The 113,340-nt window shown below is 66.9% G+C and carries 101 protein-coding genes, 1 tRNA gene, 1 other RNA gene and 1 pseudogene (2 of these 104 cut by a window edge); 57 read left to right on the top strand and 47 right to left on the bottom strand.

All coding sequences use genetic code 11. From position 1 onward, the window contains the following. Positions 1–580: the 3' portion of a hypothetical protein gene (locus L8F96_RS01375; RefSeq protein WP_125944450.1), read on the top strand. The gene continues 167 nt to the left of window position 1, outside the view; the window shows 580 of its 747 coding nt (coding positions 168–747); its start codon lies off the left edge, out of view; it ends in the stop codon at positions 578–580. On the opposite strand, the gene L8F96_RS01370 is transcribed toward L8F96_RS01375, so the two are convergent. From L8F96_RS01370 to L8F96_RS01360, 3 genes are read right to left on the bottom strand one after another with little or no spacing between them, the layout of a single operon-like run. Next, a complete protein-coding gene (locus L8F96_RS01370; RefSeq protein WP_334654698.1) occupies positions 550–1,143 on the bottom strand; it encodes a GNAT family N-acetyltransferase in 594 nt (197 codons plus the stop codon). The two genes, L8F96_RS01375 and L8F96_RS01370, sit on opposite strands and share 31 nt — an antisense overlap. Continuing rightward, positions 1,134–1,976, bottom strand: a complete 843-nt coding sequence (gene hemF / locus L8F96_RS01365) for an oxygen-dependent coproporphyrinogen oxidase (RefSeq protein WP_145118740.1) — start codon at positions 1,974–1,976, stop codon at positions 1,134–1,136. The genes L8F96_RS01370 and hemF overlap by 10 nt, the downstream gene beginning before the upstream one ends. 51 nt (positions 1,977–2,027) lie before the next feature. Next, entirely contained in the window at positions 2,028–2,486 is a 459-nt protein-coding gene (locus L8F96_RS01360) for a tRNA (cytidine(34)-2'-O)-methyltransferase (RefSeq protein ID WP_334654694.1), read from the bottom strand. 199 nt (positions 2,487–2,685) lie between these two features. On the opposite strand from L8F96_RS01360, the gene petA reads away from it, so the two are divergent. From petA to L8F96_RS01335, 5 genes are all read left to right on the top strand, one after another. Further along, a complete protein-coding gene (gene petA, locus L8F96_RS01355; RefSeq protein ID WP_046410119.1) occupies positions 2,686–3,270 on the top strand; it encodes a ubiquinol-cytochrome c reductase iron-sulfur subunit in 585 nt (194 codons plus the stop codon). 12 nt (positions 3,271–3,282) lie between these two features. Next, positions 3,283–4,569 carry a cytochrome b gene (locus tag L8F96_RS01350; RefSeq protein WP_046410121.1) on the top strand — a complete coding sequence of 429 codons (1,287 nt, stop codon included), beginning with the start codon at positions 3,283–3,285 and terminating at the stop codon, positions 4,567–4,569. A gap of 25 nt (positions 4,570–4,594) precedes the next feature. Beyond that, entirely contained in the window at positions 4,595–5,437 is an 843-nt protein-coding gene (locus L8F96_RS01345) for a cytochrome c1 (RefSeq protein WP_046410122.1), read from the top strand. Positions 5,438–5,566: 129 nt separating this feature from the next. After that, complete coding sequence (locus L8F96_RS01340; protein WP_082103223.1) at positions 5,567–6,160, top strand: adenine phosphoribosyltransferase; 594 nt, start codon at positions 5,567–5,569, stop codon at positions 6,158–6,160. Between the two features lie 79 nt (positions 6,161–6,239). After that, positions 6,240–6,848: a hypothetical protein gene (locus L8F96_RS01335; protein WP_136452005.1), complete on the top strand. Its 609-nt coding sequence runs from the start codon at positions 6,240–6,242 to the stop codon at positions 6,846–6,848. Between the two features lie 50 nt (positions 6,849–6,898). Here L8F96_RS01335 and L8F96_RS01330 read toward each other — a convergent pair whose 3' ends face one another. The 7 genes from L8F96_RS01330 to L8F96_RS01300 all read right to left on the bottom strand — a co-directional run bounded on the left by L8F96_RS01330 (position 6,899) and on the right by L8F96_RS01300 (position 12,918). Then, positions 6,899–7,348 (bottom strand): MaoC family dehydratase, encoded by a 450-nt coding sequence (locus L8F96_RS01330; protein WP_334654687.1) that lies wholly within the window; start codon positions 7,346–7,348, stop codon positions 6,899–6,901. Between the two features lie 8 nt (positions 7,349–7,356). After that, positions 7,357–8,658, bottom strand: coding sequence for an alkaline phosphatase family protein (locus tag L8F96_RS01325; RefSeq protein WP_334654685.1), 1,302 nt, complete (start codon positions 8,656–8,658; stop codon positions 7,357–7,359). A gap of 115 nt (positions 8,659–8,773) precedes the next feature. Continuing rightward, the gene (locus tag L8F96_RS01320) at positions 8,774–10,114 is read right to left on the bottom strand and encodes a PQQ-dependent sugar dehydrogenase (protein WP_334654683.1); all 1,341 of its coding nucleotides are present in this window, start codon (positions 10,112–10,114) and stop codon (positions 8,774–8,776) included. 72 nt (positions 10,115–10,186) lie between these two features. Then, a complete protein-coding gene (locus L8F96_RS01315; RefSeq protein ID WP_046410130.1) occupies positions 10,187–10,708 on the bottom strand; it encodes an NUDIX hydrolase in 522 nt (173 codons plus the stop codon). A 2-nt stretch (positions 10,709–10,710) separates the two neighbouring features. Beyond that, positions 10,711–11,388: a TPM domain-containing protein gene (locus tag L8F96_RS01310; RefSeq protein WP_417158921.1), complete on the bottom strand. Its 678-nt coding sequence runs from the start codon at positions 11,386–11,388 to the stop codon at positions 10,711–10,713. Beyond that, entirely contained in the window at positions 11,382–12,212 is an 831-nt protein-coding gene (locus L8F96_RS01305) for a TPM domain-containing protein (RefSeq protein ID WP_241212510.1), read from the bottom strand. Before L8F96_RS01305 ends, L8F96_RS01310 begins: the two co-directional genes overlap by 7 nt. 127 nt (positions 12,213–12,339) lie before the next feature. Then, positions 12,340–12,918: a LemA family protein gene (locus L8F96_RS01300; protein WP_046410133.1), complete on the bottom strand. Its 579-nt coding sequence runs from the start codon at positions 12,916–12,918 to the stop codon at positions 12,340–12,342. 108 nt (positions 12,919–13,026) lie between these two features. Here L8F96_RS01300 and mscL point away from each other — a divergent pair, with 108 nt between their 5' ends. After that, positions 13,027–13,479, top strand: a complete 453-nt coding sequence (gene mscL, locus L8F96_RS01295) for a large conductance mechanosensitive channel protein MscL (RefSeq protein ID WP_125944456.1) — start codon at positions 13,027–13,029, stop codon at positions 13,477–13,479. 24 nt (positions 13,480–13,503) lie between these two features. Here mscL and L8F96_RS01290 read toward each other — a convergent pair whose 3' ends face one another. Continuing rightward, the gene (locus tag L8F96_RS01290) at positions 13,504–13,935 is read right to left on the bottom strand and encodes an RrF2 family transcriptional regulator (protein ID WP_046410136.1); all 432 of its coding nucleotides are present in this window, start codon (positions 13,933–13,935) and stop codon (positions 13,504–13,506) included. Between the two features lie 60 nt (positions 13,936–13,995). Here L8F96_RS01290 and ssrA point away from each other — a divergent pair. The 8 genes from ssrA to L8F96_RS01250 all read left to right on the top strand — a co-directional run bounded on the left by ssrA (position 13,996) and on the right by L8F96_RS01250 (position 20,313). Then, positions 13,996–14,345, top strand: a transfer-messenger RNA (tmRNA) gene (ssrA, locus tag L8F96_RS01285). 130 nt (positions 14,346–14,475) lie between these two features. Continuing rightward, the gene (locus L8F96_RS01280) at positions 14,476–15,156 is read left to right on the top strand and encodes a prolyl hydroxylase family protein (protein ID WP_046410137.1); all 681 of its coding nucleotides are present in this window, start codon (positions 14,476–14,478) and stop codon (positions 15,154–15,156) included. 4 nt (positions 15,157–15,160) lie between these two features. Continuing rightward, positions 15,161–16,906 carry a single-stranded-DNA-specific exonuclease RecJ gene (recJ, locus tag L8F96_RS01275; RefSeq protein WP_145118750.1) on the top strand — a complete coding sequence of 582 codons (1,746 nt, stop codon included), beginning with the start codon at positions 15,161–15,163 and terminating at the stop codon, positions 16,904–16,906. 51 nt (positions 16,907–16,957) lie between these two features. After that, positions 16,958–17,032: transfer RNA gene (locus L8F96_RS01270), tRNA-Glu, on the top strand. A gap of 54 nt (positions 17,033–17,086) precedes the next feature. Continuing rightward, on the top strand, positions 17,087–17,842 hold the full coding sequence (locus L8F96_RS01265) for an SDR family NAD(P)-dependent oxidoreductase (RefSeq protein ID WP_334654677.1): 756 nt from the start codon (positions 17,087–17,089) through the stop codon (positions 17,840–17,842). A gap of 46 nt (positions 17,843–17,888) precedes the next feature. Further along, a complete protein-coding gene (locus tag L8F96_RS01260; RefSeq protein ID WP_334654674.1) occupies positions 17,889–18,656 on the top strand; it encodes a LamB/YcsF family protein in 768 nt (255 codons plus the stop codon). Further along, on the top strand, positions 18,653–19,318 hold the full coding sequence (locus tag L8F96_RS01255; RefSeq protein WP_334654672.1) for a 5-oxoprolinase subunit B family protein: 666 nt from the start codon (positions 18,653–18,655) through the stop codon (positions 19,316–19,318). The genes L8F96_RS01260 and L8F96_RS01255 overlap by 4 nt, the downstream gene beginning before the upstream one ends. After that, positions 19,315–20,313 (top strand): 5-oxoprolinase subunit C family protein, encoded by a 999-nt coding sequence (locus tag L8F96_RS01250; protein WP_334654670.1) that lies wholly within the window; start codon positions 19,315–19,317, stop codon positions 20,311–20,313. The genes L8F96_RS01255 and L8F96_RS01250 overlap by 4 nt, the downstream gene beginning before the upstream one ends. Positions 20,314–20,353: 40 nt before the next feature. Here L8F96_RS01250 and grpE read toward each other — a convergent pair whose 3' ends face one another. Together grpE and hrcA are read right to left on the bottom strand one after the other, a co-directional pair. Continuing rightward, a complete protein-coding gene (gene grpE / locus L8F96_RS01245) occupies positions 20,354–20,899 on the bottom strand; it encodes a nucleotide exchange factor GrpE (protein WP_125944461.1) in 546 nt (181 codons plus the stop codon). Between the two features lie 25 nt (positions 20,900–20,924). After that, a complete protein-coding gene (gene hrcA / locus L8F96_RS01240; protein WP_334654667.1) occupies positions 20,925–21,968 on the bottom strand; it encodes a heat-inducible transcriptional repressor HrcA in 1,044 nt (347 codons plus the stop codon). Positions 21,969–22,141: 173 nt separating this feature from the next. Between hrcA and rph the strand changes: the two genes are divergently transcribed. Together rph and rdgB are read left to right on the top strand one after the other, a co-directional pair. Beyond that, positions 22,142–22,858 (top strand): ribonuclease PH, encoded by a 717-nt coding sequence (rph, locus tag L8F96_RS01235; protein ID WP_046411647.1) that lies wholly within the window; start codon positions 22,142–22,144, stop codon positions 22,856–22,858. After that, positions 22,855–23,481: an RdgB/HAM1 family non-canonical purine NTP pyrophosphatase gene (gene rdgB / locus L8F96_RS01230; protein WP_136451721.1), complete on the top strand. Its 627-nt coding sequence runs from the start codon at positions 22,855–22,857 to the stop codon at positions 23,479–23,481. Before rph ends, rdgB begins: the two co-directional genes overlap by 4 nt. A gap of 20 nt (positions 23,482–23,501) precedes the next feature. Here rdgB and L8F96_RS01225 read toward each other — a convergent pair whose 3' ends face one another. Then, positions 23,502–23,924: a CAP domain-containing protein gene (locus tag L8F96_RS01225; RefSeq protein ID WP_334654666.1), complete on the bottom strand. Its 423-nt coding sequence runs from the start codon at positions 23,922–23,924 to the stop codon at positions 23,502–23,504. A gap of 153 nt (positions 23,925–24,077) precedes the next feature. Between L8F96_RS01225 and hemW the strand changes: the two genes are divergently transcribed. The 10 genes from hemW to phaR all read left to right on the top strand — a co-directional run bounded on the left by hemW (position 24,078) and on the right by phaR (position 33,634). Continuing rightward, complete coding sequence (gene hemW / locus L8F96_RS01220; RefSeq protein WP_334655617.1) at positions 24,078–25,232, top strand: radical SAM family heme chaperone HemW; 1,155 nt, start codon at positions 24,078–24,080, stop codon at positions 25,230–25,232. A gap of 89 nt (positions 25,233–25,321) precedes the next feature. Next, positions 25,322–26,854 carry a CoA-acylating methylmalonate-semialdehyde dehydrogenase gene (locus L8F96_RS01215; RefSeq protein WP_334654664.1) on the top strand — a complete coding sequence of 511 codons (1,533 nt, stop codon included), beginning with the start codon at positions 25,322–25,324 and terminating at the stop codon, positions 26,852–26,854. Between the two features lie 6 nt (positions 26,855–26,860). Further along, on the top strand, positions 26,861–27,325 hold the full coding sequence (locus tag L8F96_RS01210; protein ID WP_052742571.1) for a hypothetical protein: 465 nt from the start codon (positions 26,861–26,863) through the stop codon (positions 27,323–27,325). Then, on the top strand, positions 27,322–28,167 hold the full coding sequence (gene purU, locus L8F96_RS01205; RefSeq protein WP_334654662.1) for a formyltetrahydrofolate deformylase: 846 nt from the start codon (positions 27,322–27,324) through the stop codon (positions 28,165–28,167). Before L8F96_RS01210 ends, purU begins: the two co-directional genes overlap by 4 nt. A 9-nt stretch (positions 28,168–28,176) precedes the next feature. Then, positions 28,177–29,322, top strand: coding sequence for an acyl-CoA dehydrogenase family protein (locus tag L8F96_RS01200; RefSeq protein ID WP_314469736.1), 1,146 nt, complete (start codon positions 28,177–28,179; stop codon positions 29,320–29,322). 99 nt (positions 29,323–29,421) lie between these two features. Further along, complete coding sequence (locus L8F96_RS01195; RefSeq protein WP_334654661.1) at positions 29,422–30,468, top strand: enoyl-CoA hydratase/isomerase family protein; 1,047 nt, start codon at positions 29,422–29,424, stop codon at positions 30,466–30,468. Positions 30,469–30,521: 53 nt separating this feature from the next. Continuing rightward, complete coding sequence (locus tag L8F96_RS01190) at positions 30,522–31,304, top strand: enoyl-CoA hydratase-related protein (protein ID WP_145118764.1); 783 nt, start codon at positions 30,522–30,524, stop codon at positions 31,302–31,304. Positions 31,305–31,379: 75 nt separating this feature from the next. Beyond that, positions 31,380–32,297, top strand: a complete 918-nt coding sequence (gene mmsB / locus L8F96_RS01185; RefSeq protein WP_334655616.1) for a 3-hydroxyisobutyrate dehydrogenase — start codon at positions 31,380–31,382, stop codon at positions 32,295–32,297. Further along, positions 32,294–32,752: a GreA/GreB family elongation factor gene (locus tag L8F96_RS01180; protein WP_125944470.1), complete on the top strand. Its 459-nt coding sequence runs from the start codon at positions 32,294–32,296 to the stop codon at positions 32,750–32,752. Before mmsB ends, L8F96_RS01180 begins: the two co-directional genes overlap by 4 nt. Before the next feature lie 339 nt (positions 32,753–33,091). Continuing rightward, on the top strand, positions 33,092–33,634 hold the full coding sequence (phaR, locus tag L8F96_RS01175; protein WP_046410158.1) for a polyhydroxyalkanoate synthesis repressor PhaR: 543 nt from the start codon (positions 33,092–33,094) through the stop codon (positions 33,632–33,634). Between the two features lie 40 nt (positions 33,635–33,674). Here phaR and L8F96_RS01170 read toward each other — a convergent pair whose 3' ends face one another. From L8F96_RS01170 to L8F96_RS01145, 5 genes are all read right to left on the bottom strand, one after another. Next, on the bottom strand, positions 33,675–35,009 hold the full coding sequence (locus L8F96_RS01170; protein WP_334654655.1) for an AAA family ATPase: 1,335 nt from the start codon (positions 35,007–35,009) through the stop codon (positions 33,675–33,677). Positions 35,010–35,081: 72 nt separating this feature from the next. Next, positions 35,082–36,515 carry an oligosaccharide flippase family protein gene (locus L8F96_RS01165; RefSeq protein WP_334655615.1) on the bottom strand — a complete coding sequence of 478 codons (1,434 nt, stop codon included), beginning with the start codon at positions 36,513–36,515 and terminating at the stop codon, positions 35,082–35,084. Positions 36,516–36,538: 23 nt separating this feature from the next. Next, positions 36,539–38,017, bottom strand: a complete 1,479-nt coding sequence (locus tag L8F96_RS01160) for an O-antigen ligase family protein (RefSeq protein ID WP_334654654.1) — start codon at positions 38,015–38,017, stop codon at positions 36,539–36,541. Positions 38,018–38,050: 33 nt separating this feature from the next. Then, positions 38,051–39,169: a right-handed parallel beta-helix repeat-containing protein gene (locus L8F96_RS01155; protein ID WP_334654653.1), complete on the bottom strand. Its 1,119-nt coding sequence runs from the start codon at positions 39,167–39,169 to the stop codon at positions 38,051–38,053. Between the two features lie 874 nt (positions 39,170–40,043). Further along, a complete protein-coding gene (locus L8F96_RS01145; RefSeq protein ID WP_241212495.1) occupies positions 40,044–43,079 on the bottom strand; it encodes a TonB-dependent receptor plug domain-containing protein in 3,036 nt (1,011 codons plus the stop codon). A gap of 272 nt (positions 43,080–43,351) precedes the next feature. Here L8F96_RS01145 and L8F96_RS01140 point away from each other — a divergent pair, with 272 nt between their 5' ends. From L8F96_RS01140 to dacB, 7 genes are all read left to right on the top strand, one after another. Beyond that, positions 43,352–45,700: a penicillin acylase family protein gene (locus L8F96_RS01140; protein WP_334654652.1), complete on the top strand. Its 2,349-nt coding sequence runs from the start codon at positions 43,352–43,354 to the stop codon at positions 45,698–45,700. Then, positions 45,700–47,295 (top strand): N-acyl-D-amino-acid deacylase family protein, encoded by a 1,596-nt coding sequence (locus L8F96_RS01135; protein WP_334654651.1) that lies wholly within the window; start codon positions 45,700–45,702, stop codon positions 47,293–47,295. Before L8F96_RS01140 ends, L8F96_RS01135 begins: the two co-directional genes overlap by 1 nt. A gap of 70 nt (positions 47,296–47,365) precedes the next feature. Further along, the gene (gene dgcN, locus L8F96_RS01130; protein WP_125944476.1) at positions 47,366–48,385 is read left to right on the top strand and encodes an N-acetyltransferase DgcN; all 1,020 of its coding nucleotides are present in this window, start codon (positions 47,366–47,368) and stop codon (positions 48,383–48,385) included. Further along, a complete protein-coding gene (dgcA, locus tag L8F96_RS01125; RefSeq protein WP_334654650.1) occupies positions 48,369–49,361 on the top strand; it encodes an N-acetyl-D-Glu racemase DgcA in 993 nt (330 codons plus the stop codon). The genes dgcN and dgcA overlap by 17 nt, the downstream gene beginning before the upstream one ends. Beyond that, positions 49,358–50,608: a dicarboxylate/amino acid:cation symporter gene (locus L8F96_RS01120; RefSeq protein ID WP_334654649.1), complete on the top strand. Its 1,251-nt coding sequence runs from the start codon at positions 49,358–49,360 to the stop codon at positions 50,606–50,608. The genes dgcA and L8F96_RS01120 overlap by 4 nt, the downstream gene beginning before the upstream one ends. Positions 50,609–50,633: 25 nt before the next feature. Then, positions 50,634–51,518, top strand: coding sequence for a LysR family transcriptional regulator (locus L8F96_RS01115; protein ID WP_136451705.1), 885 nt, complete (start codon positions 50,634–50,636; stop codon positions 51,516–51,518). Then, complete coding sequence (gene dacB / locus L8F96_RS01110; RefSeq protein WP_334654647.1) at positions 51,515–52,945, top strand: D-alanyl-D-alanine carboxypeptidase/D-alanyl-D-alanine endopeptidase; 1,431 nt, start codon at positions 51,515–51,517, stop codon at positions 52,943–52,945. The genes L8F96_RS01115 and dacB overlap by 4 nt, the downstream gene beginning before the upstream one ends. Positions 52,946–52,989: 44 nt before the next feature. On the opposite strand, the gene L8F96_RS01105 is transcribed toward dacB, so the two are convergent. Continuing rightward, positions 52,990–54,006 (bottom strand): serine hydrolase domain-containing protein, encoded by a 1,017-nt coding sequence (locus tag L8F96_RS01105; RefSeq protein WP_136451704.1) that lies wholly within the window; start codon positions 54,004–54,006, stop codon positions 52,990–52,992. After that, the gene (locus L8F96_RS01100) at positions 54,003–55,511 is read right to left on the bottom strand and encodes an MFS transporter (RefSeq protein ID WP_334654646.1); all 1,509 of its coding nucleotides are present in this window, start codon (positions 55,509–55,511) and stop codon (positions 54,003–54,005) included. Before L8F96_RS01100 ends, L8F96_RS01105 begins: the two co-directional genes overlap by 4 nt. A gap of 136 nt (positions 55,512–55,647) precedes the next feature. Here L8F96_RS01100 and L8F96_RS01095 point away from each other — a divergent pair, with 136 nt between their 5' ends. Both L8F96_RS01095 and L8F96_RS01090 read left to right on the top strand, forming a co-directional pair. Next, a complete protein-coding gene (locus L8F96_RS01095; RefSeq protein WP_334655614.1) occupies positions 55,648–56,535 on the top strand; it encodes a glucosamine kinase nucleotide-binding domain-containing protein in 888 nt (295 codons plus the stop codon). Beyond that, positions 56,532–57,416 (top strand): N-acetylmuramic acid 6-phosphate etherase, encoded by an 885-nt coding sequence (locus tag L8F96_RS01090; protein WP_334654644.1) that lies wholly within the window; start codon positions 56,532–56,534, stop codon positions 57,414–57,416. Before L8F96_RS01095 ends, L8F96_RS01090 begins: the two co-directional genes overlap by 4 nt. Here the strand turns inward: L8F96_RS01090 and L8F96_RS01085 are convergent. The 5 genes from L8F96_RS01085 to acnD form a co-directional block, all read right to left on the bottom strand. Next, positions 57,413–58,837: a short-chain fatty acyl-CoA regulator family protein gene (locus L8F96_RS01085; protein ID WP_334654643.1), complete on the bottom strand. Its 1,425-nt coding sequence runs from the start codon at positions 58,835–58,837 to the stop codon at positions 57,413–57,415. The genes L8F96_RS01090 and L8F96_RS01085 overlap by 4 nt on opposite strands. Positions 58,838–58,976: 139 nt before the next feature. Then, complete coding sequence (gene prpB / locus L8F96_RS01080; protein WP_046410178.1) at positions 58,977–59,897, bottom strand: methylisocitrate lyase; 921 nt, start codon at positions 59,895–59,897, stop codon at positions 58,977–58,979. Between the two features lie 117 nt (positions 59,898–60,014). Next, positions 60,015–61,172, bottom strand: coding sequence for a bifunctional 2-methylcitrate synthase/citrate synthase (gene prpC / locus L8F96_RS01075; RefSeq protein WP_046410180.1), 1,158 nt, complete (start codon positions 61,170–61,172; stop codon positions 60,015–60,017). 115 nt (positions 61,173–61,287) lie between these two features. Continuing rightward, positions 61,288–62,478, bottom strand: coding sequence for a 2-methylaconitate cis-trans isomerase PrpF (gene prpF, locus L8F96_RS01070; protein ID WP_334654640.1), 1,191 nt, complete (start codon positions 62,476–62,478; stop codon positions 61,288–61,290). Continuing rightward, entirely contained in the window at positions 62,478–65,114 is a 2,637-nt protein-coding gene (gene acnD, locus L8F96_RS01065; RefSeq protein WP_334654638.1) for a Fe/S-dependent 2-methylisocitrate dehydratase AcnD, read from the bottom strand. Before acnD ends, prpF begins: the two co-directional genes overlap by 1 nt. Before the next feature lie 230 nt (positions 65,115–65,344). On the opposite strand from acnD, the gene L8F96_RS01060 reads away from it, so the two are divergent. Both L8F96_RS01060 and L8F96_RS01055 read left to right on the top strand, forming a co-directional pair. Beyond that, on the top strand, positions 65,345–66,004 hold the full coding sequence (locus L8F96_RS01060) for an epoxyqueuosine reductase QueH (protein WP_125944483.1): 660 nt from the start codon (positions 65,345–65,347) through the stop codon (positions 66,002–66,004). A gap of 220 nt (positions 66,005–66,224) precedes the next feature. Next, positions 66,225–67,496: a hypothetical protein gene (locus L8F96_RS01055; RefSeq protein WP_334654637.1), complete on the top strand. Its 1,272-nt coding sequence runs from the start codon at positions 66,225–66,227 to the stop codon at positions 67,494–67,496. On the opposite strand, the gene treY is transcribed toward L8F96_RS01055, so the two are convergent. The 6 genes from treY to L8F96_RS01025 all read right to left on the bottom strand — a co-directional run bounded on the left by treY (position 67,403) and on the right by L8F96_RS01025 (position 76,330). Further along, entirely contained in the window at positions 67,403–69,688 is a 2,286-nt protein-coding gene (treY, locus tag L8F96_RS01050) for a malto-oligosyltrehalose synthase (protein WP_334654635.1), read from the bottom strand. The two genes, L8F96_RS01055 and treY, sit on opposite strands and share 94 nt — an antisense overlap. After that, positions 69,685–71,556: a 4-alpha-glucanotransferase gene (gene malQ / locus L8F96_RS01045; protein WP_334654634.1), complete on the bottom strand. Its 1,872-nt coding sequence runs from the start codon at positions 71,554–71,556 to the stop codon at positions 69,685–69,687. The genes treY and malQ overlap by 4 nt, the downstream gene beginning before the upstream one ends. Next, a complete protein-coding gene (gene treZ / locus L8F96_RS01040; RefSeq protein ID WP_334654632.1) occupies positions 71,553–73,250 on the bottom strand; it encodes a malto-oligosyltrehalose trehalohydrolase in 1,698 nt (565 codons plus the stop codon). Before treZ ends, malQ begins: the two co-directional genes overlap by 4 nt. Beyond that, positions 73,238–75,340 (bottom strand): glycogen debranching protein GlgX, encoded by a 2,103-nt coding sequence (gene glgX, locus L8F96_RS01035; RefSeq protein ID WP_334654630.1) that lies wholly within the window; start codon positions 75,338–75,340, stop codon positions 73,238–73,240. The genes treZ and glgX overlap by 13 nt, the downstream gene beginning before the upstream one ends. Positions 75,341–75,485: 145 nt before the next feature. Further along, positions 75,486–75,791: a DUF2934 domain-containing protein gene (locus L8F96_RS01030; RefSeq protein ID WP_334654628.1), complete on the bottom strand. Its 306-nt coding sequence runs from the start codon at positions 75,789–75,791 to the stop codon at positions 75,486–75,488. Positions 75,792–75,898: 107 nt separating this feature from the next. Then, positions 75,899–76,330 (bottom strand): PilZ domain-containing protein, encoded by a 432-nt coding sequence (locus L8F96_RS01025; RefSeq protein ID WP_334654626.1) that lies wholly within the window; start codon positions 76,328–76,330, stop codon positions 75,899–75,901. 117 nt (positions 76,331–76,447) lie between these two features. Here L8F96_RS01025 and L8F96_RS01020 point away from each other — a divergent pair, with 117 nt between their 5' ends. Then, positions 76,448–78,691 carry a TonB-dependent receptor gene (locus L8F96_RS01020; protein WP_334654624.1) on the top strand — a complete coding sequence of 748 codons (2,244 nt, stop codon included), beginning with the start codon at positions 76,448–76,450 and terminating at the stop codon, positions 78,689–78,691. A 76-nt stretch (positions 78,692–78,767) separates the two neighbouring features. On the opposite strand, the gene L8F96_RS01015 is transcribed toward L8F96_RS01020, so the two are convergent. Together L8F96_RS01015 and ada are read right to left on the bottom strand one after the other, a co-directional pair. Then, positions 78,768–80,294: a CpaF family protein gene (locus tag L8F96_RS01015; protein WP_046410196.1), complete on the bottom strand. Its 1,527-nt coding sequence runs from the start codon at positions 80,292–80,294 to the stop codon at positions 78,768–78,770. A 78-nt stretch (positions 80,295–80,372) separates the two neighbouring features. Further along, positions 80,373–81,431, bottom strand: coding sequence for a bifunctional DNA-binding transcriptional regulator/O6-methylguanine-DNA methyltransferase Ada (gene ada / locus L8F96_RS01010; protein WP_125944492.1), 1,059 nt, complete (start codon positions 81,429–81,431; stop codon positions 80,373–80,375). Between the two features lie 80 nt (positions 81,432–81,511). On the opposite strand from ada, the gene L8F96_RS01005 reads away from it, so the two are divergent. Next, the gene (locus L8F96_RS01005) at positions 81,512–82,291 is read left to right on the top strand and encodes an enoyl-CoA hydratase (RefSeq protein WP_334654618.1); all 780 of its coding nucleotides are present in this window, start codon (positions 81,512–81,514) and stop codon (positions 82,289–82,291) included. A 60-nt stretch (positions 82,292–82,351) separates the two neighbouring features. Beyond that, complete coding sequence (locus L8F96_RS01000) at positions 82,352–83,878, top strand: tetratricopeptide repeat protein (protein ID WP_334654616.1); 1,527 nt, start codon at positions 82,352–82,354, stop codon at positions 83,876–83,878. A gap of 68 nt (positions 83,879–83,946) precedes the next feature. Here L8F96_RS01000 and L8F96_RS00995 read toward each other — a convergent pair whose 3' ends face one another. After that, positions 83,947–84,639 (bottom strand): dienelactone hydrolase family protein, encoded by a 693-nt coding sequence (locus tag L8F96_RS00995; protein ID WP_296221432.1) that lies wholly within the window; start codon positions 84,637–84,639, stop codon positions 83,947–83,949. A 137-nt stretch (positions 84,640–84,776) separates the two neighbouring features. On the opposite strand from L8F96_RS00995, the gene L8F96_RS00990 reads away from it, so the two are divergent. From L8F96_RS00990 to L8F96_RS00965, 6 genes are all read left to right on the top strand, one after another. Continuing rightward, positions 84,777–85,346 carry a F0F1 ATP synthase subunit delta gene (locus L8F96_RS00990; protein ID WP_145118813.1) on the top strand — a complete coding sequence of 190 codons (570 nt, stop codon included), beginning with the start codon at positions 84,777–84,779 and terminating at the stop codon, positions 85,344–85,346. A 5-nt stretch (positions 85,347–85,351) separates the two neighbouring features. Further along, the gene (atpA, locus tag L8F96_RS00985) at positions 85,352–86,881 is read left to right on the top strand and encodes a F0F1 ATP synthase subunit alpha (protein WP_046410204.1); all 1,530 of its coding nucleotides are present in this window, start codon (positions 85,352–85,354) and stop codon (positions 86,879–86,881) included. Between the two features lie 123 nt (positions 86,882–87,004). Then, positions 87,005–87,886, top strand: coding sequence for a F0F1 ATP synthase subunit gamma (locus L8F96_RS00980; RefSeq protein ID WP_125944497.1), 882 nt, complete (start codon positions 87,005–87,007; stop codon positions 87,884–87,886). Then, on the top strand, positions 87,886–88,488 hold the full coding sequence (locus L8F96_RS00975) for a hypothetical protein (protein WP_334654611.1): 603 nt from the start codon (positions 87,886–87,888) through the stop codon (positions 88,486–88,488). The genes L8F96_RS00980 and L8F96_RS00975 overlap by 1 nt, the downstream gene beginning before the upstream one ends. 76 nt (positions 88,489–88,564) lie before the next feature. After that, on the top strand, positions 88,565–90,037 hold the full coding sequence (gene atpD, locus L8F96_RS00970) for a F0F1 ATP synthase subunit beta (RefSeq protein ID WP_046410209.1): 1,473 nt from the start codon (positions 88,565–88,567) through the stop codon (positions 90,035–90,037). Between the two features lie 115 nt (positions 90,038–90,152). Continuing rightward, complete coding sequence (locus L8F96_RS00965) at positions 90,153–90,404, top strand: ATP synthase F1 subunit epsilon (protein ID WP_046410211.1); 252 nt, start codon at positions 90,153–90,155, stop codon at positions 90,402–90,404. Positions 90,405–90,494: 90 nt separating this feature from the next. Here the strand turns inward: L8F96_RS00965 and dapE are convergent, their stop codons facing one another. Continuing rightward, on the bottom strand, positions 90,495–91,616 hold the full coding sequence (gene dapE, locus L8F96_RS00960; RefSeq protein ID WP_334654606.1) for a succinyl-diaminopimelate desuccinylase: 1,122 nt from the start codon (positions 91,614–91,616) through the stop codon (positions 90,495–90,497). Next, a complete protein-coding gene (locus L8F96_RS00955) occupies positions 91,613–92,278 on the bottom strand; it encodes a glutathione S-transferase family protein (RefSeq protein ID WP_046410213.1) in 666 nt (221 codons plus the stop codon). Before L8F96_RS00955 ends, dapE begins: the two co-directional genes overlap by 4 nt. 71 nt (positions 92,279–92,349) lie before the next feature. Here L8F96_RS00955 and L8F96_RS00950 point away from each other — a divergent pair, with 71 nt between their 5' ends. Next, the gene (locus L8F96_RS00950) at positions 92,350–93,861 is read left to right on the top strand and encodes a M20/M25/M40 family metallo-hydrolase (RefSeq protein WP_334654603.1); all 1,512 of its coding nucleotides are present in this window, start codon (positions 92,350–92,352) and stop codon (positions 93,859–93,861) included. Positions 93,862–93,882: 21 nt separating this feature from the next. Here L8F96_RS00950 and yihA read toward each other — a convergent pair whose 3' ends face one another. The 6 genes from yihA to L8F96_RS00920 form a co-directional block, all read right to left on the bottom strand. Then, the gene (gene yihA, locus L8F96_RS00945) at positions 93,883–94,569 is read right to left on the bottom strand and encodes a ribosome biogenesis GTP-binding protein YihA/YsxC (RefSeq protein WP_417158936.1); all 687 of its coding nucleotides are present in this window, start codon (positions 94,567–94,569) and stop codon (positions 93,883–93,885) included. A 38-nt stretch (positions 94,570–94,607) separates the two neighbouring features. Further along, positions 94,608–96,311: a membrane protein insertase YidC gene (gene yidC / locus L8F96_RS00940; RefSeq protein ID WP_046410215.1), complete on the bottom strand. Its 1,704-nt coding sequence runs from the start codon at positions 96,309–96,311 to the stop codon at positions 94,608–94,610. A gap of 30 nt (positions 96,312–96,341) precedes the next feature. Continuing rightward, positions 96,342–96,554, bottom strand: coding sequence for a membrane protein insertion efficiency factor YidD (yidD, locus tag L8F96_RS00935; protein ID WP_082103069.1), 213 nt, complete (start codon positions 96,552–96,554; stop codon positions 96,342–96,344). Further along, complete coding sequence (rnpA, locus tag L8F96_RS00930) at positions 96,551–96,901, bottom strand: ribonuclease P protein component (RefSeq protein ID WP_334655613.1); 351 nt, start codon at positions 96,899–96,901, stop codon at positions 96,551–96,553. The genes yidD and rnpA overlap by 4 nt, the downstream gene beginning before the upstream one ends. A gap of 32 nt (positions 96,902–96,933) precedes the next feature. Then, positions 96,934–97,068 carry a 50S ribosomal protein L34 gene (rpmH, locus tag L8F96_RS00925; protein WP_028056723.1) on the bottom strand — a complete coding sequence of 45 codons (135 nt, stop codon included), beginning with the start codon at positions 97,066–97,068 and terminating at the stop codon, positions 96,934–96,936. A gap of 84 nt (positions 97,069–97,152) precedes the next feature. After that, the gene (locus L8F96_RS00920; RefSeq protein WP_125944595.1) at positions 97,153–97,410 is read right to left on the bottom strand and encodes a hypothetical protein; all 258 of its coding nucleotides are present in this window, start codon (positions 97,408–97,410) and stop codon (positions 97,153–97,155) included. A gap of 126 nt (positions 97,411–97,536) precedes the next feature. On the opposite strand from L8F96_RS00920, the gene L8F96_RS00915 reads away from it, so the two are divergent. Beyond that, entirely contained in the window at positions 97,537–99,045 is a 1,509-nt protein-coding gene (locus tag L8F96_RS00915; protein ID WP_334654599.1) for a YifB family Mg chelatase-like AAA ATPase, read from the top strand. A 4-nt stretch (positions 99,046–99,049) separates the two neighbouring features. Here L8F96_RS00915 and L8F96_RS00910 read toward each other — a convergent pair whose 3' ends face one another. Next, entirely contained in the window at positions 99,050–100,660 is a 1,611-nt protein-coding gene (locus tag L8F96_RS00910; RefSeq protein WP_334654597.1) for a putative bifunctional diguanylate cyclase/phosphodiesterase, read from the bottom strand. 198 nt (positions 100,661–100,858) lie between these two features. Between L8F96_RS00910 and ffh the strand changes: the two genes are divergently transcribed. The 3 genes from ffh to rimM all read left to right on the top strand — a co-directional run bounded on the left by ffh (position 100,859) and on the right by rimM (position 103,569). Further along, entirely contained in the window at positions 100,859–102,364 is a 1,506-nt protein-coding gene (gene ffh / locus L8F96_RS00905; protein WP_334654595.1) for a signal recognition particle protein, read from the top strand. Positions 102,365–102,451: 87 nt separating this feature from the next. Then, positions 102,452–102,907: a 30S ribosomal protein S16 gene (gene rpsP / locus L8F96_RS00900; RefSeq protein ID WP_046410223.1), complete on the top strand. Its 456-nt coding sequence runs from the start codon at positions 102,452–102,454 to the stop codon at positions 102,905–102,907. Positions 102,908–103,050: 143 nt separating this feature from the next. Then, positions 103,051–103,569, top strand: coding sequence for a ribosome maturation factor RimM (rimM, locus tag L8F96_RS00895; RefSeq protein ID WP_417158920.1), 519 nt, complete (start codon positions 103,051–103,053; stop codon positions 103,567–103,569). Positions 103,570–103,593: 24 nt separating this feature from the next. On the opposite strand, the gene L8F96_RS00890 is transcribed toward rimM, so the two are convergent. Beyond that, positions 103,594–104,445, bottom strand: coding sequence for an aspartyl/asparaginyl beta-hydroxylase domain-containing protein (locus tag L8F96_RS00890; RefSeq protein WP_245995391.1), 852 nt, complete (start codon positions 104,443–104,445; stop codon positions 103,594–103,596). Positions 104,446–104,607: 162 nt separating this feature from the next. Between L8F96_RS00890 and L8F96_RS00885 the strand changes: the two genes are divergently transcribed. After that, the gene (locus L8F96_RS00885) at positions 104,608–107,547 is read left to right on the top strand and encodes a M16 family metallopeptidase (RefSeq protein WP_334654591.1); all 2,940 of its coding nucleotides are present in this window, start codon (positions 104,608–104,610) and stop codon (positions 107,545–107,547) included. A 44-nt stretch (positions 107,548–107,591) separates the two neighbouring features. Here L8F96_RS00885 and L8F96_RS00880 read toward each other — a convergent pair whose 3' ends face one another. Next, on the bottom strand, positions 107,592–108,497 hold the full coding sequence (locus tag L8F96_RS00880; protein ID WP_334654589.1) for an NAD(P)/FAD-dependent oxidoreductase: 906 nt from the start codon (positions 108,495–108,497) through the stop codon (positions 107,592–107,594). Between the two features lie 100 nt (positions 108,498–108,597). Between L8F96_RS00880 and L8F96_RS00875 the strand changes: the two genes are divergently transcribed. From L8F96_RS00875 to rplS, 3 genes and pseudogenes are all read left to right on the top strand, one after another. Beyond that, positions 108,598–110,130 (top strand): serine hydrolase domain-containing protein, encoded by a 1,533-nt coding sequence (locus tag L8F96_RS00875; protein ID WP_334654587.1) that lies wholly within the window; start codon positions 108,598–108,600, stop codon positions 110,128–110,130. Continuing rightward, positions 110,127–110,863: pseudogene (gene trmD, locus L8F96_RS00870) on the top strand (tRNA (guanosine(37)-N1)-methyltransferase TrmD). Before L8F96_RS00875 ends, trmD begins: the two are co-directional and overlap by 4 nt. After that, positions 110,860–111,249, top strand: coding sequence for a 50S ribosomal protein L19 (rplS, locus tag L8F96_RS00865; RefSeq protein ID WP_046410233.1), 390 nt, complete (start codon positions 110,860–110,862; stop codon positions 111,247–111,249). Before trmD ends, rplS begins: the two are co-directional and overlap by 4 nt. A 99-nt stretch (positions 111,250–111,348) precedes the next feature. Here rplS and L8F96_RS00860 read toward each other — a convergent pair whose 3' ends face one another. Next, entirely contained in the window at positions 111,349–112,377 is a 1,029-nt protein-coding gene (locus L8F96_RS00860) for a potassium channel family protein (RefSeq protein ID WP_046410235.1), read from the bottom strand. Positions 112,378–112,488: 111 nt separating this feature from the next. On the opposite strand from L8F96_RS00860, the gene L8F96_RS00855 reads away from it, so the two are divergent. Further along, a protein-coding gene (locus L8F96_RS00855) for a S9 family peptidase (protein ID WP_046410237.1) crosses the window boundary here: on the top strand, positions 112,489–113,340 show its 5' portion. 1,377 nt of this gene lie beyond the right edge of the window; only the first 852 of its 2,229 coding nucleotides appear in the window; its start codon is at positions 112,489–112,491; its stop codon lies off the right edge, out of view.

Below are 113,340 nucleotides of genomic sequence, written 5' to 3'. Positions count from 1 at the left end.
TGCCATGGAGCAGTGGATCAACGCCGTATCCGCCTGGGGCAACAGCAACGCCTTTTTCTACGTGCTGGCGGACCTGATCGGGATGATCGGCCTGGCGACAATCGCATTGTTGCTGTTGTCGCCGGACCGGCTGACAGTGATCGGCAGCCTTGGCGCCGCCGTCCGACGCCTGTGGCGATTCGTGCTGCTCAACCTGCTCATCGCCATTCCCGTCGGGCTGGGATTGTGGCTGTTCGTCTTTCCGGGTCTCTATTTTCAGGCGCGCTTGATCGCGGCGCTGCCGGCGCTGGCTGCGGCGCCTGAGCTAAGCGCGGCGCGCGCCATCGGTCGTAGCTGGCGTCTCACTGCCAAGCCTGCCTGGGCGATCCTGGGCGCGGTCGTGTCGCTGTTTCTGGCGCAGTGGATCATCGTTCGCCCGCTGTTCCCGCTCGACACCTGGCTGCGTCAGCCGGAGCATGAGAACCCGTTCCTGATCGCCATGGTGGCGATATTGCTGACCGCCGCGACCACGATCTACAATATCGCGATCCTGATGGTGGGAACGGTGGTCTATCGCCGCGGGGTCAACAGCGGGATGTGAGGCGCGACGTCGGCGGGGAGCAGCCCGGCGACCCGCGGATCGGCAAACGTCTCCACCGTTCGCCGGATCGGGACAAAGCCCTGCGCGCGGTAGAAATTGAGCGCTGACGGGTGATCGAGCGTGCAGGTATTCACCGTGAGCCGTTCGATCCCCGGCCGCCAGGCGCGCAGCAGCGCCTCCGCCATCAGCCAGCGGCCGTGGCCACGCCCGGTCAGTTCCGGGACCAATCCGAAATAGGAAATCTCGCCAACCGACGGCTGACGAAAGTCGAGTTCGACAAAACCGATCTCGATCCCCATCGAATCCATCACCGGATAGACTTCGATCCGCGGGTCCTGAATGATCGGCAGCAGCGTGGCGTCGTCCATCACCAGCCGCGAAAACCACAGCCAGGGCGCGCCAACCCGGCGGAACAGGATTCGGTAGGCGTCGGCGCCCGGTTGCCGCCAGCGAAGAATTCGCAGGGGAGACGAGGGCAGCGGCCGTAGCGGCGGCCGCGTCGTCATCTCCAGCGTCGTGACGACGGTGGCCAGTTGGTCATCAGGAACGGGCGTCAGCCCCATGTGGCGACCGGTGGCAGGCTCATCAGAATCGCGTCGATGTTGCCGCCCGTCTTGAGGCCGAACAGCGTCCCACGGTCATAGACGAGGTTGAACTCGGCATAGCGCCCGCGCCATTCGTTGCGCGCTGCCATCTCCGCATCGGTGAAGGGCATGTTCATGCGCCGCCGCACGATTTGCGGGTAAATGTCGAGAAAGGCACGGCCGACATCTTGCGTGAACGCGAAATTGTCGGCGAACGCGCCTTCCAGATGGTCGTAGAAGATGCCGCCGACACCGCGATGAACCTTCCGGTGCGGGATGTAGAAATAATCGTCCGCCCATTTCTTGAACCGCGGGTAGTGATCCGGGTCGTGCGCGTCGCACGCCGTCTTCAGCGCCGTGTGGAAATCCTCGGTGTCCTCGCTGATTGGCAGCGGCGGGTTGAGGTCCGCGCCGCCGCCGAACCACCGCTTGGTGGTGACGAGGAAGCGGGTGTTCATGTGAACCGCCGGCACGTGCGGGTTCGCCATGTGCGCCACCAGGCTGATGCCGGTCGCGAAGAAGCGCGGATCATCGCCCGCACCATGGATCGTCTTGCCGAATTCGCTCTCGAACGTCCCGCCGACGGTGGACACGTTCACGCCGACCTTTTCGAACACGCGGCCCTTCATCACCCCGCGAACGCCGCCGCCGCCTGGCTCGCCCGACGGGTCGTGACGATCCCAGGGCGTGTAGGTGAAGCTGGCCTCCGATCCTGCCTCGCGCTCGATCGCCTCGAATGCGGCGCAGATCTGGTCGCGGAGATGCTCGAACCATTGGCGAGCGGCGGTCTGTTCTGGATCGAGCGTCAGCATGATCGCGCCTTTAGAGACAGGGTGGATCGGGTGTCGAGGTGCCAGAATGTCCTACCGTGCAGGCGCCTCAGCATGCCTGAGCTGGCGCAGCGCCTCGGCAAGGATGATTCCCGCGCTGACTGCCACATTGAGCGATCGCATGCCCGAAAGCAGGGGAATCCGCACCGCCAAATCGGCACAAGCATGCACCTCGTCGGGTACGCCAGCGCTTTCGCTGCCGAAAAGCAGGATATCCGACTGTTCAAAACGGGCGTCCCACAGGTCGGTCGCGCCGCGCGTGCTGGCAAGCACCAGCCGGCCGTCACGCTCCTTGTTGAACGTCGGCCAATCGACGTGCCGCGTGACCTGCCCGGCCGGAAGATAGTCCATGCCGGAGCGGCGTAACGCCTTGTCACTCCACGGAAAACCCATTGGTTCGATGAGGTCGACGGGAACGCCAAAGCAGGCGGCGGTGCGCAGGATCGTTCCCACGTTGCCGGCGATGTCCGGTTCGTAAAGCGCAAGTCGCATGGCAATGCTTTAGCAATGGTGAGCCGTGCCGCCATGATGAAGCGCCGGTGAATGATCGCAAAATCACCATTGGCAGGCGCAGGGTGCGAAGCTATCAACCCGCCGACCCCGCGGGGCGATGGGGAAAAAAGGCGGGCGTCGGGGAGGCTCTTTCCAAATGCGCGTTCCCCGCCGGGGCCGGTTGGACAAGGGTTGGTGAATGGCGACGGCTGACAACACAATTACTCCGGGCGATTACCCAACGCCTGAAGCGGAAGACGGGCACGATCCCCGTCGTAGAGATTTCATCAATATCGCGGCTGTTGCATGGGCTGGCGTCGGCGCGGGCGTTATCGTCCTGCCGCTGATCAACCAGATGAACCCGTCGGGCGACGTGCTGGCTTTGTCGACGACTGAGATCGACATCAGCAAGATCGAGCCGGGTCAGTCGATCAAGTCGACGTTCCGCAAGCAGCCGCTGTTCGTGCGCAATCTGACGCCGAAGGAAATTGCCGAGGCCGATGCCGTTCCGGTGAGCGATCTGCGCGATCCGCAGACGCTTGAGGAACGCACCAAGTCGGGCAAGAAGAACTGGCTGATCACCCTGGGCGTGTGCACCCACCTGGGCTGCGTGCCGCTGGGTGCGGGCGAGGGCGAGAACAAGGGGCCGTTCGGCGGCTATTTCTGCCCGTGTCACGGCTCTGCCTATGACACTGCCGGCCGCATCCGCTCCGGTCCCGCACCGACGAACCTCGTCGTTCCCGAATATGAATTCACGTCCGACACCGTCGTGACGGTCGGTTGAGGTAGCACACAGATGAGCTTTCCCTGGGCCAAGCATTATGAGCCAAAGCAGCCGCTGATGCGGTGGATGGACGAGAAGCTGCCGCTGCCGCGCCTCGTCTACAACGCTGTTGGCGCCGGTTATCCGGTGCCGCGCAATCTCAACTATTTCTGGAACTTCGGCGTGCTCGCCGGCCTGGCGCTGGTGTGCCAGATCGTGACGGGCATCGTGTTGGCGATGCATTATGCGCCTAACAGCCTGGTCGCCTTCGGCTCGGTCGAAAGCATCATGCGCGACGTCAACGGCGGCTGGTTCCTGCGCTATGCGCATGCCAACGGCGCCTCGATGTTCCTCGCCGTGGTCTACATCCACATTGCCCGCGGCCTGTATTACGGGTCGTACAAGGCGCCGCGCGAAATGGTGTGGCTGCTGGGTGTCGTGATCTTCCTTCTCATGATGGCGACCGCCTTCATGGGCTACGTGCTGCCGTGGGGCCAGATGAGCTTCTGGGGTGCGCAGGTGATCACCGGCTTCTTCTCGGCCATTCCCTTGGTCGGTGAGCCGATCCGCGTGCTGCTGCTGGGCGGCTATGCGCCGGATAATGCTGCGCTGAACCGGTTCTTCTCGCTGCACTATCTGCTGCCGTTCGTCATCGCGGGCGTCATCATCCTGCACATCTGGGCGCTGCACATCCCGGGTTCGAACAACCCGACCGGCGTCGACGTGAAGGGTGAGCAGGACACCGTTCCGTTCCACCCGTATTACACGGCCAAGGACGGCGTCGGCGTTGCCGTGTTCTTCCTGGTCTTCGCGGCGCTGATCTTCTTCTCGCCGAACATGCTGGGTCACCCGGACAATTACATCGAGGCGAACCCGCTCTCGACGCCGGCGCACATCGTTCCGGAATGGTACTTCCTGCCGTTCTACGCGATCCTGAAGAGCTTCACCGCGGACTTCATCCTGACGGGCAAGCTGTGGGGCGTGCTGGCGATGTTCGGCTCGATCCTGCTGCTGTTCTTCCTGCCGTGGCTCGACAGCTCGCCGGTTCGTTCGGCCAACTATCGTCCGACGTACCGCTGGTTCCTGGCCGTGCTCGCAATCGACGTGCTGGTCCTGGGCTATATCGGTGGCGCGGAAGCGAATGCTCGCAACGTCATCATCGGTCAGATCGCGACGGCTTATTACTTCGCGCACTTCCTGATCATCCTGCCGATCGTCTCGCGCTCGGAGCGTCCGCGCCCGCTGCCGAATTCGATCACCGAGGCGGTGCTTGCCAAGCATGGCGGAACCTCGCCTGCACAGACCGCGCTGGCACACTGAGCCGATACGGGGGAATTGAAAGAAAATGGTTCGTACCATCGCACTCCTGATCGGCGCGGGATTCGTCTTCGTGCTCGGTATCGCGCTGTTCGGGACGGTTTCCACCGCGATCAGTGATCCGGCACCGGAGACCGCCGAACATGAGTTCCACCTCCATCCCAAGGATGCGGGGCTCTCCTCCGCTGGCCTGTTCGGCAAGTTCGACAAGCAGCAGCTGCAGCGTGGCCTCAAGGTCTACCAGGAGGTTTGCGCCGCCTGCCACAGCCTGAAGTATGTCTCGTTCCGCGACTTCGAGCAGCTCGGCTACAGCGAGGGCCAGGTGAAGGCGCTTGCCCAGGCGTGGCCGATCGAGCAGCCGAGCGTGAACCCGGACACGGGCGAAGCGATGACGCGGAAGAACATCCCGTCTGACCGTATCCCGAGCCCGTACCCGAACGAGGTCGCGGCGCGTGCGGCCAACAACAATGCGCTGCCGCCTGATCTGTCCCTGATCACCAAGGCTCGTCATGATGGCGCCAATTACGTTGCGTCGCTGCTGGACGGCTATCAGAACCAGCCGGCAGAGTTGCTGCGTAAGTTCCCGGACGCGAAGACGCCGCAGGGCCTTCACTACAACCCGTACTTCGCGAACCTGAACATCGCGATGCCGCCGCCCATCACGGCCGACGGGCAGGTGACCTACGAGGACGGCACGCCGGCGACCAAGGAGCAGATGTCGAAGGACGTGTCGGCATTCCTCGCCTGGACCGCGGAGCCGAACCTGGAATCGCGTCACGCCGCAGGATTTGCCGCGATCATCTTCCTCGCGATCTTCGTGTTCCTGACCTGGGGCGCGTACCAGAACGTCTGGCGCGGGGTTAAGCACTGAGCTGAACCAGAACGATCCCGGGCACGCCGGCCGGGATCGATAGCGAGAAAGCCCCGGTCGCCATTCGCGGCCGGGGCTTTTTTGTTGTGCGGCTTGCGGTCGCTTCGGTGCGAGCGCATGACCCGCCGTATGAGCACGAACGAGAGCCCTGAGATCAGCGCGGCCAGCCGCCATGTCGCAGCGGCAAACGCCGATAATGCCGATCTGAAGGCGCTGATCCGGACCATCCCGGACTTCCCGAAGCCGGGTATCCAGTTTCGTGACGTGACCACGCTGCTGCTGGATCGTTGCGGCTTTTCGAGCTGCGTCGGGCGGATGGCAGCGGCAGCTCCCGGTCCGGTTGATCTGGTCGCCGGGGTCGAGGCGCGGGGCTTTCTGTTCGCCGGTGCGCTCGCCGATCGATTGAATGCGGGCGTGCTCCTGATCCGCAAGGACGGCAAGCTGCCGGGTGCCACGATCGCGGAGGATTATGCCCTGGAGTACGGGCAGGATCGGATCGCGATGCACGCAGACGCCTGCGCCCCCGACGCACGCGTGCTGCTGGTCGACGATCTGATCGCCACGGGCGGGACGGCGCGCGCCGCCGTGCGCCTGTTGCGCAAGGCGGGGGCCCGGGTCGTCCAGGCACAATTCCTCGTTGACCTGCCCGAGCTGGGCGGCGCCGACGCGCTACGGAAGGACGGGGTGGATGTGCATGCCCTGGTGGCCTTCGAGGGCCATTAGGAACTTCGCCGACCGCTTGTCGTTGTCGATAAATTGGCGGCGCGTATCAGCCGCTTCTCCGCTGTTGTAGGAGGATGCCATGAACTGGCAGCGTGCAGGGCTGATCGCCATCATCTCGGCCCTTGGTTTCGCCTCGAGTGCCTGTACCGATGGCTATGGCTATAGTGGCGTCGGTCTCGGCTACGGCTCGGGCTATTATGGCGATCCCTATTACGGGGACCCCTATTATTACGGCGGTGCACCCTATGGCGTCGGGCTGGGCGGCACCTTCGGCTGGTACGACAATTTCTATTATCCCGGCACCGGCGTCTATGTGTACGATCAGTACCGTCGCCCGCGGCGCTGGAACAATGCGCAGCGACGCTATTGGCAGAGCAGGCCTGGCTGGAACCAGCCCAATCGTCGACCCGATTGGGGTGGCTTCAATCGTCCCGACCGCCCCGGGCGGCCGAACTGGGGTTCGGGTCGCCCGGGCAATCCCGATGCCGTGCGTCCGGGGCGGCCGCGCCCGCCCGGCGCCGCCCCGGGCCAGCGGCCAAATCCCTGGAACACTCCGGGATATAATCGTCCGCAGAACCCCGGTCGCCAGCCCGGTGCCGGTCGTCCGCAAGGCCCCCGGCCGGGTGGCTTCGGCAACCGGGGTGGGCCAGGGCGCGGCGCCGACCGCCCCGTCACCCGCCCACAGTGATCCCGCCCGCGCGCTGAACGGCGCGCGCGGCAGGCATTGGTGATGGTCAGCTAGGTCGCCGGTCGCGTGGCAATCAGGCCGTTCGATACCATGGTCATGACCACGACGTCGTCCTGGTTGAAGACGCTCATCCGGCTTTTGAAAATGCCCATCTCGGGCCGCGACTGCGACTGGCGCTTTTCGATCACCTCGGTCTCGCAGCGAAGCGTATCCCCGGGATAGACCGGCTTGACCCAGCGAAGCTCGTCGATCCCCGGCGAACCCAGCCCGGCAGACGGGTGGCGCTTCCCGTTCTCCACGATCATCGACATCACGATCGCGCAGGTGTGCCACCCGCTGGCGGACAGCCGCCCGAAATGGGTCTGGGCGGCGGCGTCGTCGGACAGGTGAAAGGGCTGCGGGTCGTAGCGCGATGCGAAGTCGACGACCTCCTCGCGCGTTACCTTGTAATTGCCGAAACTTGCCCGCGCACCGACCTCGATGTCTTCGAAATATTGCATTGCCTCTCCTATCTGCGCCGTAGCACCGGGCGGAACACCGCATCCGTGCTGTCCAGCGTAGGGTCGGCGGGCAGGCCGAGCAATGTACGAAGCAGGGGGGCAACGGCGACATTGTCAAAGGCGCCGACCTTCTTCCCCGGGGCGAACGCGGGGCCGTTGGCGATGAACAGCGCCTGCATGCTGGGCGCATAAGGGTCAAAGCCGTGGTTGCCGCGCGTGTACGTCATGGTCGGTGCCGTCTTCTGAAGCTCCCAGCCGTCCTCGGCGAGGCACAGGAACGCAGGAACGCGGACGTTCTGGCCATAATGGAACTGGGCCGGAATCGCCTCCTTGCGCCAGCATTCCATATGGGCGTGCGGCTTGAGCAACGCCGCCGCGACGGCGGCATCGCGGCCGGGCAGCGGCGCGAAGGTCGCATAGGGGCCGCTTTCGACAACGCGCGCGTCGGTGGCGGGAACGATGCGGTCAAGCGCGACCACGCGCTCGCTCGACGTCTGCGACATGCCGTGGTCTGATACGATGATGAGGTTGGCGGGCTGCCCCAGCTCGGCAAGGCCCTCCACCAAGGCGCCGATCTGGCGATCCACCTCGGCAAGCGCGGTGTTCACGCCTGGTGAGTTCGGCCCGTTGCGATGTCCTTCCGTATCGACCACGTCGAAGTAGGTGGTGACGAAGCGCGGGCGGCTGGCGGCCGGACGCCGCATCCAGTCGATCACCTGGCGCACGCGATTGTCGCCGGGAAGCTGCTGGCTGAAGGCTTGCCAGTCATAGGGCCGGGTGCCGCCGGTAATATCGTTCGGCCAGGCTGTCGCGCGCGCGCCGCCCCAAGCGACGTTCGAGCCGGGCCAGAACATCGAGGCGGTCGGAATGCCGGCCTCTTCCGCGGTCACCCAGATCGGCGGCACGGCGTTCCACCAGAAGGGATCGTCGCTCGCCATGGTGAAGACCTCACCCGGGCGACTGGGATCCTCCATCATGTTGGCGGCGATGCCATGCCGGTCGGGACGTACGCCGGTGACGATGGTCCAGTGATTGGGAAAGGTCTTGGAGGGAAAAGAGGGGCGCATCGGCCCTGTCACGCCCCCCGCCGCGAGACGCGACAGGTTCGGCGTCAGACCACGCTTCAGATAATCGGGATGAAAACCGTCGATCGAGATGAGGATCGTGACGGGTGCCCGCTGCATTTCGATGGCGGCGCTTGTCACACCAGCCGGCGCGGTTGCGGAGGGGAGGGCCGGCGGCGTCTCGGGATAGGCGCAACCGGCGAGGGCGGTCAGAGCAGCGAAGGCAGGAACGAGTCGACGGATCATGGCGCCCCGTTAGCTCGCGTCACCGCTCCTGTCTTGCGCAGCATTGTTACAGCAGGCGAATTTGCCCGCCGGATGGAGGCCGCGATCAGCGGCACTCCATCGCGTCACCGAAGCCTCAGCGCGCCGCCGGTGCGTCCGCCGGCGTAACGCGCCAGATGACGTTGCCGACATCGTCCGCGACCAGCATGGCGCCGGTACGATCGCCGATGACCCCCACCGGGCGGCCCATCGCCTTGCCGTCCGCGTCGAGGAAGCCCGTCAGCACGTCGACGGGCTTGGAGCCGGGCACCGGCCAGCCCTTGTCGGTAAAGGGCACGAAGACGACCTTGTAGCCAGACGGCGGCACGCGGTTCCACGAACCATGTTCGCCAATGAACGCGCCATAGTTGAACCGCTGACCCAGCTTCACGTCACCTGCGAAGGTGAGGCCCAGCGCCGCGACGTGCGGCCCCAGCGCATAGTCGGGGCGCTTTGAATATTGCTGAAGCTGCGGGTTGCCCGGCTCCACGCGCTTGTCCGGATAGCCGCCCCAATAATACCACGGCCACCCGAAATGGTCGCCGAGCTCGACGGCGGTCAGGTAATCGGGGACGATGTCGGAGCCGAGCATGTCGCGCTCGTTGACCACGGTCCACAGCTGGTTCGACTGCGGATTGATCGCCATGCCATTGGCGTTGCGCAAGCCTGCGGCATAGATGCGCGAGGTCTTTTCCTTCGGCCACACCTGCAGGATCACCGCGCGACGACGCTCCAGATCGAGGCCCTTTTCGGCGACGTTGGAGGCCGACCCCACCGACACGTACAGCGTGCGGCCGTCCTCCGCCGGGATGACGTTGCGCGCCCAATGGTTTTCCCCGCCCGGCAGCTTCACCACGACTTCCGGTGTGGCGGTGATCTTGGTGGCGCCTTCCTCATAGGGCACGCGCACCAGCGCATCGGTGTTGGCGATGTACAGATGCCCGTCGAACAGCGTGATGCCGAAGGGCGAGTTCAGGCCGGTCATGAATTCCGACCGGAAATCAACGCGGCCGTCGCCATTCTCATCCCGCAGCAACGTGATGCGGTTGGCCGACGGTACGCCCGCGCCCGCACGCCCCATCAGGTACCGCATGACACGATCGACGAAGCTGCGCCCGCGCGGCGGAGAGTTGGTCTCTGCCACCAGGATGTCGCCATTGGGCAGGCGATACATCCAGCGGGGGTGATCGAGATTGTCGGCGAAACGCTCGACCTTAAGGCCCGCCGCCGGCGTCGGCTTCGCACCCGCCGGCCAGCCGATCGCATCGGCAACCTTGACGGTCGGGATGATCTGACTGCGCGGCGCGGTGATGTTTGGACGCTGCCCGGTCACCTCCTGCACATCGAGCCGCGCCTTGTCGGGCCAGCTCAGCCAGGCGAAAATGCCCACCGCCACCAGGACGATCAGGCCAAGCACGATCAGGATGTGTTTGCGCATGCGCGGTGAGATAGACTGACGCCGCAGGGCGGGGAAGGGGGGAGATGCTTCGCCCCGCCAGCGACCGCTGCGTCAGCGCAGAAGCTGATCGCCCAGCAGCAGGAGCAATTTCACGTCCATCGCGACGCCTTCTGCGCGCTTGGCGTCGACGAAGAATTTCACCTCGGCCAGCGGCACGAGATGGACGGTGATCTGCTCATGCTCGTCGCCGCCGCCATCACCCACCTTGCTAAGGTTGCCCGCGCGCACCAGCGTGAAGCCCTCGCTGACCATGCCGGGCGATGAGTTGAACTCACCGATGATGTCGATCGCACCGGCGCGGTAGCCGGTTTCTTCCTCCAGCTCGCGCACGGCGGCATCCGCCACATCCTCGCCCGCATCGGTGTCACCCACCAGGCCGGCGGGAAGCTCAAGACAGCGGCGGCCGAGGGGGACGCGGTACTGCTCGACCAGAACGATCTCGTCTGCGTCGGTGATCGCCAGGATGACCGCGGCCTGCATGTCGCCTGACCGCGCGGCATATTCCCACGGCCCCTGCTTCAGCACCTTGATGAAGCGGCCTTCCCACATCGTGGCGGGCGGTTCATCTGCCATCGTCAGAGCTCGATCAGGCGGTCGGGCAGCTCATTCGGATTGCTGCCGCTGCGGGGGAAATGCTCGGCCAGCACGACGCCGATCTCCTCGACCGCCGCGGCCATGCCCTCGCCGGCGCGGCCGTCCTTCACGCCAGCAATCAGCGCCGCCATCGCATGGCCCCAGACGTCGGGCGACACACGCTCGTGGATACCGACGTCCGCGATGATCTCCGCGCGATGCTCGGCGAGGCTCAGGTACAGGAGCACGCCGGTGGCCGCCATCGTGCGATGCTCCGCGGAGGCGCGAAACAGCGCCAGCGCCCGGCGGCGCACGCGGCGCGCCTTGGTCGCGCGCGGCGTCAGCGCGATCCGAAGCGGCGCAGCCGTCAGGATCAGCCGAACCGCAACAAAGGCCAGCGCCGCCAGCGCGGTCGCAATGGTGAGCGCCGCGCCGGTGGAGACATGATCGGTCCAGGGATCGCGGATCAGCGCGTGGAGGTGATCGACCCATTCCGGAAAGGTCGCCAGTACGGCCAGCACCAGCAGCATGGCGAGCGCGGCATAGTGGACGACGATGTCGACATAGCTGTCCGACCGGCCGGCGACGATCGTGACGATCTCCCCGCTCGTATTCGCTTCGGCAGCCTTAACCGCAGCGGTTACCGCCGCATGATCTTCGGGGCTCAGATGCATTACCAATCCCCCGAGGCGCCGCCGCCGCCGAAGCCGCCACCGCCGCCGCCGCCGAAGCCGCCGCCACCCCAGCCGCCACCGCCGCCACCCCAATCGCCGCCGCCGGAGCCACCGCCCCAGCCGCCACGGCCGGCCTCTCGGCCAATCTCGTTGGCGATCGACCAGAGCACGACCGGGAGAGCGCCGCTGCCATCGCCGCGATAGCGCTTGCCGCCACCGCCGCGACGACGCGCGACCGACAGAAAGACGAAGAGCGCGACCATGCCCCAGAAGACGATGCCGATCGGCACGCCGTCGCCGCCGGTGCGCTGCGCCTTGTTGGCCTGATCGAACTGCTTCACCGCCGCATCGAGCCGCGCCTGCGCCTCCTCGGGCGAGGAGCGCAGCTGAGTCACCAGCGCATCGGTGCCCGCCGCGATGCCGCCCGGCAGGTCACCCGCCTTGAAGCGCGGGAGGATTGCCTGGTTGATGATCACGCTCGACAGTGCATCGGTGATGAAGGGTTCCAGCCCGTAACCGACCTCGATGCGCACCTTGCGCTCGTTCGGCGCGACGAGAAGGATGGCGCCATTGTCGACATCCTTCAGGCCGACGCCCCATTCGCGTCCCAGCTTGTAGCCATATTCCTCGACCGGATAATTCTCGAGGCTAGGTACCGTGACCACCACCAGCTGCCGCTTCGTGTCACGCTGAAGCGCGTCGAGCTTGGTGGTCAGGTCCGCCTCCACCTGGGGTGGCAGGACGTTCGCGGCATCGACGACGAACCCGGTGAACTTCGGGAAGGTCTGCGCGGATGACGGGCTGGCGACGAACGCCAGCACCATCATCATCGCGGCAAGCAGCCGGACGATCCAGGCGCGCAGCACCAACGGGGTCAATCCGCCGGTGCTGGCAGCGACACCTGCGACGAACGATCCGGCATTCCAACGAACGGGGACGGAGATGGTCATTCGGTGATCAGGCCCCGAAATCGACCTTGGGGGCTGTCTCCGCGCCCGGCGTCGTCGCGGCGAACGGCACCATCGGCTTCGCGCCGTAGAAGATCTTGGCGCCGATCGCATCCGGGAAGGTGCGGATCCTGGTGTTATATTCCTGCACCGCGGTGTTGTAGTCGTTGCGCGCGATCGTGATCCGGTTCTCGGTACCCTCGAGCTGGCTCATCAGGGTGGTGTAATTGCCCTGGCTCTTCAGCTCCGGATACGCTTCCTGCAGCCGCTGCAGCGACAGCGTCAGGCCGGCCTGCGCGCGCTGATATGCCTGCATCTTGGTCGGATCGCTCAGCTCCTCGGGCGAGACCTGGATCTGGTTGGCCGAGGCGCGGGCCTGGGTCACCTCGGTCAGGATCTCCTTCTCCTGCGCGCCGGCCGCCTTCACGGTTGACACCAGGTTGGGGATCAGATCGGCGCGGCGCTGGTACTGGTTCTGCACATCAGCCCAGCGCGCCTTGGCATTCTCCTCCGCGGTGGGCACGCTGTTGATGCCGCAGCCGGCGAGGCTCGCGGAAACAGCGACAAGAAGCAGGGGACGGAACGTCATGGGCGTGGGTCTCCAAGAAAACACTGTATGATCAATATAGGACGGTGTGCGCTCTTGGCGATAGGGCAATGCCCCGATATCGTCGCGGAAACGATGAAGGGATGAGCCATGCTCAAGGAATTCCGGGCGTTCATCGCGCGGGGCAACGTGCTGGATCTCGCCGTAGCGGTGATCATCGGCGCCGCATTCGGGAAGATCGTCACCTCCCTGACCGAAGACGTATTGATGCCGATCATCGGCCGGATCTTCGGCGGGCTCGATTTCTCGAGCTATTTCATACCGCTGGGCAAGATTCCGCCGAACCTCGCTGGCTCCACCGATTATGTCGCGCTGAAGCAGGCCGGCGTGCCGCTGATCGGCTATGGCGCCTTCGTCACGCAGGCGGTCAATTTCCTGATCGTCGCCTTCATCATCTTCATGCTGCTGCGGACGGTAAACCGCGCGATGGCCATGTTCGAGAAGGAAAAGGCGCAGGCGGCCGAGGAGCCGAAGGCAGAAGCGGCTGAAATCGCGCTTCTTCGCGAGATCCGCGACGAACTGAAGGCGCGTCCCCCTGCATGATCGCCGGGGGCGGCCGCAGCCTGCTCAGGCCGCGGCCATCTCCTCTGCCGTCGCGTCGGCCAGGCTGGTGCCGTCGAGGATCCGTGCGGTTTCGTCGCGAACCCGCGCCATCGCGTGCCGGATGGCGCAGTCCGCCTCGCTCTTGCAGTCCTTGCAGGGGCGATAAGCGGTGCGGCTCACGCAGGGCACCAGCGCGAGCGGCCCTTCGATCACGCGGATGATCTCGCCCAGGGAGATGAGGTGTGCTGGCCGGGCGAGCATGTACCCGCCCATCTTGCCACGATGGCTGTGCAGCAACCCGGCATCGCGCAGATCGGCGAGGATCAGCTCAAGAAACTTGCGCGGCACATTCGCCTCTACGGCGATGCGGTTCATCGGCACGGGCGGGCCGCCGGCCGGTGTCGTCGCGAGGAAGATCATCGAGCGGAGGCCGTAACGGGAACGCTGGGTAAGCATGATACCCTGTTATATGCACCCGCATTATGGCGACTGGAAGGCGCGCCGGCCAACTTTCTAGCCCTTCCAACTTTCTGTCCGCCATCCTATATGGGTCGGGCTCGCGGGGCTTGCCCCGCGGCTATGGCGATAAACGCCGGCGAAGAATAGGCACAGCGGACCCGGGGGCAGTACCCGGCGGCTCCACCATCGCTTCTGCTTTCAGCAGGGACGTTGACGGGGCCGAACCAGGATCGACGTGTGTTGAAAAGCGCTGGTTTTTGCTCGGAATGGGACCACCGTGACGGCCCATACACAAGTGCCAACGATAACGAAGCACTCGCGATTGCGGCGTAACCTGACGGCTTAACGGCCTAAGGTTACACCAAAATAGCGCGGTTGGACCGCACCGGGCAACAGAAGCGGATTCCAGCGGCACGGGGAGCGCCGGGCAACAGAAGCTCCCCACCCGTTCCGTTCGGCCCGCTGTTCGAAGGCGTGTCGCCGATCCCCGATCGACCTTCGTCTTGCTATCGCCGGACTGGCGCGCAAATAGACGTCATGGCGATCACCAGCGTACCCGGTCATCCTTCCGCTCACCGCGCCGCGATCGGCGCTGCGGTGGCAGCACGGCTTGATGCGGACCCCCGATCGATCCGGCTGCCCAGCGAGCAAGCGGCGGCGTGGAAGATTCCGAACTATCTGGACGTTGCGACGTGCAAGCGGCTGGTCGCGATGATCGACGCTAATCGGCGCCCCTCGACCTTGTTGTCGGACAGCGGCGACAGCTCGTTCCGCACGTCGGAAAGCTGCGACATGAACCGCCGCGCGCCCGATATCGAGCCGATCGACGTGGGCCTCGCCAACCTGCTGGGCATTGACCCTGCCTGGGGCGAGACGATGCAGGGGCAACGCTACGCCCCCGGTCAGTATTTCAAGGCGCATCACGATTATTTTCACGAGGGCGAAAGCTACTGGCCGTCTATGAAGGCGTCCGGCGGGCAGCGCGTGTGGACCGCGATGATCTTCCTCAACGACGTCGACGAGGGCGGCGCGACATGGTTTCCACAGGCCGGCGTGCGCGTGAAGCCAAAGCGGGGCACGCTGCTCGCCTGGAACAACATGAACCCCGATGGCAGCCCCAACACCGCGACCCTGCACGAGGGGACGTCGGTGTCGGAGGGCGTGAAGTACATCATCACCAAATGGTTCCGCGAAGCGCCCTGGACCCCGGCGGCGTGACGTCATGAGACATGTGCTGGGTGTCGAACGCTCGATCCTGGGCCAGCCGTGGCGCTGGCGCGCGACCGCGGCGGAGGATCTTGCCCCCACCGATCTCGTCACCCAGCTGCTGCTGGCGCGGGGGTGTCCGCCCGAGGCGCTCGATGATCATCGCGCGCCCTCGATCCGCGCGTTCATGCCCGACCCGTCGATCTTCCGCGACATGGACACGGCGGCAATGCGGCTGGCTGACGCGGTCGAGCGCGGCGAGAGCATCGCCATCTTCGGCGATTATGACGTGGATGGCGCGACCTCCTCGGCGCTGATGCTCCTCCTCCTGCGTCAGCTTGGTGTCGAGGCGCGGGTCTATATTCCCGACCGGATGACGGAGGGATATGGCCCGACCGTCGCGGCCATGACCCGGCTGGCGCACGAAGGCGCGTCGCTGATCGTGACGGTGGATTGCGGCGCGCAGGCGTTTGACGCGCTTGCTGCCGCCCACGCTGTCCCGGTGGATGTGATCGTCGTCGATCATCACCAATGTTCGAGCGAGCTGCCGCTGGCGCATGCCGTGGTGAACCCCAACCGCCTCGATGAAGGGGAAGGGGCCGCACACGGCCATCTGGCAGCGGTCGGCGTCGCCTTCCTCCTCGGTGCAGCGCTGCTCCGCGTTCTGCGTGGGCGCGGCTATTTCGCCGCCCGCGCAGAGCCCCGGCTGCTGGACCTGCTCGATCTCGTCGCGCTGGGTACCGTCGCCGATGTCGCGCAATTGCGCGGGCTGAACCGGGCGTTCGTCGCGCAGGGGCTGAAGGTCATGGCCGGCAGGCGCAACATCGGCCTCGCCGCGCTGATCGAGGCGTCGCGGCTGACCCGCGCACCGACCGCGACCGATCTTGGCTTTGCCCTCGGACCGCGCATCAACGCGGGTGGTCGGGTGGGGCGAGCAGATCTTGGCGTGCGCTTGCTCACCACCAACGATCCGGCGGAGGCGCGCGCGATCGCCGCTGAGCTTGACCGGCTGAACGAGGAGCGCCGCGCGATCGAAGCGGCGGTCCAGGCAGAGGCCGAGACGATGTGCGCCGCGGGCCGCAGCATGACCGTCGTCGCGGGTGTCGGCTGGCACCCGGGCGTCATCGGCATCGTCGCTGGCCGCCTGAAGGAGAAACTGGGTCAGCCAGCGATCGTCATCGCCATCGACGAGAACGGCGTCGGCAAGGGCTCCGGACGCTCGATCACCGGCGTCGATCTGGGGCAGGCCATCCACGCAGCGAAGGAGGCCGGGCTGATCGTCGCTGGCGGCGGCCACGCCATGGCAGCCGGGCTGACGATTGCGGCGGACCAGATTCCGGCCTTTGCCGACTTCCTCGAAGAATTGCTGCGCGACCGGATCGCCGCGGCCGTGGCTGACCGCGCGCTGCTGGTTGATTCGGTTCACGCCCCCGGCGGGGTGACGCCCGACCTGGTCCATGCGCTGGAGGCGGGCGGGCCCTATGGCGCCGGGTGGCCGAGCCCGCGTGTTGCCATCGGTCGCGTCCGCCCGGTACGCGTCGATGTCGTCGGTAACGGCCATGTCCGTGCGATCGTCGCCGGGGATGACGGGCGCAGCCTGAAGGCGATGGCGTTCCGCGCGGCGGATACCGCGCTCGGCGCCGCATTGCTCGGCGCGTCCTCGCACCGACGCTTGTGGCTCGCCGGGCGCGCCAAGGTGGATGACTGGGCGCAGCGGCCTGCCGCAGAATTGCATATTGATGATGCTGCATGGGCAGATTGATGCATCGGGGCGTTGACAGCCGGCTTTGGCCCCTCTAGCAGCCCCCTCGCTGGCCCCTTCGTCTAGTGGTTAGGACGCGGCCCTTTCACGGCTGAAACACGGGTTCGAGTCCCGTAGGGGTCACCAGCTAAAAGCCCGCTTCGCCGGACTGGCGCCATGATGGGCGTCAGGAGGGGCGAGATGAATTTCGATCTCACGGGGCGCACCGCGCTGATTACCGGCGCATCGTCGGGCCTGGGCGCTCACTTCGCTGAAATCTTCGTTGCTGCGGGTGCGCGGGTCGTGATCGGCGCGCGCCGTGTCGATCGGGTGCGCGACCTTGCCGACCGGCTCGGGGATCGTGCCTTGCCGGTCGCCATCGATGTCCTGGATGAAGCCTCCATCACCGCCGCTTATGATGCCGCCGAAGCGCATTTTGGCGCGATCGACACGGTTGTCGCCAATGCCGGTGTTGCCAATGGTGGCCGCGCGATCGACATCCCCGCGGACAAGCTGCGCCAGACGATCGATACCAATTTCACCGGCGTGCTGCTGACCGCGCGAGAGGGGGCGCGGCGGATGATCGCCGCCGGCTCGCGTGAGAGTGGCCGCGGCCGCATCGTGCTGATCGGGTCGATCACCGCGCACGTCACCGGCCATGGCGACAGCGCCTATGCCGCGTCGAAGGCGGCCGTCGCGCATCTCGGCCGCAATCTGGCGCGCGAATGGGTGCGGCTGGGCATCAACGTGAACGTGCTTCAGCCCGGCTATATCCAGACCGAGATCGCCGGCGACTGGTTCGAGACCGAGGGCGGCGCCCGGCAGGTCGCGGGCTGGCATCGCCGCCGCTTCATGCCGATCGACGTCCTCGACCCCCAGCTGCTGTATTTCGCCTCGGACGCGAGCGCGATGGTGACCGGGTCGGTGATCGACATCGACGACGGCCAGTCACTCTGAACCACGCGGCTTCGACAATCCGATGCTGGACGCGTAAGCAGGCGCGGTGCGGACGATTGATCTGAATGCCGATCTGGGGGAGGGTTTCGGCCCCTGGACGATGGGCGATGATGCGGCGATGCTGTCGCTCGTCACCAGTGCCAATGTCGCCTGTGGCGGCCATGCAAGCGACCCGGAGACTATGTTCCGCACGCTGGAGATGGCGCGCGATCGGCGGGTCGTCGTCGGCGCGCATCCAAGTTACCCCGACATGGCCGGCTTTGGTCGTCGTCGGCTGATTGCGCCGCCTGAGGAGATCACTCGTTTCGTCGCCGCGCAGGTAGGGTCGCTGGTGGCGATCGGTGCGCTCGCTGGGCATCGCGTCCGCTATGTGAAGCCGCATGGCGCACTCGCCAATGTCGCGGCGGTGGAGCGCGACGTGGCCGATGCCATCGCGCGGTCGGTTCAGGCGATCGATCCGCAGCTCGGCATCCTCGCCATCGCGGGCACGCAGCTTGAGCTCGCGACCCGTGCGCTCGGCATGACGGTGTACCGTGAGATCTACGCCGATCGCGGCTACACCGCGGCCGGCCTGCTGGTGCCGCGTGATCAGCCCGGCGCGATCATTCACGATCCGGCGGAGGCGACCGATCGCTTGCTGCGCTTCCTCGAAACTGGCGCCATGCTCACCGTCGATGGCGGGCAGGTCCCGCTACAGGCGGATTCGATCTGCGTGCACGGCGACAATCCCTCCGCGGTCGACATGGCGCGATCGATCCGCACGGCGCTGAGCGAACACGGCATCGCTATCACCTCCTTCGTGCACGACGCATGACGAGCCCGGTGCTCCGGCCGGCAGGTGCGGCGGCGCTGCTGGTCGATTTCGGCGAAACTATCGACGATGCGGTCTACTCGCATGTCGTGGCGCTCGATCAGGCCGTGCAGGCCGACCCGCCGGTGGGCCTGTGTGAGACGGTGCCGGCGTACGCCAGCCTCCTGCTGGTGTTCGATCCGCTGGTGACGGACCACGAAGCGGTGGGGCGCCATGCACTCCGGCTGGTGACGAACGCAGAGAGGCTGGCGGCGCCGCCCCGCGTCCATGACGTGCCGGTCTGCTATGATGGGGAGGCGGCACCCGACCTCGTGGCGGCGGCGGAGGCGCTGCAAATTACGCCGGAGGCGCTGATCGAGCAGCATCTGGCGGGCGACTATCGGGTGTATATGTACGGCTTCGCGCCGGGATACGCTTATCTCGGCGGGGTGCCCGATGCGATTCACCTGCCGCGCAAGCCGGCTGCGGTACGCGGCTATCCGGTGGGAAGCGTCATGATCGCGGGCGCCCAATGCCTGATCACGACGCTGCCGATGCCGACCGGCTGGTGGGTGATCGGGCGCACGTCGTTGCGCGTGCTGGATGCCGATGCAGAGCGCCCGTTCCTGCTCGACCCCGGCGATCGCGTGCGCTTCACGCGGGTTCATGGGGATATGTTCGGGTGAGCCGGGTGCTTCTCAGGATCGTTGATGCCGGTCCGATGACCAGCGTGCAGGATGGCGGCCGGCCCGGCTGGCGCCGCTTCGGCGTGCCGCCCTCGGGACCGGTCGACCGGCGCGCCTTTGCCGCTGGGATGGCGGCGTGCGGAGGCAGTACCAGCGGCATCGAGGTCGCGCCGGGTGGCGTGACGGTCATGTGCGAGGAGGGCGCTGTCGCCGTGGCGGTCACCGGCGCTGCGCGAACCACCGTCAACGGGGTCGATCTTGGGGGATGGAGCCGCTTCACGTTGCCGCAGGGGGCGACATGCGTCGTGCGGGTCGAGCAGGCGTGCTGGGGCTATGTTGCCTTCGCCGGAACGCTGCGGGCGCCGTCGTGGCTCGGCAGCCAGTCGACGCATCTGATCGCGGGGCTGGGCGGGGGGCGGCTGGGCGCGGGCGACGTGGTGGAAATCACGCAGGCGCGCGAAAACCTGGCCTTTGCGATGTTGCCGGCGCCGCCGGATCGGCCTGTGCGCGGCCTTTTTCGCGCGGTGCTCGGCCCCCAGCAGGATCATTTTGGCCAGCAGGCGCTCGCGCTGCTGACGTCGGCCAGCTTTGTCGCGACGAGCCGCTTCGATCGCATGGGGCGGGGACTCGACGGGCCGGCGCTCCAGCCGCTGCGGATCGACATGCCGAGCGGGCCGGCGGTGCGCGGCGCGCTACAGGTTGACGGCGAGGGGCGGGTCAGCCTGCTGACTGCCGACCATCAGACGACGGGCGGCTACCCGCGCATCGCGGTGGTGATAGAGCCGGATATCGATGCGCTCGCCCAGCTGCCCCCCGGCGAGGCGGTGCGGTTCGAGCTGGTCAGCGCGGCCGAGGCGATTGCCGCGACCCGAGCCGCGGCGTCACGCGATCAGGCGTGGCTGAAGGAAATTGCGGCGGGCGTGCGCGAGCGCGCGCCATTGATGTTGGCCAATCTGGTCGACGGCATGGCGGTGCGGCAGGGCACCAGCCGGTAGCGGCCCGCCTGACGGCAGGCAGGCCGCGAAGGTCAGCCGCTCAGGCCGGCTTCTTGGCGACGCCGACAAGCGAAGGGCGCAGCAGCCGGTCGCGGATCATCCAGCCCGACTGCATTTCCTGAACGATCGTGCCCGGCTCCGCGTCCGAAGGCACCTCGATCATGGCCTGGTGCCGGTTGGGGTCGAGCGGCTGGCCCATCGCCTCGATCCGGGTCAGGCCATTGCGCTGGAACACGTTGACCAGTTCACGCCCGGTCGCCTCGATCCCGGCGATCAGCCCCTTCACCCGCTCATCCTCGCGCAGTTCGGCGGGGATCGACGACAAAGCGCGTTCGAGGTTGTCGTTCACGCTCAGCACGTCGCGCGCGAAGTTGGTCGCGGCATAGGCGCGGGCATCGGCCACGTCCTTTTCGGCACGGCGGCGCACGTTCTGGATCTCCGCCTGCGCGTACAGCGTCTGCTGCTTCGCCTCCGCCAGCTGGTTCTCCAGCTCGGCCGTGCGATCATGCTCGGCGACTTCCGGTGCCTCCGCGGCGGTTTCCTCGCGCAGATCCTCGGCCGGCGTGTTGCTTTGCGTGTCGGTCATTGTTTCCCTGTCATCATCTGGCTGCTCAACCCATCAGGCGAGCGAGCGTTGCTGCCGTAAAATCCACCATGGGCACGACGCGGGCGTAGTTCAACCGCGTGGGCCCAATCACCCCGACCACGCCCACCACGCGCCCGTCGCTGCCACGGAAGGGCTTTGCGATCACCGAGGAGCCGGACAGCGCGAAAAGCTTGTTCTCCGCGCCGATGAAGATGCGGGTCGCATCGCCCGCGCGAGCGGAATCGAGCAGCGCGGCGATTTCCTGCTTGCCGTCGAGATCGTCGAGCAGGTCGCGCACCCGGTCGAGATCGGCGGCGGCGGCATCGTCGAGCAGCCGGCCCTGGCCGCGCACGATCAGCACCGGCCGGCGTTCGCCATCCTCGCTCCACACCGCGATGCCGCGTTCGATCAGGGTCCGGGCCGCGCTGTCGAGCGCCGCGCGGTCGCGCGCCAGTTCCTGGTCGATCCGCGCCCGCGCCGCCGCCAGCGTCAGCCCCGACAGCGTGGCGGACATGTAATTGCCCGCCTCGATCAGCGCGGCTGGCCCGACGCCCGGCGGCAGGTCGACGACGCGGTTCTCGACCGCGCCATCCTCACTGACGAGGACCGCCAGCGCTTGACCTTGGGACAGCGGCACGAAGCCGATCGAGCGCAGTACCTGTTCCCGCTTGGGCACCATGACCAGCCCGGCGCAGGCCGATAGCCCGGACAGGGCGGCGGTGGTCGCGGCCAGCGCCTCCTCAACCGGGCCGCCGAGACCGGCGCGCGCCTCGATCGTCGCGCGCTCCTCGGCCGATGGCTCCAGCGCCTGCATCATGCCGTCGACGAACAGGCGCAGTCCAAGCTCGGTCGGCATCCGCCCGGCGGAGGTATGCGGCGCGGCCAGCAGTCCGACCTCCTCGAGCTGCGCCAGCACGCTGCGGATCGACGCCGGCGACAGGTTCAGCCCGGCCTGCGCCAGTGTCTTGGAGCCGACCGGCTGGCCGTTCTGGAGATAGCCGTCGACCACGCGGCGGAAGATGTCGCGCGCCCGGTCGGACAATTCGGTGATGGGGGGAGAAACGCTCACGACATGAATCTAGAACAAACAGGCCGGAAATCTAGGACAGACAGGCTGGCGCGACAATTGCCGAGCGGCTACCGCGAAGCCACATCAACGTCCGGTGGCGTCTGCCGATGGTCGCCTTCCTCGTGGAAAGTGGCCGGGCGCCGCCGCCGGACGATCTGCGGAGTAGAATGACCATGCGTCCCAGCGGCCGTGCGCCCGACCAGATGCGCGCCATCACCATCGAGCCGAACTTCACCCGTCATGCCGAAGGATCGGTGCTGATCGGTTTCGGCGACACCAAGGTCCTGGTCACGGCCAGCGTCGAGGAGCGGGTGCCGCCGTTCCTTCGCGGCAAGGGCCAGGGCTGGGTGACGGCGGAATATGGCATGTTGCCGCGCGCCACCCACACCCGCGGCAGCCGCGAGGCGGCCAAGGGCAAGCAGTCCGGCCGGACGCAGGAAATCCAGCGGCTGATCGGTCGTTCGCTGCGCGCCGTCACCGACATGCAGGCGCTGGGCGAGCGGCAGATCGTGCTGGATTGCGACGTGATCCAGGCGGACGGCGGCACGCGGACGGCGTCGATTTCCGGCGCATGGGTCGCGCTGCGCATGGCGGTGAACAGCCTGATGGCGGCCGGCAAAATCGAGAAGGACCCGATTTCCCAGAAGGTCGCGGCGGTTAGCTGCGGCATCTTCCAGGGGCAGCCGGTGCTCGACCTTGATTATGACGAGGATTCGAACGCGGACGCGGACGCCAATTTCGTGCTGCTGCAGAACGGCCATATCGCCGAGGCACAGGCGACCGCCGAACATGCGACCTATGACGAGGAGGCGCTGCTGCGCCTGCTGCGGCTGGCCCGGATCGGTTGCAACGAGATCTTCGCCGCGCAGGATCGGGCGATCGGGGCATGAGCGGCGAGGGGAACGAGCCGCAGGCGATCCGCAAGCTGCAGCCCGGCAAGCTGGTGATCGCCAGCCATAATCCGGGCAAGGTGCGCGAGATCGCGGCCCTGCTGGCAGGGCACGGCCTGGAAGTGGTGTCGGCGGCCGAGCTCGACCTCCCCGAGCCGGAAGAGACCGGCACGACATTCGTCATGAATGCCGAGCTGAAGGCGCAGGCGGCGGCCGACCTGTCGGGGCTGCCGGCGCTGGCCGATGACAGCGGCATCTGCGTCGATGCGCTGAACGGCGAGCCGGGGATCTTCTCCGCGCGCTGGGCGGGCGAGACGAAGGATTTCGGCGAGGCGATGCGCCGAGTCCACGCGCGCGTGTCGGAGATCGAGGATGCGCCGCGCGATGCGCATTTCGTCTGCGCGCTGGCGCTGGCCTGGCCCGACGGCCATGTCGAATGGTTCGAGGGGCGGGTCGACGGCACGCTCGTCTGGCCGCCGCGCGGGACCAAGGGCTTCGGCTATGATCCGATGTTCCTGCCCGACGGCCATGACCTGACGTTCGGCGAGATGGACGAAGAGGCGAAGCACGCCATCAGCCACCGTGCCGATGCGTTCCGCCAGATGGTTGCCGCCATTTTCTGACAATGGCGGGCCGGCGCGCGTCAGAGCGTGCGCTGGCCCACCACATTGCCGGGTGGGCTGTACCGGCAGACCAGATAATCGTCGCGCCGGTTGGACGCGATCGCGCAGCCGACGCGGGTCGTGTTGCGCCAGATGATCTGGGTATAATGCGACACGTCACGCCACTTGCCCGTGCGGCTGAACGCGGGCGTGACGCCGTTCACGAAATAGCGCTGCTCGGCCACCCAATGCCCGGACATTTCGTCGAAGCGATAGGCGCCGCGCGTGCCGGTCCACAGATTTTCCCCCTCACGCGTCGGGCCCTGCGGCTGCCTGGCGTGGGCGAAGCGGCGGGTGCGCGCCAGTTCACGGGCATAGCGACTGGCCGATGCGGCCAGCGCCGGATCCCAGGTGAGCGGCGGGACGCCAACCTCGGCCCGCGCGCGATTGTGCGCGGATAGCATGACCTGCCTCAGCAATGCGCCGCCACGGGGGGCGGGCGCCTGCGACACCTTTTCCTCATACACCCGTTCGGGGCCTTGCGCGCAGCCGGAAAGAAAAAGAACGAGCGCGGCGAGGTGGCGTCGGAGGAGCATCGCGGCCATATCGGCGGCACCATGCCCTTCGACAATGCCCTGGCGCTCTACATTCATTGGCCGTTCTGCGTCTCCAAATGCCCCTATTGTGACTTCAACAGCCATGTGCGCGCCGCCGTCGACCAGGAGAAGTGGCGCGAGGCGCTGCTGATCGACCTCGCGCACGAGGCCGCGGTGCTGCCGGGGCGCAAGCTGCGCTCGATCTTCTTTGGCGGGGGTACGCCCTCGCTGATGCCGCCGACGACCGTTGCCGCGTTGCTCGACGCGGCGGAGCGGCATTGGGGGTTCGACGAGGGGATCGAGATCACGCTGGAGGCGAATCCGTCATCGGTCGAGGCGGCGTGCTTCGCCGATCTGGCGGTGGCGGGGATCAACCGCGTGTCGCTGGGCCTGCAGGCGCTGGACGATGCGGCGCTTCACTTTCTTGGCCGCGCGCATGACGTGGCGGAGGGGCTGGGCGCGCTCAATATCGCGCAATCGGTGTTCCCGCGCGTCAGCTTCGACCTGATCTATGCCCGGCCCGAGCAGACGCTGGCGCAATGGGAGGCGGAGCTTCGCCGCGCCTTGTCGTTCGGGACCGAGCATCTGTCGCTGTACCAGCTGACGATCGAGCCGGGCACGCGCTTCGCCACCGAGGCGGCGGCGGGGCGGCTGACGATCCCTGATGGCGACGATGCGGCCGACCTGTTCGAGATGACGCGCGCGATCACCGCGGCGGCGGGCCTGCCGGCCTATGAGATCAGCAACCATGCCCGGCCGGGTGCGGAGAGCCGGCACAATCTGGCCTATTGGCGCTACCAGACCTATGCCGGCGTCGGCCCCGGCGCGCATGGCCGGCGGCAGGGGCTCGCCACCGTGCGGCGCAAGAAGCCGGAGAACTGGCTGACCGCGATCGAGCGCAACGGGCACGGGATGGAGGCGGAGGAGCCGCTCGCCCCCGCGACGCAGGCGTCCGAAGCGTTGCTGATGGGGCTGCGGCTGCGCGAAGGCGTGGATCTCGCGCGGATCGCCGCGCTCGCCGGGCGCGACATGGCCGACATCGTCGATCTTGCCGCGATCGCTCGGCTGCCCGAGCTGATCCGGCTCGACGGCAGTCGCCTGACGGTGAGCGAGCAGGGGATGCTGCTGCTCGACGCGATCCTGCCGGAAGTCGTGCGCGATACCGTGCCTGCCTGACCGGCTGGCGGCGCGTCCAGATTGCAAGCGATGGGTTGTCGGTGCGGAGGCGCCGACGCTAAAGGCTCGGCGGAACAATGGAGAGTATCATGCGCGTCATCGACCATCACATCGTCGGCCATCAGGGTGGCGCCGGCGGGCGCGTGTCGGAGGTGTTCGACCCCAATACCGGGCGCGTTCAGGCGCAGGTGACACTGGGCACGCAGGCTGATCTCGACCGGGCGGTCGCGGCCGCCGGGGCAGCGCAGCCGGCCTGGGCCGCGACCAACCCGCAGCGCCGCGCGCGCGTGATGTTCGCGTTCAAGGCGCTGGTCGAGGCGAACATGAACGAGCTGGCGCATCTGCTGTCGTCCGAGCACGGCAAGGTGATCGCCGATTCCAAGGGCGATATTCAGCGCGGGCTGGAAGTGGTCGAATTCGCCTGCGGCATCCCGCATGTGCTGAAGGGTGAGTTCACCCAGGGCGCGGGGCCGGGCATCGACGTCTATTCGATGCGCCAGCCGATCGGCATTGGTGCCGGCATCACGCCGTTCAACTTCCCGGCGATGATCCCCTTGTGGATGGGTGCGGTCGCCACCGCCTGCGGCAATGCCTTCATCCTGAAGCCGTCGGAGCGTGACCCGTCGGTGCCGGTGCGCCTTGCCGAGCTGATGCGCGAGGCGGGAATGCCGGAGGGCATTTTCCAGGTCGTCAACGGCGACAAGGAGATGGTCGACGCGATCCTCGATCATCCGGCGATCGGCGCGGTCAGCTTCGTCGGATCGTCCGACATCGCGCATTACGTCTATCGGCGCGGTGTCGCGGCGGGCAAGCGCGTGCAGGCGATGGGCGGCGCGAAGAACCACGGCATCGTCATGCCCGACGCCGACCTCGACCAGGTGGTCGCCGACCTGTCGGGCGCGGCGTTCGGCTCGGCTGGCGAACGCTGCATGGCGCTGCCGGTGGTGGTGCCGATCGGCGACAAGACCGCCGATGCGCTGCGCGAGAAGCTGATCCCCGCGATCGAGAAGCTGCGTGTCGGCGTCTCGACCGATGCCGAGGCGCATTACGGCCCGGTCATCAACGCCGCGCACAAGCAGCGCGTCGAACAGTGGATCCAGACCGGCGTCGACGAGGGCGCGGAACTGGTCGTCGATGGCCGCGGCTTCACGTTGCAGGGGCATGAGGACGGGTTCTTCGTCGGCCCGTCGCTGTTCGACCGCGTGACGCCGCAGATGAAGAGCTATCAGGAGGAAATCTTCGGCCCGGTGCTGCAGATCGTCCGCGCGCCCGACTTCGAGACCGCGCTTCGCCTGCCGAGCGACCATCAATACGGCAATGGCGTCGCGATCTTCACGCGCAACGGCCATGCCGCGCGCGAATTCGCGGCGCGAGTCAATGTCGGCATGGTGGGCATCAACGTGCCGATCCCGGTGCCGGTCGCCTATCACACCTTCGGCGGATGGAAGCGGTCCGCCTATGGCGACACCAACCAGCACGGCATGGAAGGCGTGAAGTTCTGGACCAAGGTGAAGACCGTCACGCAGCGCTGGCCGGACGGCTCCGCTGACCTGCCGCGCGGCAGCGAGGACGGCGGCCCGTCGCGCGTCCAGGACGCGTTCGTCATCCCGACGATGGGCTGAGGTACCTTGGCGCGTAACTTCCTGTTTGCTGCCGCAGCCGCGGCGTCACTCGCCGCCTGCGGCACGCCGGTCGAGGAGATCGGCAACAATGCGCTGGAAGCGGCGGAGAACATCGTGGCGGTCGACAATATCGCTGCGATCGTTCCCGTCGAGATCAAGCCGCCGGTGAACCGTCTGCCCCAGCCCTTCATCGGGCGCTGGGGCCTGACGGCGGAGGATTGCACGGGCACGGCCGGGAACAACGCCGGGCTGATGGTGATCGCGCCGGACCTCCTGACCTTCTACGAATCGCGCGCCGCGGTGCGTGGTCTTCAGGCGATCTCCCCGACGGAAGTCCGCGTGACGCTGACCTTCACCGGCGAGGGGCAGGAGTGGACGCAGGAAACACCGCTGATCCTCGGTGAGGATGGCGTCACGCTGACGCGCCTCGTCGATGGTCGCAAGCTGCAATATACGCGGTGCGGCGCATGAGCGGGGGAAGCGCGACAGGCTGGATCCTAACCTTTTCCTGCGAGGACCGCGGCGGGATCGTGGCCGCGGTCGCCGGCTGCGTGGCGGAGGCGGACGGCTTCATCCTCGACAGCCAGCAATATGCCGATCTGGAGAGCGGCCGCTTCTTCATGCGGCTGGTGTTCCGCGGGCCGGACTGCCGCGAGGGGCTGTCGCGCGTCGCGACGCGGTTCGGGTTCGACTGGACGCTGGTACCGGCCGATCATCGCCCCAAGGTGCTGATCGCCTGTTCCAACACCTCGCACTGCCTGAACGACCTGCTGCACCGCTGGTCGATCGGCGCGCTGCCGATCGAGCCGGTCGGCGTGGTGTCCAACCACACGACGCTGCAGGGGCTGGCCGAATGGCATGGCCTGCCGTTCCATCACCTGCCGGTATCGGCCGCCAACCGCGCGGAGCAGGAACAGGCGCTGTTCGACCTGTTCGAGCGGAGCGGGGCCGAGCTGCTGGTGCTGGCGCGTTACATGCAGATCCTGTCGGCGGACCTGGTGGCCAAGGTCGCCGGGCGCTGCGTCAACATCCACCACAGCTTCCTGCCGAGCTTCAAGGGGGCCAAGCCCTATCATCAGGCGCATGCGCGCGGGGTGAAGCTGATCGGTGCGACGGCGCATTACGTCACCACCGATCTTGATGAAGGGCCGATCATCGAACAGGCGGCGGAGCGCGTCGACCATCGTGCGACCGTCGAGGAACTGATCGGCATCGGGCGCGATATCGAGGCGCAGGTGCTTGCGCGGGCGGTTCGCTGGATCGCGGAGCGCCGCGTCCTGCGCAATGGTGCACGCACCGTTGTCTTTCGCTAGAGCCGGAAAATGACTGACCAGTTTGATCTTACCGACGACCAGCGCGAGATTCAGGATCTCGCGCGCCGCTTCACCGCGGACCGTATCACCCCCTTCGCTGCCGAATGGGACGAAAAGCACATCTTCCCGCGCGACACGATCAAGGCCGCCGCCGAGCTCGGCTTTGCGGCGATCTATGTCAGCGAGGAAAGCGGCGGGATCAACCTCGGCCGATTGGAAGCCGCGCTGATCATGGAGGCGATGGCCTATGGCTGCCCCGCCACCAGCGCCTTCATCTCGATCCACAACATGGCCTCGTGGATGATCGACCGCTTCGGTTCCGATGACCTGAAGGGCCGCTATCTGCCCAGCCTTGTCACCATGGACAAGATGGCGAGCTACTGCCTGACCGAGCCGGGCTCCGGCTCCGATGCGGCGGCGCTCAAGACCAGCGCGCGGCTGGAGGGCGATCATTATATCGTCAACGGATCGAAGCAGTTCATTTCCGGCGCGGGCGAGAATGAAGTCTATGTGACGATGGTGCGCACGGGCGCCGATGGCCCCAAGGGCATCTCCTGCCTCGTCATCGACAAGGACATGCCGGGCGTCTCCTTCGGCGCGAATGAGCGAAAGCTCGGCTGGCACGCGCAGCCGACCCGCCAAGTGCTGTTCGACAATGTGAAGGTGCCGGTGGCAAACCGCGTCGGGCAGGAAGGCGAGGGTTTCCGCTTCGCCATGATGGGCCTCGACGGCGGGCGCCTGAACATCGGTGCCTGCTCGCTGGGTGGGGCGCAGCGCTGCCTGGACGAGGCGATCGCCTATACCAAGGATCGCCAGCAGTTCGGGAAGCCGATCGCCGATTTCCAGAACACGCAGTTCACGCTGGCCGACATGGATACCGAGCTTCAGGCGGCGCGCTACCTGCTTTACGTCGCCGCCGCGAAGGTGACGGCGAACGCGCCCGACAAGACGCGCTTTGCCGCGATGGCCAAGCGGCTGGCGACCGACACCGGATCCTCGGTGGTCGATCGCGCGCTGCAGCTGCACGGCGGCTATGGCTATCTGATGGATTATCCGATCGAACGCTTCTGGCGTGACCTGCGGGTCCATTCGATCCTGGAGGGCACCAACCAGGTGATGCGGATGATCGTGGGGCGTGAGCTGACGCGCCAGTAACTGTCCTACACGCGGTAGGTGTGAGAGAAGATAGGATCGCCTCCGAAACGAACGTCTTTATCTTCTCTCTCACACGCACAAGTTTCGGGAATTTTGCGGATGACCAGTGACGTTCTCACCTTTGTCGACGGGCCGATCGGCCGCATCCGGCTGAACCGCCCGAAGGCGATCCACGCGCTCACCACCCCGATGTGCGTCGCCGTGCTCGACGCGCTGGAGGCATGGCGCGGCGACGATGGCGTCCGGGCGATCATCGTCGATCACGCGGAAGGCCGTGGCTTCTGCGCCGGCGGCGACATCCGCATGCTCGCCGAAAGCGGCGCGAAGGACGGCGCGGAGGCGCGTGAATTCTTCCACACCGAATATCGCATGAACCACCGCCTGTTCACCTATGTGAAGGCAACGGTCGCCTTCATGGACGGCATCACCATGGGCGGCGGCGTCGGCATTTCGCTGCCGTGCCGCTATCGCGTGGCGACCGAGAACACGAAGTTCGCCATGCCCGAAACCGGCATCGGCCTGTTCCCCGATGTCGGTGGCGGCTGGTATCTGTCGCGCCTTCCGGGGCGGATCGGACAATATCTGGCGCTGACCGGCCACCGGCTCGACGGCGCGGAGACCTTCGCGCTGGGCCTCGCCACGCACTACCTGCCGGCGGATCAGGTCGAGGAGGCCAAGCGCCGCATCGCTGCCGATCCCGGCGCGATCGTTGAGGCGCTGGATACGCTGTCCGCCGAGCCGGGGCCGGCGGCGCTGCTCGACAAGCGCGCCGAGATCGACCGGCTGTTCGCATCGGACAAGCTCGAGGACATCTACGCCGCGCTGGAGGCGGACGGCGGTGAGTTCGCCGCCGCGACGCTCGGGACGCTGAAGACCAAGTCGCCGCAGACGATGAAGGTCAGCCTGAAGCTGCTGAAGGACGGCAAGGCGATGGCGAGCTTTGCCGACGAAATGCGCCAGGAATATGCCGTCGGCGCGCGCGTGGTGCAGCGCCACGACTTCCTCGAAGGCGTCCGCGCGGTGATCGTCGACAAGGACAATGCGCCAAGGTGGGAACCGGCGACGCCCGAAGGCGTCAGCGATCATGTGATCGACCAGATCTTCGCGCCGCTGCCTGATGCCGAGGCGTGGACGCCGCACGATTGACCAATAAACCCGCCGCCGCTGGCAGTGCCGCGGCGAGGGAAGGGGAGAGAATGATGACCGAATATGCCAACATCCTCGTCGAGCAGCGCGGTGCCGTCACGCTCGTCACGCTCAATCGCCCGCAGTCGCTGAATGCGCTGAACAGTGATGTGCTCGCCGATCTGTCGGCGGCGTTCGGTGCGTATGACAAGGACGACAGCCAGCGTTGCCTCGTCCTCACCGGATCGGGCGAGAAGGCGTTCGCCGCCGGCGCGGACATCAAGCAGATGGCCGACATGGCCGCAGCCGATTTCTTCCTGCAGGACTTTTTCGCCGGCTGGCAGATCGGCGTCGTGGCGACGCGCAAGCCGTGGATCGCGGCGGTCAACGGCTTTGCGCTGGGCGGCGGGTGCGAGCTCGCGATGATGGCGGACTTCATCTACGCGGCCGACACGGCGAAGTTCGGCCAGCCCGAGATCAAGCTTGGCGTCGCGCCGGGGATGGGCGGATCGCAGCGGCTGACGCGTGCGATCGGCAAGGCCAAGGCGATGGAAATGTGCCTCACCGGCCGGATGATGGATGCCGCCGAAGCGGAACGCTCGGGCCTCGTCGCCAAAGTGGTGCCGCTCGCCTCGCTCCTTGAAGAGACGCTGAAGACCGCGGAACTGATCGCCTCGATGCCGCCGATGGCCGCGATGGTGAACAAGGAAATGGTCAACACGGCCTTTGAGACCGGGCTGGCGCAGGGCATCCTGACCGAGCGTCGCCTGTTCCAGATCCTGACCGCGACCGAGGACAAGGCGGAGGGCATGGCAGCCTTCGTCGAGAAGCGGCAGGGGGTCTGGAAGGGGCGCTGAGCCCCCGCCGGCTCATCCGGACGAACCACCATTGAAGAGCGGGGCGGGTAATCTCAGCTCCGCGGGACAAGGCGCCTGCCGCAGCGGCGCGGCGCTAAGGAGAAGAATATGGCACGCGTTGCATTCATTGGCCTGGGCAACATGGGCGGCGGCATGGCCGCGAACCTGGCCAAGGCCGGCCATGATGTGCGCGCCTTTGACCTCGATGCCGAGGCGCTCAATCGGGCGAAGCAGGCGGGATGCCTGCCAGTTCAGAGCGCGGCAGAGGCCGTGGTCGGCGCCGAGGCCGTCATCACCATGCTCCCCGCTGGCGCCCATGTCGCCGCCACGTACAAGGAGGCCGTGTTCAGCAATGCGGCGCCGTCGGCCGTTCTGATCGACTGTTCCACCATCGACGTCGCAACCGCGCGCGAGCTGGCCGCGGCGGCGGCGACACGCGGGCTTGAGGCCGTCGATGCGCCCGTATCGGGCGGGATTGCCGCCGCCAATGGCGGCACGCTGACGTTCATGGTCGGCGGCACCGCAAAGGGGTTCGAAGAGGCGCAGCTCTATCTGGAAGCGATGGGCAAGGCGGTTATCCATGCCGGCGACAGCGGCGCGGGGCAGGCCGTGAAGATGTGCAACAATTTGATCCTGGCGGGCACGATGATCGCGACCTGCGAGGGGCTGGCGCTGGCCGAGCGGCTGGGGCTGGACCTGCAGGTTTTCTACGACATCGCCAGCAAGGCGACGGCGCAGAGCTGGTCGCTCAACACCTATTGCCCGGTGCCGGGCGTCGGCCCGGAGAGTCCCGCCGACCGCAATTATGAGGGCGGGTTCGCCGCTGCGCTGATGCTCAAGGATCTTCGCCTCGCCATGGGGGCGGCGGAGCGGGCGGGCGTCGACCTGCCGTTCGGCACGCACGCGACCGAGCTGTACTCCTCGTTCGTCAATGGCGGCAACGCGGGCACCGATTTCTCCGGGATCATCCGCACGCTTCAGGACAAGCCGTGAGCGTCGCCTTTCGCCGGGAGAGCGACGAGGAGCATCGGGAGCCGCGGTTCGAACTGCCGCTGCCCAGCGGACCCAATCTCGTCACCGAGCGCGGCCTTGCGCTCATCGAGGAGCGGATCGCGGCGCTGACCGAGGAACAATCCGGCGCGGACGAGATGCGCGCGACCGAGATCGCGCGCGAGCTTCGCTACTGGAATACGCGCCGCGTGACGGCGGTGCTCGCCCCGCGGCCGCCGGAGGACGAGGTGGCGTTTGGCAGCCGCGTCCGCTTCAGGCTCAACGGCAAGGAGCAGGAGATCGTCATCGTCGGTGATGACGAGGCTGATCCGGCAGCGGGGAAGGTCGCGTTCTCGGCACCGCTCGCCCGCGCATTGATCGGCGGTGCTGCGGACGAGGTGGTGGCGTTCAACGGACGCGAGGATGCGATCACGATTCTGGACGTTCGCCCGGACTGACCCGCGGCGGCCCGGGTCTGGTGGCCTGCCGCGTGGCGGGTTTTCTGGAAGCCATGCCGTACGTGGCTACCACGGGGTCGGCGACCCTCAGCTTCGTGGTCGCCGGGTAATGCTGCGCAGCATGGCCAATGACGCGCAGACGGCGCTCTTCGCGCCCAGGCATGAATTCGGCGCCTGCCGTCAAGCTGCCGTCAGGTCTTGCTACGATCGAGTGAAGCTAAGTTTCTGCATGCTGCACGCCTTTTGCGCAGCATGACACCGATGTCTCAAAGGTCAGACTTGTTGCAGCGCCATATGGGATGCTGTACCGCGGAAAGACATCATTAGCGGGGCAGCGCGATGAAGAAGCAGCATAGCGTAGATGGCGTGATCATCATCAAAAAATACGCCAACCGGCGCCTCTACAATACCGAAAGCTCTTCCTACATCACGCTCGAGCATCTCGCCGCGATGACCCGCGATGGCCGCGAGTTCAAGGTCGTCGACGCCAAGACCGACGAGGATATCACCCACAGCATCCTCACCCAGATCATCATGGAGGAGGAGGGACGTGGCGATCAGCCGATGCTGCCAGTGAACTTCTTGCGGCAGCTGATCTCGATGTACGGCGACTCGATGCAGGCCATGGTGCCCGGCTATCTGGAAGCGTCGATGGAAAGCTTCCGCCGCAACCAGGCGCAGTTCAAGTCGGCGGTCGAGGGCGCCTTTGCCGGATCGCCCTTTGCCGAAATGGCCAAGCGCAACATGGCGATGTTCGAAGCCGCGACCAGCGCGTTCAAGCCGGCGGCGACGGCAGCGCCGCCCGCGAGCAAGGATGATGAGATCGCCGCGCTGAAGGCGGAATTGTCCCGCCTTCAGGAGAAAGTGAACAAGCTGGGCTAAGACGGCCTACGCGCGCTACGTTGGCGAGAGCATTGGTCGGTCAGGTTGCGGCGTCGCTGCAGCTGCGCGCATGAGCGAGCATCAGTCGTACCCACAGGAACAGGGGTACGCCATCGTCGCTGAACACATAAGTGTCTGGTTCGTCGACGACGGGAACGATCAGGCCATATCTGTCATGAAGCGGCTGCAGGAGGGCTGACGTATTCGGCTGGCCGGCCGGATCACGCGGGATCTGCGCCACGGGCAGTCGAAAGCTGTTGATCAGGGACACCTGCGCGAGGCTGCCCAATGCCCGCTCGTGACCGTCCCGTATCGCTTCGTCCACACGCAATCTGGTGCCCGGCGCGATGCGTAGCTGGAGATGGTCAAGCACCTGACCCATTCCTCGTTCGACGTCATTGTGATCCACCCGGTCGGAGCGTCGCTCGAGCGCCGCAAACCCGGCATGCTGGGCGATGAGGCTGGCCAGATAAGGAAGCCCCAGTGCCGCCAGGCTGATGAGCTGCAGCGCCTTGGGCGTGAAGCTCATCCCGCTGGCTTGTTGTCCAGCGTTGATCAAGTCGGCGATCTCGTCCTGCGTCATGTTGGGCAGCAGCAGGCCCAGGATGTTGCGCCGGATCGAGGGTACATGCTCGATGATCTCGGTCAGGTTCTGCGCGACGCCCGCGATGATCAGCTGAACACGGCTGCCGCGGTCGGACAGGTTCTTGATGAGCTCTGCGATCGACCGGCGCAGATCGGCATCGCCCGCCCGGTCGAATTCATCGAGGACCACAAGCAGCCTCGTTCCGGCAAGCCGATCGAAGATGTCGGATACGAGATCCACCGTCAGCGGCTGATCGTCGAGCAGGTCCTTGAAGCTGAGGCCGGATTCGATCTCATTGGCGGTAGGATCATAGCTGTCGTGGAACAACAGCGGCGTGTCTGCGAGGATCGCGCGGAACAAGGCGTCGAAGTTGCTGCGTTCACCGCAGGACACGTAACGGACGAGATAACGGGATTCGCGTGCGATGCCGCACAGGACGTGCAGCGTGGATGTCTTGCCGATGCCCCGCGGACCGAAGAGCACGACGTGCAAATATTGATCCTCCACCGCCCGTATGACGGTGCGAAGCAATTCACCCCGTCCAGCGAACCTCGTTGGATCCATGACGGGTCGGGCGGGGGTGAAGGCCGACCTTAGCCGGAGGCGAAGCTGGTCGTAGCTGCTGGTGCTGGGGGCGATGCGATCGACCGCTGTGCCGCGGAAGCGGGGAAGGACATGCGCCGTGCGGCGCGGCGTTGCGACCGGCTGCTCGATGTGCGGCGCCGATCCGATATCCGGCGTGGTCGCCTGCTCTTGTGCCTGGCCGAACAGGGAAGACCACCATCGCATATCGTATTCCGCTCATTTTACCCTGCAGCACCGGTGATGCTGGGGGCGGGTTCCGGCAAGCGGGCTGGTCCGTTATGGATAGATCTTGCTTTGTTCCGCGGGTTTGTGCTGGCCGAGCCGAGTGATCGCAGCGAGGATTGAGGAGCGGTTGGCCGTCAACCCGGCGAGCCGCAGCCCGACAATTGCAAGCGGAGTGGCGAGCAACAGCGCATAATAGCCGTTCACATAGTGTGCGAGCAGGACGAGCGTGATCGAGGCGGCAAGAAGCGCCAGCGTGGCATAATAGCCATCGTGCATGCGGCCGTGGGGCGCGTTGGTGAACAGGCCAGCGCAGTTGGCAGCGGCGAGTTCCGCGCCAATCCCCGCGAGGATCATGGCGTCGATCCTGCCGGTTGTTGCGGCGATCGCCAGTGCGGCCGGCACGCCGCCGAGCCGCACGATATTGGTGTAAAGCGGGCTGCGCGTTTCGGCAGAGGCAAGGGCAGCAATCGCGGGCGCGGCGCGAAATAGTCGCAAGGCGTTCAGGCAAGCGAGCGGCACGATGTACGCAGCCGCGGCATGAAAGCGGGCGCCGAACAGGAGGTCGAGCACGGCCGCTCCGAGAAGCAGTGCGCCCACCGTCAATGTCACTGCCAACAGCGCGGAAAGGGCGATCAGGACGGTGTAGAGATGTGCATGATCCTGCGGCCTTGCCTGTGTTTTCGCCAGTGCGGGCAGCGCCAGCGTCTGGAGGGACTTGGCGGCGAGATTACCGGGGATCATCGTCAGCATCAGCGCCGCGCTGAACCAGCCCAGGGATTCCGGGCCGAACCTATTGAGGACGATCATCCGGTCACCGTTCAGGATGAAGAACATTAACAGGCCGTTCACGACCAGCGGCCAGCCAAAGCGGAAGGCATGCCGGGCGATCGTGCCGTCGAAACTGACCCGATAGCTCTGCTGGACACCTACGTGGGAGAGGGCGACGGCGCTCACCTGCTGCGTGAGGATGGCGGCCAGGGCGACGCGGTGATCGTGGAAGAACCAATAGGCTGGCAGGATGGCGAGCAGGCCCAGGGGTTGCGAGAGCAGCGACCGCAGCGCTTGCGGAGCGAAGTGTCCATCGCGCTGCATTCGGAAAATATCTAAGTTTGTGAAGGCGTTGATGAGCGGAACGACGGTGAGGATCAGGTAGTCGCCGGTCTGGCTGATGGTATTGGTGGCCGCGGCGAAGATGAAGGCGACCAGTATGAGAAGGATGGTCGCCATGAAGCTGACCACGATCTGCGCGCCGTGGAGGTTGGAGACGAAGGCAGGATCGTCGGCACGGGGATCCTGCACCACGAGACGGTTCAGGCCAACGTTCTGAAATGTCTCCACAATCGTCATCAGTATGGCGAAGGTGGCGGCGAGGCCGAACTCCGTCACGGAAAGCAAGCGGGCGAGCAGGACGTTGCGCACGAGGACCGCGGCGACGTCCACGCAGTTGCTGAACAGTACGATCGATCCTGATCGCAGTAAGCGCACGGTGATGGATTCCTTGCCTTGGATCAGGATGGCAGTGGCGCGAAATGGCCGGCGACGACGGGGGGAGCGGCCTGTCCCCGGCGCACTTTGGCCTCGTTCCGGGGGCGAGCGGCCTCGACCAGCCAGCCGCCCGCGCCGAGCACGAACATCAGCCAGATGTAGCTGTTGTTCCAAAGGTGAACGCTGACGATGGCGACCATCGTCGCGACGACGGCGAAGACGTAGCCGAGGCGGATTGCCGCCTCATCGTCCCCGGCTGTGCCGCCCTTTGATGCGCGGAGCAATGTGAGCATGAACACGGACGCCAGCAGGGCGAGGCCGACCAGCCCGTATCGGTAGGCGATGACGAGCCAGAAATTGTCCATGCTGTTGCTCATGTATGCGGGGCGTTCCCATTCGTCGGTGCCGTGGCCGATCAGCGGGCTGCGCATCACGTCTGCCGTGCCGAATTCCCAGATCAGGATGCGATTGTAGGAGTTGCGGGTGTTGAAGGTGGCGTAGTCGACGAAGAGGTGAAACGGTGTTCGATCCGACAGCAGGTCGGTCACGACAAAGGCGGCGACGCACAGGGCGATGAGGATGATCCAGCGGCGCTGGACGCGGCGGAGCAGCAGGTTCCAGGTCATCAGCGCGAACTGGACGTTCATGCTGAGCAGCGCGCCGGTGGACAGCGAGGTCAGCGTGGCTATGGCCACGGTCGACGCGATGCCGCTGCGGAACGCGAGCGTGCGACGGGCGGCGGTGATGTAGATTGCCGGCGCCATCAAGGTTGCACAGAAGACGCCGAGGAGGATCGGGTGTTCGAACACGCCCTGCGCGCGGCTGAAGCCCCAGCGTTCCTCCATATAGGTGGGTGCGAGTGCCTGTCCGAAGCGGCCGGCCAGGTCGAGCAGCGGCTTCGTTCCGCTGACGGATTCCCAGATGAGGAAGGGGGCGAGCAGGATGACGCCGACGATCGCGACGGCGAAGGTGTAGCGCATCGAGGGTGCGTCGCGCACCAGCGCGCGGCCCGCAAAGTAAGCGCCGGCGCTTTGCAATAATACGACGCCGGCCGGCTCAATCGCGTCGCGCGGGTCGAGCAGGAGGAAGCGGGTGGCGGCGGCCCAGATGGCGAAGGCCAGCGCGAGGGCGTCGATCACCGACCGCTGCCCCGCGCGGCCGACTGCCCACAGGCCCAACATTACCGGCAAGCTGACGATCAGGAGGATCAAGGAGGGCGAGAGCCGGATCGATCCGACATCGTAGAGCGACGGCAGGAAAAGAGTGGCGATGAAGCTGATGATCATCAGCCGGCGGGCAAGCGACGAATGCGCAGGTGCTGCCGCCATCTCCGTCGGCAGCAAGGGTGTATCGAGCGGCTGCCGGTCCACGGCGGTGTCGGTACGGACGAGCCGCCCATTGTGGACGCGGACGAGCGGCCCCTTGCGCTGAGGCCCACGCGCACGGGAAGCGGGCGTCACCATAGGGCGGCGGAGCGCGAGCGGCCGGTTCAGATCAGTCACTGGCAGGCTGCCATCCCGGCGGCGCGCGGCGCGTCACAGGCCGGGCGCCTGTTGCCGCCACGTCGCATGATAACCGGCCATCGAGCGGTTGCTGATCCAGCGGCGCAGCGCGGAACGGCCGCGGTCGCCGGTGACCGGCATGACCGTGTTGCTGGGCGGCGTGGCCGGGGCGGCCGCGCCGATCAGGTAGAGCGGCGCGGCATTGCCGGTGAGGCGAGCGCCCTCCTGAACCCGGATCCAGCTTTTCTGATCGGGGAAGCGCGCGACCACATTGTCCTTCACCACCAGCGAGGGGCTTTTCGACAGAACGGCAATGCCATTGTACATCGCGCCCATGACGATGTTGTCGGCGATCACGACGTCGCGATAGGGTAGGCCGGACTTTTCATCGCGCAGGAAGATGCCCTGCATCGCGGCACCAGCCCCGCGATCGATGATGTTGCCGCGGATCGTGATGTTCGACGCGGCGCTGCCCTGACGCGAGGTCCACATCTGAATGGCGTCGGGGTGATCGCCCGGCGCCGGGGCAAAATCGGTGATCACATTCTCGGCGATGACGATGTGCGAATTGCCGCCGCCGCGCACGCCATCCATCCGCAGATGGTGGAGGTAATTGCCTGTGACGGTCGCGTTATGCGTGTCGAGCAGCGAGATGGCGGTAAAGGAATTGGTGAATTCGGACCGGGTGATACCGACATCCCGGCTGTCGCGGACGAGCAGAAGCTTGTCCTGCGCGCGGCCGATCGGACCGTGGCGGCCGGTGACGCGGACCTGATCGAGCGACACATCGTGCACACGGTGCAGGGTGAAGCCATGCTGCACCGGTGATCCCGCGCTGCGCAGGGTGAGGCCGGAGAGCGTGAGATTGCCGCTGTTGCGCAGGAAGAGCCCGGTGAGGATCGCCGGGTCGGCGGGATCGCGCGAGGTGAGCGTCACCATTCGGGCTGGGTTGATGTTTTGCAGCGTAACCGGCGGGTAGAGGCCGGGGGCGAGCCGGATCCGCTCCCCGCCCCGTGCCTGGCGTACCGCGGCGACCAGTTGCGGCGCCGTGCTGACGATCAGTTCACGCTTATCGGGCGCGGTGACGACCGAGGTGCTGGCGAGGAAGATCGTCGCCAGACCGAACAGGGGCGGAATGACATGTGCCGACATGAACGCTCGACCCTTCCCCCTCCGCAGATCCGGGGATGTCTCTAACCGCGCCGCGCCACTGCCGGCAGGAGTTAGCGCAGGAACGGATCAACCTCGCACCGCGGCGGAGCGAATGGCCGATATTCAGCGGAGCGGACAATCGGCCGGGAGGGGGCATTGATCGGGAATCTGCGGGAAATGTTGCTGCGTCGTTTGTACGGCGGCCGGCGGACGCATCGCTGGTACCTGCGGCTGATCAAGCGCTGGGAGGGGGGCGAGCTCCATTCCCGTCATTTGCGCGCGATGCTGCAACGGCAGCACGGGGTTTCGGTGGGTGATTATTCCTATGGCCCCATCCTGCGCCCCGGCCTGTTGCCGCGCGGGACGCAGGTGGGGCGTTGGTGTTCGGTCGGGCAGGGGCTGATCGTGCGGCGGCGGGACCATCCGATCGGGCGGATCACGCAGCATCCGTTCTTCTACAATGCGAAGCTGGGGCTGGTGCCGCGCGACACGATTGGCGCGGAGGCCGATAATCCGCTGACCATCGGCAATGACGTGTGGATCGGGGATCGCGTGACGATCGTCGGAGGATGCCGATCGGTCGGCGACGGCGCAGTGATCGCGGCGGGGGCAGTGGTCACGCGTGACGTGGCGCCGTTCACGATCGTCGGCGGCGTGCCCGCGCGGGTGATCGGCCGGCGCCTTTCGCCCGAGGTGGCGGATCGGATCGCCCGGTCACGCTGGTGGACGCTGGACCTGGAAACGGTCGCTGGGTGGGGCGAAGCCCTGATGCAAAACATCACCCCCGAACTGGCGGAGGTGATGCTGTCACGTTGCGTTGCCTTGGGAGCAGCGGCCGCCACGCCCCCGGAGGAGCGTAGCGGCGCATCTGCGATCAGCGGGTCTGCATCCGCAGGCCGATGCGGAACTGACGACCCAGCAGGTCCGAATAGGTGCTGTTCGCAGCCAGGCCCGTTTCCGGGAGCAACAGCGGCCAACGATCGAACAGGTTGGTCACGTTGACGAAGAACTGAGCGTCCGCGTCGCCGAAGCGGACCTTCTGCGTCAGGTTGAGATCGGCGTAGAACACACCCGACACGCGGTTCACGTCATAGGTCGGCTGTTGCGGCGTCGAGATCGGGCACCCGCTGGTGCATTCGATGCCGGTGGCGACATATTTGCCCGCGCTGACGCCGCGACCCGTTGCCGTGATCGCGAAGTTCGGCGTGTCGTAGGTTGCCGTGAAGCGATAGATCCAGTCCGGCGTGGTGGACTGGCCGCCGTTCACGCCGACCGAGTTGGTGATCACCGCCTGCGGCACGCCGCTGTCGAGGATGTTGTCGATATAGCGGGTGGCGACGCCGCGCAGGGTGAGGTTCCCGTCCGTGTCGCCGAACAGGCGGTCGAGCGGCAGGCGGTAGGATGCGTCGATGTCGACGCCGCGCACGACCTGGCTCGCCGCGTTGAACGGCTGGCTGCGGATCAGCAGGTACGGCTGGCCCGGGACCGAGCGCGCGGGATCCTCGGAGATCGCGTCGCACAGGGCCGTATTGCCGGAGTCGCAGAGGTTGACGATGTCCTGCGCGCTGAACGTGGTGATGCCGTCCTTGATGTCGATGTCGAAGTAATCGACCGACAGCGCGAAGCCGGGGATGAAGCGCGGCGTCAGGACGACACCGGCGTTCCACGAGTCCGACTTTTCCACGCCCAAGCGCGGGTTGCCGGTGACGAGGCCCGAGTAGCCGAAGCTGGCCGGACCATTGGCGCCGTCGGCGGTATAGGCCGGGTTGCGGACCGAATCGCTGTTCGCGGAGCCGCCCTGATACAGTTCGTTCAGGTTGGGTGCGCGAATGTCACGCGAGCGGGTGACACGGACGCGGAAGTCGTCGATCGGCTGCCAGGTGGCGCCGGCCTTCCACGTGGTGACATAGCCAGCCGTGGAATAGTCGGTCGCGCGGACTGCGCCGTTGAACTCGAGACCGGCGCCGAGCGGCACCACCGTTTCGAGGAAAACCTCCTTCACATTGTAGCTGCCGTTGGTGGGCAGGTAGTTGCCGACCGACCAGGCGTTGGACGTCGTGGGGTTGCCGGCGGCGTTGGTGGTCGCAATCGGCTGGAACTCGGTCGGCACGAAGCCGCGGATCTTTTCCTCACGATATTCGGCGCCGATCGCGACGCTGACCTCGCCCGCCCAGGTGCGGAACGGGGAGGCAGAGACGTTGAAGCCGGCGTTGTACTGCTCGACCACTTCGTCACGGTACGGATCGCCCAGGACGTAGTTGAAGGCGGCCGGATTGGCGACGCCAAGGCCCAGGCGGTTCAGCGGAACGCAGTTCGGGTCGTTGTTGCTGGGATTGCTGTCGACGTTGATCGCGCACTGGATCGAGCCGGTCGCGAAGTTGCCCGGATTGCCGGCGGGCGCGAACACCGCGTTGGTGGCATTGGCCATCCGGCTGATGTTCATGATGTTGCGCAGCTGTTCACGCAGGTCCGCGCGGCCGTACTGGCCGAAGACGTTCCACACCGCGTTGCTGCCGAACACCTCGGTGCTGCCCTCTGCGCCGATGGCGTAGCGCTGCACCTCGCGCTTGTTGTTGATCGCGCGGAACGGCAGGTCAGCCGCGGTGGTGGCGAGCGTCACACCGGTGATGCCGGTCAGCGCCGCCGGGCCAAGCGTGTTGTAGAGGAACGCGTTGCAGTTGGGACCGACGGGCACGGTGGTGCAGCCGGTTGCGTTCAGCGCAATGCCGGTCTGCAGGTTCGGGCCGGCGTTGAAGAAGATTTCCTGCGTGTTGTACGAACCCTCTGCGAACACCTCGATATCGTCGGCGATTTCGTAGCTGGCGCGCGCGAAGATGCCGCGACGGTCGTCCTCCGGGCTGAGGCCGATGCGGCGGCCGGAGTCATTCAGGCGCCAGTCGCCGCCCTGCGTCAGCGTCGGCGGGGCCGTGCCGGTCGGCGACGGGAAGGTCAGCGCGCCATATTGATACTGGCCGATCGCGCCGTTGTAGCCGAAATAGGTGCCGCGCAGGCTGTTCGCGCGCGCGCCGGTCGAGGCGGTGATGAGGCCGCCCGGCGTGGAGTTCGCCGCGCCGACCTGGCGACGGATCAGGAACTGCGGCTCGGTGCTGTTGGCGGACCAGTTCGGGTTCTGGATGCGGACGTAGCCGGTGGCGTTCCAGTCGCGATCGACACGGAAGATGCCGTCCTGATGCGCGAGCTCCGCGTTGAGCAGCAGGTGGCCGCGGCCCTCGCTGCCCCAGGAGAGGCCGCCGGTGACGCTGAACGAGTAATTGCCGCCGTCACCCTTGTCGGTGATGCCGCTGTCGATCGCGACCTTGAGGCCCGAATACTTCTTGTCGAGGACGAAGTTGACGACGCCGGCGACGGCGTCCGAACCATAGGCCGACGAGGCGCCGCCGGTGACGACCTCCACGCTCTTGATCAGTGCCTGCGGAATCGTGTTGACGTCGACGAGGCCGGTGACGGTCGAGGCCACCGAGCGGCGGCCGTCGAGCAGCACCAGCGTGCGCGTTTCGCCGAGGTTGCGCAGGTTCAGCGCGTTGATGCCGGCCTGACCGCTGGAGAGGTTGAGGCGCGAGTTCGCCGGGCGCGTGGAGCCCGCCAGCGACGGCAGCTGATTGACGAAATCGGCGACGTTGTTCGACGGCGAGGAATTCTGGATTTCCTGCTGCGTCAGGACGGTCAGCGGGGTGGGCGCCTGGAAGCCATCACGGACGATGCGCGTGCCGGTGACGATGACGTCCGGGCCATTGCCGTCGTTGCTGGTCCCGGGTGCCGGATCGCCGATCTGCGCCGTGGCGGTGCTTGAAGGCTGCGTCTGCGCAGCGGCAGGCGCCGCGAGCCCCGAAGCGAGCGCGAGCAGCGCCGTTCCCGTCAGCATTGTTCTGGACAAGATAATATCACGCACGTGCCGTCCCCCGAAAGCTTTTGTTACCTGTGCCTACCTGCATGCGTCATGCTGTTGTCGCAGATCGCCGATAGGGTGGAACGTGCCGGTAGGAGCGGAAAGCCGTCAAGGGAAGATCGGCCTACCTGTGTTTGTTGATCCATAGATCAGGCATATGGGTGGGAGCCGTAGGGCGGCGCATAACCGGCCGCTATAAGGCGTGACCTGCTTGTCATGGACGCGGCCCGCCTCACGCGGTTAGCCTGCGGCATACCCACAAGGAAAGGATAGCAATGCTCGACCGGCGCCTATTTCTGCTTGGTTCGGCGGCGACCGTGCTGGTGTCTGCTGCCTGCCACGGCCAGTCGGCGCCGGCACAAGGACCCACCCGCGTTGCCGGCCTGTCCGCACCGATCGAGATCATCGACGACCGCTGGGGCGTGCCGCATATCCGCGCGCAGACGAAGCCGGACGCGTTCTTCGGCCAGGGCTATGTCGTGGCGCGCGACCGGCTGTTCCAGATCGACCTGGCGCATCGCCGCGAACTGGGCCGGATGGCCGAAGCGTTCGGCCCCGAATTCGCGAAGCACGATGCGGTGGCGCGGCTGTTCCATTACCGCGGCGACCTGGACGCCGAGCTGGCGCGGGTGCCCAAGGAGGTGCGCGACGCCGTCGCCGGCTATATCGCCGGGATCAACGCGCGGATCGCGGAGGTGGAGAAGGACCCCGCGCTGCTGCCGCCGGAATATCGCATCCTCGGCGTCAAGCCGCTGCGCTGGGACATCCGCGACCTGGTGCGCGCGCGTGGCAGCTCGATGGGTAATGCCGATGACGAAATCCGCCGCGCGAAGCTGGCCGCGATGGGGATGCTGGAGCTGGACGCGGTGATCGCGCCGCTCCGTCCCACTTGGAAGCTGGCGGTGCCCGAGGGGCTGGATACGTCGAAGGTGAGCGACGCGGACCTGGGCGTGCTTCAGCTCGGCCGGCTGCCGTTCGGGCCGGACACGCCGACGCGCGAGCCGGAGGAGGATCTGGACCGCGCGCAGGCGGGGTCGAATGCCTGGACCATCGCGGGCAGCCGCACCACCACCGGACGCCCGATCCTCGCCAACGACCCGCATCTGGGCATCGGCGGCTTTGGCCCGCGGCACGTGGCGCACCTGACCGCGCCAGGGCTGGACGTGATTGGCGGCGGCGCACCGGGGCTGCCGGGCATCATGCAGGGGCATACCGATCGCTTCGCCTTTGGCCGGACGAACTTCCACATCGACCAGCAGGACCTGTTCGTGCTCGAGCTCGATCCCAAGGATCCCGAGCGGTATCGTCACGAGGGCGGATGGAAAAGGTTCGAGCGCGTCGAGGAAGTGATCCCGGTCAAGGGCGGGCCGGCGCAGAAGGTCGTGCTGCGCTATGCCGTGCAGGGACCGGTGATCATGCACGATCCGGCCAAGGGGCGGGCGACCGTGCTCGGCTCGATCGGGATGCAGCCGGGCGGTTCCGGATCGTTCGCGATGGTGGCGATCAACCTGTCGCGCGATTGGGAGAGCCTGAAGGAAGCGTTCAAGCTGCACCCGTCGCCGACCAATTTCCATTATGCCGATGTGGACGGCAATCACGGCTGGCAGGTGATCGGGTTCGTGCCCCAGCGCAAGAAGGGCGACGGGCTGATGCCGGTGCCGGGCGACGGGCGGTATGACTGGAACAGCTACCGCGATTTCCGCGCGCTGCCGAGCGAGTTCAACCCGCAGAAGGGCTGGTTCGCCTCCGCCAACCAGAACAATCTGCCGGCCGACTGGCCGCGCGACAAGATCCCGGCCTTCTCGTTCCGCGATCCCTATCGCTACGAGCGCGTCGCCGAGGTGCTTGGCTCGCACCAGCGCCATTCGGTCGCCAGCAGCGTGGCGTTGCAGTTCGACACGCTGTCGACCCCGGCCAAGCAGTTCCTGGCGCTGCTGCCCAAGCAGCCATCCGCGGGCGCGGCGCCGGCGGTGAAGATGCTGTCCGGGTGGGACGCGAAGCTCGACCGGGATAGCGGCGCGGCGGCGCTGTACGAGATCGTGTGGCGTGACCTGGGCAAGCGGATGCTGGCAGAGATCGTGCCGGACAAGGCCAAGGGGCTGGTCGACGAGATCGCGCCGTCCGAGCTGCTGCGCCGTGCGGCGAGCCGTCCGGCCATGGTGGACGCAGCGCTGGCGAGCGGCTGGGCCGAGGCGCAGCGGCTGATGGGCAGCGATCCCGCGGCGTGGCGCTGGGGCACGTTGCACCAGGTGCGGATCGCGCACCCGCTGTCGAGCATCCCGGCGGTCGCCGCGGCGTTCCCGGCGATCGAGGGCGAGGGATCGGGTGGCGACAGCTACACCGTCATGGCGCGATGGCTGGGCAATGGGCCTGGCTGGCGCACGGGCGGCGGCGCGAGCTACCTCCACGTCATCGACGTGGGCGACTGGGACAAATCGGTGATGCTGAACCTGCCGGGCCAGTCGAACGACCCGCGCTCGCCGCATTATCGCGATCAATATGCGCCGTGGATCAAGGGCGAGATGCAGCCGATGCCGTTCAGCCGCGCGGCGGTGGATGCGGTGGCGGCCAGCCGATCGACGCTGATGCCGCAGTGGCCGGCGACGAAGGGGAGGGGCAAGTGATGCGCGTGGCATTGAAGGCCGGCGTCGCGATCGGATCGCTGCTGGCGCTGGGCGCCGCGAGCGGGCCGAACGTCGATGTCGTGATCCGCGGGGGGACGATCTATACCGGCGCCGAGACGCCGCCGATCACCGGTGACGTCGAGATCGCCGGCGACCGGATCGTCTATGTCGGCCCGAGCCGCGGCACGCGCGCCGGACAGGTGGTGGAGGCCAAGGGGCAGATCGTGGCGCCGGGCTTCATCGACGCGCATACCCATCCCGACAGCTATATCCGTTCCGACGATCCCAAGGTGCGGTTGAACCTGCCGTGGCTGGCGCAGGGCGTGTCGACGATCGTGATCGGGGTCGACGGCTATGGCACGCCCGACGTGGGGGACGATGCACGCAAGCTGGAGGCTAGCGGGATCGGGACCAATGTGGTGCCGTTCGTCGGCTTTGGCGGGATCCGGCAGCGCGTGCTGGGCAAGGCCGATCGCGCGCCGACGCCGGCCGAGCTGGCGGAGGAAAAGCGGCTGGCGGCGAAGGCGATGTGCGAGGGTGCCTATGGCATGTCCGCCGGGCTGTTCTATCCGCCGCAGAGCTTTGCCAAGACCGACGAGGTTGCGGCGGTGGCGGCCGAGGTGGGCAAGCGCGGTGGCATGTACGACAGCCACCAGCGCGACGAATCCAACTATAATATCGGCCTGATCGCCTCCACCAAGGAAGCGATCGAGATCGGGCGGCGCGCCGGGACGCCGGTGCATTTCGCGCATCTGAAGGCGCTGGGCGTCGATTTGCATGGCAAGGCGCCCGAACTGATCCGCACGATCGAGGAAGCGCGTGCCGCCGGGCAGGATGTGACCGCCGATCAATATCCCTGGCTGGCCAGCGGATCGAGCGTCGATGCCTCGCTGGTCCCGGCCTGGGCCGTCGATGGCGGCTATCAGGCGATGATCAAGCGGTTCGACACGCCCGCGACGATGGCGAAGATCAGGACCGAGATGCGCGAGAATTTGCGCCGGCGCGGCGGGGCGGAATCGCTGCTGCTGATCTCTCAGGGGCAGCCGTGGACCGGCAAGACACTGGCGCAGATGGCGACGACGTGGAAGCTCGACCCGATCGATGCCGCGATCCGCATCCTGCGCGTGGCCAATGCCAAGGGCACCGATCCCGCCGGCGCTGGCGTCGCGAGTTTCAACATGGCGGAGGGCGACGTCGACCTCATCATGAAGCAGCCGTGGGTCGTCACCTCCTCCGACGGATCGAACGGGCATCCGCGGCAATATGCGACCTTCCCCAAACTGTATCAGGATTATGTCGTGAAACGGCCGGTGATCACGCTGGCGCAGTTCATCCGCCGGTCGAGCGGGGCGACCGCCGACATGTATCGCATCAAGGATCGTGGCTATCTGAAGCCCGGCGCCTTTGCCGATGTCGTGGTGTTCGATCCCGTCGGCTATACCCCGCGGGCCGATTACATCCGCCCGCGCGAGCCGAGTGCCGGCGTCAGCGCCTTGTTCGTCAACGGCAAGCTGGCGCTGAAGGATGGGGCCGTCACCGGGGCGGCGGCGGGGCGCGCGCTGCTGCGGCCGCGGCCGGCAAATTGCGGGGAATAGCCTTGCGTTATAGGCAAAGCTGCGAGCATGATTGGCGGGGCACCGTCAGCGGCATCTATCGTCCTGCGCTATGACCATTCCGGCACCATATCTGCTGTACCTGGGCCATTCGGACGACGAATTCGGCCTGAAAACCTCGCGCGGCCTCGCCACGTTCCGACGCGAGGATTGCGTCGGCGAGTGGCGGCATGACGATTGCCCGTTCAGTTTCGACCTGCCGCGCATGGACGCGGCGGCCGGGGCGGCGGCGGGCGCTCGCACGCTGGTGCTGGGCATCGCCAATGCGGGCGGCCGCTTCCCCGAGTGGATGATGGCCGATGCGCTGGCGGCGATCGCGGCGGGGATGAACCTGGCCTGCGGGCTTCACCAGCGGCTGAAGGATGAGCCCCGGCTGGTCGAGGCGGCCAAGGCCGCTGGCGTGCAGCTGTTCGACATTCGTGATCCTCGGCCGGACCTTCCGGTCGGCAACGGCAAGAAGCGGGCGGGCAAGCGGCTGCTGACGGTCGGCACCGATTGTTCGGTTGGCAAGATGTACACCACCTTGTGCCTGCGCGATGCGCTGCGCGCGCGCGGGATCGCCGCCGATTTCCGGGCGACCGGGCAGACCGGCATCCTGATCGCCGGCGACGGCGTGCCGCTCGACGCGGTGGTGGCCGATTTCATTGCCGGCGCGATCGAGGACCTGTCGCCGGCGCGCAGCGACGATGGCTGGGACCTGATCGAGGGGCAGGGTTCGCTGTTCCACCCGGCGTTCGCCGGCGTCTCGACCGGGCTGCTGCATGGCGCGCAGCCGCAGGCGCTGGTGATGTGCCACGATCCGACCCGCCCGCACATGCGCGGCTTGCCGCATTATCCGCTGGTCGACCTCGCCGAGTGCATCGACGCGAACCTGCGCGTCGCGCGGCTGACCAGCCCGGCGGTACGCTTCGTCGGGATCGCGCTGAACACCGCCAAGCTGGGCGAGGGTGAGGCGCGCGACCTGCTGGCGGCGACGAGCGAGGCGCATGGCCTGCCGTGCACCGACCCGTTCCGCTTTGGCGCCGATCCGATCATCGACCATCTGCTGGCGACCGATGCGCCGAACGCTTGACGCCCGCCACGACGGCTTTCCGCTGCACACCCCGTTCCGCATCTCGCGCGGGGTGAAGACGGTCGCCGATGTGGTGACCGTCACGGTGCGCGAGGGCGAGCTGGTCGGGCGCGGCGAGGGCGTTCCCTATCCGCGTTATGGCGAGACGGTCGACAGATCGCTGGTGGCGATTGCCGGGATGCGCGCGCTGGTGGAGGCAGGCGCCTCCCGCGAGGAACTCGCCGCGGCGATGCCGGCGGGGGCGGCGCGCAATGCGATCGATTGCGCATTGTGGGACCTGGAAGCGAAGCGCGCGGGTACGAGCGTCGCGGCGCTGGCGGGATGCCGGGCGCCCGAGGCGCTGGCCTCCGCGATCACCATCGGGATCGACACGCCCGAGGCGATGGCGGCGGTGGCGCAGCGCCACACGTCGGTGCCGCTGCTGAAGGTGAAGCTGAACCGCGAGGAAACGGAGGCGCAGCTGGCCGCCGTGCGCGCAGTGGCGCCGCTGCCGCGGCTGATCGTCGACCCCAATGAAAGCTGGCGTGTCGAGGATGTCGCGCGCTGGCAGGACATGTTGCTGGCGCACCGTGTCGACCTGCTCGAACAGCCGGTTCCGGCGGATGATGACGCCGGGCTGGAAGGGCTGGGCAGCCGGATCCCGATCTGCGCCGACGAGGCGCTGCATACCCGTGCGGACCTGCCGCGGCTGCGTGGCCGCTATGATTACGTCAACATCAAGCTCGACAAGACGGGCGGTCTGACCGAAGCGCTGGCGCTCGCCGATGCGGCGCTGGGGATGGGGTTTGGCCTGATGGTGGGGTGCATGGTGTCGTCGTCGCTGGGGATTGCGCCTGCGATGCTGGTCGCTGAGCGCGCGTCGTTCGTCGATCTGGACGGGCCCTTGTGGCTGGCCGCTGATCGCGAGGGCGGGGTGCGTGACGAGGCCGGCTGGATGCAGCCCCCGGCGCCCGGCTTCTGGGGAACGCCCGCGTGACCATCCTGCGTGGATGGTTCGCGATAACTTTGTGGAAGCGGGTGGTGGCCGGGCTGGTGCTCGGCGCGCTGCTCGGCATGTTCTGGCCCGCCGCGGCGCCGGCGGTGAAGATCGTCGGCGACCTGTTCGTCCGGCTGATCAAGATGCTGGTCGTGCCGGTGGTGCTGATCACCATCGCCGCCGGCATTGCCGGCCTTGGCGACCCGCGCAGGCTGGGGCCGATCGGCGGGCGCACGATCGGACTGTTCGCGCTGACGACGCTGATCGCGGTGTCGCTGGGCATGGCAGTGGGCCTGCTGGTCCAGCCGGGCGAGGGGATCGCTCTGGCCGGCGTCGCGCCGCACGTGCTGGGCGCGGCGGTGTCGCCAAGCGACCAGTTGCTGTCGATCGTTCCGGCCAACATCATCGAGGCGCTGGCCCGCGGTGACATGCTGGCGATCATCTTCACCGCCATCCTGCTGGGGATCGGCAGCGTGCTGGCGGGCGAGGCGGGCAAGCCGGTCGTCGCCTTGCTTCAGGGCCTGGCCGCGGTGCTGATGCATATCGTGCGGATCGTGATGGAAGTGACGCCGTTCGGTGTCTTCGCGCTGATCGCCAATGCGGTGGCGGCCAATGGCGCGGCGGTGTTCGTCAATGTTGGCTGGCTGGCGCTGTGCGTCATCGTCGCCTCGCTGGCGCAGATGCTGGTGGTGCATGCGGGGCTGATCGCGCTGGTCGCGCGATTGCCGGTGGTGCGGTTCTTCCGCGGCATCGTCGATGCGCTGGCGATCGCATTCTCGACGGCATCCTCCTCCGCAACGCTGCCTGTGGCGCTGCGGGTGGCGCACGACAATCTGGGCGTTGCGCGGCCGGTTGCCTCAACGGTGCTGCCGCTGGGCGCGGCGATCGGCAAGGACGGGACGGCGATGTACGTCGGGCTGCTGGGTCAGTTCGCGCTTCAGGCGCTGGGCATCATTCCCGATGCGCAGATGCTGGTGGTGATGCTGGCGACGGGTGCGCTGGCGGCGTTCGGCACCGCGCCGGTGCCCTCCGCCTCGCTGTTCATGCTGGCGGCGATGCTGTCGGCGGTGGGCGTATCGCCCGAGCAGACCGCGCTGGTCGTCGGGCTGGTGCTGCCGTTCGACCGGCTGCTCGACATGACGCGCACCGTGCCGTCAGCCTCCGCCAATTTGACCGTCGCGACGCTGGTGGCGAAGGCCGAAGGCGCGCTGGACGAAGCCAAGTTCAGGGGGCGGGTGGTAGAGTGATGGCATCAGCGGTAGGACCTTGCCGGTGAACCTGCGCCATATCGAAATCTTCCATGCCGTGTACGTCAACGGCTCCGTCTCCGCCGCCGCGCGTGCGCTCAACGTGTCGCAGCCGTCCGTCTCCAAGACGCTGCGCCACGCCGAGACGCTGCTCGGCTTCGACCTGTTCCAGCGTACCGGCGGGCGGCTGGTCCCGACCGAGGACGCGCGCAACCTGTTTGCCGACGTCGCCGAGATCCAGGAGCGCGTCCGTGCGCTGCGCGAGGCGGGGCGCAACATGCGCAGCGGTGGTGGCGGGCGGCTGCGCATCTCCGCGCTGCCGAGCCTGGCGCTGGGCGTGCTGCCGATGGCGGTGTCGCGCTTCCTGCAGAAGCACCCCAAGGTGCATTTCGACCTGCAGACCGTCCATCACGACGATCTGCTGCGCAAATTGTACGAGCGCGAGGCGGACATCGCGATCGCGAGCGAACCGCCGCGCGGCGCGGCGCTGAACACCACCTGGCTGGGTGAGGGCGAACTGGTCGTGCTGTATCGCGAGGCTGACATGCCGGACGCGCCGGCGCGGGTGGAGCTGTCCGATCTGGTCGACCGCCCGTTCATCTCGCTGGCGGGAAGTGGCCCGATCGGGACGTTGCTGACCGACGAGCTCGACCGGCTGGGGCTGGAACTGACCGAGGTCGTCGCGGCGCGCACCTTCTATATCGCCGCAGGTCTGGTGCGTGCGGGCGTGGGGGTGACCGTGGTCGACAGCTTCACCGCCGAAGCGTGGATGTGCCCCGGTCTCGCGATGCGGCCGCTGCGCCCGTCGCTGACGTTCGACCTCCATGCGATCCACTTGCTCGACCGGCCACCCTCGGCGCTGGCGAGCGAGTTCCTGGCGGTACTGAAAGAGGAGATTGACGCCGAATGATGCTCGTCCTGCTGCCGTTGCTGGCGATCGCCCACAGTCCTGCGGCTGCTGCGCCCCCCGTTGAGGCGCCGGTCGCCAGTGCGATCGCGCAGGCGGCACAGGGGACGCGGCTGGGGTTGCTGGTGGTCGACGAGGAAGGGCGCGAGGTGGTCGCGATCCGGCCGGACGAGCGATTTGTCCCGGCGTCCAATACCAAGCTGTACACGACGGCGGCGGCCTTTGCCTTGCTGGAGACGAGCGGCGCCGACGAGGCGGCGGGCGCGAGCGTCCGGCTGGAGGATGGCGACGTGATCCTCAGCGGCGCGGGTGATGCGCGGCTGTCGAGCGCGGCGGATTGCACGCGCGATTGCCTGAAAGATCTGGCGGCAGCGGTGGCGCAGAAGACGCGGCGGGTGCGCCATGTGATCGGTGACGACACCGCGTTTCCCGACGAGCGTTGGCCGGCTGGGATGAGCTGGAACAACATGGTCGGGAAATATGGCACCGCCGTTTCCGCGCTGACCATCGACGACAATGAAGTGGCGCTGTCGGTCGCGCCGGGTGCGGTCGGCGGATCGGCAGTCGTGGCCGGCGACGGATATTTCACGATCGACAACCGGGTGATCACGGTGCCGGCCGGGGGCAAAAGGTCGATCAGCGCGACACGCCAGCCGGGCAGTGACCTGCTGCGGCTGACGGGGACGATCCCGGCCGGGACGGCGCCGTACGAGATGCGGGTGGGGCTGGATGATCCGGCGCATCGCGCGGCGTGGCTGCTGTCCGGGCTGCTCCGCGCGCAGGGCGTGACGGTGACTGGCGACGTGGCGGTGCGGCACCGCCCGTTGATGCCGGGCGATGATCCCGACGTGCGGGGTACGGCGCCGGCGGCACGCGCGCCGCAGCCGCAGGTACTGGCCAAGCTGACGCCGCCGCCGCTGAACGAGGATTTGATCCACACCAACAAGGTGAGCCAGAACCTTCACACCGAATTGCTGCTGCGGCGCGTGGGCGCGGTGGAGGGCAGCGGATCGGTGGCGGACGGGCAGCGCGCGGTTCGCCGGGTGCTCGACCAGGCGGGGCTGTCGCAATGGCAATATGACTTTGCCGACGGGTCGGGCATGTCGAACTACAATCGCGTGACGCCGCGCGGGACGGTGACCCTGCTGCGCTGGGGCGCGACGCAGAAATGGGGCCCGGCGTGGCGCGAGACCTTCCCGGTGGCGGGGGTCGATGGCACCTTGTCCAACCGCTTCAAGGGGACGCTGCTCGCCGGGCGGCTGTTCGCCAAGACGGGGACGCTGAACGCGTCCAACGCGCTGGCCGGTTACATGACCACGGCGAGCGGGCGCACGTTCACCTTTGCGGCCTATGCCAATGACATGCCGGGCGATGTCAGCGCGACCAAGGCGATCGACGCGGCGCTGGTGGCGGTGGCGGAAGCGAACTGATCGGGTGGCCGGGGCGGTAAGCCCCGGCCGGATCCGACCCGGGATCAGGCGGCGTCGAAGGCGTCGATCAGCGCCTCACCCGTCTCGGGGCGAAGCGTGAAGATGCCGCTGTCGAAGTGGCGCGTCGGGTGGACGCGGTTGGTGAGCAAGGTCCAGGCGAGGCCGCGATCGAAATCGACCCACAGGCCGGTGCCCGTGAAGCCGGTGTGGCCGATCGTACCGGGCGAACAGGATTGCCCGCCCGACCAGCCGGGGAAGCGGATTTCCCAGCCCGCCGTGCGATGTCCCTCCACCGGCGTCCTGATCGCGTCGAGCATCGCGGGGCTGGCGCCGGTGCCGTCGAGCAGCCCTTGCGCGAAGTCGAGCACGCCGTCGATCGTGCCGAACAGGCCGGCGTGGCCGATCGTGCCGCCCATGGCGGAGCAATTCTCGTCATGCACCTCGCCGACGAGGACGCGCCCGCGCCACTGGCAATATTCGGTCGCCACGGCAGGGCCCGGCGGTGGGCCCCAGCTGAGGCCGTTGCCGATCGGGAGGGCGTCGATCCCGGCGCCGGTCAGCCGCTCAAGCGCGATGCCCAGCAGGATGAAATTGATGTCGGAATAGACCGGCGGGCCGTGGCGCCATTCGCGCTGAAGCACGAAGGCGCGCAGGCGGGCGGGATCATCGCCGTACGTGTAGATCGGCTCCACCGCGGGCAGGAAGGTGCGGTGGACGAGACAGTCGCGGAAGGTGAGCCGCCGTTCGGGCGCGCCGGCGACGTCATATTGCCGCAGGTCCGGGATCGCGTCGGTCAACGGGCGATCGAGGTCGATCCGCCCTTCGTCGGCGAGGCGCAGGATGAAGCTGGTGGTGGCGATCACCTTCGTCAGCGAGGCGAGATCGAACCAATGGTCGCGGGTCAGCGCCTGTTCCACCGGCACCTTTTGCGCAGCGCCCGTCAGGCGGACAGCGCGTTCGCCGCTTGCCGTGACCAGCCCCAGCGCCGCGCCGGGGATCCGCCCTGATGCCACGGCCTCTGCGGCCGGGCGGAAGGCTTGTTCAACAACGGTATCGATCATGCGTCATCGTCCGGACGGGAATGGATGCGGGCGAGCGCGGGGAGGAACACGATGGTCACCACGCTGAGCGCGCCCGAGAGAAGGAAGAAATTGTCATAGCCGATCGCGCCGACGATCGTACCGCCGGCGCCGGCGAGGAGGCGCGGGAGCATGAAGGCGAAGCCGGTGAGGAAGGCATATTGCGCGCCGGCGAAGCGCGGATTGACCAGCAGCGACAGGTAGACGACGAAGACGGTGCCTGCGAAGCCGTTGCCGAACTGGTCAAGGCCGGTCGCGACGTAGAGCAGCACCTCATCCACCGGTTGCTGCGCCAGCCATACGAAGGCGAAGTTGCCGATGCCCGCGAGCAGCGCGCCGACCGCCAGCGCCCATGTCATGCTCCAGCGGGTGACAAGCCAGCCGGCGAGGCCGACGCCGACGATGCTGGAAAGCAGTGCGACGAGGCTGTCCGCGCGGCCGATCTGGGTGAGCGAATAGCCCAGATCCTTGATCATCGGCTTTGACAGGTTGAGCGCGAGGACGTCGCCCATGCGGTAGAGCGAGACGAACGCCATCAGCACCAGCGCGCCGAAGCCGAAGCGCCAGAAGAAGTTGACAAATGGGCCGAGCGCGACCGAGCGACGCAAGGCAGAGGTGGGCGGCGCGCGGCGGATGCGGGGGAGCGCCGCCGCCATCGCGAGGAAGGGCAACATGCACAGGCCGAGCACCCAGGGGGTGACGTTGGAGCCGGCGTCGATGCCTGCCCCTTCCGCGGCGCGCAGGATCACCCAGCCGACCGCCATGGTGGCCACGGTGGTCAGCGCCAGGATGATGACGCTCGCCAGGATGCCGGTTGCGAGCGAGGTGACCCGCTCCACGTCGCGATCATCCGCGCCCCGCATCGCGGCGAGCACAGGGAAGGGCAGGAAAGCGGCGAGCGCGATGGCGAGATAGGCGAGCGTCCAGCCGCTCCAGTCCGCGAGCAGCAGCGCGCCGCTGCCCGCCGCGACCATCGCGCTGCGATATCCCCACAGGTTGGCGGCGACGATCGGCCCCTGTTCGTCCTGCGATGGAAACAGCTCGATACGCCAGGCGTCGGCGGCGATTTCGAGTGTGGTCGTCCAGAAGGCGAGCAGCACCGCGAACAGGGCGGTAACCGCCAGGCTGCCGTCCCCCGCGGTGAGCGCCATGCCAAGCATCGAGACGAAGATGCCGAGCTGCGCCAGCATCAGCCAGCCGCGCCGCTTGCCATAGAAGCGCGAGAAGCCGGGGACGGCGTAGCGATCGAGCAACGGCGCCCACACGAACTTCAGTGTCGGCAGAAGCTGCACCCAGGCGAAGAAGCCGATCACCGCCAGCGCCACGCCATGCGCCTGCAAGCGCAGCGCGAGCACGGTGGAGAACATGTAGAAGGGCAGGCCAGCGGCAAAGCCCAGCAGCCCGTACAAGGCCATGCCGCGCCGGTTGACGGGCGCGCGGGTGATGTCGGCTGGGTCGGGCGCCGCAGCGGCGGCGATATGCGTCATGGCGGGATCGTTCTACGCGACGACGCTCGCGTCAATCCCGCGACACGCCCGATAGGCGGGCTGCATCACTGGCGGTTATACCGGCGGGGTCAAAGGGAATGGGCCCTCGTGCCCCGGGAGAGACACATTGCCCGCCATGGTAAAATGGTATCTCGGCATCGATGCGGGCGGCAGCCATTGCCGTGCGCGGTTGGTGGATCCGACCGGGCGAGTGGTCGGCACGGGCCACAGCGGGCCCGCCAGCACCCGCCTTGGCATGGAAGCGGTGCGGGCGTCGCTTGACGAGGTCATCGACCAAGCGATGGCGGCGGCGGGGCTGACGCGCGAGGCGCGCGCCGATGTGGCGGCAGGGGTCGGCATCGCGGGGATATCCCGGCCGGGCAGCGAGGCCGCGCTTCGGGCGATGCCGCTTGGGCTGGCGCAGGTAGCGTGGACGTCCGACGCGGTGATCGCGAATATCGGTGCGCATGACGGCGGCGACGGCGCGACGCTGATCCTGGGCACCGGCAGCATCGCGCAGCTTCGCGTCGACGGCGAGGATTCCTCGATCGGCGGATATGGCTTTCCGATTTCGGACGAGGGAAGCGGGGCGGCGCTGGGCCTGTCGGCGATGCGCCATGCGCTGCGTGCGCTGGACGGGCGCAGCGAGCGCACGCCGCTGACCCGTGCGATCACCGCGCGCTTCGACGAAGCGATCCCGCGCGCGATCGCCTGGATGGATCAGGCCGGACCGGCGGATTACGCCGCGCTGGCGCCGATCGTGATTGACTATGCCGAGCGGGACGATGCGATCGCGCGCTCGATCGTGACCGATGCGGTGGGGCATGTGGAGTGTTTCATCGACACGATCTTCGCGCGCGGCGCGCCCGCCTGCGCGCTGCTCGGCGGGCTTGCCCCGCATCTTCGCCCGTGGCTGCGCGAGCGCACGTCCGCCAGACTGAGCGAGCCGAAGGGAGACGCATTGCACGGGGCGTTGCGGCTGGCGGGCTTTGCCGGTGTCTGGGCGAAGGAGACTCAATCGTGAGTACCGAAACCGCCGATCCTCGTTACACTGCGATCGACCGCTGGCCGGCGTCGAGCGCCGTCGAGGCGATGCTGGAGGGGCAGTTGGCCGCCATTGCGGCGCTGAAGAGCCAGGTGACGGCGATCGCAGCCGCGGCCGATGCCGCCGCCCGGCGGCTCGGCGATCACGGGCGGCTGATCTACGCGGGGGCGGGCACGTCGGGCCGGGTGGCCGTGCAGGACGGGGTGGAGCTGTACCCGACCTACAACTGGCCGCGCGAGCGGCTGCTGTTCCTGATGGCGGGTGGCACGCGCGCGCTGATCGAGAGCGCCGAAGGGGCGGAGGATGATCCCGAGGAGGCGCGTGACGCCGTCGCCGCCGCCTCGCTGACGCCCGAGGACGTGGTGATCGGCGTCGCGGCGAGCGGGCGCACGCCCTACACGCTGGCGGTGATCGAGGCCGCGCGGGCAGCGGGCGCGATGACCGTCGGGATCGCCAACAATGCCGGTGCGCCGCTGCTGACCGCCGCAGAACATGCCATCTTGGCGGATACGGGAAGCGAGATTGTCGCCGGGTCGACGCGCATGAAGGCGGGCACGGCGCAGAAGGCGGCGCTCAACATGTTCTCGACCACGATCATGGTGCGCCGCGGGCTGGTCCATGCCGGGTTGATGGTCAACATGCGCGTGTCCAACGCCAAGCTGCGCGCGCGCGCCGAACGGATGATCATGACGATTGCCAGGGTCGGACCGGAGGCGGCGCGCGATGCGCTGTCGGTGGGGGGCGACGATGTGCGGCGCGCCGTGCTGGTCGCACGCGGGGTGACGGCGGCGGACGCAGCGGCGTTGCTGGCGCGTCATGGTGGCAATCTGTCCGACGCGATGGAGGCGATGCGGGGCTAGCGCTGGTCAGCGCTGACCGGAAGCGCCACCGGATAGGGGGTCAGCGTGGCGCGGTTTTCGTCCGCGGCGACCGCGCGGCCGATCATCGGGAAGGCGCGCTGCGGGCAGGCGGTGCGCTCGCACACCTTGCACGCGACGCCGATCGGGGTGGCGGCGGAGGGATCGCTGAGGTCGAAACCGCGCGAATAGACCAGCCGATGCGCGTGGCGGATGTCGCAGCCGAGCGCGATGGCGAAGGTCTTGCCCGGTTCGCCAAAGGCGCCGGCGGTGCGGCGGACGGTGCGCGCGACCCACAGGTACGTGCGGCCATCGGGCATTTGCGCGACCTGACGCAGCACGCGGCCGGGCTGGGCGAACGCCTCATACACTTTCCACAAGGGGCAGCTGCCGCCGACGCGCGAGAAGTGGAAGTCGGTCGCCGACTGCCGCTTGGAGATGTTGCCCGCGCGATCGACGCGGATGAAGAAGAAGGGGACGCCGCGCGCCTCGGGACGCTGGAGCGTCGAAAGACGGTGGCAGATCGTCTCAAACCCGACGCCGAAATGCCGACCCAGCCGCTCGATATCATAGGACTGCGCCTCCGCGGTGGCGAGGAAGTCGGCATAAGGGAGGAGCAGCGCGCCAGCGAAATAATTGGCAAGGCCGATCCGCGCGAGGCGGCGCGCCTCGCTGCCGGTGAGGACCGGGCTGCTGGCGAGATCGTCGATGATGTCGCCGACCTCGAGGAAGGCCAATTGAGTGGCCATCTGGAACGCCTGCTGTCCTGCCCGCAGATCGGGTGAAATGTGGAGGATGCGCGTTTCGGGATCGTAGCGGCGCTGCACCGAGCCGGGCTGGGCATGGACGACGCGGATGTCGTGCAGCCGCTGGAGCCGCTCGATCAGCCCGGAATGGACCATGCGCGGGGCAAAGCCGGCCTCGCGATAGAGGCGCTCGGCCGCCTGGTCGAGCGGTTCGATATGGTTGTTATGCGCGTGGAAGAATTCGCGCACCTGTTCGAAGGGCATCCGTGCCGAGCCGCCGGCAAGCCATTGGTTGCCGAGCTGATCGGCCATCGCCTCGGTCCGTTCGATCATCTCGCGGTGGCGGCGCTGGAGCCCGATCAGGGTCCGTGCGACCGCAGGCATGTTGGTGGCGAGTTCGCGGATTTCGGCGAGCGAGATCGGCTCGGGCGCCTCGGCGAGGCTGTCGCGCAGTTCGGTGATGAGGCGCGCTTCCTCATCCTCCGAGAAAAGCTGCACGTCGATGCCGAAGACGGCGTTGATCTTCAGCAGCACCGGCATGGTGAGCGGGCGCTGGTTCTGCTCGATCTGATTGAGGTAGCTGGTCGAGATCCCCAGCGCATGGGCGAGCTCGACCTGCTTCAGCCGACGTTCCTCGCGCAGCCGCCGCAGCCGTACGCCCATGAAGGTCTTCCGCATGTGCGCCTTTGCACCTTTCGCATCCAGCGGCCGGCGGGGAGCCAGCGTTACCGGATGGGGAGCTTAGCGCCTTGCGGATGTTGCGAAAAGGCAGGTGTCTGCCCGGCCGGCGCGTGGCCAGCCGGGTGGACGAGAGGGATCAGCCCTCCTGCGGCATCACCGGCACCACCGTCTTGATGATGCTGGCGTCGAGTTCCTCGAAATCGTGCAGGCCGATCGTGTCGTACAGCTCCTGACGGGTCTGCATCCGGTCGACGTACTTGTGCGTGCCGCCATGTTCCTTGATCGAGGCGTAGAGCTCTGCCTGCGCCTTGTTGGCGACGCGCAAGCTGGAAACCGGCCAGATCACCATCTTGTAGCCCATCTCCTCGAATTCCTTCGCGGTGTAGAAGGGCGTCTTGCCGAATTCGGTCATGTTGGCGAGCAGCGGCACGTTCGGCATCGCCTTGGCGAACTTCTCGAACATCTCGCGGGTGTTGAGCGCCTCGGGGAAGATTGCGTCGGCGCCGGCGTCGACATACATCTTGGCGCGCTCGACGGCGGCGTCGAAGCCCTCAACGCCGGCGGCGTCGGTGCGGGCGACGATGACGATGTCGCGTGCGGCCTTCTTCGCGGCGGCAACCTTGGTCGCCATGTCCATCGCCGAGACGAGGTTCTTGCCGTTCAGGTGGCCGCACTTCTTCGGCAGGATCTGGTCCTCGAGGTGGACAGCGCCGGCGCCGGCATCCTCGAAGGTGCGGACCATGTGCATGACGTTGAGCGCTTCGCCATAGCCGGTGTCGCCATCGACGAGCAGCGGCAGGCCCGACGAACGGACGATCTGGCGGATGAAGAAGGCGACTTCATCGACGGTGATGATGCCGAGATCGGGCAGGCCCATCGAGGCGGTCATCGCCGCGCCCGAGAGGTACAGGCCGTCGAAGCCGGCGTTGCGCGCCTGGATCGCGGCCTGGCCGTTGTGCGCGCCGGGCAGCTGGAAGATGCCGGGACGCTCAAGGCCGGCGCGGAAGCGCTTGCCGGCGGATTCGGTGGGGAGGTCGGAGGCGAGGAGGTAAGGCATTGGTCGTCCTTGATTATTCAATGTCTGATTTGGGTACGCTTTCGCGCTTTTGCAGCTTGGCGCGACCATTTCTGACGCTGGCCGCGCCTCCGATCCTCTCACTTCGTCAGCGGGCGCTTACTTGCGCTCGGCCAGCGGCACCCACTGGAGATCTTCCGGGCCGGTGTAATTGGCCGACGGGCGGATGATCTTGTTGTCTTCGCGCTGCTCGATGACGTGCGCCGCCCAGCCGCTCGTACGGGCGATGACGAACAGCGGGGTGAACATCGCGGTGGGGACGCCCATCATGTGATAGGAGACGGCCGAGAACCAATCGAGGTTCGGAAACATCTTCTTCACTTCCATCATCACCGCCTCGAGGCGATCGGCGATGTCGTACATCTTGGTCGAGCCGGCCTCGTCCGACAGCTTCTTGGCGACGCGCTTGATGACGACGTTGCGCGGATCGCTGATCGTATAGACGGGGTGGCCGAAGCCGATGATGACTTCCTTGGCTTCCATCCGCTTGCGGATGTCAGCCTCTGCCTCGTCCGGGTTCTGGTAGCGCTTCTGGATCTCGAAGGCGACTTCGTTGGCACCGCCGTGCTTGGGACCGCGCAGCGCGCCGATCGCGCCGGTGATGCACGAATGCATGTCCGACCCGGTGCCGGCGATCACGCGGCTGGTGAAGGTCGAGGCGTTGAACTCATGCTCGGCATAGAGGATCAGCGAGGTGTGCATCGCCTGCACCCAGCTCTCCGACGGCTTCTCGCCGTGAAGCAGGTGGAGGAAGTGGCCGCCGATCGATTCATCGTCGGTCTCGACCTCGATCTCCACGCCGTTGTTCGACAGGTGATACCAATAGAGCAGCATCGAGCCGAGGCTGGCCATCAGCCGGTCGGCGATGTCGCGCGCGCCCGGTGCGTTGTGATCGTCCTTCTCCGGCAGCGCGCAGCCGAGCGCCGAGACGCCGGTGCGCATCACGTCCATCGGGTGAGCGGCGGCGGGGAGGGCGGCGAGCGCCTCCTTCACGGCGAGCGGCAGGCCGCGCAGCGCCTTCAGCTTCGCCTTGTACGCCTTGAGCTCGGCCGCATTGGGCAGCCAGCCGTGGACGAGGAGGTGGGCGATTTCCTCGAACTCCGCCGTCTCGGCGAAATCGAGGATGTCATAGCCGCGATAATGCAGGTCGTTGCCGGTGCGTCCGACGGTGCACAGGGCGGTGTTGCCGGCGGTGACGCCGGACAGGGCCACGGACTTCTTCGGCTTGAAGGTGGGAGCGGTGGCGGTGTCGGTCATGCTCTTTCGGTCCTCTTTCTTCTTGTTCGGTCGCCCTGCGGCGGGCGTGTTACAAGCGCTACCGTTCCGGTCGCCGGCATCGACGGACGCCGTGCGACATGGGACGGGGCGGGTGTCAGAAACTGCCTTCCGGCACGCGCACATGGCCCTCCATGAGGATGCGCGCACTTCGGCTCATGATTGCCTTCGTCACGGTCCACTGGCCGTCGACCAGCTTCGCCTCCGCGCCGACGCGCAAGGTGCCGGAAGGGTGGCCGAAGCGGACCGCCTGGTGCTCACCGCCGCCGGCCGCCTGGTTGACGAGCGTTCCCGGCACGGCGGCCGCGGTGGCGATGGCGACCGAGGCGGTGCCCATCATCGCATGGTGCAGCTTGCCCATCGATAGCGCGCGGACGAGGAGGTCGATATCCTCGCCCTTCACGATCTTGCCGCTGGAGGAGGGATAGTCGGTCGGCGGCGCGACAAAGGCGATCTTTGGCGTGTGCTGCCGCTTGGCGGCTTCCTCGGGCGACTTGATGAGGCCCATCTTGAGCGCGCCGATCGTGCGCAGCGTCTCGAACCGGCGCAGCGTGTCGGGATTGCTGTTGATCGTCTCGCGCAGCTCGGTCCCGGTGAAGCCGATGTCGGCGGCTTGCACGAAGATCGTTGGGATGCCGGCGGTGATCATCGTCGCCTTGAGCTTGCCGCCGGGCACGATTTCCTCCGGCACGTCGAGTTCGTCGACGAGGTTGCCGGTGGGGAACATCGAGCCGCCTTCGTCGCCGTCATCGGCGGGGTCGATGAATTCGAGCACGATCTCGGCCGCCGGGAAGGTGACCCCGTCGAGCTCGAAATCGCCGGTTTCCTGCACTTCCCCATTGGCAACCGGTACGTGGGCGATGATCGTCTTGTTGATGTTCGCCTGCCAGATACGGACCGTGCACATGCCGTTTTCGGCGCGGTTCGCATCGACATAGCCGGCGTGGATCGCAAAGGCGCCTGCGCCGGTGGAGAGGTTGCCGCAATTGCCCGACCAGTCGACGAAGTCGGTGTCGATCGACACCTGACCGTAGAGATAGTCGACGTCGTGACCCGGCTGGCTGCTGGGCGAGACGATGACGCATTTGCTGGTGCTGGACGTCGCGCCGCCCATGCCGTCGATCTGCGCGCCATAGGGATCGGGGCTGCCGATGACGCGCTGGAACAGCTTGTCACGGGCGGGCCCCGGAACCCGGGCGGCCTCGGGCAGATCCTCCAGCCGGAAGAACACGCCCTTGCTGGTGCCGCCACGCATATAGGTGGCGGGGATGCGGACCTGGCCCGCCATCAGGCGGCCTCCGCTTCCGAAGCGAGGAAGTCCTGCGCGAAGCGCTGCAGCACGCCGCCCGCCTCGTAGATCGAGACTTCCTCCGCGGTGTCGAGGCGGCAGGTGACGGGCACCTCGATCGTCTCGCCCGACTTGCGGTGGATGAGGAGCGTGAGTTCCGCACCCGGACGACGCTCACCCACGACATCATAGGTCTCCGTGCCGTCGAGACCGAGTGTCAGGCGGGTGGTGCCCGGTTTGAACTCGCACGGCAGCACGCCCATGCCGATGAGGTTGGTGCGGTGGATCCGCTCGAAGCCCTCGGCGACGATCGCCTCCACGCCGGCGAGACGGACACCCTTTGCCGCCCAGTCGCGCGAGGAGCCCTGGCCGTAATCGGCGCCGGCGATGATGATCAGCGGCTGCTTGCGCTGGTGGTAGGTTTCCATCGCCTCCCACATGCGCATGACGACGCCGTCGGGCTCGACACGGGCGAGGCTGCCGCGCTTCACCTCGCCGTCGACCACCGCCATCTCGTTGACGAGCTGCGGGTTGGCGAAGGTAGCGCGCATGGCGGTGAGGTGATCGCCACGGTGGGTGGCGTAGGAGTTAAAGTCCTCCTCCGGCACGCCCATCTTCGCCAGATACTCGCCCGCCGCTGACGAGGGCAGGATCGCGTTCGAGGGCGAGAGGTGGTCGGTGGTGATGTTGTCCGGGAGGATGGCGAGCGGACGCATCCCCTTCAGCGTGCGCGGGTGTGCAGCGAGCGCGCCGACACCCTCGGTATCCCAGTAAGGCGGGCGGCGGATGTAGGTCGACATCGGGCGCCAGTCATAGAGCGGGCTGATCTTTTCCGCGGAGCGGGCGCGGGCGCCGAACATCGGCTCATAGACCTTGCGGAACTGCTCCGGCTTCACGTGCGCGGAAACGATCGCGTCGATTTCCTCGTCGGTCGGCCACAGATCCTTGAGGCGGATCTCCTTGCCGTCGACGACGCCGAGCACGTCCTGCTCGATATCGAAACGGACGGTGCCGGCGAGCGCATAGGCAACCACCAGCGGCGGCGAGGCGAGGAACGCCTGCTTGGCATAAGGATGGATGCGGCCGTCGAAGTTGCGGTTACCCGAGAGGACCGCGGTGGCATACAGATCGCGGTCGATGATCTCCTGCTGGATCTTCGGATCGAGCGCGCCCGACATGCCGTTGCAGGTGGTGCAGGCGAAGCCGACGATGCCGAAGCCGAGCTTCTCGAGTTCGGGCAACAGGCCGGCCTCCTCCAGATAGAGGCGCGCGACGATCGAGCCGGGCGCGAAGCTGGTCTTCACCCACGGCTTGCGCACGAGGCCAAGGTCGTTGGCCTTTTTCGCCACGAGGCCGGCGGCGACGACGTTGCGCGGATTCGACGTGTTGGTGCAGCTGGTGATCGCGGCGATGATGACCGCGCCGTCCGGGAGCAGCCCCTGGCGTTCCTCTTCCTGCGCAGCCTCAAGCCCGACGGCGATGCCGCTTTCCTCCAGCGCGGAGGTGGGCAGGCGGCGGTGCGGGTTGGACGGGCCGGCGAGGTTGCGCACCACGGTCGACAGGTCGAATTCGAGCACGCGCTCATACTGCGCGGTCTTCAGCGCGTCGGCCCACAGGCCCGTGTGCTTGGCGTAGGTTTCGACCAGCTTCACCTGCTCCGGCTCACGCCCGGTGAGGAGGAGATAGTCGATCGTCTGCTGATCGATGTAGAACATCGAGGCAGTGGCGCCATATTCCGGGCACATGTTGGAGATGGTCGCGCGATCGCCGATCGTCAGGCTTTCCGCGCCGTCGCCGAAGAATTCGAGCCACGCGCCGACGACCCGCTCCTTGCGGAGGAATTCGGTGATGGCGAGGACGATGTCGGTCGCGGTGATGCCGGGCTGGCGCTTGCCGGTGAGCTTCACACCGACGATGTCGGGGAGGCGCATCATCGACGCGCGGCCGAGCATCACGGTTTCGGCCTCGAGCCCGCCGACGCCGATGGCGATGACGCCAAGCGCATCGACGTGCGGCGTGTGGCTGTCGGTGCCGACGCAGGTGTCGGGGAAGGCGACGCCGTCGCGCAGCTGGATCACCGGCGACATCTTTTCCAGATTGATCTGGTGCATGATGCCGTTGCCGGCGGGGATCACGTCGACGTTCTGGAACGCCTCCTTGGTCCATTCGATGAAGTGGAAGCGGTCCTCGTTGCGGCGATCCTCGATCGCGCGGTTCTTCTCGAACGCCTGGGGATCGAAGCCGCCATGCTCCACCGCGAGGCTGTGATCGACGATCAGCTGAGTCGGGACGACCGGGTTCACCTTGGCCGGATCACCGCCCTTGTCGGCGATCGCATCGCGCAGGCCGGCGAGGTCAACGAGCGCGGTCTGGCCGAGGATGTCGTGGCAGACGACGCGGGCGGGATACCAGGGGAAATCGAGATCGCGCTTGCGCTCCACGATCTGGGTCAGTGCATCGGTGAGCAAGGCGGGATCGCAGCGGCGCACCAGCTGCTCGGCGAGGACGCGCGAGACATAGGGCAGACCGTCATAGGCACCGGGGCGGATCGCCTCGATCGCCTCGCGCGTGTCGAAGAAATCGACACTGGTGCCGGGGGGCGTGCCGGGAAGCTGTTTGCGGAATGCTTTGTTCATGGGCGAATCTCTACCTGGCGTTGCTCGGCGCACAGGAACGAGGCTCTAACCCGGGCGTGCGCGTCGCGTCGTACGATCACGGTCCCTTCATTTGTGCATTATCCGCAAAGACGCAACCCACGCGCCGCGCCTAAAGGGCGAAGATCGGCGGACGCGTGCTGCTGGTGCTGCGAACTTTGCGAAGATCGCGCTTTTGCCCTCCGGCGCGACTTCCCGTATATCGCCGCGCCATGACCGAGATCGAACGCCCCCTGCTGACCCCGCCTGAGGGCCACAAGAAAGTGCTGCTGCACAGCTGCTGCGCGCCGTGTTCCGGCGAGGTTATGGAAGCGATGACGGCGAGCGGGATCGATTACACGATCTTTTTCTACAACCCGAACATCCATCCCAAGGAAGAGTACCTCCTGCGCAAGGAGGAGAATATCCGCTTCGCCGAGAAGCATGACGTGCCGTTCGTCGATGCCGATTACGACACGGTGAACTGGTTCAAGCGCGCCAAGGGCATGGAGCAGGAGCCCGAGCGCGGCATCCGTTGCACCATGTGCTTCGACATGCGGTTCGAGCGGACCGCGCTATATGCGCATGAGAATGGCTTCCCCGTCATCACCTCGTCGCTGGGCATTTCGCGCTGGAAGAACATGGCGCAGATCAACGATTGCGGCGAGCGCGCAGCATCGCATTATCCCGACCTCAGCTATTGGACGTTCAACTGGCGCAAGGGCGGCGGCGCGGCGCGGATGATCGAGATTTCCAAACGCGAGCATTTCTACCAGCAGGAATATTGCGGCTGCGTCTATTCGCTGCGCGACACCAATGCGCATCGCGTGTCGCAGGGGCGGCCCGAGATTGAGATCGGGAAGCTGTTCTACGGGGCTGACGAACCGTCCTGAGCCGGCGCGGCGATTCGAGGGCGCGGCGTCGGTCGCTAGCGGCGGGAGCCGCAGGCGGGCGCCCGATAGCCGGTCCCGCCGCGCGGCACCGCGCCAGTGGGCGTGCGGCGCGGCCGCCGCGCATCCGTTCAACGTCGGTGTCACCGGCCTCTGACCCTTTCTTGCCATTTCGTGCGTTTCGGTTCGATCCGGCGTTTGTGACCATGGGGGAATACGCGCGATGACCATAGCCGCCGCTTGCCTCGGCTTCCCGCATGAGGCGCAGCATGGCGACGTGGCGGCAGCGGTGGAGGACTATCGCGCCGGCCGGATCAGCGCGGCGGATTTGATCGACCTCGTCCGCCGGGCGCGCGCGGCGGCCTGGGAGCGGCAGCGGCAGGCGGGGATCGAGGTCATCCCCTGCAACGATTTCTCCTTTGCCGGTCAGCTGCTGGATACCAGCATCATGCTGGGCGCCGTGCCTGAGCGGTTCCGTGCGGCCGGAGAACCTGGGTCGCTGGACCTGTATGTCGCGATGGCGGGTGGTTTTCTTGAGGGCGAGGGCGCTGCGCTGCCGACGGTGGAGCGCGGACCCGGTCGGGCGCGATGGTTTGACAGCGACGGTCCGGGAACCGTCCCGGAAGTGTCGGCCGACCAGCATTTCAGTCTCTCGACCAGCAACGTGCTGGATGCGTTCAACGAGGCCAAGGCGCTGGGGTATCACTGCCGGCCAGTGATCCTCGGGCCGGTGACGTTCCTGCACCTCGCGCAGTCACGCGAGCCGGGCGTCGAGCCATTGTCGCTGCTGCACCGATTGCTGCCGGTCTATGCCGAGCTGCTGCTTCAATTGAAGCTCGCCGGGGCCGATTGGGTGCAGATCGACGAGCCGGTGCTGGTGCTGGATTCATCGCCGGCCGTTCGCGCGGCGCTGCGCACGACCTATTGGGCGCTGGCCGGAAGAGGCGCGCCGAAGATCATGCTGGCGAGCTATTTCGGTGCGATCGGCGACAATCTGGATGCGGCGCTGGGGCTGCCGGTCGCGGGGCTGCACCTCGACCTGGTGGCTGCGCCCGGGCAATTGGCGCAGGTGATGCGGGGCGGGCGGCTTGACCTTGTCCTGTCGCTCGGCGTCGTTGACGGGCGGGGTGGCGAGCCGGCGCACCTGTCGGCGATCCTCGACGAGGTGGAGCCGCTGGTCGGCAAGGTGACGGTGCAGATTGCGCCCTCGTGCTCGCTGGCGCATGCGCCGGTGGACGAGGGCCTGCCGGTTGGCGCCCGGCTGGTCGCCGCGATGCAGCGGCTGGACGAGGTGGCGACGCTGCGCACCGCGCTGCGCGGCGGGCGCGGGCGGGTCCAGGATTATCTGCAGGCCAATGCCGCGGTCGTCGCCGCTCGGCGTGCGGCGACCGGCGTGACCGGTCAGGCCATTTCGAACCAGACCGGTGAGTCCGCGAACAGCGATGCGACGTCGCGCTCCTCGCCGCCGTGGAAGCGGATCGCGCCGGTCGACTGACCCCCGTCTAGCGCCAGTGCGCAGCGGAAGATCACATCGCCGTGCCGTCGCTCAAACGCGAGCAGGCGGTCGGTGCCGTCGACACTCGCAGGATCGTAGCTGCCGCGCGCGAACACATCCGGATGCTCCCGGCGCAGGTTCAGGAGGGTGGCAATCAGCCGAAACTTGGCGGGTGGGTGATCGAGTGCCGCGATGCGCGCATCATAATCGACCGGACGCCGATTGTCGGGATCGACGAGGCTGAGGTCGGCGAACTCCGTCCCCTGATACAGGTCGGGCACGCCGGGCATGGTGCAGCGAAGCGCGGCCTGCACGAGGCTGTTGTCGGTCGCCGCGGGGGCGATCTCCGCCAGAAAGGCGGTGATCGAGGCGCGGAATGAGGGGCTGTCGATCAGGGTGAGCGCGAGGTCGTTGCAACGCGCCTCGTAGCTTTCGTTCGGCGCTTCCCACGAGGAGCGCAGCTTCGCCTCGCGCAGCGCCTTCGTCTGCCAGGCGGTGATTCGATCGCCGAACGATGCGTCGAGGGTGTCCGGCCAGGCGCCGAGCAACGTCTGGAACAACATGTAGCGATCACCGCAATCGACGCCATGCGACAGCGGCTCTGCGATGGCCTCCCAGTCACTGACGATCGCACCCCATTGATCGGGGAGCGCACTGAGCACCGCCAGGCGCGCCCGGCTATCCTCGCCGCGCTTGTGATCGTGTGTCGCAGTGGTGAGCATGGCGGTCGGCCAGTCTCGGGCGCGGGCCTGCATGCGCAGGTGAAAGGCGGACGGCTCCAGCGCCATGTGTCCGGCGTCGAAGCCGACGTCATTGCGGGAGAGAAGGCGGCCGTAGCGGTAAAAGGCGGTGTCCTCGAGCGCCTTGGCGGCGATCGGGGCGGAGAGCTGCTGAAAGCGGCGGACCGGGTCGGCGTGGTTTCCCTCGCCAGCGAGCCAGCGCAGGACCAGATCGACCACCGGCATTTCGCCTGGCGGCACGTGCGGCGCGACGCGCAGGCGCACGGTGGCGCGCACCTCCGCGTCGGTTGCCGGGGGTGTCGGGCCGTAGGTGCGATATACCGGGAAGATCCATAGCAGGCGTTCCAGCGCACGGCGCAGCATGCCGCGCGTGATCCCGTCCGGGGCTATGGCGGCAAAGGCGTCGACGCACTGTTCGAGCTGGCCGCTGAACTGCCAGGCGAGAAGTTGTTGGCGGGCGAGCAGCTCCTCCGCCGCCAGATCAGCCTGCCGGCCGCTGATGTCGTGCCACAGGCAAGCGAGCGGTGCGGCGCCGGATGGATGATGAAGCAGCGCGGCTGTATCCTCCATGAAATCATAGCCGCTGGTGCCATTTACCGCCCAATCCTGCGACAGCACCTCACCGACGCCGAGGATCTTTTCGATCACGATCCAGGCGTTCTCGCCCAGCCGGGCACGCAGGGCGCGGCAATAACCAAGCGGATTGGTGAGCCCATCCACATGGTCGATCCGCACGCCGTCGATCAGACCCTCATCGTGCAGCCGGAAATACAAGGCGTGAGTCATCGCGAAGACCGCGGGGTCCTCCACCCGGACGCCGGCGAGTTCGTTGATGGCGAAGAAGCGGCGCCAGTTCAGATCGTCATTGGCGGTGCGCCACGAGGCGAGGCGGTAATGCTGGCGGTCGAGCAAGGCTGCGAGTGGTTCACGACCGGCGCTCGCCTGATCCTCATCGCGCAAGGGGAGGCGGCGTTCGCCATAGAGGTTCAGCCAGTGGCGGCCGTCGTGATGGTCCAGCGTGAGGGCGCCGTCCGCCAGTGCCTCGTCCAGCGGGGTGCCGAGCACAGGCAGCAGGATGGGGCGGGACCAGTCGATATCGAAGATCGCGGCATAAGGGCTTGATTGGCCGCGGAGAAGGACGTCGTTCCACCATGCGTTAGTGTCCCCGGCGACGCCCATGTGATTGGGGACGATGTCGATGATGATGCCCATGTTCCGCGCGCGAAGCGCGGTCACGAGGCGGCAGAAGCCGGCCTCGCCGCCAAGCTCCGGATTGATGCGCGTGGGATCGACCACGTCATAGCCGTGGGTCGATCCGGGCGCGGCGGTGGTGATCGGGGACGCGTAGATGTGGCTGATGCCGAGCCGGTCGAGATAGGGCACGATCGCCTCCGCATCGGCGAAGGTAAAGCCGCGGTGAAATTGCAGGCGATAGGTGGCGCGCGGGATCATCCAGGTCTCTTTTCGGACAGCATATGGGTGCGCCGCTGTACGTCAGGGCGGGCGAGGAGCGTGTCGGTCGCGCCGGGCATACGGCGGCGCCAATTGGGATGCTGGTCGATCGTGCCGGGAAGGTTGGGCTGTTCCTCGAGGCCGAGGAGATCCTCCAGCGGGAAGATGGCGAGCGGGGCGGGGGCGTCCGCTACCGCGTGCAGGATTTCATCGACCGGCGCGGCAGCGGGTATTGGCACTAGATCAATGATCTGCACGAGAGACTTGCGTTCATTTGCGCGGTGCGACGTCGCGGCGGTATCGACCATGCCAGCGATGCGCGCGCGCCAATCGATGTCTCGTCCCACCCACCAGCCGGCGAGCGTCGGCGTATCATGGGTGCCGGTCATGGCGACCGCATCGGCATCCCAGCGCGAGGGAGGGATGAAGGCGCCTTGCTGGTCGCGCTCAAAGGGGAGGACGCGCATGCCGAGCATGCCGCGGCGGGAGAGGTCCGCACGCAGGCCGGCCGGGACGGTGCCGAGATCCTCCGCTATCACGATGGCGTTGGCCCGATATGCCTCGATCGCCACGATATTCTTGAGTGTGTCGCCGGGCATGGTGAGGTAGGCGCCGTCCGCCGCGGTGCCGCCGTCGGGAACGATCCACAGGTGGTCAAGGCCGATGGCGTGATCGATGCGCAGGCCGCCCGCATGTCGAAGAGCCGTGCGTATCGTCTTGATAAATGGGGCAAAGCCGCTGCGGCGGAGGGCATAGGGATCCAGCGCGGAAATACCCCAATTCTGGCCGTCGGGACCGAGCGGATCGGGGGGCGCGCCGATCGAGACTCCGCTGAGCAGGTCGGTGCGGCGGCTCCAGCCGTGGCTGCCGGCGCGATCGGTGCCGACGGCGAGGTCGGCGATGAGGCCGATCGACATGTCGCCGCGCGCACTTTCCTGCGCGTTTGCAAGACCTTGGTCCGCGAGCCATTGAAGGAAGATGAAGAAGGAAACGTCGTCCTGATGCTCTGCGGCGAAGCGGGCGACGGCGGGGGCGGCGGGATCGTGATAAGCGGTCGGCCAGTCGGGCCAGCCGATGCCGCCGAGCTGAAAATGCAGGGTATCGAACAGCGCGTGGGCGGTGAGATCCGGGCCGTGTTCGGCCTCATAGGCGGCGGCGATGGCCTGGTGGCGGCTCAGATCGGCCAGATAGACGCGGCGCAGATGGGCGAGGCGATCGGAGAGGGCGCCGGGCCAGTCGATGAGGTCGCCGGATGGTTCGTCGGGGAAGGGCATCCCGAGCGGCGACGGATCGGCCAGCATCACATTGTGGAACAGCCGCGAGGAGGGCGCATAGGGGCTGAAGCGATTGGGGTCGGCCGGAAAGAGCGCGTGGGTCGGGCTGATCGCGAGCGCCGCGGCGCCGGCGTGGCCGAAGGCGGCGGCGGCGGCGGCGAGCGTGCCGTAGTCGCCGTAAAAGGTCGCGCGCTCGTCGCGGAGCGCGGGGATCTGTACCGACGCGCCCCAGCTACGGGCGGGAACCGGGGGGCAGCGGGGTGGAGCGACGGCGATCGTGTAACGACGATGCCCGGCGATCAGCGTGTGATAACCGACCGTGTCGATCGGCGCTGCGATACCATCCGGAGCGATCGTCAACGGACGCGTCGTCCCGTCCTCCAGCACCAGTTCGGCAGGGCCGGCGGGCGCGTCGGGCAGCGAGAGGGGCGCGCCGGCCGTCACCGATACGAAGGGGGTGTCGGAGGGCGTCAGGTCCAGTCGGGCGAGAAGCGCCTCCAGCACGGCATCGTCGACGCGCTGCGCGCGGCCGCTGGCGTCGGTCCAGTCGCGCTTGAGCCCGGCGGCGGCAGCGGCGGCGTGAAGATCGCTCATTCGGCCCACGCGGCGAAGCGTTCGTCGGTGGTGAAGATCGGGGGTGATCCAGCGTCCTGCGGCAAGGGCGCTGGCGCGTCGGCGAGGTCGATCGCGAGCGTCAGTTGCCTGCCGTTGCCGAGACGCCAGCGGGCGATGACGGCAGCATCCCCCAGCACCTGCGCGCCCAGGGCGACCGCGCCACGCAGATGGGGCACGATATGTTCGTGGCGCAGCGCGAGCAGGTCACGGTAGAAGGTGCGCCAGGCGAGGGCATCGCTGCCGGGTTGCGAATGGGATTGCGCGAACGTGTCCGGCGCATTGGGATCGGGGATGCGTTCGCGCGCTTCGGGATCGGAGAAGGCGGCGAAGTTGGCGAATTCGCGCCGGCGGCCCTCGCGCACCGCATCGGCAAGCTCGTCATGGAAATCGGTGAAGAAGAGGAACGGGCTGTCGCTGCCCTCCTCCTCGCCCATGAACAGCAAGGGGATCTGCGGGGCGAGCAGCATCAGCGCGGTGGCGGCACGCAGCTTTGCCGGATCGGTGAGCCGGGTGAGTCGCTCTCCGAACGCGCGATTGCCGACCTGATCGTGATTCTGGAGGAAGCTGACGAAGCGGGTGGGCGGGAGGTGCGCGCTGGGCGTGCCACGCGGGCGGCCATCCTGATTGGGCGAGGGATCGCCCTGATAGATGAAGCCCTCGCTGAGTGCGCGGGCGAGCCGTTCGGCCGGGCGATCGGCAAAGTCGGCGTAATAGGCGCTGGTCTCGCCGGTCAGCAGGACATGCATGACATTGTGGAAATCGTCGTTCCACTGCGCGTCATAGCCGTCGGCGCGGAGGCGAGCCGCGTCATTATGTTCGTTCTCGAGCACGAGATGGACGTGGCGATCGGGCAGCGCAGCGCGGATCTCGGCGGCCATGGCGTCGAGGAAGGCGGGGTTGTCGATCGCGTGGACCGCGTCGAAGCGGAGGCCGTCGAAGCGATAGTCGCGCAGCCACATCAGGGCATTGTCGATGAAGAATCGCGCCACTGGGGCCTCGTCCACCGCCACTGCTCCGCCCCAGGGGGTCGCCACGTCGCGGTGGAAAAAGCGATCGGCATAGAGGCCGAGGTAATTACCATCGGGGCCGAAGTGGTTGTACACGACGTCGAGGAAGACGCTGAGGCCGAGTTCGTGCGCCGCGTCGATCAGCGTGCGCAGTTCGGCGGGGGAACCATATGCCTCATGCACGGCATAGGGCAGGACGCCGTCATAGCCCCAGCCGCGGTCCCCGGCGAAGGCGTTGATTGGCATGAGCTGGATCGCGGTGACGCCGAGCGCGGCGATGACGGGGAGCCGCTGGGTAACGCCGCTGAAGCCGCCGAGCGTGCCGGCGTGAAGCTCCATGATGACCATCTCGTGCCACGGCCGCCCGCGCCAATGGGGTACCCGCCAGTCATGGCTGTGATCGGGAACGATGCTCCAGCCGTGCACCCCGCCATGCTGGCGGCGCGATGCGGGATCGGGGACGGGCGTGTCGCCGATGTGGAAGCGGTAGCGGGTGCCGGGGCCGCCGGGGTGATCGGCGACGTGCCAGCCATCGTCCTGCGGCGTCATCGGCAGATGCGTGCCATCGCAGTCGAGGACGACTCGCGGCGCAGCGGGCGCCCATAGGCGGAAGCGCGTGGCGCCGCCGGGCAGCGGCTCCGGGCCCCAGGCGTTCAATCCTCCCATGCGCTGGTCCAGCTGAGGAGGACGGCGCCCTGCGGCGCTACCTCATATTCACTGCCGATGTCGATTTCGCCCTGATCGGGCCTGGCGCTGTCGATCAGAACCGTGCGCTTCGTGTCGGGCTTCGGCAGGTGGAAGACGACGGGATCGCTGCTGGCGTTGAGGAGCAGCGACACTGCCTGCACCTCGCCGGCATCGTTCATTGCGGCGCGGCGCATCATCAGCGCGCGGCCTTCGGGGTTCTGCCAATCCTCGTCGCTGAGCCGCTCACCCCGTTCATCCCACCATTCGACATCGTTGACGCCATGGCCGGGCGAATCCTGTCCATAGAGGAAGGTCGGCGCGCGCAGCACGGGGTAGCGGCGGCGAAGTTCGGTCAGGCGGGCGGTGAAATCGATCTGCTGCTGGCCCTCCGGCGTGGCGGCGGCGGTCCAGTCGAGCCAGCTGATCTCATTATCCTGGCAATAAGCGTTGTTGTTGCCTTGCTGCGTGCGGCCGAATTCGTCGCCGGCGACCAGCATCGGCGTGCCGAGCGAGGCGAGCAGCGTCGTCAGCATCGATCGCATGACGCGGCCGCGCGCGTCGTTGATCGCGGGATCGTCCGTCGGCCCCTCCACGCCCCAGTTGCGCGAATGATTGTTGTCATGGCCGTCGCGATTGTCCTCGCCATTCGCCTCATTGTGGCGATGTTCGTACATCACCGTGTCGGCGAGGGTGAAGCCGTCATGCGCGACGAGGAAATTGACGCTGGCCCAAGGGCGGCGCGAACGGCGGTCGAAGAGATCGCCCGAGCCCGACAGGCGTGCGGCGAGATCGCCGCGGGTGCCGGGATCGCCCTTCCAATAGCTGCGCACCGTATCGCGGTACTTGTCGTTCCATTCGGCGAAGCCCGGGGGGAAGTGGCCGAGTTGATAGCCGCCGGGGCCGACATCCCAGGGCTCGGCGATCAGCTTCAGCCGGCTGAGCACCGGATCCTGCCGGACCACATCGAAGAAGGCGGCGCCGGGATCGAAGCCGGTTGCCTCGCGCCCCAGGGTGAGGCCGAGATCGAAGCGGAAGCCGTCGATGCCGAAGCTGGTCGCCCAATAGCGCAAGCTGTCCGCGACCATCTGGATCACGCGCGCCTTGCTCATGTTGAGCGTGTTGCCGGTGCCGGTGTCGTTGATCGTGTAGCGCGGGTTGTCGGCGACGAGGCGATAGTAGCTGGCGTTGTCGAGGCCGCGCCATGAGAGCGTCGGGCCCTTTTCCGAACCTTCGCAGGTGTGGTTGTACACCACGTCCATGATGACTTCGATCCCGGCCTGGTGGAGGCGGAAGACCGCGCGGCGAAGCTCGTCCTGCTGCTCGCGCGCCATATAGGCCTGTTCGGGGGCGAAGAAGCCGAGCGTGTTATAGCCCCAATAGTTGCGCAGGCCCTTTTCCTGCAGGAAGCGATCCTGGGTGAAGGCCTGTATCGGGAGCAATTCGATCGCGGTGACGCCGAGCCGCTGGAGGTGGCGGATGACGGCGGGGTGGCCGAGCGCGGCATAGGTGCCGCGATCGCGCGCGGGCACTTCCTCCATCAGCTTGGTCAAACCCTTGACGTGCGCCTCGTAGATCACCGTTTCCGACCAGGGCGTGTTGGGGCGGCGATCGCGCGACCAGTCCCAATGATCGTCTACCACCACCGCCTTGGGCATGGCGGCGGCGCTGTCGCGCCGGTCGAAGGAGATATCCTCTCGCCGGGAGCCGATGCGATAGCCGTGGAGCGCATCGGTCCAGCGGATCTGGCCGTGGAGCTTTCGCGCATAGGGATCGAGCAGCAGCTTGTTGGGATTGAAGCGGTGCCCCGCCTCCGGCTCATAGCGGCCGTGCGCGCGATAGCCGTAGAGGAGGCCGGGTTCGACGTCGGGCAGATAGCCGTGGAACACCTCATCGGTGCATTCAGGGAGCCAGAAGCGCTTGATCTCGCGCTTGCCGGCGGGATCGAAGATGCACAGCTCGATCGCATCGGCATTGGCGGAGAAGACCGCGAAATTGACGCCGAGGCCGTCAAAGGTGGCGCCGAGCGGGTGGGGAGAGCCGGGCTGGAGCCGGTCGATCGAAGGAAGCAATGCGCGAGCCTCGCTGCAGGACGGTGATGGACGCGGGAGTGACAGGCGAATGCGGCCGATCGTGCCGCACCGCAGGGGCGTGGGGCACGCGCCGGTGGCCGTTGAGGGGCGGCCGGGGAGTGGGGCGGGTGCGCCGCCCGCGGCTTCAGGTCACCGCCTTGATCAGGCCTTTGCCGCGGCGTAGTTTTCGCGACGGGGCGGGTTCGGTGGAGGCGGGACTGGTAGATGCAGGCGCCGCCACCGCGCGATCCTCGACGCCGGTATCGGCAGGTTCGCCGAAGGGGAGGTCGGCCGCAGTGCCGGGGAGCAGCGCATCCTCCTCCGATGCGGCGGGCGCATGCTCCTGCTCGGCGCGCGACCAGTGATCGTGGGCGCGCCCCTCGGGCTCACCTTCCTCCTGCCAGATCCGGTAGGCGCGCTGCCGGATCAGCTCTTCGCGGTCGTACGCCATGATCATTCTCCCCATCTGATCGCCCTCCAACGCGCCGCGCGGGGAAACGACGCGAGGTTGGGAACAAAATCTTGGTTTGGCAGGAAAAAGCCGCCGATGCGGGGCGATCAGCGGCCGTAGGGGTTCTTGAGCGCGGGGATCCAGCCAGCGGACGGCGCGCCTGAGGGGGCGGCGCTGGGGGACGCCGCGGGGCGAGGCGCGACGGCGGCGCGGGCGCGGGCGGCATCGGGATCGATCGGCTCGGCGAACTTGATCCCGGCCTGTCCGTCACGTGCCCAGACTACGGTGGCGGCGACCGCCTGCAGCGCGCCGACGCTGACGAGGATCGTCGCGCCCGCCTGCAACCCCGTCGCCTGATCGAGCCGGACGCCGCCGGTCGACAGGTCGCGGACGCGGTGGCGGGTGGGGGCGCCGCCGCCGAACCGCTCTACCGTGGCGCCGAGGAACACGCTGTTACGCGGCGCGCGCGCGATCATGTCGCGGCCGGGCGTGGCATCGGCGGCGCGCGCGTGATCCTCGGGCGGCTGCGGATCGGTCATGCGGCGGTAATTGGGAATTTTGCCCCGGTCGCGCAAGCGGATCGTCGCGGGCGCAAATCACCCCTTGTGATGTTATCACGTCGCGGTTAGGGAGCGGCGATCCAGGGAGGGACCACGTTGAAGATCTTTGCCGTTCTGCTGGCCGGTACCGCGTTTGCCGCCACCCCCGCACTTGCCCAGTCCACCGATCAGCCGGCCGATACGCCGGCACCGACCGCCGGCACCGCAGGCGGCAGGAATGACAGTGCGCCGACCCGGACGGGCCATGTGGAAGCCGACAATGACATTGTCGTCAGCGCGCCGTTCGTCCGGGATCTCAACCTGTTGGCGGGCAAATCTGTTGTCGCTGGTGATGAACTTGTCCGCGATCTGCGGCCGCAGATCGGCGACACGCTGACGCGCCAGCCGGGCGTCTCCGCCACCTCGTTCAGCCCCGGCGCGTCGCGCCCCGTGCTGCGCGGATTCCAGGGCGAGCGCGTGCGGGTGCTGACCGATGGGCTGGGGTCGCTCGACGTATCCAACACCTCGACCGATCATGGCGTGACGATCGACCCGCTGACGGCGGAGCGGATCGAGGTGCTGCGCGGCCCGGCGGTGATGCTGTTTGGCAGCCAGGCGATCGGCGGTGCGGTGAACGTGATCGATCGGCGCATCCCGCGCGGCGTGCCCGAACATGGCTATCACGTCGATGCGATCGGCACCTATGGCTCGGCGGCGAACGAGCGGAGCGGCGGCGCAGGCGTCGACGTGGCGCTGTCGTCGCAGATCGTGGCGCATGTCGATGGCAGCTATCGCAAGTCCGACGACCTTCGCATCGGCGGCTATCAATTGTCGCCGACGCTTCGCCGCGAGCAGCTGTCCATCGCCGCCGAGGAAGCGGCCGAAGGGCATATGGAGGAGGCCGCCGAGGCGCGGGCGCTGGCCAATCGGCGCGGGCGGCTGCCCAACAGCGGGACCGAGACCTATACGCTGGGCGCTGGCCTCGCGCTGATCAACGAGGGGGGGAGCCTGGGCTTCTCCGTTGGCTATTACGACAGCAAATATGGCGTGCCGGAGCGGCCCGGGGCGTCGCACCTGCACGGCGGCGGCGATCACGGCGATCATGATCACGACCACGACCACGACCACGATCATGGCGAGGAAGGGCATGATCACGGCGACGTGACGATCGCGATGAAGCAGTTCCGCGCTGACATGCGCGGCGAGGTGATCGCGGGCGGCGACTTCCTCGATCGCATCCGCTTCCGCGCCGGCTTTGCTGATTATGAGCATACCGAATTCGAGGGCGCCCAGGTTGGCACCGTGTTCAACTCGCAGGCCTTCGAGGGGCGTGTCGAGCTGGTCCAGGCGGATCGCGGCGGCTGGCGCGGTGTGACCGGATTCCAGGGATTTACGCGTGACTTCTCAGCGGTGGGCGCAGAAGCGTTCGTTCCGCCCAACGTGACCGACCAATATGGCCTCTTCACGCTGCAGGAGATCAACCGCGGTAACTGGGAAGTCGAATTTGCCGGCCGCTATGAACATGCGGCGGTGCGATCCAGCGCGGTGCGCGTCGGCCCGGAAGAAGACGCGCCGGTCGTTGGCGTCAGCCGCAACTTCAACGCCTTCTCCGGCGCGCTTGGCCTGTCCTATGCCGTCGCGCCGGAAGTGCGCATCGGGATCAACGGATCGCGCGCCGAGCGCGCGCCGTCGGCGGAGGAATTGTTTTCCAACGGGCCGCACGTCGCGACACAGGCGTATGAAATCGGCAACCCCAATTTCAAGACCGAGAAGAGCTGGGGACTGGAGCTGTATGCGCGCGGGCGGACCGGGCCGGTCCGCTTCCAGGTCAGCGGCTACGCCACCTGGTTCGACGATTACATCTATGAAAATGCGGTCGGCGGCGCGCGCGACGGCCTGCCGATCTTCCAGTATTTCCAGGCCGGTGCGCGCTATTACGGCGTCGAAGGCGAGCTGACCGCGGACCTGATCCGGACCAACGGGTTCGAACTGGATGCCAATATCGTCGCCGATTACGTCAATGCGACGCTGACCAACGATCGTGGCCCGGTGCCGCGTATCCCGCCGCTGCGCGTGCTGGGCGGGCTGAGCGCGCGGGCGGGCGATTTCGGTGGCCGGGTCGAGGTGGAGCATGTCACGGCGCAGAACCGCGTCGCGGCATTCGAAACGCCGACCGAGGACTTCACGCTGGTCAATGCGTCCTTGTCGTTCAAGCCGTTCGGGCGCGAGAGCGAGACGACCTTCATCGTGTCGGCGAACAACATCTTCGACGTGGACGCGCGGCGCCATGCGTCGTTCACCAAGGATTATGTGCCGCTCGCCGGGCGCGACATCCGGGTCGCGGCGCGGCTGAGCTTCTGAATGCGAAAGGGGCATCCGCCGGCCTGATCGGTCGGCGGATGCCCCCTCGTTGTCGTCAAAGGTCAACGGTCGCGGATCAGAGGCACGCCTCGAGAAACGCCTGATCGAAGCCGAACTGCTTGGCCTTGTCGATCGTATAGGGGCGAAGGCCCATGGCGCGATATTCGCCGATGATCTTCCCGTCGGCGCTCTCGTCCAGATATTCGAACTTGAAGAGCTCCTGCGTGACGATCACGGGGCCTTCCATGCCGATCACCTCGGTGACGTTGGTGACCCGGCGCGAGCCGTCGCGCAGGCGCTTCACCTGGATGATCATGTCGACCGAATCGGCGATCTGGCGGCTGATCGCCTCCTTCGGCACCTTGATGTCCGACATCATCACCATGTTCTCCATACGCGCCAGCGCCTCTCGCGGGCTGTTGGAGTGGAGCGTGCACATCGAGCCATCGTGGCCGGTGTTCATCGCCGAGAGCATGTCGAAACACTCGGCGCCGCGAATTTCGCCGAGAATGATACGGTCCGGGCGCATACGCAGCGCGTTCTTGACGAGATCGCGGATCGAGATCTCGCCCTGACCCTCAAGATTGGCGGGGCGGGTTTCGAGCGGCAGCCAGTGCGGCTGCTGGAGGCGGAGTTCGGCCGCGTCCTCGATCGTCAGCACGCGCTCGCCGGGGTCGATCATCTTCGACAGCGCGTTGAGCATCGTCGTCTTGCCCGAGCCGGTGCCGCCCGAGATGACGATGTTGAAGCGGCAGGCGCCGGCGATCTTCAGCGCGGTTGCCATCTTTGGCGACATCGAGCCGAACCCGGCCATCATGTCGAGCGTGATCGGCTTGGCAGAGAATTTACGGATCGAGATGGCGGTGCCGCGAAGCGAGAGCGGCGGGACGATCACGTTGACGCGGGAGCCGTCCTTGAGGCGCGCGTCGGCGAGCGGCGTCGTCTGGTCGACGCGGCGACCGACCGAGTTGCAGATGCGCTGCGCGATCTGGAACAGATGTTCCTCATCGCGGAACTGGATCTGCGCGAGCTGGAGCTTGCCCTTCTTTTCGATGAACGTCTGGTCGGGGCCGTTGACCATGATGTCCGAGATTTCGGGATCGGCCAGCAGCTCCTCGAGCGGGCCGAGACCGAGCAGCTCGTCGACCAGCACCTTTTCCAGCGCGAACTGTTCGCGCCGGTTAAGGGTGAGCTTCAGTTCGGCGAGCACCTCGCCGATGATCGGGCGGAATTCCTCCGCCAGCTCATCCTTGCCGAGCGTGGCCGCGGCCTCCGGATCGACGCGTTCGAGAAGGCGCGGGAGCACCTGTTCCTTGATCTTGTGGATCGACGCCTCGAAGCCTTCCATGCGGCTGTTGCCGGCGTCGCCTGAGGTGGCCTGACGTTCGGCGAGGCGCTGCATCGCGTCCATCTGGAGCCCCGGCATGGTGCCGACGATGTCGGGCGCCGCAAGCTCGCCGGGGAGGGGCAAGGCGTCGAGCGCGGGGAATTGGTCACCGCCATCGGGGCGGGGCGCCGGGGCGCCACCCTGCATCGGGCGCGCCACGCCAAACCCGGGGCGCGCGGCCGTACCTACGTTGTTACGACGCCCAAAAGCGCTCATGCCATCCGTCCTGCTAACACCGGAGAATTGGTAAGCGGCAAGGCTTTATATTTGCCTAATTACGGGCGTCTGGCGGGATCAGTCGCGCGATGGGGCGCGGGCGGTGGCGGTGTCTTTTTCCCGGGCAAGCAGCGCCTGTTTGCGCTCGGGGCCAAAGGCGTAGCCGCCAGTTGCCCCGTCGCTGCGGGTGACTCGGTGGCAGGGGATGAGGATGGGGACGTGGTTGGCGCCGCACGCGCTTCCCGCGGCCCGTACCGCTCCGGGCCGGCCGGCGAGCGCCGCGAGATCGGCATAGCTGCGCGTCTCGCCGGGCGGGATGGTGCGCAATGCCTGCCAGATCGCCTCCTGAAAGGCGGTGCCGCGCACGTCGAGCGGCAGGTTGTGGTCACGGGCGGGGGATTCGACAAGCGCGACGACCTCTTGGGCGAGGTGGGCGAGCGTCGTGTCTCCGGGGATGATCTGCGCCTTGGGGAACAGGCGGTCGAGGTCGTCCGGCCCGGTGTCAAAGGCGAGGCGGCAGATGCCGCGGTCGGTGGCGGCGACCAGCAGTGGGCCAAGGCTGGTCGCCGCGATGGTCCAGCGGATCGTGACGCCGGCGCCGCCGCGGCTCCAGGCGCTGGGGCTCATGCCGAGCCGTGGGGCGGCGTGGTCGTAGAAGCGGCTCGGCGCGGAATAGCCGCCCTCGTAGATGGCCGTCGTGACGGAGGCGCCGGCGGCGAGTGCCTCGGCGGCGCGGCTTGCCTTCAGCCCGCGCGCATAAGCGGCGGGCGTCACGCCGGTCGCGCGCTTGAACAGGCGGTTGAAATGGTGCGGGGCGTAGCCGACGGTGGCGGCGAGTTCTTCCAGTGGCGGCGGAACCTCAGCCGTGTCGAGCAGCGTCAGTGCGCGGGCGACGGCGAGGCGATCGCGGGCGATCTCGTCCGGGCGGCAGCGCATGCAGGCGCGATAGCCGGCCGCGCGCGCCTGATCGGGGGCGGGGTAGAAGGACACATTCTCGCGCCGGGGGTGCCGGGCGGGGCAGCTTGGCCGGCAATAGATGCCGGTGGTGCGCACCGCGACCACGAACCGGCCGTCGGCGCCACGATCGCGGCTGGCGAAGGCGGCCCAAGCGGCGTCGGTGTCGATGGCATCGCTCATGACCCTGATGTACGACACCGCGCGGACGCAGGCATCCCATGGCTTGCGATCAAAACAGAACAATGAACGGGAGAGGGTGAATGGACGATCTGGTCTTGCTGGACGTGGCCGATGGCATGGCGACGGTGACGCTGAACCGGCCGGGGGCGATGAACGCGCTGTCGACCGCGCTGCGGGCGCGCCTCTACGCGGTGATGAAACAGGTCGACGCCGACGATGACGTGCGGGCGGTGGTGCTGACGGGGGCGGGCGAGCGCGCGTTTACCGCCGGGCTGGACCTGAAGGAGCTGGGATCGCAGGCCGGCGCACTCGGCTCCGCCAATGCGCGCGGCGCGGACGAGAACCCGGTCAAGGCGATCGAACTGTGCCGCAAGCCGGTGATCGGCGCGATCAACGGGGTGGCGATCACCGGCGGGTTCGAGGTGGCGCTGGCATGCGACATCCTGATTGCGAGCGAGAATGCGCGCTTTGCCGACACCCATGCGCGGGTCGGCGTGATGCCGGGCTGGGGGTTGAGCCAGAAACTGTCGCGGCTGATCGGCATTTCGCGGGCCAAGGAATTGTCGCTGAGCGGCAATTTCATCGACGCGGCGACCGCCGAGCGCTGGGGGCTGGTCAATCGCGTGGTGCCGGCGGGTGACCTGCTGGCGACGGCGCGCAAGCTGGCGGCGGACATTGCCTCTGCCGATGCAGGCTTCATCGCGGCGTACAAGAAGCTGATCGACGATGGCTTTGCGCGGCCGTTCGGCGAGGCAATGACGCTGGAGCATGAGCGCTCGTCGGCGGCGAACCGGGCGGTGACGCCGGAAGCGGTCGAGGCACGGCGCGCGGCGGTACAGGCGCGGGGGCGGTCGCAATAGCGCTTTTCTTCCCAAATATCCCCGCTAAGTTCATGGAACGGGGATGAAAACGGGGGATGGATGACCTGGGGGAAACTGGTCGCACTGTGCGGTGCGATCCTGGCGGCGACGCCTGCCGCAGCCGAATGGCTGGAGGCGTCGTCGCGGCACTTCGTGCTGTATTCGGACACGAGCGAGAAGATGATTCGGCGCCAGTCGGAGGCGCTGGAACGGCTCGACTGGGGGCTGCGCCGGTTCGCCAAGGTGCAGGACGAGCCCGAGATTGCGTCGCGCAAGGTCACCGTCTTTTTGATCGATGATTCGCAGGTGCGATCGCTGTGCGGATGCCAGAATGTCGGGGGCTTCTACCAAACGCGGGTGAGTGGATCGATCGCGTTCAGCGGCAAGGCGTCGTCGTTCGGTGACAATGGCATCGGGCAGATGGTGCTGTTCCACGAATATGCGCACCATTTCATGTTCGCGTCCTACGACCTTGCCTTTCCCGCCTGGTACACCGAAGGCTTCGCCGAGTTCGCGTCGACGATGCGGATCAAGGACGATTCGGCGCAGATCGGCGTCCCGGCGCAGCACCGCGCCCGTGGGCTGTTCCAGGGCCAGCGCTTTCGGGTGCCGGAGATGTTCGATTCGACGCTGCGATCGCGGCTGGGCAGCGCCGAGCGGCAGGACGCGTTCTATGGGCGTGGCTGGTTGCTCACCCATTACCTGACGTTCAAGCCCGAGCGGTACCGGCAGTTCCAGCAATATCTGAGGCTGCTGAATAGCGGCACGCCAAGCGTGGCGGCGGCCGAACAGTCATTCGGCGACCTTGGCGCATTGTCGATCGAGGTGGACCGGTACCTTGCCGGCTCGCGGATGCCGGCCATGACCATGATGTACGATGGGAATGTGTTGCCGGCGGCCCGTGTGCGGCGTTTGTCAGCGGGCGAAGCGGACATGATCGACCTGCGGACGCGATCGATACGTGGCGTCACCAAGACGGAGGCGGCGAAGCTGTACGCCAGGGCGGCGCCGATCGCCGCCAAATATGCCGATGACGCGCTGGTTCAGGGATGGCTGGCCGAAATGGCCTTTGATGCCGAGCAATATGACGCGGCGGTGGCGGCGGCGGAGCAGGCGATCGCGCGGGATGCCCGATCCGTCCAGGCGCATATGTATCGCGGCGCGGCACTGCTGCGCCAGTTGAAGCAGGGCAATGTTAAGGATGCCGCGCAGTGGGACCGCGCCCGCCGCAGCATCATCGCGGCCAACCGCAGCGATCCCGACGATGCCGAGCCGCTCTGGTGGTTCTGGCTGAGTTTCCAGATGCAGGAGCGCGAGCCGACGCCGTCGGCGATCAAGGGGCTGTACCGCGCGCAGGAACTGACACCGCAGGATTGGGGGGTCAGGATGGCCGCGGCAGTGGCGCGGATCGAGGCAAAGGAGTGGGCCGAGGCCAAGCGGCTGTTGCGGCCGGTCGCCTATCATCCCCACGCGCCTGCGGATAATCCGGCGTTGGCCATGCTGACCGCAATCGAAGCGGGAAAGTCGGGGAGCGAGATCCGGGCGGTCGGCGAGGTGAAAACGGAGGCGACGGGCGAACAGCCGTGAGCGGCGCGCCCCGCCGCCGCAGACCTTCTGCCGGGGCGGCTAGCCGCGCCGCCACCGATTGGCGCTGATCAGCCGGCGGTTTCGCGGAACAGCGTCAGCGTCCGGTCGCGCGCGAGTTCGGCCGAGGGCTCGTGATAATCCTTGCGCCGGTCGGAGTTGAAGCCGTGCCCGGCTTCATAGACATGAACTTCGGCGAGCGGATGCGCGCAGGCGATTGTCGCCTCGACGCCCTCCATCGGGATGCCGCGATCATAGCGGCCGAAATGCGCGATAACGGGAACGCGTGGGGCGGCTTCCGCGGCGAAGGCGGGAATCATGCTGCCATAATAGGCCGAGGCGGCGGCCACATCGTCGAGCTTCGTCGCGGCCGCCCAGGCGACGGAGCCACCGTAGCAATAGCCGACCACGAACACCGGCCCCTTGTCCTTGAGACGGTCGATGCAGCTTTGCGTGTCCTTCAGTGACAGGTCGAACGGGTGAAGCGTGCGCGCCAGCTCCACGGCGCGTTCGAAGCCGGGGCCTGTATAGTCCGCCTCGAACCCCGGATGCTCGCGGTCGAACAGCGCGGGGGCGAGCACTTCATATCCTTCGGTCGCATAATCATCGGCCATGTCGCGGATGTGATCGGTAACGCCAAAGATTTCCTGCACCAGCACGACCCCGCCGCGCCGCTCGCCCGCGGGAGTGACGTGATAGACCGCGATATCGGCAGCGTCGCTCATCGTCATGCGCATCATCTTGCCCGTCGGGCCATCAAGCATCGCAATCCCTCCGTTTCCGATTGTTGCATCCACGCTACCCCTTTGCTACGCGGCGGCCAACCCAAGCGTCGGCGCCGTTAGCGCGTCGTGTTTTCGCATGGGGGTTTAACCTTAGTGCGAACGGGGATTCGACTCGCGTGGATGGTTCCAGCGGTAATCTAGGTGGCAGCATCCAGGCGAGCCTGGGCGGTCGGTATGCGACTGCGCTGTTTGACCTCGCCGAACAGGCGAAGACGATCGATACGGTGGAGGCGAGCCTGGCAAAGGTTCGGGCCGCACTGGATCAGTCGGACGATTTCAAGGCGTTGACGACCTCGCCGGTCGTGGCGCGCGACGCGGCAGGAAAGGCTGTGCTGGCGACCGCCGACGAGCTCGGCGTTGATCCCGTCACGCGCAACTTCCTGGGCGTGCTGGCGCAGAATCGCCGGCTGGCGCAGCTGCCCGCGATCATTCGCGCCTTTCGCATGCTTGCCGCGCACCATCGCGGCGAAGTCACCGCTGACGTCACCAGCGCGCACCCGCTGACCGACGATCAGGTCACCGAACTGAAGCAGCAGCTGCGCCAGCGCGTCGGCCGCGAGGTGTCGGTCGACCTGTCGGTCGATCCTGCGCTGCTTGGCGGACTTGTCGTCCGCGTCGGTTCCCAGATGATCGATTCGTCGATCCGTACCCGCTTGAATGCGCTCGCCAGCGCGATGAAGGGCTAAGAACAATGGATATTCGCGCCGCAGAAATCTCCAAGGTCATCAAGGACCAGATCGCCAACTTCGGCACCGAGGCCCAGGTCAGCGAGACCGGCCAGGTGCTCAGCGTCGGTGACGGCATCGCGCGCATCTATGGCCTCGACAACGTCCAGGCGGGCGAGATGGTCGAGTTCGCCAATGGCGTGCAGGGCATGGCCCTCAACCTCGAAGCCGACAACGTCGGCGTCGTGATCTTCGGCTCGGACGCCGAGATCAAGGAAGGCGACACCGTTCGTCGTACCGGCACCATCGTGGACGTGCCGGTCGGCAAGGGGCTGCTCGGCCGCGTGGTCGATGGCCTGGGCAACCCGATCGACGGCAAGGGCCCGATCGTGGCGGCCGAGCGCCGCCGCGTCGAGGTGAAGGCGCCGGGCATCATCCCGCGCAAGTCGGTGCATGAGCCGGTGCAGACCGGCCTGAAGGCGATCGACGCGCTGGTGCCGGTCGGTCGTGGCCAGCGCGAGCTGATCATCGGTGACCGTCAGACCGGCAAGTCGGCGATCGCGATCGACACGTTCATCAACCAGCGTGAAGTGAACAAGGGCGACGACGAATCGAAGAAGCTGTACTGCGTCTATGTCGCAGTGGGCCAGAAGCGTTCGACCGTCGCGCAGCTCGTCCGCACGCTGGAAGAGAATGGCGCGATGGAATATTCCATCATCATCGCCGCGACCGCTTCGGACCCGGCGCCGCTGCAGTTCCTGGCGCCGTACACCGGCACCGCGATGGGCGAGTTCTTCCGCGACAACGGCATGCACGCCGTGATCGTGTTCGACGACCTTTCCAAGCAGGCAGTCGCTTATCGTCAGATGTCGCTGCTGCTGCGCCGTCCGCCGGGCCGTGAAGCCTATCCCGGCGACGTGTTCTATCTCCACTCGCGCCTGCTGGAGCGTGCGGCGAAGATGAACGACGCCAATGGCGGTGGCTCGCTGACCGCGCTGCCGATCATCGAGACGCAGGCAGGCGACGTGTCGGCCTACATCCCGACCAACGTGATCTCGATCACCGACGGCCAGATCTTCCTCGAGACCGACCTGTTCTTCGCGGGCATCCGCCCGGCGATCAACGTCGGTCTGTCGGTGAGCCGCGTCGGCTCGGCCGCGCAGACCAAGGCGATGAAGAAGGTGTCGGGCTCGATCAAGCTGGAGCTGGCGCAGTACCGCGAGATGGCGGCCTTCGCTCAGTTCGGTTCGGACCTCGACGCATCGACCCAGAAGCTGCTGAACCGTGGCGCGCGCCTGACCGAGCTGCTGAAGCAGCCGCAGTTCTCGCCGCTGCCGTTCGAGGAGCAGACGGTGTCGATCTTTGCCGGCACCAACGGCTATCTCGACAATGTCGCGGTGCAGGACGTGGTCCGTTACGAGGCGGCGATGCTGGCCTTCATGCGCGACCAGCATGGCGCGACGCTGGCGAAGATCCGCGATACGCGCGATCTGGGCGACGAGGCCAAGGGCCAGGTCGTCGCGGCGCTCGACGCTTTCGCCAAGACGTTCGCGTAACGGATAGGGCAACACATCGCGTCACCCCGGCGTCAGGCCGGGGTCCCGCTGCTGCCACGGCAGGAACAGGCGGGGGGCCGCGCAGGCGCGGCATGACGGGTGAGGGGACGGTGAAGAACTAGAATGGCAAGCCTCAAGGCCCTCAAGATCCGCATCGGCTCAGTGAAGTCGACGCAGAAGATCACCAAGGCGATGAAGATGGTCGCCGCCGCGAAGCTGCGCCGTGCGCAGGAAGCGGCGATCGCCGGTCGCCCCTATGCGGAGCGGCTGGAGGCGGTGATGTCCAGCCTCGCGTCCAAGGTGACGGTCAGCGAGAACAGCCCCAAGCTGCTCGCGGGCACCGGCAAGGACCAGGTGCACCTGCTCGTCGTCGCGACGTCGGAGCGCGGCCTGGCGGGCGCGTTCAACACGAACATCGTTCGCGCCGCGCGCAAGAAGGCCGAGGAGCTCGAAAGCCAGGGCAAGACGGTCCGCTTCTATCTCGCGGGCAAGAAGGGGCGCGTTCTGCGCCGTTTCTACCCGGACGCGATCCTGGCCGATCATGAGCTCGGGCAGCACAAGGTGCTCGGTTTCGACCAGGCACGCGAAGTTGCCGATGACCTGATCGCACGCTTCGAGGCGGGCGAGTTCGACGTCGCGCATCTGTTCTACGCCAAGTTCCAGTCGGCGTTGGTGCAGATCCCGACCGGGCAGCAGATCATTCCGGTGTCGGTGCCGACGGTTGCCGTCGATACCGCCAACGATGGCGATGCGGCGGTGGAGTACGAGCCCGACGAGGAAGCGATCCTCGCCGAGTTGCTGCCGCGCAACGTCGCGATTCAGGTGTTCCGCGCCATGCAGGAAAATGCCGCGTCCGAGCAGGGCAGCCGCATGACCGCCATGGACAATGCGACGCGCAACGCCGGCGACATGATCAAGCGGCTGTCGATCCAGTACAACCGCGCACGTCAGGCCGCGATCACGACCGAACTGGTCGAGATCATCTCGGGCGCCGAAGCCCTGTGATGAAGGCGGGCATCCTGCTGGCGGCGGCGACGCTTGCCCTGGCGGGTTGCTCCGGCGCGCCTGCCGGGAATGACACGGCAGAGGCGGCTTACAACAACAGCTTCGTCTCGCCCAATCTTGCCGGGGGAACCTGGCAAGGGGTGTTCGACGATCCGGCAAGCTCGATCGACCATTTCGCACGCATCGGGCTTCGCCCCGGCGCATATGAGAAGGTCGGTGGCGAATGGCGATCGGAGGCCGTGCCAACGGCGATGACCGATCCGTCGGCGCCCAACCCGGTGATGGCGATGTTCGTCGCCGCCGGAGGCGAGAAGAAGCTGTCGCGAGTCACCTTCACGCTGGTCGAGCCGCTTGCGTCGAACGACCAGCAGGCGCGCGACCAGTTCGACAAGTGGATGAGCCAGGCGCTTACCCAGCTTGGCGTGGCCGGTGGCGACCAGGCGGTGAAGGCGATCCATGGCGAAGCGCGCGCGACCGGCACGGTGCCGGGCGGTGCGCGCTACGCCGTTGATCGCGAGACGACCGACAAGGATCGGTTGCTGGCCGTGACCTTCACGCCCGGCGACCCTATATTGAACGGGACCGACCCGACGGCTAGCTGAGCCGCCGCAACGCCCCGCACGACGACCAACGACACAATCCTGCACCCGCAGGCACGACGAAGAAGGTAGAAGCAAGATGGCCACCGTCCTCGAGGATCGCCCGACCACTTCGGGCAGCAACAATGTGGGCCGCATCAGCCAGGTGATCGGCGCGGTGGTCGACGTGACGTTCGACACCCACCTGCCGGCGATCCTGTCGGCGCTGGAGACGAGCAACAACGGCCAGCGCCTGGTGCTCGAAGTCGCCCAGCACCTGGGTGAGAACACCGTCCGCACGATCGCGATGGATTCGACCGAGGGCCTGACCCGCGGCCAGAGCGTGACCGACACGGGCGCGCAGATCACCGTGCCGGTCGGCCCGGCGACGCTCGGCCGCATCCTGAACGTCGTCGGCGAGCCGATCGACGAGCGCGGCCCGGTCAACTCGGAGCATCACGCGCCGATCCACGCCAAGGCGCCGGAGTTCATCGACCAGTCGACCGAAAGCTCGATCCTGGTCACCGGCATCAAGGTGATCGACCTGCTCGCGCCTTATGCAAAGGGCGGCAAGATCGGCCTGTTCGGCGGCGCCGGCGTCGGCAAGACCGTGCTGATCCAGGAGCTGATCAACAACATCGCGAAGGGCCATGGCGGCACGTCGGTGTTCGCGGGCGTCGGTGAGCGTACCCGCGAGGGCAACGATCTGTACCACGAGTTCCTCGACGCGGGCGTTATCGCCAAGGATGCCGACGGCAACCCGACAACCGAAGGGTCGAAGGTGGCGCTGGTGTTCGGCCAGATGAACGAGCCGCCGGGCGCGCGTGCCCGCGTCGCTCTGTCGGGCCTGACCATCGCGGAATACTTCCGTGACGTTGAGGGCCAGGACGTGCTGTTCTTCGTCGACAACATCTTCCGCTTCACCCAGGCGGGCGCGGAAGTGTCGGCACTGCTCGGCCGTATTCCGTCGGCCGTGGGCTATCAGCCGACTCTGTCGACCGACATGGGCGCGCTGCAGGAGCGCATCACGTCGACCAACAAGGGTTCGATCACCTCGGTGCAGGCCGTGTACGTCCCCGCGGACGACCTTACCGACCCGGCGCCGGCGACCTCGTTCGCCCACTTGGACGCGACGACCGTGCTTAACCGCGCGATCTCTGAACTCGGCATCTATCCGGCGGTGGACCCGCTCGATTCGACCAGCCGCGTTCTCGAGCCGCGCGTTGTCGGCCAGGAGCATTACGAGACGGCGCGCGCCGTGCAGACGATCCTGCAGAAGTACAAGTCGCTGCAGGACATCATTGCCATCCTCGGCATGGACGAGCTGTCCGAAGAGGATAAGCTGACCGTCAGCCGCGCCCGCAAGATCCAGCGCTTCCTCAGCCAGCCGTTCCACGTCGCCGAGGTGTTCACCAACATCCCCGGCAAGTTCGTGCAGATCGAGGACACGGTGCGCAGCTTCAAGGCGGTGGTGAACGGGGAGTACGATCACCTGCCGGAAGCAGCCTTCTACATGGTCGGCGGCATCGACGAAGTCGTCGCCAAGGCCGAGAAGCTGGCGCAGGAAGCGTAAGCACGTTTCCCTCCTGCCTAACAGGAGGGCCGCAGGGCGGGGATTGATCTGAGGATCGACCCCGACCGCCCGGTCCTCCCAGCCCTTCCCGGGTGGAAGGGAGTGAGAAGAAGAAATGCTGCACTTCGAACTCGTCACGCCTGAACGCCTCGTCCGCAGCGAGAGCGTGTACATGGTCACCGTTCCCGGCACCGAAGGCGACTTCGGCGTGCTGGAAGGCCATGCACCGCTGATGTCGACGATCCGCGACGGCAATCTGCTGGTCCAGAAGACCGCGGGCGCCGCGCCGGAAACGATCGCCATTCGCGGCGGCTTTGCTGAAGTGAACGCCAACGGCCTGACCGTTCTGGCGGAGCATGCTGCCTAAGGGCGGTTCGCTCACGCGTCCTTAGCGGACATTGTCAAAGGCTTCCCCGGATCGGATCCGGGGAGGCCTTTGTCGTTTTGGGCGTCGGCGCTAGCGGGCGAAGCTCCGTTGGAGGAAGTCGGCGTAGATGCTGGTCAGCGTGTGGAGGTCGGCCACCGATACCGCCTCGTCAAGCTTGTGCATGGTCGCGTTGAGCAGGCCGAATTCCACCACCGGGCAGACCGCAGCGAGGAAGCGCGCGTCCGACGTGCCGCCCGAGGTGGAAAGTTCGGGCACCACTCCGGTACAGGCCTCGATCGAGGCGGCGAGGGTGGCCGAAAGAGCGCCGGGCTCGGTCAGGAACGCCTCTCCCGACACCTTGGGCGTGACGATCGCGTCGGGTGCGTGGCGCTGGACGATGGCGGTGATCCGTCGGCCTAGCTCTTCGCCCCGGTGCAGGTCGTTGAAGCGGATCGAGAGGCGGGCAGTAGCGCGCGCCGGGATCACGTTGGTCGAGGGGTTGCCGACGGTGATATCGGTCACCTCGATATTGGACGGCTGGAACCAGTCGGTGCCCGCGTCCAGCACGATTCCCTCGATCTCGGCGAGGGCCGCAATGAGCCGCGGGATCGGATTGTCGGCGAGGTGCGGGTAGGCGACATGCCCTTGGCGGCCAGGGATATCGATCCAGATGTTGACCGATCCGCGCCGGCCGATCTTCATCATGTCGCCGAGCCGCGTCGTCGAGGTCGGCTCTCCCACGAGGCAGGCGTCCGGGCGGATGCCGCGTGTCGCCATGCGATCGATCAACGCGCGGGTGCCGTAGATCGCCGGGCCTTCCTCATCGCCGGTGATCAGCAGGCTGGTGGTGCCGGGGCCATCGACCTGCGATGCGGCCGCGACGAAGGCGGCGATCGCGCCCTTCATGTCAACGGCGCCGCGGCCATAGAGCAGATCGCCGCGGACCTCCGGCTCGAAGGCGCCGCTGGTCCAGCCGTCACCCGGCGGGACCACGTCGAGGTGGCCTGCAAAGGCGATGTGCGACCCGCCGCTGCCGCGGACGGCGAGGAGGTTTTCGACCGGGCCGTCGGGCGCCTCGCCGACGACGAAGCGATCGACGTCGAAGCCGAGCGGGCGCAAGGCCGCCTCAAGCACGTCGAACACCGGGCCGCGGGCAGGGGTAACGCTTTCGCAGGCGAGCAAGGCCTGCGCCAGCGCGAGAACATCGGTCATTGCCGGGCCGGCTGTTCGAACTGTTCGATCACCCAATCCTCTTCCTGCGCACCGGCGATCCAGTCCTGCATGAACGGATGGGCGAGGACGGCCGCGATATAGGATTGCGCGAACCGCGCGACCGGCAGCGAATAGGTAACGATGCGGGTGCAGACAGGCGCGAACATGATGTCGACGGCGTTGAACTCCCCGAACAGGAACTCGCCATCGCCACCCCAGCGGGCGCGGGCCTGCGCCCACAATTCCATCATTCGGGTGAGATCGGCCACCACGCCAGCCGATGGCGGTGCGGGCGGATAGATCTGGCGGATGTTCATGCTGTGCTCGCGGCGCAGCGAGACGAAGCTGGAATGCATTTCCGCCGCCATTGAGCGGGCCATGGCGCGGGCGGCATCGTCCTTGGGCCAGAACACGTCGCGGCCGACCTTGTCGGCGAGATATTCGATGATGGCGAGGCTGTCCCACACCACCGCGTCACCATCCCACAGGATCGGCACCTTGCCAGATGACGGGGCGAACTCTGCGCCCCCACGGCGCTTGTCCCAATCCTGATCATAGAGCGGCACCACGACTTCCTCGAACGGGACGCCCGACTGCTTGCAGGCGAGCCAGCCGCGCAGCGACCAGGAGGAATAGGCCTTGTTGCCGATGATCAATTTCATGGCTGCAAGGGGTAGAGCCGCGCGCGACCCCGTGCAACATTCGCCAGGCGAAACAGAAATGAGGGGGGATTATGGAGACGGATCGGCGCGGGCTGCTGGGCGGCGCAGTGGCGGGGGCGGCGTTGCTGGCGCCGGGAGCGGCCACGGCACAGGGCGGAGACATGGACAAGATCCGGCGCGCGGTGAGCGCCGGCCATGACGAAGCGATCGCGCGGCTGCGCCAGTGGATCGCGCTGCCGTCCATCGCGGCGGAGAACCGCGACATGGACAAGGGCGCGGCGATGATGGCGCAAATGGCGCGCGACGCCGGGTTCCAACAGGCGACGATCGTTCCCACCGATGGCGCGCCGGGCGTGTTCGCCACGATGGACAATGGCGCGGCCAAGACGCTCGGCCTGTATTTCATGTACGACGTCAAGCAGTTCGACCCGGCGGAATGGACCTCACCGCCGCTGGAGGGGCGGATCGTCGACAAGCCGGGGCTGGGCAAGGTGCTGGTCGGGCGCGGGGCGGTGAACCAGAAGGGGCCGGAAAGCGCGCTGCTGGCCGCGCTTCATGCGTTCAAGCGCGCCGGCGTGAAGCCGCCGGTCAATCTGGTGTTGGTGGCGGAGGGGGAGGAGGAGATCGGCTCCCCTCACTTCAAGCAGATTGTCGAGCGGCCCGAGGTGCTGGCGGCGCTGAAGAAATGCAGCGGCGTGATCATCCCGGCGATGTGGCAAGACCCGACGACGGGTGACTTCACGATCAACCTGGGCGCCAAGGGTATCGTTGAACTGGAGCTGATCGCCTCGGCCGACAATTGGGACCGCGGGCCGACGCGCGACATCCATTCCAGCCAGAAGGCGATCATCGACGCGCCGGCGTGGCGGCTGGTCAAGGCGCTCGACACCTTGGTGTCCGAGGACGGGAATACGCCGACGATCGACGGCTGGTTCGACAAGGTTCGCCCGCTGACCGCGCGCGAGAAGGCGCTGATCGCGGAAAGCGCGCGGGTGCGCGATTCGGCCGATGCGTTGCGGCAGGCCGGGGTGAAGAAGTGGATTGGCGAGGAGAGCTGGCAGGCGACGCTGGAGCGGCTGGCGGCGATGCCGACGGTCAATATCGAGGGGCTGGTCGCGGGCTATACCGGTCCGGGCGGCAAGACGATCCTGCCGGCCAAGGCGACGGCGAAGCTCGATTTCCGGCTGGTGCCCAACCAGACTTATGCCGATTGCGTCGCCAAGGTGCGCGCGCATCTGGACAAGCGCGGGTTCCAGGACATCGCCGTCAAGGTGGGCGGTGGCTACGACCCGACCGAGACGGCGGAGGATTCGGCGCTGATCAGGGCCGAACGCGCGACGTGCGAGCGGGCGGGGGTGAAGACGACGGTCTATCCGCGGCTCGCGGGAAGCTGGCCCGGCTACATCTTCACCGGCGCGCCCGTGTCGCTACCCGCGGGACAGTTCGGGCTGGGGCATGGCAATGGCGCCCATGCCCCTGACGAATATCTGCTGATCGAGAGCACCAATCCCAAGGTGATGGGCTATGATGCGTCGACGGCGGTATTCGCCGATTTCCTGTATCAGGTCGCAGCGACCAGCTGAGCCGGCCGGCGGGGCGATCGGTCAGCCGATCGCCTCGATCACCGCGGCGCGCAGTTCGGGGATGCCCATGCCCTTTTCGGCGGAGGTGGCGATGATCTCCGGGTGTGCGGCGGGGCGCTTGCGTGCCTCAGCGACGGTTCGTTCCGTCACCTCGGCAAGCTCCGTCGCCTTGATCTTGTCCGCCTTGGTCAGGACCATGCGGTAGCTGACGGCCGCCTTGTCGAGCATTTCCAGGATCTCGCGATCGACGTCCTTCACGCCGTGGCGCGCATCGATCAGCACCAGCGCGCGCTTCAGCACCTGACGCCCCCGCAGGAAGTCATTCACCAGGAAACGCCATTTCTTGACGATGTCCTTGGGCGCCTTGGCAAAGCCGTAGCCGGGCATGTCGACGAGGCGGAACAGCAGCGGATCGCCGATATCGAAGAAGTTCAGCTCCTGCGTTCGCCCCGGCGTGACCGAGGTGCGCGCCAGCGTCTTGCGCCCGGTCAGCGCATTGATGAGCGACGATTTGCCCACGTTGGAGCGACCGGCAAAAGCGACTTCGGGCACCAGCGGATCGGGCAGGAACTGAAGCGCGGGGGCTGACTTCAGAAACTCGATCCGGCCGGCGAAGATCTTTCGCGCGGTCTCGATCTCCTCGGCGGAGCGGCTCGCCGCTTCGCTGACGTCGGGCGCGAGATGGCCTGCCACCTCCGGCACCGGCATATCGCCGGGCGTATCGCCGGTGTCGGAGGGGGACTGGCTCATTTCGACGGTGCTTCCTTCAGGCCCGGGTGGCGGGCGTAGAGCAGCTTCTGCTGCAGGATGGTGAGGACGTTGGAGGTGATCCAGTAGACCTGGAGGCCGACCGCGAACGGCGCCATCACGAACATCAGTACCCACGGCATCAGCGCGAAGATCTGCTTCTGTGCGTCATCCATCGGCGCCGGGTTCAGCTTGAACTGGAAGTACATGCTGATGCCGAGCAGGATCGGGATCACGCCGATCGCCAGGAATGACGGCGGGGTGAAGGCGAGCAGGCCAAACAGGTTGACGGGGGTCAGCGGATCGGGCGCGGACAGATCCTTGATCCAGCCGACGAACGGCTGATGCCGCATTTCGATCGTCAGCATCAGCATCTTGTACAGCGCGTAGAAGATCGGGATCTGCAACAGGGTGGGAAGGCAACCGGCGAGCGGATTGACCTTCTCCGTCTTGTACAGCGCCATGATCTCCTGCTGCATCCGCGGCTTGTCGTCTTTGAAGCGCTCCTGGATGGCCTTCATCTTCGGCTGGACGGCGCGCATGTTGGCCATCGACGCGAACTGGCGCTGCGCGATCGGGAACATGAGCAGGCGGATCGTCAGCGTCAGCAGGATGATCGCGACGCCGAAGTTGCCGACATGGCGGAACAGCCAGTCGAGATAGTAGAAGATCGGCTTCTCAACGACGCGGAACCAGCCCCAGTCGAGTGCATAGTCGAACCGGGTGACGCCTTCCTTGTCGGTGTAATGATCGAGCAGGCGAACTTCCTTCGCGCCGGCGAAGAAGCGGCTCGTCTGGGTGATCTGGCGGCCCGGGGGCAGCAGCTGGGCGTTGGTGGTGTAATCGCCCTGATAGGCCTTGTTGGCACCGGCGCGGAACTGGCCGTCGAAGGGACGCACCTGATCCGGGATCAGCGCGGTCAGCCAGTATTTGTCGGCAAAGCCGAGCCAGCCGCCGGTGGTGGAGAAGCGCTGCGGCGCTTCGTCCAGATCCTTGAAATCGACGTCATAGTCGGCCTTGTCGTTGTGGACCGACATCGGGCCGACGTGGATCGTCCAGCTGTCCGGATCCTTCGACACGCCGGCGCGGTTGACCAGGCCGTAGGCGGCGACCGGAACGGCGCCGGTGCCTGCATTGGCGACCGTCTGCTTGATCCCGAACATATAGCCGTCGTCGACGGTCAGCTCGATCGTGAAGCGCTGGCCCTTGTCGTTGGTGGCGGTCAGCGTGACCGGCTTTCCGGGGGCAAGGAGGTTGGACGAGGCGGTCCAGACCGTGTCGGCGGACGGCGGCGAGAGGCCGTCGTCACGCCAGCCAAACGCAGCGAAATATGCCTCGGGCGCGCCCGCTGGCGACAGCAGGCGCACCGGCGGCGAATCCTTCGCCACGGTGACCTTGTAATTCTTCAGCACGAGATCGTCGATCCGCGCGCCCTTCAGGTTGATCGAGCCGTGCATGGTCGGCGTGTCGATCTGCACCCGCGGCGTTTCGCGCAGCACGACGGCGCGGTCGCGATTGGCGGCCGGCGTATCGGCCGTCGGATCGGCGTTCTTGTTCGGCAGAACCTCGGTCTTGCCGTCCTCGATCTTCGTCACCGGCGGATTGGCGGTCGGGAAGAAGCGGTTCTGCACCACCGGCCAGCCGAACAGGATCAGCGCCGCGATGACCGCGAACAGCACGAAGTTCTTGTTCTCTTTGTTCACGAGCGCCTTATTCCCTTAGGGCCCAATCCATCATGGGACCGGATCATAGCCGTGCCCGCCCCACGGATGACATCGCGCGATGCGCTTTGCCGCGAGCCAGCTGCCTCGTGCTGCGCCATAGCGGCGCAAGGCCTCGATTGCATAGGCCGAACAGCTTGGCTGGTAACGACAGGTTGGTGGCAGGATGAGCGACGGGCCGAGTTGCCATAGCCGAGCCACCAGGATCAGCAGGCGGGCGATCATCCCGGCACCTTGCCGCGGACACGCGTAGCCGTCTTTCGCAGCGCGTTGCCGAATTCGGCACGCAGGCTGGCATAATCACGCTCGATTCCGCCCATGCGGCCGATCAGGACATGATCTGCACCCGGCACGCCATCTGACGGCAGCAGCTCACGCGCGAGCGCCCGCAGCCGGCGTTTCATCCGGTTGCGCACCACCGCGTTGCCGATTTTCTTGGTGACGGTATAGCCAACGCGGATCGTCGCGTCGCCATCATTGCGGGGGCGCACCAGAAGCACGAAGCCGGGCATGGGTGCGCGCTCGCCCGCATTCGCCGCCAGGAAATCCCGGCGGCGGGTAAGCGTCTGAATGATCGAGTCGCCTGCGCGAGGCTGACCGGCCGTTAGGCCGACAGCTTCTTGCGACCGCGCGCGCGACGCGCCCGAATCACGGCGCGGCCGCCGACCGTCGCCATCCGCGCACGGAAGCCGTGACGGCGTGCCCGCACCAGGTTGCTCGGCTGAAAGGTCCGCTTCATTGCTCATTCCCGAATCTGAAAAAGAAGGGCCGCCACGAGGGGCAGCCCGAACATGGCGCCGCATAGGTGAAGGTGACGGGTAAGTCAACGCGAGCCGATCACGCGATCCCGCGCGCGGCGGCGCAGCGCACTGCGGCGGCGCATTGCCCGGTCCGCGATGTTGCCGACGCGTGGCCAGCGACGTTTGGCACGGGCCCAGCGCACCTGCGCGCGGCGCGAGTTGCGGAGGATCAGGATCATGCCGCCGGCGAACAGGAAGATGCCGCCCGGCCCCGGCAACGGCCCCATCGCCGCCGCGCCCACGAGCAGCACGCCGCCGAGCGAGAGCTGCAGGATCCTCATGGCAGGGTGGCGATCACGCATGCGGCGCATGTGGCTCCGGTGTGTTGCGAAGACAAGACGGTGATGAATGGTTTGCAGCGCTGACAAAGCGGCTATGAACAATGTCATAACGGGGGCGGGGGATGCATGGCGGCGATCGTCTCGACGGTGGCGTATCTGGGGCTGGAGGCGCGCGCGGTCGAGGTTCAGGTGCAACTGATAGCTGGCCTGCCGGCGTTCAATCTGGTCGGGCTGGGCGACAAGGCAGTCGGCGAAAGTCGCGAGCGCGTGCGCGGCGCGATTGCCGCCATGGGGCTTGCCATGCCGCCCAAGCGGATCGCGGTGAACCTGTCGCCGGCCGACCTACCGAAAGAAGGATCGCATTTCGACCTTCCCATCGCGCTGGGGCTGTTGGCTGCGATGGGCGTGGTCGATGCCGAGGCGCTGGCGGATTATGTCATCGTCGGTGAGTTGACGCTGGACGGACGGATCGCCGCGTCACCTGGGGTGCTGCTGGCCGCGTTGCATGCCGCGGAACTGGGGCGTGGATTGATCTGCCCGGCCGCGCAGGGCGCCGAAGCCGCCTGGGCGAGTTCGATCGAGGTGCTGGCCGCGCCCGACCTGCTATCGCTGATCAATCACCTGAAGGGCCACGGGTTGCTCTCGGCCCCGGCGCCGGGTGAGGTCGTCGCTGGTGGTGAGGGGCCGGACCTGCGGCAGGTGCGGGGGCAGGAGACGGCCAAGCGCGCGCTGGAGATCGCAGCGGCGGGCGGACACAACCTGCTGATGGTCGGACCGCCGGGTGCCGGCAAGTCGCTGATGGCGTCCTGTCTGCCGGGCATCCTGCCTTCGCTCGATCCAGCCGAGGCGCTGGAAGTGTCGATGGTGCAATCGGTGGCGGGGGTGTTGGAGAACGGGCGGCTAACCCGCACCCGACCCTTCCGCGCACCGCATCATTCAGCCTCGATGGCGGCGCTTACCGGCGGCGGGCTGAAGGTGCGGCCGGGCGAGGTGAGCATGGCGCACCTGGGGGTCTTGTTCCTCGACGAGCTGCCCGAGTTCCAGCGCGCGGTGCTCGACTCGCTGCGCCAGCCGCTCGAGTCCGGCACGGTCAGCGTGGCGCGCGCCAACGCGCATGTGACCTTTCCGGCGCGTGTGCAGCTAGTCGCGGCGATGAACCCCTGCCGCTGCGGCTATCTGGGTGATGCCGGGCTGGCCTGCGCCCGGGCGCCGAAATGTGCCGCCGATTACCAGGCGAAGGTATCGGGCCCCTTGCTGGACAGGATCGACCTGCATGTCGAAGTGCAGGCGGTGAGCGCCGCCGACCTGATGCTGCCGCCCCCAGTGGAGGGGTCGGCCCAGGTCGCCGCCCGCGTGGCACAGGTGCGGGCGATCCAGCAGGACCGGTATCGCGACCGCGGCATAAGGACGAATGCCGAAGCCGATGGCGATGTGCTGGAGGCGTTCTGCGCGCCGGATGCGGCGGGGCGTGCGCTGCTGGCGCAGGCGGCGGAGGCGATGCGGCTGTCGGCGCGCGGCTATACCCGCATCCTGCGCGTCGCCCGGACGATTGCCGACATGACGGGTTCCGACGCCGTGGGACGCATCCATGTGGCGGAGGCGCTGAGCTATCGGTGGCGGGCGCCGACAAATTGAGGGGTCAGCCGGCGAGGCGGTGATCGGGATCGAGCAGCGGCGCGCCGGGGGCAAGGAGGCGCCGCTCCGCCAGGAGCCTGCGCGTGTTGGCCGAGTTCATCGGCCGCCCGTAGAGATAGCCCTGGCCGCGTGCGCAGCCGAGGTTGCGCAGCCAGCCCTCCGTCTCGATGTCCTCGACGCCTTCTGCGGTTACCGGCAGGTTCAGGCTGGAGCCAAGGCCGGCGATGGCGCTGACCACAGCGGCGCTGTCGCTGTCGCTGGCGACCGCCTTCACCACGCTCCGGTCGATCTTGATCCGGTCGAACGGCAGCGCGCGCAGGTGGCCGAGGCTGGAATGGCCAGTGCCGAAATCATCCAGCGCGACGCGGATGCCCTGGTTCTTGAGGCTGCCGACGATCGACTGAGCGAGCGGCAGGTTTTCGAACAGCGCGCCTTCGGTGATCTCGATCTCCAGCCGATGCGCGGGGAAGCCGGTTTCGAGCAGGAGCTTGATGATCTTCTGCGGCAGCCAGGCGTCGCGCAACTGCGCGGGCGAGATGTTGATCGACAGGCTGAGCGAGGGATCCCAGTCGCGCGCGGCATGGAACGCCTGACGCATCACGGCCAGCGACAGGTCGGCGATCATGCCGGTCTGTTCGGCGATGGTGATGAACCGGTCTGGCGGGATGATGCCGTGGACCGGGTGGTCCCAGCGGGCGAGCACTTCGAACCCGAACAACTGGCCGGTGGCGAGGTCGATCTGCTGTTCGAAATAGGGGATGATCTGGCCCGCCGGAATGGCGTCGCGCAGCGCCTGTTCCAGTTCGTTGCGCGCCTGCAGCGCACGCGCCATCGCCGGATCGAACCAGCCGACGCGGTTTCGCCCGGCTTCCTTGGCGGCGCACATCGCGATTTCGGCCGCGCGCGTCAGCGCGTCGATCGAGCCACGCTCCACGTCCGACCGTGCAAGGCCGATGGTAGCCGTGATCTGAATGCCCGCGCCGTCGATCTCGATCGGCTGCGCGAGGTGGCTGACGAGGCGCTCGGCTATACGCTGTACGGTATCGGGATCGCGCGGATCGAAGACGAAGGCGCAGACGAATTCGTCCCCGCCGAGCCGTCCGGCCAGCGCGAAAGGTGGCAGCTCGGCCTGGATCTGGCTGGCAACGCGGGCGAGCAGCTTGTCACCCGTGGCGTGGCCATGGAGTTCGTTCACCGCGCGAAAGCGATCGAGATCGACCAGCAGGAGCGCGGTGGCGCGGTGCCTGCGCGACGCATCGAGCAGCATGGCGCTGCCCTGCTCCGTCAATGCGCGACGATTGAGCAGGCCGGTCAGCGGATCGCTGGTCGGCGTCAGACGGGTACGAGCGCTGTTCGCCAGCCGCTGCCCGACCAGCTGAGTGATCTGGCGATGGCGGTGCCACCCGAGAAGAATGAGCGCGACGTTCAGGAGAAGCGCGAGGACCATCAGTTCGTCGACCGCGCCGCCGAACCTGCGCTGCAGAAGGGTGGCGGCCGTCGCACCGAGCAGCGCCACGAACAGCCCGATCGCGGCGATCGTGATACGGCCTGCAGGGGTAGCGCGCGGTTCAGCAGAACCATGCGAGACCTGGGCGGGGGGCGCCGAGTCTTCCATCTCGCCCCATGATGCGGCGGGGCCATGTATAATTTGTTAACTGCCCGATGCTTGCCCCGCAGCGCGGTTTGCCGTACAGGCCGCGCAACGTTCCGAGTTGAACGCTGAAGACAAGCGCCCATTGTGGTGCACGCTGGCCGGCGAGGTTTCGCCCGCCGGCGCTTTCGCGTTTGGGCGGAAGAAAGGAGTTTTGACGCGATGTTCGACAGCCTGAGCGACCGTCTTGGCGGTGTATTCGACCGTCTTCGCGGCCGTGGCGCGCTGACCGAGGCCGATGTCCGGCAGGCCATGCGCGAAGTGCGCATCGCGTTGCTGGAGGCTGACGTCGCCTTGCCCGTCGCGCGGCAGTTCGTCGAAGAGGCCACCGAAAAGGCGATCGGCCAGAACGTGCTGCGCTCGGTGACTCCGGGGCAGCAGGTCGTCAAGATCGTCAATGACGCGCTGGTCGCGATGCTCGGCGGCGACGATCCCGAAGCGGCCGAGCTGAAGATCGACGTCACGCCGCCGGCGGTGGTGATGATGGTCGGCCTGCAGGGGTCGGGCAAGACGACCACGACCGCGAAGATCGCCAAGCGCCTGTCGGGCGGCAAGGCGGGCCGCGATCGCAAAAAGGTGCTGATGGCGTCGCTCGACGTCAATCGCCCGGCGGCGCAGGAGCAGCTGGCGACGCTGGGCAAGCAGATCGAGGTGCAGACGCTGCCGATCGTGGCCGGGCAGCAGCCGGTCGATATCGCCCGCCGCGCGCTTCAGGCGGCGAAGCTGCAGGGCTTCGACGTGCTGATGCTCGACACGGCCGGGCGCCTTCACGTCGACCAGGCGTTGATGGACGAAATGAAGGCGGTGGCGGAAATCGCCACGCCGCAGGAAATCCTGCTCGTTGTCGATTCGCTGACCGGCCAGGACGCCGTCAATGTCGCGCAGAGCTTCTCGGCGCAGGTGCCGCTGACCGGCGTGGTGCTGACCCGGATGGACGGCGATGCGCGCGGTGGTGCGGCGCTGTCGATGCGCGCCGTCACCGGCAAGCCGATCAAGTTTGCCGGCGTCGGCGAAAAGATGGACGCGCTCGAGGCGTTCCATGCCGAGCGTGTCGCTGGCCGAATCCTGGGCATGGGCGATGTCGTCAGCCTGGTCGAGAAGGCGGCGGAGTCGATCCAGCAGGAAGACGCCGAGCGCATGGCGGCGAAGCTGGCCAAGGGCCAGTTCGACATGGACGACCTGCGTGGCCAGCTGGCGCAGATGCGCCGCATGGGTGGCCTCGGCGCACTGGCCGGGATGATGCCCGGCATGAAGAAGGCGCAGCAGGCGATGGCCAACGGCGCGGTCGACGAACGCATTCTGCTGCGCATGGACGCGATGATCACGTCGATGACGCCGAAGGAGCGATCGAAGCCCGAACTGATCAACGCCAAGCGCAAGATCCGTATCGCCAAGGGCAGCGGCACGACCGTTCAGGACGTGAACAAGCTGCTGAAGATGCACCAGGAACTGTCCACCGCGATGAAGAAGATCCGCAAGATGGGCGGTATCAAGGGCATGCTGGCGATGCTGGGCAAGGGTGGTCCTGGCGGCGGCATGGCCGGTATCGGCAACGCGCTGGGCGGGCCGGAGCTTGGCGACATGCTGGGCAAGGCCGGCGGCGGGCTCCCTGGTCTGCCGGGTGCTGCGGGCGGCCTGCCGCCCGGATTTCCGAAGTTCAAGAAGTAAGCAACCGCCCCGTCGCGGGGCAACATTGTCACCAACGAAATCCCCGCGTGCGCAGGGACGAAGACTTAGAAGGCAAGGAAGACTACAATGGCACTCAGCATTCGCCTGTCGCGTGGCGGCTCCAAGAAGCGTCCGTACTATCGCATCGTCGTGGCCGATGCGCGCAGCCCGCGTGATGGCCGCTTCATCGAGAAGATCGGCAACTACAACCCGCTGCTCGCCAAGGACGACGAGAAGCGCGTCGTGCTGAACGCGGAGCGTGCGAAGCACTGGCTGAGCAATGGCGCGCAGCCAACCGATCGTGTCGCCCGCTTCCTCGACCTCGCCGGCGTTCGCGAGCGTGCAGCCCGCAACAACCCGAAGAAGGCCGAGCCGGGCGAGAAGGCCAAGGAGCGCGCCGAGGAGCGTGCCGAGAAGCTGAAGGCCGCTGAGGAAGCGTCGCAGGCCGAGACCGAGGCCGTGATGGCCGCGGAAGTCGACGCAGCGACCGAGACGCCGAGCGCAGAGGCCGAGAAGGTCGCCGACGCGACGGCCGAGCAGTAAGCATCAAATCGGGTCATGGCGCGTTTTCCTTCGGCAGCGAAAGGAACGTGCCATGACCGTCGACCCCAAGCCTCACGCGCCAGACCCCAGGACCGCAAGCGATGACGACGAACAGGTCGCCAGCAACGAAGGAGTCTCTGCGAGTGAGCCCGCCGAAGGCGCAGACGACGCCCCAACAGACGGCGAAGGCTCCCCCAACGGGTGAACCGCAGGTCGTCCTGGCGGTCATCACGGGGGCGCACGGCATCGGCGGCGAAGTGAAGCTCAAGCTCTTCGCCGATGATCTTGCCAGCTATACCTCCTTCAACAATGGCGCGCTGACGCTGAAAAGCGTGCGCGGAACGATCGCTCGGTTTGCGGAAGTGAAAGACCGCACGGCCGCGGAAGGATTGCGCGGGCTGGAACTGTCGGTTCCGCGCGCCGCCTTGCCGCCGTTGGAAGAGGGTGAATATTATCATGCCGACCTGATCGGCCTGCCAGCGGTATCCGACGCTGGCGAGACGCTGGGCCTCGTCGTTTCGGTCGAGAATTTCGGCGCCGGCGATGTGATCGAGGTCGAACGCCCGACCGGCAAGCGTTTCATGGTGCCGATGACGCCGCAGGCGGTTCCGGAATGGGATGACAAGCGGCTGGTGATCGCAGCGGCGTTCGCCGACGCCTGATACGGGCGGGTTAGCCGGCGGCGATCAGACGTCCATCTGCTTCACCGCCGCATTCCACATTGAGATGTTGTTGCGGGCCTCCTGCACAAAGGCGGAGCGGCGCACGAAGCCGAGGAAGAAATCCGCCAGCCACTTGCCGGGATTGCGCAGCGGCCGTTCGAACTGAACGAGAAGCACCACGCGGGTGCCGCTGGTCTCGTTCCACACTTCGTGATCATAGGTGTCGTCGAACACCAGGGTTTCGCCCTCGCGCCAACGCACGATGCGGTTGTCGACGCGCATGCGCACGTCGCCGTCATCGGGCACGATCAGGCCGAGGTGGCAGGTGATCAGCCCCTTCGAAACGCCGCGGTGCGCGGGAATGTGTGTGCCGGGCGCCAGGATCGAGAAGAAGGCGCTGTTCAGGCCGGGGATCTGCTCGACGAGGCGGGCAGTGGTGGGGCAGCGGTCGGCGTTCTCGTCGATGCGATAGCCGTAGCCCCAGATGAAGAACGACCGCCACATGTTCACCTGTGCGATCGACCGGTGGTCGGGCGAGATGGTGGCGAGGCTGGGCGCGGCCTGACCGCGCAGCGCGACCTCGATCGCCTCTGCGCGGATCGCGTCCCAATTGTCACGCAGCAGCTGCGTCCAGGGGAAGGTGCGCACGTCGAGCACGGGATCGTTCGAGACCAAAGATGACGAGGCGATCAGCCGGTCGAAGACGCCGCGAAGATGCTTGCCCACCCGGATGATCAAGGGACGGTTCGGATCAGCCTTCATCTCCGCCGAGGGGGCGGGCGCGCCCGAGATCGCGCAGACACCCGGGACCAGCACCGGCGCGATTGCTCGTTTGTCAGGTGCCAGGGAGTCGCGGGCGGGAGAGATGGTGTTCACGATGCCTATCCGTCTTCTGATATTGGCGTGCGCGCAGCAGGCCAGGACGTTCATGGTGACCGACTAGGGGCGGATCAGGTCCAAAACATGGCGAGGAAAGGGTGATCGAAAGATCGCCGGGGGGTGTGGCGGCAGCGTGTCGGGCAAGCTAGAAGCAGCCGCATGACCGCATTTTCGCGCGCGCTTGCTGCGCCGTTCGCCGTTGTTTCTCTTGTCGCGTTGGCGGCCGTTCCGGCCATTGGACAGCAGGCAGCGCAGAAGGCAGCTGCCACCGCCAGCCGGGCAGTGGCGGCCACTGCCGCGCCTGTGCAGGGCACGATCATCGATCCTGCAACGGTAAGGGTCGACACCTCGCCCTGGCTGTTCAAGGGATCGGACATTCCGCCCGACCCGGCGTGGAACTTCGGCGCACTGCCCAATGGCCTGCGTTATGCCGTCCGCAAGAATGGCGTGCCCCCGGGGCAGGTTGCAGTGCGGGTGCGCATTGATGCCGGATCACTGAACGAGACCGATGAGGAACGCGGCTACGCGCATCTAATTGAGCATCTCTCGTTCCGCGGATCCAAATACGTGCCCGACGGCGAGGCGAAGCGGGTGTGGCAGCGGTTCGGCGCGACCTTCGGGTCGGATTCGAACGCGCAGACCACGCCGACCCAGACGGTCTACAAGCTCGACCTACCGGCCGCGACCGAGGCGAACCTCGACGAGAGTCTCAAGATCTTTGCCGGGATGATGTCCGAACCGGGCATCAATGCGCAGGGGCTGGCCGCCGAGCGGCCGGCGGTGCTGGCCGAGCAGCGCGAGGCGCCGGGACCGCAGGTGCGCCTGTCGGACGCGCGCAATGCCTTGTTCTTTGCCGGGCAGCCGCTGGCCGACCGCTCACCAATCGGCAATGTGAAGACGCTGGAAGCGGCAACGCCGGCCAGCGTGCAAGCATTCCACCAGCGCTGGTATCGCCCTGCGCGGACGGTGGTGATCATTTCTGGTGACATCGACCCGGCAGTCGCCGCCCGTCTGGTGGTGAAGAACTTCGGCGGCTGGAAGGGTGTTGGCCCTGATCCGGCGGACCCCGACTTCGGCAAGCCTGATCCGAAGGCGACGCCGACCGCGGCGATCAACGAGCCGTCGCTGCCGCCGCTGGTGATCAGCGCCACGCTGCGTCCGTGGACCTATCAGGACGATACGATCATCTTCAACCAGAAGCGCCTGGTGGACCTGGTGGCAATGCGGGTCATCAACCGGCGGCTGGAGGATCGCGCACGCGCCGGTGGCAGCTTCCTGCAGGCGAGCGTGAACCTGGAGGATGTGGCGCGATCCACCAACGGCACCTTCGTCAGCATCGTGCCGATCGGCGACGATTGGGAAGCGGCGCTGAAGGACGTGCGGGCGGTGATTGCCGACGCGATGACCAATGCGCCGAGCCAGGCCGACGTCGACCGCGAGACCGCAGAGTTCGAAGGCGCGATGCGCAATGAGGTGGAGACCGCACGGGTCGAAGCCGGCGCCAAGCAGGCCGACGACATGGTCCAGGCGCTCGACATCCGCGAGACGGTGGCCGGGCCGCAGGAATCGTACAACATCTTCCTCGACGCCAAGAAGAAGGGGATGTTCTCCGCGGCTGGCGTGCTTGAGTCCACCCAGCGCGTGTTCAAGGGCGACGCGCAGCGCGCCATCGTCAACACGCGCATGGCGGACCCCGGTGCGGCCGCGAAGCTGGCGTCGGCGCTGACGGCGGACGTGTCGAAGCTGGCCGGACGGCGGGATCGTCAGTCGAAGGTCGATTTCAAGGACCTGCCGAAGCTGGGCAAGCCGGGCAACGTGACGGCGCGCGAGACGATTGCGGACCCCGGGATCGAGAAGGTGACCTTCTCCAACGGTGTGCGGATGCTGATGTACCCGAATGCATCCGAGACGGGTCGCGTATACCTGCGGGTCCGCTTTGGCCGCGGATATAGTGCGCTCCCAGCTGACAAGCCGACGGCGGCCTGGGCGGCGGATAGCGCGCTCATTCCTGGCGGGATCGGCAAGTGGAACCAGAGCGACCTCGACGCCCTGACCACGGGCCGCCGCATGGGGCTGGATTTCGATATCACTGACGATGCATTCGTCATGAGCGCCATGACGACCCCGGGCGACTATGCCGACAATCTGGCGTTGATGGCGGCCAAGCTGGCGGCGCCGCGCTGGGATGCAGCGCCGGTTCTGCGCGCCAAGGCCGCTGCGGTGGCGGGCTATGCCGGGTTCAATTCGTCGCCGGACGGCGTGCTGTCCCGCGATCTGGAGCGGCTGTTGCGCAATGGCGATCCGCGCTGGGGCCCGCCGACGCGCGAGGAGATCGATGCTCTGACGCCGGAGGGGTTCCGCAAGCTGTGGGAGCCGCTTCTGGCCACCGGCCCGATCGAGGTCGATGTGTTCGGCGACGTGACAGGTGACGAGGCCATTGCCGCCGTCGCTAAAACGTTCGGCGCATTGAAGGCCCGCACGGAAGCGCCGGCGCTCTCGCCTGGTGCGGCTTTCCCGGCGCACAATGACGTGCCCGTGACGCTGACCCATGAGGGCGCCGACACGCAGGCGGCGGCGGTGATCGCCTGGCCGACCGGTGGGGGCAGCGCGGGTATTGCGGAGAGCCGGCGCCTGGACATCCTGTCTGCAATCTTCGGTGATCGCCTGTTCGATCGTCTGCGGTCGGTGGCAGGCGCGAGCTACAGCCCCAGTGCGGTCAGCCAGTGGCCGATGGGGCTTACGTCGGGCGGGCGTATGATCGCAGTCGGCCAGGTAGCGCCGGAGAATGTCGACCTGTTCTACAAGCTGAGCCGCGAGATTGCGGCGGAGCTGGTGTCAACGCCGGTCAGCGAGGACGAGCTGCGCCGCGCGGTCGGGCCGATGATGCAGTATCTGGCGCGCGCATCGTCGGGGAACCAGTTTTGGCTGCTGCTGGTGAACGGCGGCGCCTATGACCCCAATCGGCTGAACGGCGCGCGCACGCTGGTGAGCGATTACATGGGCATCACCCCCCAGACGTTGCAGGCGACCGCCGCCAAATATCTGCGGCCGGAGAAGGACTGGACGCTGAAGGTGCTGCCGAAAACGCCAGCGAAGTGATGCGACAGGCGCCGTCTCATTCCCGGGAATGAGGCGGCGTTTTCTTATCTGCGGAGAGGGCGGCGCTCGCTGAGTTCGTTGCGGATCGTGGTTGCTGCCACGCCGGCCTGACCCATGGCGTGGCTGATCTGATCCAGCCCCTTCACCACGTCCCCGGCCGCATAGAGGCCGGGAATGGTGGTGCGCTGATGTTCGTCGGTGACGATACAGCCATCGTCGGTGCCGCGTGCGCCGGCACCCAGCGCAAGTTCCGAGCGGATCTGTGAGCCAAGCGCCGGATAGACGCTGTCGAAGCGGAGGCGACCGTGGGCGGTGTCGAAGGCGAGCTGGTCGCCCTCGATCGCGTAATGGCCGCACGGACCATCCACCCGCGTCACCCCGGCGGCGTCCAGCGCATCGGCACAAGCGTCGTCGAGCATGTGTTCGGCATCGGGAGCGATCAGCGTGACATCGCGCGTATAGCCGCGGAGGAACAGCGCCTCGCGCATCCCGTGCGTGCCGGTACCGATGACCCCGACGCGCTTGTCGGTCACTTCATAGCCGTCGCAGATCGGGCAGTAGCGGAGGAGGCCTCGCTGCAGCGCCTTGTCGTGCAACGCCGCCTCTATCCTTGGCCGGTTGTTCACCACGCCGGTGGCGAGAAGGACGGTGCATGCCTCCACGGTCGTTTCCCCTGTACGCACGACGAAATGGTCGTCCACCGGCTCAACCGCGGTGACCTTTGAGTCGTGCGAGCGAACGCTGAACGAGGCGGCTTGCTGCCGCATGCGGGCGAGCAGATCCTTGCCGCTGATCCCGCCGGGAAAGCCGGCGTGATTGTGCGTGCAGGGGATCAGCGCGGCCCGGCTCTCGCCGCTGTCGTACAGGGCGATGTCGAGGTGGAAGCGGGAGAGGTAGATGGCGGCGGTCAGACCTGCCGGGCCGCCGCCGATGATGACGCAGTCGTGCATGGCCTGCCGAGCGCATTGGTCGCTTTCTGGTTCCCTGGCTCGGCGATTGACGCGGCGCGGGGGTGCGGTATCGCTTCGGCAACTAACCGGGGGGATGACGATGAAGATCCGCGCGCTTTCTGCGGCCTTGTTCCTGACGCTGCCAGTGGCCGCAGCAGCGCAGAACAACGCCGTACCCGCGACGACGACGCCTGAGGCGAAGCCTGCGGCGGCCACGTCGATCGAGGCGATTGAGCCGCAGATCACGGGCTTCTTCGACAGCTGGATGAAGAACGCGCATGTGCCGGGTCTAGTCTATGGCGTTGTGAAGGACGGCAAGCTGGTGCTGGTCCGGGGCCTGGGCGTTCAGGATATCGCCAGCAAGAAGCCGGTGACCGCCGACAGCAGGTTCCGCATTGCGTCCATGTCCAAGGCGTTCACCGCCATGGCGATCCTGAAGCTGCGCGACGAGGAGCGCGTGTCGCTCGACGCGCCGGCGGAGCGATACGTGCCCGAACTGCGCAACTGGCGCTATCCAACCGCTGACAGCCGGCGGACGCGGGTGGCGGACCTGCTGCATCACACGGCGGGGTTGGTGGAGGATAATCCCTGGGGCGACCGGCAGCAGCCATTGTCGGAGCCCGCCTTCACCGCGATGCTGAAGGCCGGCGTGCCGCTGGCGCAGGCGCCGGGTCTGCGCATGGAATATTCCAACCTTGGCTATGCGACGCTGGGGCGGGTCGTCAGCAACGTCTCCGGGCAGCGGTATCAGGATTATATCCGTAGCAGCATCATGACCCCGCTGGGCATGACATCGACCGGCTATGACGTGCTGAACGGGCCGCAGGATCTGCGCGCGCTGGGATATCGCTGGCAGGACAATGCCTGGGTGCGCGAGCCGGATATGGCCGACGGCGCCTTCGGTGCGATGGGCGGCGTGCAGACGACCGCCAACGATTACTGGCGCTGGGTGTCGTTCCTGCTGTCGGCGTGGCCGGCACGCGACGGTCCCGACAACGGGCCGATCAAGCGTGCGACGGTGCGCGAGATCGTCGAGGGGTCGAACTTCGTCAACACGGTGGAGCGGCCCGGCGCGTCAGGCCGCCCATGCCGGGTTGCGAGCGCCTATGGCATGGGCTGGCAGGTGGTGAACGACTGCGACGTGGGGCGGATCGTGACCCATTCGGGCGGCTATCCCGGTTTTGGTTCGATCGTGATGCTGCTGCCGGATGCTGGCGTCGGTGTGTTCGCCTTCGCCAATCGCACGTATGCCGGGCCTGGCCTGCCCGTATCACAGACGCTCTATGCGCTGCGGCAGGCGGGGCTGGCCGAGGAGCGTACGGTGCCGGTATCGCCCGATCTGGCGCGGGCCTATGACATCATGCGTGACGTGTGGCGCAGCGGGGATCCGGCGCGGGCGCCGCTGGCCAACAATGTCGTGCCCGATCGTGATCTCAACCGCCGGCGCAAGGATATCGCCGAGCTGAAGAAGCAGGTGGGCGCATGCCGTACCGACGCCGCGATTAAGCCGATCTCGGCGATGGAGGGGACCTTCAATTGGACCTGCGGCAACGGCAATGTCGCGGGACGGGTACAGCGCGCGCCGACACCGGCGTTGAGTCTTCAGGTGTTGAGCTTTACCGCCGCCAAGTGACCTTTCGTGCGACCGTCCTGACGCTGTATCCCGAGATGTTTCCCGGGCCACTTGGCTTTGCCATTGCCGGCCGGGCGCTGGCAGAGGGGCGCTGGTCGCTCGACGCCGTCAACATCCGGGATTTCACGACGGATCGCCATCGCACCGTCGACGATACGCCGGCGGGCGGCGGCGCTGGCATGGTCCTGCGGGTCGACATCCTGGCCGCTGCGGTCGACGGGCAGGGGCAGGGGCGGCCGGTGCTGGCAATGACGCCGCGCGGCAAACCGCTGACCCAGGCGCGGGTGCGCGAACTGGCGGCGGGGCCGGGCGCGGTGGTGCTGTGCGGGCGGTTTGAGGGGTTTGACGAACGCCTGTTTGAAGGCCGCGACATCGAGGAAGTGTCGATCGGCGACTATGTCCTCTCCGGCGGTGAGACGGCGGCGCTGGTGCTGCTGGATGCTTGCGTTCGGCTGCTTCCCGGCGTAATGGGCGCCGCTTCAAGCGGGGTCGAGGAAAGCCACGAAAGTGGCCTGCTCGAATATCCGCATTATACCCGACCTGTTGAATGGGAAGGGCGCACGATCCCTGAAGTGCTGCGATCGGGGGATCATGCGAAAATCGCCGCCTGGCGCCAGCGCCGGGCGGAGGAAGATACACGGCTACGGCGGCCGGACCTGTGGGAGCGCCACGTCGGTGCTCGGGTCAACCGCCCTCTGGCGCGCGGCGACGATGTGGGAAAAAGTTGAGATGAACCTGATCCAGCAGCTCGAAGCCGAGCAGATCGCGAAGCTGACCGCGAACAAGAAGATCCCGGAATTCCGCCCTGGCGATACGCTGAAGGTCGGTGTGAAGGTGGTCGAGGGTGAGCGTACCCGCGTCCAGAACTACGAAGGCGTGTGCATCGCGCGGTCGAACAAGGGCATGGGTTCCTCGTTCACCGTTCGCAAGATCTCCTTCGGTGAGGGCGTCGAGCGCGTCTTCCCGCTCTACTCGCCGAACATCGATTCGATCGAGGTCGTCCGCAAGGGCGCCGTGCGTCGTGCGAAGCTGTACTACCTGCGTGGTCGTACGGGTAAGTCGGCGCGTATCGCCGAGCGTCGCGACAATCGTCCGGCGAAGGCCGAAGCCGCCGAATAAGCGGTTCGGAACACATTCAAGGAAGGCGTCGGCAGCAATCTGCCGGCGCCTTTTTTGTTGGAGCGGCCGCCGGAGGGCAGGGCGGCCGTGCACTCTAACTCAGCTCTGCCCTGTCCCGCGAACGATCTCCACGATCCGGTCGCCAAGCTGTATGTTCTCCGCCTCGCGCTGGTCGAAACCGATGCATTCGCCATTGCGAAACATGCGAACGCCAAGGCCCGTCGTGAGCGCGCTCAGCGGTCGCCCGACGTCCTCGGGCGTCGCGTCCCGCTCGCGCAGCGCAACCCGGCCATGCGCGGCGGCGAGGTCGGTCAGATATTCCGCCACATGCGGCCCGTTGGTGGAGCCCGCGAGGAGCAGCCCGGCGAAGCTCGCCGGATTGATCACGACATCCGCGCCCGCCTGCCGCGCCAGCGGCTCATTGTCGTCGGACCGGACCACCGCGCTGATGCGCACGTTTTCCGACAAACGGCGCGCGGTCAGCACGATCAGGATCGTGGTGTCGTCCCGCCCGGCTGAGACCATGAGGGTGGACGCCTGCGCCACGTGGGCGATTTCCAGCGTCTTGTCGCGGGTGGCATCACCATCAAGGACGACAGCGCCGCATTGTTCGGCATCGGCCAGCGCGCGCTCGTCACGGTCGATGACGACGATGTTCGCCGGATCGCATCCGCGCCGCTGCAGTTCGCGCAGCGCCTCCGTTCCGCTCGTGCCGTAGCCGGCGATGACGACATGGCCGGTGAGTCGGCGCTGGATGACCTTCATGCGCCACCGATACCATGTGCGCCGAAGAAGGAAGTCATAGGCCGTCCCCAGGAAGATCAACCATACGAACAGGCGGATCGGCGTGACGACGAAGGTGTCGAACAGCCGAGCGCTGTTGGTCACCGGAACGATATCGCCATAGCCAACCGTCGTCACCGTGATCATGGTGAAATACAGAAGGTCGATGAAGCTGATGTGGCCGTCGATATTGTCGCGCAGGCCCTCGCGATCGAGCCAGTGGCCGACGAGTGCGATGCCGACGAGCAGAAACGCGAGCAGGATACGCAGACCCAGGCTCGCCCAATCGGGCAGGCCGCTGCGTCGACGCAGGTGAAGCTCCTCGTCGCGATTCTTCAGACGCATGACATGGCTGTAGAGCAAGCGGCAGTGGCTTAGCCAGTGAGGGCGCTACGGACTTTGCGCTGCGCGGCGCGGGCGGCTAACCCGCTGGGAACAATCGAGCGGGAAGAATGAATGCGGATATGGATGGCGGCGGCTGGCGTGGGACTGGCATTGTATGCGGCGACCGCCGTGGGTCAGCCGGTGAAGAAGGGCTCGCCGCTGACGTTGGAGCGGGTCTTTGCCAGCCCCGACCTGGGTGGCGGGCAACCGCAGGCGCTGCGCCTGTCGCCCGACGGCACGCTGCTGACGTCGGTGCGGCCCCGCGAGGATGAGCGAAACCGCTTCGACCTGTGGGCGATGGATACGCGCACGGGCCAGTGGCGGATGCTGGTCGATTCGAAGCGGATCGGCAGCGGCGCGGAATTGTCCGAGGCCGAGAAGATGCAGCGCGAGCGGGATCGCTCCAAGACGGGCAAGACCGGCATCCTCGATTACGGCTGGGCGCCCGACGGGAAGTCGATCCTGGTGCCGGTGGATGGCGAGCTGTTCGTCGCGACGCTGGACGGCAACGTGCGCAAGCTGGACGGATCCAAGGGGGCGCTGAACCCGGTCGTGTCGCCGCGGGGCGGTTTCGTCAGCTTCGTGCGTGACCAGAACCTGTGGGTCGGGGACGCAAATGGCGTTGCGCGCGCCATCACCACCGAGGGCGGCGGCACGGTTCACTTCGGTGAGGCGGAGTTCGTCGCGCAGGAGGAAATGCATCGTCGCACCGGCTATTGGTGGTCGCCCGACGACCGGCTGATCGCGGTGGAGCGGTTCGACGAGGCACCGGTGCGCGTCTTCACCCGCGCCTCGATCGGCGCGACGGGGACCAGCATCTACGAACAGCGTTATCCCGCGGCCGGCACGCCAAACGTGCTGGTGGATCTGTTCATCATGAAGCCTGATGGTTCGGGGCAGGTGAAGGTGGATCTGGGGCCGGAC

Source organism: Sphingomonas panaciterrae, from assembly GCF_036890205.1.
GTDB classification, from domain to species: Bacteria; Pseudomonadota; Alphaproteobacteria; order Sphingomonadales; family Sphingomonadaceae; genus Sphingomonas; species Sphingomonas panaciterrae.
The sequence above is the reverse complement of the archived record's forward strand: the minus strand, read 5'-3'. Positions and strand labels throughout refer to the sequence as shown.

What these genes read in the sequence shown, in the direction of transcription:
- mscL (WP_125944456.1), top strand. Translation starts at nt 13,027, where the DNA reads ATGCTCAAGGAATTCCGGGCGTTCATCGCGCGGGGCAACGTGCTGGAT.
- petA (WP_046410119.1), top strand. Translation starts at nt 2,686, where the DNA reads ATGGCGACGGCTGACAACACAATTACTCCGGGCGATTACCCAACGCCT.
- L8F96_RS01170 (WP_334654655.1), bottom strand. Translation starts at nt 35,009, where the DNA reads ATGCGATGGTGGTCTTCCCTGTTCGGCCAGGCACAAGAGCAGGCGACC.
- treZ (WP_334654632.1), bottom strand. Translation starts at nt 73,250, where the DNA reads ATGGGAGGATTGAACGCCTGGGGCCCGGAGCCGCTGCCCGGCGGCGCC.
- L8F96_RS01340 (WP_082103223.1), top strand. Translation starts at nt 5,567, where the DNA reads ATGAGCACGAACGAGAGCCCTGAGATCAGCGCGGCCAGCCGCCATGTC.
- L8F96_RS01225 (WP_334654666.1), bottom strand. Translation starts at nt 23,924, where the DNA reads ATGCTATCCGCGCACAATCGCGCGCGGGCCGAGGTTGGCGTCCCGCCG.
- L8F96_RS00885 (WP_334654591.1), top strand. Translation starts at nt 104,608, where the DNA reads ATGACCGCATTTTCGCGCGCGCTTGCTGCGCCGTTCGCCGTTGTTTCT.
- L8F96_RS01055 (WP_334654637.1), top strand. Translation starts at nt 66,225, where the DNA reads ATGACCATAGCCGCCGCTTGCCTCGGCTTCCCGCATGAGGCGCAGCAT.
- acnD (WP_334654638.1), bottom strand. Translation starts at nt 65,114, where the DNA reads ATGAACAAAGCATTCCGCAAACAGCTTCCCGGCACGCCCCCCGGCACC.
- yihA (WP_417158936.1), bottom strand. Translation starts at nt 94,569, where the DNA reads ATGCCGGTGCCGGAGGTGGCAGGCCATCTCGCGCCCGACGTCAGCGAA.
- L8F96_RS01085 (WP_334654643.1), bottom strand. Translation starts at nt 58,837, where the DNA reads ATGCGGAAGACCTTCATGGGCGTACGGCTGCGGCGGCTGCGCGAGGAA.
- L8F96_RS01265 (WP_334654677.1), top strand. Translation starts at nt 17,087, where the DNA reads ATGAATTTCGATCTCACGGGGCGCACCGCGCTGATTACCGGCGCATCG.
- L8F96_RS00920 (WP_125944595.1), bottom strand. Translation starts at nt 97,410, where the DNA reads ATGAGGATCCTGCAGCTCTCGCTCGGCGGCGTGCTGCTCGTGGGCGCG.
- rpmH (WP_028056723.1), bottom strand. Translation starts at nt 97,068, where the DNA reads ATGAAGCGGACCTTTCAGCCGAGCAACCTGGTGCGGGCACGCCGTCAC.
- atpA (WP_046410204.1), top strand. Translation starts at nt 85,352, where the DNA reads ATGGATATTCGCGCCGCAGAAATCTCCAAGGTCATCAAGGACCAGATC.
- grpE (WP_125944461.1), bottom strand. Translation starts at nt 20,899, where the DNA reads ATGACCGACACGCAAAGCAACACGCCGGCCGAGGATCTGCGCGAGGAA.
- dgcN (WP_125944476.1), top strand. Translation starts at nt 47,366, where the DNA reads ATGACCATTCCGGCACCATATCTGCTGTACCTGGGCCATTCGGACGAC.
- L8F96_RS01135 (WP_334654651.1), top strand. Translation starts at nt 45,700, where the DNA reads ATGCGCGTGGCATTGAAGGCCGGCGTCGCGATCGGATCGCTGCTGGCG.
- hemW (WP_334655617.1), top strand. Translation starts at nt 24,078, where the DNA reads ATGCCCTTCGACAATGCCCTGGCGCTCTACATTCATTGGCCGTTCTGC.
- rdgB (WP_136451721.1), top strand. Translation starts at nt 22,855, where the DNA reads ATGAGCGGCGAGGGGAACGAGCCGCAGGCGATCCGCAAGCTGCAGCCC.
- L8F96_RS01100 (WP_334654646.1), bottom strand. Translation starts at nt 55,511, where the DNA reads ATGACGCATATCGCCGCCGCTGCGGCGCCCGACCCAGCCGACATCACC.
- L8F96_RS00915 (WP_334654599.1), top strand. Translation starts at nt 97,537, where the DNA reads ATGGCGGCGATCGTCTCGACGGTGGCGTATCTGGGGCTGGAGGCGCGC.
- L8F96_RS00880 (WP_334654589.1), bottom strand. Translation starts at nt 108,497, where the DNA reads ATGCACGACTGCGTCATCATCGGCGGCGGCCCGGCAGGTCTGACCGCC.
- malQ (WP_334654634.1), bottom strand. Translation starts at nt 71,556, where the DNA reads ATGAGCGATCTTCACGCCGCCGCTGCCGCCGCCGGGCTCAAGCGCGAC.
- L8F96_RS01280 (WP_046410137.1), top strand. Translation starts at nt 14,476, where the DNA reads ATGGCGATCACCAGCGTACCCGGTCATCCTTCCGCTCACCGCGCCGCG.
- L8F96_RS01305 (WP_241212510.1), bottom strand. Translation starts at nt 12,212, where the DNA reads ATGATGATGGTGCTGGCGTTCGTCGCCAGCCCGTCATCCGCGCAGACC.
- L8F96_RS01025 (WP_334654626.1), bottom strand. Translation starts at nt 76,330, where the DNA reads ATGACCGATCCGCAGCCGCCCGAGGATCACGCGCGCGCCGCCGATGCC.
- L8F96_RS01200 (WP_314469736.1), top strand. Translation starts at nt 28,177, where the DNA reads ATGACTGACCAGTTTGATCTTACCGACGACCAGCGCGAGATTCAGGAT.
- L8F96_RS01060 (WP_125944483.1), top strand. Translation starts at nt 65,345, where the DNA reads ATGACCGAGATCGAACGCCCCCTGCTGACCCCGCCTGAGGGCCACAAG.
- prpB (WP_046410178.1), bottom strand. Translation starts at nt 59,897, where the DNA reads ATGCCTTACCTCCTCGCCTCCGACCTCCCCACCGAATCCGCCGGCAAG.
- L8F96_RS01215 (WP_334654664.1), top strand. Translation starts at nt 25,322, where the DNA reads ATGCGCGTCATCGACCATCACATCGTCGGCCATCAGGGTGGCGCCGGC.
- L8F96_RS01325 (WP_334654685.1), bottom strand. Translation starts at nt 8,658, where the DNA reads ATGATCCGTCGACTCGTTCCTGCCTTCGCTGCTCTGACCGCCCTCGCC.
- L8F96_RS01105 (WP_136451704.1), bottom strand. Translation starts at nt 54,006, where the DNA reads ATGATCGATACCGTTGTTGAACAAGCCTTCCGCCCGGCCGCAGAGGCC.
- L8F96_RS00860 (WP_046410235.1), bottom strand. Translation starts at nt 112,377, where the DNA reads ATGCGTCTGAAGAATCGCGACGAGGAGCTTCACCTGCGTCGACGCAGC.
- phaR (WP_046410158.1), top strand. Translation starts at nt 33,092, where the DNA reads ATGAAGAAGCAGCATAGCGTAGATGGCGTGATCATCATCAAAAAATAC.
- L8F96_RS01000 (WP_334654616.1), top strand. Translation starts at nt 82,352, where the DNA reads ATGACCTGGGGGAAACTGGTCGCACTGTGCGGTGCGATCCTGGCGGCG.
- L8F96_RS01370 (WP_334654698.1), bottom strand. Translation starts at nt 1,143, where the DNA reads ATGGGGCTGACGCCCGTTCCTGATGACCAACTGGCCACCGTCGTCACG.
- L8F96_RS01140 (WP_334654652.1), top strand. Translation starts at nt 43,352, where the DNA reads ATGCTCGACCGGCGCCTATTTCTGCTTGGTTCGGCGGCGACCGTGCTG.
- L8F96_RS00955 (WP_046410213.1), bottom strand. Translation starts at nt 92,278, where the DNA reads ATGAAATTGATCATCGGCAACAAGGCCTATTCCTCCTGGTCGCTGCGC.
- rplS (WP_046410233.1), top strand. Translation starts at nt 110,860, where the DNA reads ATGAACCTGATCCAGCAGCTCGAAGCCGAGCAGATCGCGAAGCTGACC.
- yidD (WP_082103069.1), bottom strand. Translation starts at nt 96,554, where the DNA reads ATGATCGCCCGCCTGCTGATCCTGGTGGCTCGGCTATGGCAACTCGGC.
- L8F96_RS01330 (WP_334654687.1), bottom strand. Translation starts at nt 7,348, where the DNA reads ATGCAATATTTCGAAGACATCGAGGTCGGTGCGCGGGCAAGTTTCGGC.
- dacB (WP_334654647.1), top strand. Translation starts at nt 51,515, where the DNA reads ATGATGCTCGTCCTGCTGCCGTTGCTGGCGATCGCCCACAGTCCTGCG.
- prpF (WP_334654640.1), bottom strand. Translation starts at nt 62,478, where the DNA reads ATGGCGGGCCAGGTCCGCATCCCCGCCACCTATATGCGTGGCGGCACC.
- L8F96_RS01335 (WP_136452005.1), top strand. Translation starts at nt 6,240, where the DNA reads ATGAACTGGCAGCGTGCAGGGCTGATCGCCATCATCTCGGCCCTTGGT.
- rph (WP_046411647.1), top strand. Translation starts at nt 22,142, where the DNA reads ATGCGTCCCAGCGGCCGTGCGCCCGACCAGATGCGCGCCATCACCATC.
- L8F96_RS01300 (WP_046410133.1), bottom strand. Translation starts at nt 12,918, where the DNA reads ATGACGTTCCGTCCCCTGCTTCTTGTCGCTGTTTCCGCGAGCCTCGCC.
- prpC (WP_046410180.1), bottom strand. Translation starts at nt 61,172, where the DNA reads ATGACCGACACCGCCACCGCTCCCACCTTCAAGCCGAAGAAGTCCGTG.
- L8F96_RS01030 (WP_334654628.1), bottom strand. Translation starts at nt 75,791, where the DNA reads ATGGCGTACGACCGCGAAGAGCTGATCCGGCAGCGCGCCTACCGGATC.
- L8F96_RS01095 (WP_334655614.1), top strand. Translation starts at nt 55,648, where the DNA reads ATGGTAAAATGGTATCTCGGCATCGATGCGGGCGGCAGCCATTGCCGT.
- L8F96_RS00950 (WP_334654603.1), top strand. Translation starts at nt 92,350, where the DNA reads ATGGAGACGGATCGGCGCGGGCTGCTGGGCGGCGCAGTGGCGGGGGCG.
- purU (WP_334654662.1), top strand. Translation starts at nt 27,322, where the DNA reads ATGAGCGGGGGAAGCGCGACAGGCTGGATCCTAACCTTTTCCTGCGAG.
- L8F96_RS01255 (WP_334654672.1), top strand. Translation starts at nt 18,653, where the DNA reads ATGACGAGCCCGGTGCTCCGGCCGGCAGGTGCGGCGGCGCTGCTGGTC.
- L8F96_RS00980 (WP_125944497.1), top strand. Translation starts at nt 87,005, where the DNA reads ATGGCAAGCCTCAAGGCCCTCAAGATCCGCATCGGCTCAGTGAAGTCG.
- L8F96_RS00995 (WP_296221432.1), bottom strand. Translation starts at nt 84,639, where the DNA reads ATGCTTGATGGCCCGACGGGCAAGATGATGCGCATGACGATGAGCGAC.
- treY (WP_334654635.1), bottom strand. Translation starts at nt 69,688, where the DNA reads ATGATCCCGCGCGCCACCTATCGCCTGCAATTTCACCGCGGCTTTACC.
- L8F96_RS01005 (WP_334654618.1), top strand. Translation starts at nt 81,512, where the DNA reads ATGGACGATCTGGTCTTGCTGGACGTGGCCGATGGCATGGCGACGGTG.
- L8F96_RS01015 (WP_046410196.1), bottom strand. Translation starts at nt 80,294, where the DNA reads ATGAGCGCTTTTGGGCGTCGTAACAACGTAGGTACGGCCGCGCGCCCC.
- ffh (WP_334654595.1), top strand. Translation starts at nt 100,859, where the DNA reads ATGTTCGACAGCCTGAGCGACCGTCTTGGCGGTGTATTCGACCGTCTT.
- L8F96_RS00975 (WP_334654611.1), top strand. Translation starts at nt 87,886, where the DNA reads ATGAAGGCGGGCATCCTGCTGGCGGCGGCGACGCTTGCCCTGGCGGGT.
- L8F96_RS01315 (WP_046410130.1), bottom strand. Translation starts at nt 10,708, where the DNA reads ATGGCAGATGAACCGCCCGCCACGATGTGGGAAGGCCGCTTCATCAAG.
- L8F96_RS01290 (WP_046410136.1), bottom strand. Translation starts at nt 13,935, where the DNA reads ATGCTTACCCAGCGTTCCCGTTACGGCCTCCGCTCGATGATCTTCCTC.
- L8F96_RS00965 (WP_046410211.1), top strand. Translation starts at nt 90,153, where the DNA reads ATGCTGCACTTCGAACTCGTCACGCCTGAACGCCTCGTCCGCAGCGAG.
- L8F96_RS01345 (WP_046410122.1), top strand. Translation starts at nt 4,595, where the DNA reads ATGGTTCGTACCATCGCACTCCTGATCGGCGCGGGATTCGTCTTCGTG.
- L8F96_RS01350 (WP_046410121.1), top strand. Translation starts at nt 3,283, where the DNA reads ATGAGCTTTCCCTGGGCCAAGCATTATGAGCCAAAGCAGCCGCTGATG.
- atpD (WP_046410209.1), top strand. Translation starts at nt 88,565, where the DNA reads ATGGCCACCGTCCTCGAGGATCGCCCGACCACTTCGGGCAGCAACAAT.
- L8F96_RS01360 (WP_334654694.1), bottom strand. Translation starts at nt 2,486, where the DNA reads ATGCGACTTGCGCTTTACGAACCGGACATCGCCGGCAACGTGGGAACG.
- hemF (WP_145118740.1), bottom strand. Translation starts at nt 1,976, where the DNA reads ATGCTGACGCTCGATCCAGAACAGACCGCCGCTCGCCAATGGTTCGAG.
- L8F96_RS01155 (WP_334654653.1), bottom strand. Translation starts at nt 39,169, where the DNA reads ATGTCGGCACATGTCATTCCGCCCCTGTTCGGTCTGGCGACGATCTTC.
- L8F96_RS00875 (WP_334654587.1), top strand. Translation starts at nt 108,598, where the DNA reads ATGAAGATCCGCGCGCTTTCTGCGGCCTTGTTCCTGACGCTGCCAGTG.
- rpsP (WP_046410223.1), top strand. Translation starts at nt 102,452, where the DNA reads ATGGCACTCAGCATTCGCCTGTCGCGTGGCGGCTCCAAGAAGCGTCCG.
- dgcA (WP_334654650.1), top strand. Translation starts at nt 48,369, where the DNA reads ATGCGCCGAACGCTTGACGCCCGCCACGACGGCTTTCCGCTGCACACC.
- L8F96_RS01190 (WP_145118764.1), top strand. Translation starts at nt 30,522, where the DNA reads ATGACCGAATATGCCAACATCCTCGTCGAGCAGCGCGGTGCCGTCACG.
- dapE (WP_334654606.1), bottom strand. Translation starts at nt 91,616, where the DNA reads ATGACCGATGTTCTCGCGCTGGCGCAGGCCTTGCTCGCCTGCGAAAGC.
- L8F96_RS01320 (WP_334654683.1), bottom strand. Translation starts at nt 10,114, where the DNA reads ATGCGCAAACACATCCTGATCGTGCTTGGCCTGATCGTCCTGGTGGCG.
- recJ (WP_145118750.1), top strand. Translation starts at nt 15,161, where the DNA reads ATGAGACATGTGCTGGGTGTCGAACGCTCGATCCTGGGCCAGCCGTGG.
- L8F96_RS00910 (WP_334654597.1), bottom strand. Translation starts at nt 100,660, where the DNA reads ATGGAAGACTCGGCGCCCCCCGCCCAGGTCTCGCATGGTTCTGCTGAA.
- ada (WP_125944492.1), bottom strand. Translation starts at nt 81,431, where the DNA reads ATGAGCGATGCCATCGACACCGACGCCGCTTGGGCCGCCTTCGCCAGC.
- L8F96_RS01195 (WP_334654661.1), top strand. Translation starts at nt 29,422, where the DNA reads ATGACCAGTGACGTTCTCACCTTTGTCGACGGGCCGATCGGCCGCATC.